Source organism: Citrobacter sp. Cc139, assembly GCF_030334645.1.
Lineage (GTDB): Bacteria > Pseudomonadota > Gammaproteobacteria > Enterobacterales > Enterobacteriaceae > Citrobacter > Citrobacter werkmanii.
Map to the genome: position 1 here is coordinate 1 of NZ_JAOWDM010000075.1, position 115,343 is coordinate 115,343.

Genomic DNA, 115,343 nt, shown 5'->3' on the forward strand with positions numbered 1-115,343 from the left:
TGTAGTGGTCAACTAAAACTGGCCACGGCTTTAGAGTTTTTCCAGTATCGGTTTTCCGATTCGTTTGGAGGTAATCCACCGTTATAGTCATGCGGCCTTAGCGAGCTGTAATACCCGACGATATAGTTTGTGATCGCATGAGCTGCTTCGCTAAAGTTTATATAGCCTGTCACTGGCACCCACTCGTTTTTCAGACTTCTGAAGAAGCGTTCCATCGGGCTGTTATCCCAGCAGTTTCCGCGTCGGCTCATACTTTGCCTGATCCGGTAACGCCACAGTAACTGCCGGAACTGCCTGCTTGTGTAGTGGCTACCCTGGTCACTGTGGAACATCACTCCCGCTGGTTTACCTCGGGTTTCCCACGCCATTTCCAGCGCTTTGATGGTTAGCTTGCTGTCCGGTGAGAATGACATTGCCCAGCCTACCGGTTTCCTGGCGAACAAATCGAGAACGACGGCGAGGTAAGCCCAGCGCCTGCCTGTCCAGATATACGTCACATCGCCGCACCATACCTGATTAGGCTCTGTCACTGCGAACTGTCGCTCAAGGTGATTTGGGATAGCGATGTGTTCATGACCACCCCGTTTATACCGGTGGGTGGGTTGCTGACAACTCACCAGTCCCAGTTCTTTCATGAGCCTGCCGGCAAGCCAGCGTCCCATTCTGAAGCCTCTCAGGGTTGCCATAATGGCGATACTTCTCGCGCCAGCAGAGCCATGGCTAATGTTATGCAGCTCCAGAACCTGACTACGTAATACAGCCCGCTTGCCGTCTGGCTTTTCGGGGCTTTTCACCCAGTATTTGTAGCTGCTGCGATGAACCCCGAACACGTGGCAGAGTGTGACCACAGGATACTGCGCTCTGAGTTTCTCGATTAACGAGAACTGTTCAGGGAGTCTGACATCAAGAGCGCGGTAGCCTTTTTTAATATGTCGTTTTCCATTTCGATGCGTTGTAGCTTTTTCTTTAGCTCACGTATTTCAATCTGTTCTGGGGTTATAGGAGAGGCTTTAGGTATTTTGCCCTGTCGTTCATCCCGTAACTGCTTTACCCATCGCGTCATGGTAGAAAGCCCCACGTCCATAGCACTGGCCGCAGCTGCAACTGTGTAGTTCTGATCAAGGACCAGTTGAGCGGATTCGCGTTTAAACTCTGCGCTGAAATTTCTTTTTTTCATTGGGACACCTGTATTGTTCTGAGATGAGCATATCACCTCTGTTCAGGTGGCCAAATTCAGTAAACCACTACAGATGGCTTGAGGAAAAGGCAGAGAAGAAATCACTGAAGGATGACCGCAGCCGTATGGCTTTCTGGCTGGCACATTTTGAGGGGATCCGGTTAAAGGATGTTACCGAGCAAAAGATTTACTCAGCAGTGAACAGGATGAGCAACCGCAAGCAGCTTGAGATATGGAAAATCAAAGCTGCAGCTGCGCAGAAGAATGGAGAACCAGCACCAGTCTATTCAGCTAAACCGGTCACCACCTCCACCAAAGCCAAGCATCTGGCATTGATGAAGGCAATTCTGCGGGCGGCAGAACGTGACTGGAAATGGCTGGAGAAAGCTCCGGTGATCAAGGTCCCATCGGTACGCAATAAGCGCGTCCGGTGGCTTGAGGCTGATGAGGCGAAAAGACTGATTGATGAATGTCCTGAACCGTTAAAGTCGGTTGTTAAGTTTGCGCTGGCAACCGGCCTGCGGCGTTCGAACATCATCAATATGGAATGGCAGCAGATCGACATGCAGCGTCGTGTTGCCTGGGTGAATCCTGAAGACAGTAAGTCAAACCGCGCTATTGGCGTAGCGCTGAATGACACTTCCTGTAAGGTTTTGCGTGACCAGATTGGTAAGCATCATAAATGGGTGTTCGTGCATACGAAAGAAGGCATCCGTCCTGATGGTTCAAAGACGCCTACTGTCAGAAAGATGCGCGTCGATGATCAGCGGGCATGGAATGCAGCTTGCCGCCGGGCCGGGATTGAGGATTTCCGCTTCCACGACCTGAGACACACGTGGGCCAGTTGGTTAATTCAGTCCGGAGTACCGCTTTCTGTTCTGCAGGAAATGGGAGGATGGGAGAGCATCGAGATGGTGCGCCGTTACGCTCACCTTGCGCCGAACCATTTAACGGAACACGCGAAGCAAATTGACTCGATTTTCAGTGATGATGTCCCAAATATGTCCCATCTGGAAAATAAGGAACTTGCAGAAAATGGGTAAGTTACTGAAATATAATGGTACGCCCTGTAGGATTCGAACCTACGACCTACGGCTTAGAAGGCCGTTGCTCTATCCAACTGAGCTAAGGGCGCATTGTGAAGTGATAACTTCATGCAGACAAACGCGTGAATTATACGGTCAGCGCTTGCTGAGTCAATGCCTTTTGTTTCAGTTGCTGGTGAAGTGTACGAATGTTGATTTTTTCTGGTCGTTCAAGGGTATCCAGGAAATCACCTGGTAACAACTCAGCCCGCATAGCGCCAGATTTAAGGATACATGTATTTAGAATATTTATGATTTTGCTTAACATTCCCTTACCCTCTTTCCAGCGGTTCAGGAACTCTTCAATGTTAAGTATCGCCATCAAGGAAGAAAATAGTCACTTCGAACACGGACTGAAAATCATTATTTCCCATCTGGCAAGTCAGTGGCATCAGGAGATTAGTTTTTTGCCTGTCGAGGAGATCGATCGCGCCGACATCGCGTTTATCTCACTGGATGAAGATTGGCTCAGCGCTGAATGCTATCAGGTTCCGGTTCACACCAGGCGCCAACACCGGGTGGTGATCTGTAACAGAAACGATAAAGATAAGCTGATGTTCCGGCCCTGCCTGTACATGTTGCCGCTGATCTATCGGGAAGATGACGTTGACGAGATCACCAAAAAATTAGTCCTCATCTTGCAAAAACGCGCGTTACGCAACAGCGTACCGGCGACTATCTGCCATTACTGCACCACCCGCAATTTTACTATTGCAGAGCGCCAGTTCTTAATGTTTCTTGCCAGCGGATATACGTTAGCCGAAACCGCTCACCTGCTCTCAATCAGCGATATCCATGCCAAAGCAACCCGTCGCAGCATTATGAAAAAGCTGCACGTGAAAAACGATCAGCAATTCTTAAGATACATCCGTGCGCATCTGAACTTTCTACAAAATTAGGTGGAACCTCTCCGCCTAATTTTTTATTGAGAAATATCTCACCATCAATTAAGTATCGGCTCCTACTGTACCTGGCAGCTGACTGCCAGAATAATCCAGTCATACTATTCATGAGGTAACCGAAAGGTACACCCGGTAATATTTTAACTAACCCCAGAGAGAGGTTGAACTGGATAAAACGATCTTTTGGGCATTGAGTAAGACATCAGAAAACTTCCGGCAGATTATTCTGATGGGATACTCAATTGCCAGTCTGGTGATTGTTGAAGACATTGAAACCCAACGGCACAAGGGAACTCACCGTCGCGCTGGAAAAATTTGGGTCAGGGATGTTTGTTGTCAGCAATTTATCCAGACCTGCCGCAACAGAAATGGAATGGAAACGGATGCACAGCGCAAAACGCCGGGAACGACATCGCCGTATACGAAACGCTAACTGTACCCATCAATATCCCCACTGTACCTCACAAGTATTCGACCAAATCGAGTATCTGGCGCAAAAAATCGAATACACCATACCGGGCGATACTATATCTCAGGCGATTGTTACAGGAGACTATTATCTTGCCTATACACTGAGCCGCCATTTATTCTCAGGCACGCGCACCGCGATCTTCCGGTCCATTGAATCGGCGCTGGTCTGCCTGCAAAAGTCGGTCATTAGTCAGTTAGTGGTTGATATGGAAGGCTTAACAAGCTCTTACTTCGATATTCTTCAGTGCCTGCGCCAACTACTTAAACAGCGGAATGATATCCAAATCTTCATATTGCTTTCCAGTCATGATGAAGATCTTAAAACCTTTATATCACTGTCTGGCCCATTTTATATCTTATCACGCAGTCTACACCTCCCAGAGATGCGTCAGGCATTATTATCCCCGGTGCTAAATTATATTCATTCGAGGCGCATAAAGCAGGTCGATTGGGAGATGGTGACCTTACTTTTACAAGGTAACTCCTTAAAAAAGATTGCTCAGTTACAGACACAACCCTACCACCGCATCATCTATCGCCTGAACCAGTTGATTACCCGCCTGGGATTACCAAACCGGCAGCGCTTTTTGCATCTGATACATCGTCTAAACGTTACCTCTCATCATTTAATTTAACACCATAACCCTATGTCCAGTAAGATTTTTTAGGAAATTACTTATTTTAGCATGAGAAAATTGATCCAATTTTCACAAATATTTAATATTTACAACTATTCCTGGTATTATAGATACCACCTCTTCCACACTTAACCTTACTGTTTCTGCGTACATCGCTCGAAAATAGTGTTCCCGCTGACTTAACAAAACCTAAACAATTAGCTTATTGTATCGTTTTTACTATTTAAAATAAATTTTCAATCTGCCATAATTCGAACCGAAGATAAATAATGCCAATAGTCATTAACACATCTGGATCTTTCAGAACATCCTAACTGCCATTAACAATCGGGATGTTGTAAGTCTTTTCCGAAAGAGCGGAGCAGGTATAATCCTCACTGTTTCCTGATTAATTGTTAGTTTTTCCAGTGTGAAATGGATGTTCCACAAATTCATTGTTCTGTAGAAGAACAACCGAATAAACAAGGACGAAATAGTATTTATTCGGTTCTCCTCAGAACAACTCTTGGCTATTTGACAATATTATAACGCCTGATGTTTTATCAAATTCGCAAGATACGCAAACAGTTTGAGGCATACAACAATGAAACCAGCATCCGTTATCATTATGGACGAACACCCTATTGTCAGAATGTCGATAGAAGTACTCCTCGAAAAAAACAGTAATATTCAGGTTGTGCTGAAAACCGATGACAGCCGCGCGGCAATAGAACATCTACGCACGTACCCTGTCGATCTTGTCATCCTGGATATTGAACTGCCTGGCTCTGATGGCTTTACCTTACTCAAGAGAATAAAATCATTGCAGGAGAATACTCGGGTGCTATTTCTGTCTTCAAAATCTGAGTCTTTTTATGCCGGGCGCGCTATTCGCGCCGGGGCAAATGGTTTTGTCAGTAAACGAAAGGATCTAAATGATATCTACAATGCGGTAAAAATGATTTTATCAGGATATTCTTTTTTCCCTTCGGATACACTGAACTTTATTAACAATGTAAATGTGCAAAAAGGTGTATTAAATGATATGCCGCTCTCTAACCGCGAGGTGACGGTTTTACGTTATCTGGCAAACGGGCTATCCAACAAGGAAATTGCTGAGCAATTGCTACTCAGCAATAAAACGATTAGCGCTCACAAAGCTAATATCTACTCCAAGCTCGGTTTGCATACCATCGTTGAACTGATCGACTACGCCAAAATGCATGAATTAATGTAACAACACTCCCGGCGAGATGTCGTTCGGGAGTGTTTTGTCAGCGCAATGATTAGTTATAGTTAATCATAAACGTGGCATCGGCCCTGGCGACCCCGGGCTGCACCCCATCAGCCAGCGCGATATAGTTGGCAAAAAAAGTCAGCGTGGCATTGCCATTCTCATCAATACCGACGGCCTGGCTGGCCTGCTCAAGCGGCAATCGCGTCCGGTCGCTATCGCGCAGCTCAATCGCCACCTTTTGCGCCATAAGCGCGTTATCGAGCGCCAGTAGCGTAGTACCTGGGGCCGGGGTCCCGGAGAACGTTATCGACGCGGATCCCGGCGGGCAGCCTTCAAGCTTCAGCGTAAACGAGACCGGTTGGGTGGTGTCTCCGCTGGTCTGTAACTGCTTTGTCGGCCAGGTGCCTAAATCAACCGACTTATTGCTGTCGCTGGCAATCACCGCGCAGGTAAAATCCACCACGTTACCGCGCAGTTCAATATTGATTTCCCCCAGCGACGAGGCGGCCTGGCATAACGCGCTGAATGCCAGCATCGGCATAATCGCCAGAAATGCCCATGCGGCGGGCTTTTGGTTATTAGTCATAGTCCACTCGCAGATAGCCACGGGCAGTAAAAGGCCCTTCCGTGGGTTTATTACCCGTCACGCTGACCGGCCATGTCCGGATCCCAACACTCGCCGCGGCGTTATCGTCCAGTTGAAATGGAATAGTGCTGGACAGATTGTTAGGCGTTAGCGGATTACCGCTGCTGTCGGCAACAATGAAACCTAAATCCGGGTTGTTTGAAACCATCATTTGCCCGGAGGCTTTCTCCGCTTCTACCCGCATGGTCAAGTAGGCCTGAGCGGCAACGTTGGTGCATTTTATGGCCACCGTTTTGGTCTGCGGATTGATGCCTTCAGGCTTGTTGCCCGCGCCCGCCTTGCTAAACAGCGATGCGCCAATATCGCCAAAATCAAACTCGACAATCTGTCCGGCGTTCACTTCGCAGTTTTGTGGAACCTCCACCTTACCGCTGTAGCTAATGGTGTAAACCGGCGTACTCAGCGCATCTCCGGTACTGGTGGTGACATAGACTCTGAACATTGTCTGCCGGGGAATAGGCACCATGTTTATAAATGAGCGGATCACTTTGAGTTTAAACACCAGCTTTGAATCCATTACGCCAAAAGGTTGCTGCTTAGGCACGTTAGGGTGAGTCCCCATGCGGATATAGTTACGCGGGGGATAAAACAACCCGGCGTAACTGTCGGTGATGCTCATAGCCCCCAGCAGGTAGTCATTGAGTTTCAGGTACTGAAAACCGCCCTCGGTACTTTGAACCGGAAGTTCAGTGACATAGCTTCGATAGGTATAATCCACCGTCGTTCCTGCCGGACAGGTGGCATTGACGCCAATCCAGCCTGATTTTTCCGGCAACGTCACCACCTGTCCCGGCTGGTTGTTGCTGCTGTTAAAGACATTCGACAGATCGTAAAAAACATCCGTTGGTGTGCCATTCGAATTATGGCAGACCGTTGCCCAGGACGGTTGCGCCATCAGCAGTAACGCGCTTGCCAGTAACAAACCTGTTTGTCGTTTCATCGTATTATTCCTGTCGTGCCGCTGGCGATTCGCACGTCACATTCGTGAGCGTCACCGCCTGTTTCAGGCTCTCTTCAGGCAAGGCATAATGCGCCACGCAACGAGCTTTTGCGCCTTCCCCCCATTGGATCAGCAACTCGCCTTTAAGCGGCAGGCCGCTCAGGTAAATTTGCCCGTCTTCACCCACCATACTGGTCACGCCGCTGGTGTTTTCACGCACCACGGAGCCAAATGGCACAGGTTTACCGGCATATTTCGCCGTCATCAGCGCCCGCACACCGATACGTGTATCAAACGCCGCTCGCACCAATGCCCCTTGCGTTGGCACGACGCTGCTGACGTTGTTTTCCACATCGGTATTGTTGTTCATCGAATTGGTGTCTAACGCGACGCGGTTATAGCGATAGACGGTGGCATACGGCATCACCGCATATCCACGCCAGTCGGTCTGCACGCCGGTCTGGTTTTCTATCCGCACACCCTGAGCGCCTGGCGCTTTGATCAACACATTGGTATCGCCGAGCGGCTGACTAAGCGTAATGCCGTCCTCATGCCCTATCACACCGCCGGCGAGCTGCCAGTTGTAGTCATGCTGGTCGCGGTCGTAGTTGTATCCCACGCCCAGCGTGCCATAGGCCGCCTGCCAGTTAGCGCTGGCGTTTCCGCTGTAACCATTAGTACTGCTGTGACCCTGATTCACGCTATAGCTCAGGTTACGGCCATCCAGCAACGTACCGCCGATCCCGCTCTGCCAGCTATTTTGTCCGTTGCTATTGCGGTTGGCATTAAAGGTGGCGTAGGTGCGATCGAAGGCATTATCACGCGAGTAACGCCGCCCGCTCAGCAGGCTGAACGGGATTGACATATTGAACGCCATTATGCGGTCGGTGTCGGAGATACCGACTGATTCATTCCACGACCAGGAGAGTGAATAGCTAATCCCCTGCCAACCACTGGCATAGCCCAGTTGATACCATGTATTGGTGTCTGAGGTATTCCAGTACGTTTGCTGGCTACCTGAGATATACAGCGATCCGTAATCCCCCAGATTCTGCGAAATGTTGATCTGAAAACGGCCTTTCTTGCTGTAGCTCAGATTGTGATAACTCTTCACATCCGGCACGTCGTGGCGATTGCCTTCACTGTCGTATTCGTACTCATAGCCTTCCATACTGCGATACGCGACGTCGTCGAGGGTATAGAAGCCACGCGTAGAGTAGCGGTAGCCCAACAGCTGAAAGTTAGTGCCAAAATTGTTCAATGACTTCGCATACAGGAAACGCAGAGACTGCCCCTGGTGCGTACTGTCATCCGCCAGTTGGCTGCGCGCATGGGTTAAATCGACGGAAACTGCCCCCCAATCCCCCAGATTTCGGCCAGTACCTAAAACTACCGCAGTGTAACGTGAGGCTAACTGCGTACCACCATAAGCGGTATACCCCTCTGGTAACCCGGCGATTAATGTTCCCTGGAAAAAAAACGGTGAGGATTGCTGGCTATTGCCGCTGCGAAAATCCCCGGCAACCACGTCATACTTGAAACGCCCTTCTCGCTGTAACAACGGAACCGTGGAGTACGGCACCGTATAGCGCTGCTGGCTACCGTCTTTCTCATCCACCGTCACCTCAAGGTCACCGCTGGAGGAGGTCGGGTTAAGATCGGTTATCGCAAAAGCGCCCGGTGAAACATAACTTTGATAAATCACGTAGCCATTCTGACGAATAGTCAGTTTCGCTGCGGTACGCGCAATGCCACGTACGGTAGGCGCGTAGCCTTGTAAGCTGTCGGGATACATGCTGTCTGAGGAATAGAGTCGCGCGCCACGAAAACCGACGCTGTCAAAAACGTCATTTCCGGTATTGCTGTCGCCCATCACCAGTTCACCCTTCAGCGGGATAACCGCGCGCTGAAGCCATGTACCGATGTTTTTCCAGCTTTGTGAATGGTATCCGTCACCTTTGGAATAGCTCCACGCGCCATTGTTCCTTAGCCGCCAGGGTCCATAGTTCAAGCCACTCAACATGCTCAGGAAATAGCTGTCAGTATCGCTCCCACGGCTACCGGTAAAGTTATAGTTAATCAGCGCCGCCGGGATCCCTTCATCCCATTCGTCCGGTGGAATGTAGCCGCGCGCGCTGTTTAACATCGACGCCTGCGGCAAACTGATGTTTAAGCGCAAAGTAGAAAAATCAAAGGCAACTTCACTGCCGGGAATCGCCTCAGGCAAATTGATACAGGTCGCGTTCGGATCCTGACTGAGTGCCGGAAACGCGGCAATATTAACGCCCAGGCGTTTTACCCAGTCGAGTCCAAAGCATGGCATCAGTCCGCCAGACTTCTCCCCTGCCTTTCCCGCACTGCTGGCAAAATGAATGTCCTGGGTAGCAACGAATTCATCATTGCGCCAGATATCCACACGATAAACGCCTTCAGGCTGATGATTACCTTTTTCAAAACGTGATAAATCCGCCACGGTTGCCGTATCCGCAGATAAAAATGCCGGATTGAAATAGCTTTCCCCATGGCTTAAAGAGGGAAAGAGCGCCGCCAGCGTGGACAACGCCACCCCCGCCAGCGGTGGCGTAACCCCCGGTAACAGGTCAGGAAAATACGTTGTCTTATTCATCGTTATCTCAACGCACGCTTACCGTTTGAGCGGTGGTCACCGCGCCATAATCATTGACCGTCTGGAAGGTAACGTTGCCCTGTACGCCCGTTGGCAGCAGCACCTGCGTATCGCTTTTCGGCGCAACCATGACGTTATCGATCTTCGTTTTCCCCACAGTGAGGTTGACCAGGGTGACGTAATACGCAGACGGATTGTTGATTTTCAGGTGATTTCCGGAACGGGAAAACTGCAGCATGCCGGGGGCATCTTCCGGGATGTGCGGCAGATTATTTGGGCGGACAAAAAGTTTAATGCGCGACAAAATCGCCAGCTGCAGAACGTTTTTACCCTCAAGGCTGTTCTTGTTGACTGACGGAATGGCTTTCACGTTCATCCAGAACAGCGATTCACGGTCTTTTGGCAGCGGCCCGCCTGCGTAGATGATACGCAACGTGTTTTCACTTTTAGCCTCACTGACAAACAACGGAGGCGTCACGACAAACGATTTTTCTTTAACCCCTGCGCTATTCTCGATCCATGAATTTACCAGGTAACGTTCTTTGGTATCGCTATTGCTAATAGACAGCGAAGTTTGCTTGGCATCAGCTGGATAAATAACACGGGTAGCGCCTAATGCAATGCCGCCGGCTGCCTGCACACTGGCAGCAGAAAATAAGGCCAGTAAAAGGATAAAACCTGATTTTAGATTATTAAACATAGCTACAAATACCTTTGATGCGATTATCGTTGGGAAATAAATCAGGGATAAACCAACGTAAACCACACGTCTGAACGAAGTATTCCCGGTGTGATATTTTCCGAGACAGCCCGATAGCGAGCAGTGAAATGAAACGTCATCTCTTGGGTGATAATCGGCGCGTAATGAAGCGGTAGCGCATTAGGAATTATTTGCCGTTGTCGCTCGTCAAATAACGCCAGACCAACCCCAGAAGATGCTGACGCATCGCCGCTGGCCAGAAAAACCTGCGGATCTTCCGCTGGCGTCACACCGGCAAACGCAATCCCGACGTGGTCATAAACATCAGAACTGCACGATGTTAATCGCAGTGAAAACGGTACGCTGGTAGAGACAAAGCTTCCCGTTCCGGAGAAGGCATTGGTACGATATTGCCCCATTTGCACCCGCAAATTCTGGCTGTCGGTGGCGACCGTACAGGCGCCGTTAACGAGCTGTCCTCGCAAGTGGAGGCGTCCGCTTTCCAGTATTACCGTATGAGCAAGCGCAGGCATTACGCACAGCATTCCCGCCAGCGCCACGCCTTTCCCTATCATCTGCCGCATCCTTTTTCATCCCCGGATATTGCCTCATCCAATGAGGCGAACATCATCCTTGCGCGAATCTGAACGGCTTATTCGTACTTCATGATAAACGTCGCGTCGGCATTCGCCTGACCCGGCGTAGCGCTGGTCGCGGTCGCTTTATAACGGGCAGAGAAACGCAGGGTGTTGGTCCCTTCTACCAGCGCCTGAGCGGTAGAGAAGGTTGCTCCATCCGGCTTCAGCGCGGTGGACGTATTGTCCAGAATTTCAATCCCTACACCGCCCGCGGTAGTACTGTTATCCGAGGAGGAAACGGCCAGCAGGTTATTGTTAGTGATGTCGGTCTGGCCAGAGAAAGCAACCGCGGCGGTCGCAGCCACTTTCGGGTCGCAGTCGTTCAGTACGATAGTGAACGGGATTTGTGCCGTGGTATCACCGACTGCAGTAAAACTGGCGGTACGATACTGGCCTAACGTAACAACCTGATCGGATGACTGAGTGCTGACGGCACAGGCTGCATTGACCAGTTCACCTTCAAAATGAACAGTACCGCCGCTAACGCTTACCGGATCGGTCGCTGCCGGATCGGCCGCAACCGCTGCGCCCGCGACTAACATCAGGCTGGCAATAACAGAAGAGGCTATTAATTTACGTTTCATGGATTTCCCTTGAATTACACACATCCGGCTCCGGCGTCCTGCGGGATCCGTTTGAATCATTATCGACATTAAATGTCAGGCGAATTATCTCTGCATCCTGTAAAGATATATATCGCAAGAGAATTAGCTAACCTTTACCCAACTCTCCGAGTATTTGATTCACTAATTAATCTTCGCGAATATGACTATTTCGTCACAGCGTTAAATTAAACATTTAAATTAATGAAAAATACCTGCAAATCCTTTTAATGGCCCTGGCTAATTCTTATTGGGATCCAGGAAAAATCCGAGTAAAAATGAGGTAAAGACATCATAATCAAACGTAACAGACTGGTTTATGGTGCATTAACCTTGAAAATACCAGGGTGATGAGTTGTTTCATTGACGTTAAATTTAATTAGCATGATCATGAATGATGCGCAGGGCTTCAGCGACTGAACTGCCCTGCTCACTGACCGCTCTCCCCGCGATCGCACGTAAAAACGCAAACGAAAACTGACAGCACGTTCTGCTTCTGACAAAATAGTGACATCCCCTTCGATTTAACGTAACAGATGGAATCCTCTCTCTGATGGCAGCAAAGATTATTGACGGTAAAACGATTGCGCAGCAGGTGCGCTCTGAGGTTGCTCAAAAAGTTCAGGCGCGTTTAGCGGCTGGATTACGCGCCCCGGGCCTGGCTGTTGTGCTGGTAGGCAGCAACCCGGCTTCGCAGATTTATGTCGCGAGTAAACGCAAAGCCTGTGACGAAGTGGGGTTTGTCTCCCGCTCTTATGACCTGCCTGAAACCACCAGCGAGGCGGAGCTTCTTAAGCTGATCGATACGCTCAATGCAGATACCACCATCGACGGTATCCTGGTACAACTGCCATTACCGGCAGGTATCGACAACGTTAAGGTGCTGGAACGTATCGCACCAGATAAAGACGTAGACGGTTTCCACCCGTATAACGTTGGTCGTCTGTGTCAACGCGCGCCGCGTCTGCGTCCATGTACTCCGCGCGGGATTGTCACTCTGCTTGAGCGTTACAACATCGATACCTATGGTCTGAACGCCGTAGTGATTGGCGCTTCAAATATTGTCGGTCGCCCGATGAGCATGGAGCTGCTGCTGGCTGGTTGCACCACTACGGTCACCCACCGATTCACCAAAGATCTGCGTCGCCACGTAGAGCATGCGGACCTGCTGATTGTTGCTGTCGGCAAACCGGGCTTTATACCCGGCGAGTGGATCAAAGAAGGTGCGATTGTGATTGATGTCGGCATCAACCGTCTGGAGAATGGTAAAGTAGTGGGCGATGTGGTCTTTGAAGATGCAGCCGCACGTGCGTCATATATCACGCCAGTACCGGGCGGCGTAGGCCCAATGACTGTCGCCACACTTATCGAAAACACGCTACAGGCGTGTGTTGAATACCATGATGTAAAGGACGTTTAAGATGGCCACATTTTCACTAGGTAAGCACCCACACGTTGAACTCTGCGATTTGCTGAAGCTGGAAGGCTGGAGCGAAAGCGGCGCCCAGGCAAAGATCGCTATTGGCGAAGGCTTGGTGAAGGTCGATGGCGCGGTTGAAACGCGCAAACGCTGTAAAATCGTTGCCGGACAGACCGTCAGCTTTGAAGGCCACAGCATTAACGTCGTAGCGTGACCCCAAGTGCCGGATGAGGTTAACGCCCTGTCCGGCCGCTTCCCCGTCTCATTTTCAGATAATAACTTCATCCCCACTTCACAGTGAACAGTTAGCATGTCGTTTTCCCACATGAAGCGAACATCATGCCAACCATCGTTACTCACGCGGCCGTTCCACTCTGTTTAGGATTAGGTCTCGGACTTAAAGTCATCCCCCCACGATTACTGTTTACTGGCGTCATTCTGGCGATGCTGCCGGATGCCGACGTGCTGTCATTTAAGCTTGGCGTCGCCTACGGCAACGTGTTTGGCCACCGTGGATTTACCCACTCACTGCTGTTCGCCTTTGTCGTGCCGCTACTTTGCGTATTGATTGGCCGACGATGGTTTAAAGCCGGATTGATTCGCTGCTGGCTATTCCTGACAGTTTCACTGCTATCGCACAGTGTGCTGGATTCTGTCACCACCGGCGGCAAAGGCGTCGGCTGGCTGTGGCCGTGGTCGGATGAACGCTTTTTCGCGCCGTGGCAGGTGATTAAAGTCGCGCCGTTCGCGCTGTCACGCTACGCGACCCCTTACGGGCATCAGGTGATTATTTCGGAATTATTATGGGTGTGGCTACCGGGAATGATGATGATGGGTGTGCTGTGGTGGTATCGAAAATATTAATCTGCCGGATGCGACGCGCTGCGTCTTATCCGGCCTACACTCGCTCTTTTGTAGGCCCGGTAAGCGTAGGTGCCACCGGGCATTACAGAGTTACTTACGACGCCAGGTGGTGCCCTGCGGACCATCTTCCAGCACGATGCCCATCTCGTTGAGACGGTCACGCGCGGCGTCGGCCGCCGCCCAGTCTTTCGCCTTACGGGCGTCCAGACGCTGCTGGATTAACGCTTCAATTTCGGCGACTTCACCGTCATCCGCCTGCGCGCCGCTTTGCAGGAATGCTTCTGGATCCTGTTCCAGCAAGCCCAGCACGCTGGAGAGCTTACGCAGATGCGCAGCCATACCGTTCGCCGCCGCCATATCTTCACCCTTCAGGCGGTTAACTTCACGCGCCATATCAAACAGCACGGAGTATGCTTCCGGGGTGTTGAAGTCATCGTCCATCGCGTCAATGAAACGCGCTTCAAAGGCCTCGCCACCCGCAGGGGCAACGGACTTGTCAGTGCCGCGCAGCGCAGTGTACAGACGTTCCAGCGCAGAACGCGCCTGTTTCAGGTTCTCTTCGCTGTAGTTCAACTGGCTACGGTAATGACCTGACATCAGGAAGTAGCGAATGGTTTCGGCGTCGTAGTATTTCAGCACGTCGCGCACGGTAAAGAAGTTGCCCAGCGATTTGGACATTTTCTCGCGGTCAACCATCACCATCCCGGAGTGCATCCAGTAGTTCACGTATTCGCCATCGTGCGCACAGGTGGACTGGGCAATTTCGTTTTCATGGTGCGGGAACATCAGGTCGGAGCCGCCACCGTGAATATCAAAATGGTTGCCCAACTGTTTGCAGTTCATCGCCGAACACTCGATATGCCAGCCCGGACGACCAGCGCCCCACGGAGATGGCCAGCTCGGTTCACCCTCTTTGGACATTTTCCATAGCACGAAGTCCATCGGGTTGCGCTTCACGTCAACCACGTCAACGCGTGCACCTGCCTGCAGTTGATCCAGATCCTGGCGTGACAACTGACCGTAGTTCGGATCAGTCGGGACATCGAACATCACGTCGCCATTATCGGCAACATAGGCGTGACCTTTGGCGATCAGCTGTTCGGTGATCTCAATAATCTCGGCAATATGATGCGTAGCGCGAGGTTCCAGATCCGGGCGCAGAATATTCAGCGCATCGAAATCGCTATGCATTTCCGCAATCATGCGATCGACCAGCGCGACAAAGCTCTCGCCGTTTTCATTCGCGCGCTTGATGATTTTGTCGTCGATATCGGTAATGTTGCGCACATACTTCAGCTTATAGCCGAGGAAGCGCAGATAACGCGCAACGACGTCGAAAGAAACGAAAGTACGTCCGTGGCCAATATGACAGAGATCGTAAACGGTAATACCACACACGTACATGCCGACTTCCCCGGCATGAATAGGTTTGAATTCCTCTTTTTGGCGCGTCAGTGTATTAAAGATTTTTAACATCGAAGATTCCGTGTAGACGTGTGTGGGTAATAATATCCGTATAATACATATTATTCGTAATCGAAGCAGCACACTTTGCAAGGTGATCGCAGCTTGCGGTTATGCTATAACACACCCCTAACTCTGACCCTTAACAGGGTCGAAGCACCAATCTATCGGAACAGGATGCAAAAATGGTTACTTTCCACACTAATCACGGCGATATCGTAATCAAAACGTTTGATGATAAAGCGCCTGAAACAGTTAAAAACTTCCTGGACTACTGCCGCGAAGGTTTTTATAACAACACCATTTTCCACCGTGTTATTAACGGTTTCATGATCCAGGGCGGTGGTTTCGAGCCGGGCATGAAGCAAAAAGCTACGAAAGAAGCGATCAAAAACGAAGCGAACAACGGTCTGAAAAACACCCGTGGTACGCTGGCAATGGCGCGTACTCAGGCTCCGCACTCCGCAACCGCACAGTTCTTCATCAACGTTGCTGACAATGACTTCCTGAACTTCTCTGGCGAAAGCATGCAGGGTTGGGGTTACTGCGTGTTTGCTGAAGTTGTTGAAGGCATGGACGTGGTTGATAAAATCAAAGGCGTTTCCACTGGTCGCAGCGGTATGCATCAGGATGTGCCGAAAGAAGACGTCATCATCGAAAACGTGACCGTCAGCGAGTAATCGTGGCGACACTGTTTATTGCAGATCTTCACCTCTGCACAGAAGAACCGGCGATCACCGCCGGTTTTCTGCGTTTTTTAGCCGGTGATGCGCGACAAGCCGATGCGCTGTACATTCTCGGCGACCTGTTCGAAGCCTGGATTGGCGACGACGATCCTAATCCGCTGCATCATCAAATAGCCGCGGCGATAAAAGCACTGGTTGATTCCGGCGTTCCCTGCTTTTTTATTCACGGCAACCGTGACTTTCTGCTCGGCAAACGGTTTTCCCGTGAGAGCGGCATGACCTTACTGCCCGAAGAGAAAGTGCTCGATCTGTATGGTCGCAAGGTGCTGATCATGCATGGCGATACGTTATGCACCGACGATGCTGGCTATCAGGCGTTTCGCGCCAAAGTGCATCAACACTGGCTACAAAAACTATTCCTCGCCCTGCCATTGTTCATTCGCCAACGTATTGCCGCGAAAATGCGCGCCAACAGCAAAGCAGCCAACAGCAGTAAGTCGCTGGAGATCATGGATGTGAATCAGCAGGCCGTTATTGCCGAGCTGGAAAAACATCAGGCCCAGTGGTTAATTCACGGTCATACACACCGTCCGGCAGTCCACGAACTTACGGCCAATGGGCAACCCGCGTTCCGCGTAGTATTAGGCGCCTGGCACAGCGAAGGTTCGATGATCAAAGTCACACCACACGACGTTGAACTGATCGCATTCCCGTTTTAATTCTGCAAATACCCCGTTCCTCTTTACACAAAACTATTCGAGTTGCATCGAGGCGGCAAATCCGTGAATCCCCTGGAGCTGACTAAAGTAAGTGACTGGGGTGAGCAGATGCAGCCAACAAAGAGGCAGCTTGAAGAGTGACGTGTAAAGCGCGCAATCGTTTTCCTTGACGGTGAATTATGCTATTCTCTGTGCCCTCAAAAGTCGAGTGTAGTGCACCACAGGAGTTTTCAGACGCATGTCTTCCCGCAATAATCCGGCGCGTGTCGCCATCGTGATGGGGTCCAAAAGCGACTGGGCTACCATGCAGTTCGCCGCCGAAATCTTCGAAATGCTGGACGTTCCACACCATGTTGAGGTCGTCTCCGCCCACCGTACCCCAGACAAACTGTTCAGTTTCGCCGAAGGCGCTGAAGAAAACGGTTATCAGGTGATTATTGCCGGTGCCGGTGGTGCTGCACATTTGCCAGGAATGATTGCGGCGAAAACGCTGGTGCCTGTTTTAGGCGTTCCGGTACAAAGCGCAGCGTTGAGCGGCGTAGACAGTCTCTACTCCATCGTACAGATGCCTCGCGGTATTCCGGTGGGCACGCTGGCGATCGGCAAAGCGGGCGCAGCCAATGCGGCCCTGCTGGCCGCGCAAATTCTGGCAACACACGACAACGAATTGCATCAGCGTCTGGCTGAGTGGCGTAAAGCGCAAACCGATGAGGTACTGGAGAACCCGGACCCGCGAGGTGTCGCATGAAGCAGGTCTGTGTACTCGGCAATGGTCAGCTAGGACGCATGCTGCGTCAGGCCGGTGAGCCGCTAGGGATTGCGGTCTGGCCCGTCGGGCTGGACGCCGAACCCGCTGCCGTTCCTTTTCAACAAAGCGTGATTACCGCTGAGATTGAGCGCTGGCCGGAAACGGCGCTCACTCGCGAACTGGCGCGTCACCCGGCGTTTGTTAACCGCGACGTCTTCCCGATTATTGCTGACCGTCTGACGCAAAAACAGCTTTTTGACAAACTCAACCTGGCGACCGCGCCATGGCAACTGCTGGCGGATAAAAGCGAATGGTCTGCGGTGTTTGACAAACTCGGCGAGTTGGCGATTGTGAAGCGTCGCGTCGGCGGCTACGACGGTCGTGGACAGTGGCGTTTACGCGCGAATGAAACCGAACAACTGCCAGACGACTGCTACGGCGAGTGCATCGTCGAGCGAGGAATCAACTTCTCCGGTGAAGTCTCGCTGGTTGGCGCACGTGCGCACGACGGCAGCACCGTCTTCTATCCGCTGACCCATAACCTGCATCAGGACGGCATTCTGCGCACCAGCGTGGTATTTCCGCAGGCTAACGCTAAACAACAGGCGCAGGCCGAAGCGATGCTCTCTGCCATCATGCAGGAGCTGGGCTATGTCGGTGTGATGGCGATGGAGTGTTTCATCACCCCGGAAGGTTTGCTGATCAATGAACTGGCTCCGCGCGTACACAACAGCGGGCACTGGACGCAAAACGGCGCCAGCATCAGCCAGTTTGAACTGCACCTGCGCGCCATTACCGGCCTGCCGCTGCCGACGCCGGTGGTGAACAATCCTTCGGTGATGGTAAACCTGATCGGCAGCGACCTGAACTATGACTGGCTGAAGCTGCCGCTGGTGCATCTGCACTGGTATGACAAAGAGGTACGCGAAGGGCGTAAGGTGGGACACCTGAATCTGAGCGACAGCGATACCGCGCGCCTTAGCGCCACGCTGGAAGCGCTCATTCCCCTGCTGCCGCCGGAATATGCCAGCGGCATCATCTGGGCGCAGTCAAAGCTGAAATAAACCGATACGGGAGGTGCGCCTGCGCACGCCTCCCGTTACTTTTACAGACGAATGCAGGTTCCGGCTTTCCCCGCCAACGTGTCTTCAATGCGAGACAGCGCGCCAATCCACGCGGGTTTTCCACGTCGCTTCACGTATCCGCTTACGGCTGTCACCTTTGGCCCCATCGAACCATCGGCTTTAGCAAACGGCGCCAGTTCATCAGGAGAGGCTTGACGAATCGCACGTTGCTCTGGCGTGCCCCAGTTCTCATAGACCGCATCAGCATCGGTGAGGATAACCAGACCGTCGGCATCGATCTGTTCAGCCAGCAATGCCGCCGCCAGATCCTTATCAATGACCGCTTCAGACCCGACCCCTTCCCCGGTCACCGGCACGCCGCCACCGCCGCTACAAATCACCACATGGCCTTCTTTGAGCAAGAGCTTAATGGCCTCGCTTTCGACGATCTGGCGAGGCTCAGGCGAGGCGACAACACGACGCAGGTATTTGCCGTCACGTTTCATATGCCAGCCGTAGGTGGCTTCCAGTTGCGTTTGTTCTTCAGGCGAATACACCGGGCCGATAAATTTTTCCGGCGCCATAAACGCGGGATCGTCTTCAGACACCACAATTCGCGTTAACACTGTGGTCACCGGCGGCATCTCCGGTTCAGCGGTCAGACTTTGCGCCAACATATAACCAATCATGCCCTGAGTCTCTGCCACCAGCACATCCAGCGGGTAAGGTTCAACATCTTTCCAGGCAAGATTCTGTAACGACAACAGACCAACCTGCGGCCCATTGCCATGTACGATGGCCAGGCGGTACGAACGTGCCAGACGCGCCAGGGCAGGTACGGCGCTGGCAATATTACGATATTGATTTTCTGCCGTCAGCGCCTCGCCGCGCTGCAATAATGCGTTGCCGCCAAGAGCAACAACCAGCGTTTTCATTCCCTATCCTTCTATAATTTGTTGCCCAAGCCAGAACCCCAACAAGGTGTCTGCGCCGGAGGTATGCCCGAGCGCCAGCAGCGAATTTATCGCCGCGTCCATCCTTTGGTGTCGGCCCAAAGCATGAGTGAAGTGGAGCAAAGGTGAAGCGAAGTACCCTAATGCCGCGTAGCGTAAGTAGCTCACGCTAACCACAGTCGTCGCCAGTTGAAGATTGCCGGAATACTCAAAGAAACGATGGCCGGAATCCTTATTCAGCGCGCCGAAATACCAGGCGGCCAGCAGCATTCCGGTCAGCGTATCATCATGGCTGGGCGTTAAACCTGGCCCCTTGCCTAACCACTGCCGCCAGTCTGTCGACAAGCCAGCCAGCGCCGAGAAAAAGCAATGGCGGAACTGACGTAACTCGGGGCACAAGGGCAAATTTGCCGCCAGCATTAACGGCCCGAATAATCCCGTTTCCTCGCCGCGATCCATCCAGGCGGATGCAAGGCGCGGGGCATGTGGACGGGACGTTATTTTCAACGAACAACAACGCTGCGGTTGGCGTAACAGAAACGGTCCCAGCACAATCCCCTCGGGGACAGCCTGAGGGGTTTCGCTACCGCTTAACGCCGTACGCAGCGCATCAAAGTCAGACGCACGGATCACCCATCCTCCCGGGCTAAAACCACTGCCCTGGCGGTGCAGCGTTAACAGTGCGCCCCCTTCGGCCACAAGGTTAATCGAGCGCCGCCAGATCCCGGATAGCTGCCATGACTGGCGAAAATCCGGAGACTGCTGACTGCCCATCAGAGGACGGATGATCATCATGCGCGGCTCTCTTAGCTAATGCCCATACTTTCAGCCAGCGCTTCCAGAGCCAGCTCAAAGCAGGCCAGCGGCGCACGAACGGTGCCCGCGCCGATCTGACCAATACCGGCTTCTTTATGGGCAATACCCGTGTTGATCAGCGGCGTAATACCTGTTTCAACGACGCGACGGATATCAAGACCAAGGCAAGCCCCCTGGAAATCCCAGCCAGGGATCTGCAACTGCATATTGCGTTCCAGATAGATTTCAGCCATCTCCTCGGAAACGGACTTCGCGGCCTCCATTCCTCCGGCGCCGACAAACCGCGTTACGCCAGGGGCCGCGATCATCGCGGCACCGCCAATCCCAAAGGTTTCGGTGATGGCGCTATCGCCCATATCCGGGTTAGCTTGTTCCTGCGAGAAGCCGGTAAAGAACAGCCCCTGCGGTGTGTTAACCGGCGCGGTAAACCAGCGATCGCCAAGTCCGCTCACCCGGATACCGAACATGTCGCCATTACGGGTCATTGCGGTCACAATACTGCCGGAACGCACCAGTGCTCCGGCATCCATTGCCGCTTTGCAGTAAGCCATCGCCAGGTTAAGGAAGAACTGGTCGGTCACGCTGAGGAAATCCATCACCTCAGCAATCTGCTGCTTATCATGTTCCAGACGGGCAATTTGCGGCGCCAGGGTTCGCATCAGCAGAGCTGAAGAGGCAATGTTGCGCTGATGGAACTCATCGCCCATCGTAATGCCCTGCGCCATCATGGCGGTCAGATCAATACCCTGTTCCAGATTAGCCAGCGCCGCGCTTAAAACAGGCATCAGGACATCGCGCATCCAACGTAAACGCTGCTGGACATCCTCACCATACGCGCCGAAGCGCATCACTTTGCCAATCCCTTCGTTGAGATTGCAATAAGCCCGGTTACCGTCGGTGATATTTTCCACCACCAGCATCGGCATGCTGGCAGAGGTGATTCCCCCCATTGGCCCCACAGCATTAACATGGTGGCAAGGTACGAACCGGACTTTGCCCTGCTCCAGTAAAGCCAGCGCGCTCATCTCATCATTGGCCCACCCTTCAAACAGACATGCACCAATACAGGCCCCTTTCATCGGACCGGTCATTTCTTGCCAACGCATTGGCGGTCCCGCATGCAGCAGCGTTTTCCCTTCATTGAGCTCGCGGATTAATGAGGAGGCAGGTTGCACATCCAGCCAGTGTGGACGCGCACGACGAATTTGTTCGATTACTGCAGCATTGGCTTGCGCCACTGATGTAAACATTGGAACCCCTTATTGCAAACGTTCTAATAAACGAGCCAGTTTCTTATTACCGCCAGCGACAGGCGCCCACTGGTAATGCACCACAGGCATTTCCGCAGCCTGTAAATCCAGTGCAAAACTGCGTAACCCGGCATTGATGACCGCCACTTTTTCCAGTAGCGAAGGTGCGGATTTGTCAGATAACGGTTGAGATGGGCGAATCAGTTCGGCGGCAAGCAGCGTTGCCTCAGGCAGTGAATTCACTACGGCAATGCCGGCATCTTCCAGTGTGGCAATCTGCAGTGAGCGACACTGCGGATCGCGTTCTGTACCTGTCACCGTCGCAATCGCATACAGCGGTTGCTCGTGGTCTCGCGCAGCGCACGCCTTCTGCCAGGCCTGAACCAGCGATGCGGCCGGATCTGCCGTCGCGCCGTAACCAATCACGACATCAACTAGCAGCACGCGTACCTGCGGCTGCCCCCCCAGATCCGTAATCAGTTGATTACGTAAGGCAGGGTCAATCATCGGATGCGGCCGCCCGACGGTGTAAAAATCATCCCCCAGATCGATAATCTGGTGCCCGGCGGCATCCAGCATCATGCCATGGTGATGTTGTGCATCCGCGGCGACATTCAGGTGGGCGGCCAGCAGCCCAGCGGCTTCGGCGGCCAGCGTACCTCCGGTGTATAACCCTCGGATCACACCGTCTCCTGTGGTTGAAAGCGAGCTGCGTCGCGCCGCGACTCTCGCCAGTAAACAGGCCAGACGGGCCGCATCGTCCAGCGTCGCGGCAAACCAGACATTTTCATCGCGAGCGACCGCGGAGGTGTAACCTAAAAACAGAGCTACCACGGGTTTGCCGGTGGTCTTCATCGCGTTCACGATATGCTGGCGAACAGCCTCCGCCGGCGGTTTCGACACAAAAGCCAACACCTGGCTTTTGTCGTCTGCGCCAAGCATCTCCAGCGCGGTAAGCGCGCTAATCCCCCCCACCTCGGCGCTCAGGTCGCGCCCACCCAGACCGATGGCGTGGGTGATGCCTTCCCCGGCCAGCGCTATCTGTGAACAGAGCTCCTGAATCCCTGTCCCGGAGGCGCCCAGCACACCGATATTGCCTTCCGGCATCACGTTGGCAAAAGTCAGCGGCGTACCCGCAATCATGGCAGTTCCGCAGTCAGGTCCCATCACCAGTAGACCTTTATCCTGCGCACGGCGCTTCAGAGCGATTTCATCTTCCAGGGTAACGTTATCGGAGAACATCATGACGTTCAGGTTGCGATCCAAGGCCTGGTTCGCCAGTTCCGCCGCGTATTCACCAGCAACGGAAATGAGCGTCATATTCGCCTCAGGCAGTTTCTGGCACGCGCTTTCCCAGCGTCTGACCTGCAGGAGCGTTTGGCTACCGCCGGTGGCCTGCGCCAACTGCTGCAACGACTCATCCAGTTGTTGCAGAATGGCCTGTGTAATACTTTCATCTGCCGTTTCAGTACGAATCGCCACGCAAATATCGTTTGGCGTCGCATTATTAAAATCGTCATGCCAAAACCCGGTCGTTTCCAGCAATGATTTATTCGCTGGCGTTCCCATCATGACCGATACATCGTCTACATTTTCGGACTCACTCAGCTTGCGTGAAATAATCATTAAACTGACAGAGTCCTGAAAACACCCTTTTTTAATAAAGGCGTGGATCATAACAACCCCTTAATAATTGCACCCATGGCAATTGCACGAGTAGTGTTAATGTGTAGCTCAAGGTATATATCTGGGATCACAAATAGAGTGACTGGCATCACACTGGAATTATTAACAAAATAAATTTAATAACCACCAGAAGATTAAACATTATTTTCTAACGCCATTATTTATTTAAAAAGAAAGGGCAAATCCATACTGATTATCAAATAAATTCTAACTATATTTTTTTGTGTGTCTGGATCACATAATCAATTTTTATTCCCGGTATGTTAACGGCAGTCATGCTTCACACCGTCGTTAAAAAGGAAGACAGATGAAAATCAGTCGGGAAACACTCCACCAGCTTATCGAGAATAAGCTTTGCAAGGCCGGACTAAAACGTGAGCACGCCACAACGGTTGCTGAGGTATTGGTTTATGCCGATGCCAGAGGCATTCACTCTCATGGCGCCGTACGCGTTGAATACTATGCTGAGCGCATTTCAAAAGGCGGCACTAACCGCGAACCCACATTTCGTTTTGAAGAAACCGGTCCCTGTACAGCGATTTTGCATGCCGATAATGCCGCCGGGCAAGTCGCAGCCAAGATGGGTATGGAGCATGCCATTAAAATTGCTAAAAAAAATGGTGTCGCCGTCGTTGGCATTAGCCGAATGGGGCACAGCGGTGCCATTTCTTACTTTGTGCAGCAAGCCGCTCGCGCTGGTCTGATCGGCCTCTCCGTGTGCCAGTCCGACCCGATGGTGGTACCGTTCGGCGGCGCAGATATTTACTACGGTACCAATCCGTTAGCTTTCGCTGCGCCAGGAGAAGGCGACGACATCATGACGTTTGATATGGCGACAACGGTGCAGGCATGGGGAAAAGTTCTGGATGCGCGCTCCCGCAACGAGCCGATTCCTAATACCTGGGCAGTAGATAAAAACGGCGCGCCAACTTCCGATCCCTTTGCTGTCAATGCGTTGCTACCTGCGGCCGGGCCTAAAGGCTATGGCCTGATGATGATGATCGATGTGTTATCCGGCATTTTATTGGGATTACCGTTTGGTCGTCAGGTCAGTTCAATGTATGAGGATTTACATGCCGGTCGGAATTTAGGCCAACTGCATTTGGTTATTAATCCCGACTTTTTCTCCTCCAGCCAATTATTCCGCCAGCACCTCAGCCAGACCATGCAAGAGTTAAATAACATTACTCCGGCCCCCGGCTTTAAACAAGTTTATTACCCCGGACAGGATCAAGATATTAATCAACGCAATGCCGCGGTCCATGGTATCGACATTGTTGACGATATTTATCAATACCTGATTTCCGATGCCCTCTATCTCAAGTCATACGAAACAAAGAATCCCTTTGCACAATAATTATTGAAACAGGAATTTCATATGATCAACCATTTTCGTCACGCAATTGAAGAAACCCTTCCCTGGCTCTCTTCCTTTGGCGCGGATCCTACCGGTGGGATGACGCGCTTGCTGTATTCGCCAGAATGGCTTGAAACACAACAGCAATTCAAAAAGCGTATGGACGCCAGTGGCCTGGAAACGCGCTTTGATGAAGTGGGCAACTTATACGGTCGTCTGCTCGGGAGCGAATCGCCGGAACAGGTCATTTTAAGCGGCTCGCATATTGATACCGTCGTCAACGGCGGCAATCTTGACGGCCAGTTTGGCGCGCTGGCGGCATGGCTCGCGGTTGACTGGCTCAAGAGCACCTATGGCGCACCGCTGAAAACGGTCGAAGTCGTTTCCATGGCGGAAGAGGAAGGCAGCCGTTTCCCGTATGTCTTCTGGGGCAGCAAAAACATTTTTGGACTGGCAAATCCTGATGACGTCCGTAACATCCAGGACGCGAAAGGCACCCGTTTTGTTGACGCAATGAGCGCCTGCGGCTTTACCCTCCCCGCAGAGCCGCTACATGCTCGTAATGACATCAAAGCCTTCGTTGAATTACACATCGAACAAGGTTGCGTGCTTGAAAGTAATGGCCAGTCGATAGGCGTCGTCAGCGCGATTGTCGGCCAACGTCGCTATACGGTAACGCTGAACGGCGAATCCAACCATGCGGGTACAACGCCGCTGAGCTACCGTCGCGATACCGTTTACGCTTTCAGTCGCATCTGCAGCCAGTCTATCGAGAAAGCCAAAAAGCATGGCGATCCTCTGGTACTGACCTTTGGTAAAGTAGAGCCACAGCCAAACACCGTCAACGTGGTGCCAGGAAAAACGACCTTCACGATCGATTGCCGTCATACCGATGCCGACGTACTGCGTGATTTTACTCAGCAACTGGAAAACGACATGCGCGCCATCTGTGATGAAATGGATATCGGTATTGATATCGATTTGTGGATGGATGAAACGCCAGTCCCGATGGACAGTAAACTGGTCTCCACCCTTACCGAACTGTGTGAAAAGGAACAACTGAACTACCGTGTCATGCACAGTGGCGCGGGCCATGATGCGCAGATTTTTGCCCCTCGTGTACCGACCTGCATGATTTTCATTCCCAGCATTAACGGTATCAGCCACAACCCCGCTGAACGCACAAACATTAACGACCTTGCCGAAGGGGTCAAAACTCTGGCATTAATGCTTCATCAACTTGCCTGGCAGAAATAAGGAGCCATTCATGGGATATCTGAATAACGTCACGGGTTATCGCGATGATTTACTGGCTAATCGCGCAATTGTAAAACACGGTAACTTTGCCCTGTTAACCCCGGACGGACTGGTTAAAAATATCATTCCGGGATTTGAAAACTGTGACGTCACCATCCTCTCAACGCCAAAACTGGGCGCGTCATTTGTTGACTATCTGGTGACCCTACACCAGAACGGCGGCCACCACAGCGGTTTTGGCGGCGAAGGTATTGAAACGTTCGTGTATGTTATTTCCGGCAAAATTGAGGCAAAAGCGGAAGGTAAAACATTTGCTTTGACTCAGGGCGGATATCTGTATTGCCCGCCAGGTGAACTGCTCACCTTTAATAATGCCCAGACAGAAGACAGCCAACTGTTTTTATACAAACGGCGTTATACGCCGGTGGCCGGCCATTCGCCATGGCTGGTCTCCGGTAATGCCAACCAGTTAGAACGTATTCATTATGAAGGCATGGATGACGTAATCCTGCTGGATTTCCTGCCTAAAGAATTAGGCTTCGATATGAATATGCATATTCTGTCATTCGAACCCGGCGCCAGCCATGGTTATATCGAAACGCACGTACAGGAACATGGGGCTTATATTCTCTCAGGCCAGGGCGTTTATAACCTCGATAACCAATGGATCCCGGTGAAAAAAGGTGACTACATCTTTATGGGCGCGTACTCCCTGCAGGCAGGTTACGGCGTGGGGCGTGGTGAAGCATTCAGCTATATCTATTCCAAAGATTGCAACCGGGATGTAGAGATTTAACGGCGAACAGTCCGCCTGATAATTTTTTATTTAGCTATGTTGGGTTTTGCCACGGTTAACACCGTGGCTTTTTTTATGCTTAACGCAGATTCATTGCCTGACCGAGCTTCATCGCGCAAGCAATATTACGCGCGCAGTAATAAAGGTTGGTTTCACCGCTCGCCAGCACTTCCGCCAATGGTGCGAGTCGCGGCAAAATACTGAATACCGCATCAATACCATGATCGTGAACCACCTCCACGCCTTCCCCCAGCACTCCGGCGATACCAATAACCGGAACATGATGCTGCATAGCAACAGAAGCAACACCGATTGGCGCTTTTCCCCCGACCGTTTGCGAATCAATACGTCCCTCGCCGGTGATGACCAGCGATGCATCTTTGATGGACTGCTCCAGTTGCACAGCCTGCAGCACAATCTCAATCCCTGGTTTCATGATGGCCTGCAGAAAGATAGCCGCGGCGATGCCCATTCCGCCCGCCGCGCCACCGCCCGCAACCTGAGATACCTCTTCACCGGTCAACGCTTGCAGCACATGCGCGTAGTTGAGTAACCCTTCTTCCAGTTTCTCAACCATTTCCGGCGTCGCCCCCTTCTGCGGACCAAATACCCTTGCCGCGCCGCGCGGGCCAACCAATGGGTTGTCCACATCACAAGCGACTTCGATCCGACATGCTGTCAGCCGCGGATCGCACTGTTGCAGGTCAATGCTCGCGAGGCGAGACAAGCTACCGCCTCCCGCCCTCAATGATGCCCCTTGCGCGTCAAGAAACCGCACGCCCAGCGCCTGAGCCATCCCCATGCCGCCATCAACTGTCGCACTCCCGCCGATACCGAGGATAATATGACGAATACCGGCATCCAGCGCATGCCGAATCAGTTCGCCAGTACCGTAACTTGACGCCAGCAGCGGATTACGCGCCTGCGGTTCGACTAGCATCAGTCCACTCGCCGCAGCCATTTCAATAATGGCGGTCTTTCCATCACCGGTCAGGCCATAAAATCCCATGACCTTTTCCCCCATCGGCCCACAGACCTCCAGCGAGACCACTTTTCCACCTGTCGCCGCCACCATGGCATCCACGGTCCCCTCCCCGCCATCCGCAATAGGCAAACAAATATATTCTGCATCCGGGAATATGCTTGAAAATCCAGCTTTAATTGCCTGGCAGCATTGTTCGGCGCTTAAGCTCTCTTTAAACGAATCTGGCGCAATTACAATTTTCATCATTAATCCTTTTCATCCTGTTATTTAATGCGTTCCCATGGAATGAGGTTTTCCATAAGCACTGCCAGTAAAATCCCCACCAATAAGCCATTACTCAGTAATGGCCGAATAGTCAGTGGAAGATCTTGTAAATAAACCGGTGGCAGCCCCATCAAAAAAATGCCCACAAACAGCGGGAGTGCCAGCCGATAAATATTTCGTGCGGTAAAGGTGATTTGCTGGCTGAAAACCAGACCGGAATAGAGCAACGGCAGATAAGAGACCAGCATAACGGCACTGCTGATCGCCAGTGGAATGGCGCAGAATAAGCGGGTTAGCGGCGTCACTATCGCCACCAATAAACATAATACGCTGCCGCAAATAAATGATTTTCGCGAACTGTCGCCAGTTTGTGTTAACAGCCCGATAGAGGAGACAAAAGGTGAAAATGGAATCACGGCAAAAGGCACTGTCACCAGCGTCATAAAACCGGAAATGATAAAGCTACGACGATAACGCGAGCTGCTGGAGCCTTGATGCGCATAAAAGACGTCCGTGCCGCGCACCGCGCCATAGGTATTACTGATATTCACCAGACCGGTGATAACCGCCGTCAGGATAATACCGGGTAACAGCCTGCCATGACTGCCTAACGGGAACCACTGCCAGCTTAATTCACCAGACGGCAAAGATGTTGATGGAAAGCACAATCGCCAGAGTCCCCATCCCACTACCGCCCCCACCAGCAGGGCATAACGGGAGATCCGCTGCGGTAAAAAAATGATCATCGCAAGGATGAAGCACATCACGCCAACCGCCAGGCTAAAAGGCGCCAGTTGAATTTTGACGCTGGTGTCAGCAATGCCAAAAGGCAATCCCAACATGCCCTTAAAAAAGATAGTGGTGAGCTGAGCGCCCAACAGCAGCATAAAAAAGACCATCACCGTTGGGGTAAATAGCCGGGCCAACCGGTGTCCTAAGCCGCTAAAGCCGATAATCATCGTCAGCACAGCGGAAATGACAATCCCGACGCTCAGACTGGTGGCGATATCATTGAGCGGTGTCCCGCGTGACGCCTCAGCCAGGGTAATTGTCAGAATGGTGCCCCACCATAAACCGGTCGGGCCTTCCATAATGGCGCGACGATGGCCACAAATGACCTGCGCAAGGCAGGCCAGCGATGTCGTGAAAAAAGCGTATTGCGTGAGCATTAACAAATTGCTCGCGGGGAGATGAAAAGCAGAAACCAGCGTTGGGGGGACCACGACCGTATTGCAAAAAATAAAGAAAAACCACTGAAAGCCAGATAGCAAACTTTCGCGGTTAATAACAGGAAGCATATTCATACCTTAAAATAGAGAATGCCCGCCAGCATGACGGGCATTAATTCGCATCACATTATTGTTGATGTTTAAGGATAAATTGACCTTTTGGCGCTACCGGGAATCCCTGCTCGATGTCATAGACAACATCCCCGCGAAGAATAGTTTTCGTAATGCGCGCGCCAATCGTCCGGCCAACATACGGGCTGACTTTGTGACGGTATTCCAGGTCTTCGTTTTTCAGAACGTATTTGCTGTCCGGTTGAATAAAGACGAAGTCAGCATCTTTACCCGGGGCAATACGTCCTTTCTGTTTCAGGCCAAAAATATCTGCGGCGTTGGTTGCCATCAATTTAGCGAATAGCGGCAGCGACATACCGCGTTTTTGCACGGCCTCATCAAACATGACGTCCATGCAGCTCTGCAGTCCGGCAATGCCGCCCCACGCCTGCATGATATTGCCAGCCTTCATTTCTGGTGGGCATGGCGAGTGGTCGGAAACCAGGCAGTCAATCTCACCATTGAACAGTTTTTCCCACATACCTTGTTGATTCTGTCGATCGCGGATCGGCGGAGAACATTTTGCCAGCGTGCCAATCTCTTCAAACTGATCGGTATCCAGCACAAAATAATGCGGGCAGGATTCGCAGGTCACATCCTGGCCTTCCTGGCGGGCACGGGTCACTTCTTCCACGCCTTCCGGGCTGCTGATATGGCAAACGTGCAGGCGGCAACCGGCGACTTTTGCCAGATACAGCACACGGCGAATAGCTTCCACCTCAGTGAAAACCGGACGTGAAGCCACATAATCATGTGCCGTCACACGGCCTTCGCGTTTAGCTTCCTCGCCAAGCTCGTCGCAAATGAGCGCATTTTCGCAATGCACCAGCACCGTCTGGTCCATTTCTGCTAACTTCTGCGCGCCTTTGTAGAACTGCCAGTCGTTAACGTCACGGAAGTCATTGTCGATTCCGCGATCGCCACAGGTGGCAACGAAGCATTTGAAACCGACGACACCGACCTCATCCAGCTCGTGCAGACGATCAAGGTTGTAAGAAACCAGACCGCCAAGCTGCGCGGCATCAATGGTCAATTTGCCTTTTGCCGCATCAAATTTAAGTTCGATGGTTTCGCGATCCACCGTCGCGGGCAGTTGGTTGAGAGGCATTTCGATCATTGTGGTGATACCGCCTTTTGCCGCGGCACGCGTTCCGGTCTCATAGCCTTCCCAATGTGTACGCCCCGGCTCAGAGATATGGGTATGCGCATCGACCATGCCCGGTGAAACCACCAGACCTGTCGCATCCATTACCTGCTTTGCCTCCCCCAGATTCTCACCAATGGCGGCGATTTTTCCTGCCTGGACGGCAATATCAACAATACGAGCTTCATTTTCTAAAATAACAGTACCGTTCTTAATAATTAAATCAAAAGACATAACGAACTCCTTGTATGGATACAGATAGTTTTTATAAATAACGCACGCTTACACCTACGTTTACTGATTTCATTACAACTGACCTGTTGCTTTTTCTACTGCGGCAGGTTGTCCAACCATTCTTTTTTTCAGTAAGGCATATGCCACAAATGCGACAATAACCCCAACAAACCACGACACTCGCGATAACGGCTCAAGCAATGGAATAAACTTCCCACCCAGTGAAAGAATTACCGCCACTAACGTTACGGAGAATGCCGTCAGGTTAAATCCATTATCATAATATTGGTAATTACCACTGGCGGTATATAATTCATCAAGATTAATCTTGCCACGCATAACGACAAAATAGTGCGCCAACATAACACCAATAACAGGACCGAGCATACCGCCGATGATGTCCAGAAACAGATAAATGCTGCTCTGATTTTCCATAAGCTTCCATGGACAAATCAGTAAGCTAATAATACTGGCAATCAATACACCTTTTTTATATGTTAGTTTTGTTGGCGCAATTGCGGCAATCTGATAACCAGCCGGGATAATATTACCCGTAGCGTTTGTTGAAATTGTGGTCATCAGAATAACCAAAACTGCGAAGAATGAGGCAAACAGACTGTCCCAACGCTGTACGATATCCAGCACATTCCAGGTATCCGTTCCATAATGAATACTGGCACCAGCAATAATACACACGCTGGCAATCGCAAATAACACGTACGCGACAATAAGACCCAGCGTCTGGCCTAACGCCTGTTCACGAAATGAGTGGGCATTTTGCGTAAAGTCCGATGCGCTCACCGCCGGAGCGGCCCATACCGCAACCACGGCGTTAATCACTACCAGGAACAGGAATCCGCTGTTTCCCGCTTTTTGCACACCGCCCGGAATGTAGTCCAGAATGGGGCCAATCCCTACCAGGGATATCGCCCAGATAGCCATTCCGCCAAAAACGATATAAATGCAAGGGTTCAGGATCGCAGTAAATTTATTTAATACTTTACCGCCGCCAAAACCGATACCAACGTTAATCAGCCAAAAGATAAGAAATGTGATTAACCCCGGCAGAGACAACCCCAGTAGTGTAAAATCACCGCCCAGCGTTAAAAACCCAGGCCATATCTTGCCAATCAGAATAAGAAAAGCCAGCGATCCAGCATAACATTGCAGCCCGAACCACATAATTGCTGCAATGCCGCCTCTTAATAATCCCGGGAAAAGCGCGCCACGTACGCCATACGAGCCACGCAGAATCATTGCAAAAGGTACACCATATTTACTTCCGGCGGCGCCGTTCATAACCATGACTAATGCAATAAACAATGCACTAATAATAATAGCCAGCATAATACTGAATGTGGACAGTCCGAGAATGAAGAACCCGCCAACCATAACATAATTAGGTACGTTATGTACTGACCCCATCCATAAAGTAAAATAGTTAAATGTTTTCCAGTTTCGTTGTGCTGCCGTTTTCGGTAATAAGTCGTCACTATAACCACGTTGTTGGTATAGATCTCTTTGCTGTTCCATAAATCCCTCTTGTCACGTATCGGATAACGTTGTAATGGGTTTAGCTATGTGGAACAAAAACAATATATTAAGTAATGCAAATAGTTTTAATTATATTTTTATGCTGAAGCAGTAACTGGTGTTGCTTTCTTTTTATATAACGTCACGCCGGCAAAAATAAGCGTTCCGGTAACAACCAGACAAGCCGAGATGACAAAGCTTATCTCTTTTGAGCCAGTCAAATCGGAAATAAATCCGGTTAACGTTGGCGCAATAACGGCTGAACTCATACCAAAGAAGTTAAACAGGCTAAATGCTCTGCCCAACGTTTTCGCCGACGCCTGTTCAGACACGAAGGAGATCAGGATGGGATCCACCGCCATTTTTCCCAATAAACCGTACAGAGTCAGGCTGACCATCAACATCGTGGTATTCGGCGATAACACCGTAAACACCAGCATTGCGGCGGCCATAATTTCCAGCCCAAGAATGACTTTGACTTTGCTGTTACGGAATTTATCGGACAGATGGCTGAAGAACAACGCACCGGGAACTCCCACCACGGCGACCAAAGCCGAGGCAACCCCAATCGCGCCACCATCAAATCCCCTTTCAGTCTGCAGATAGGACGGAAGCCAGGTCACAATCAGGTAATAGCCATAACAGGTACAGAAATAGAGGAAGTAGACGCTGCATAACAAACCCGAAAACAGCGGCGGACTTTTCTCTTCTGTCATCGTTGCCGTCTGCGTTTTTTGCTCTGACACCGCCGTTTCGCTTTTTGCCTTACCGCGGATAACCAAAGTAAATACGCACAACATCACCACCAACACAGCCGCAACCAGGAACAACACGTTTTGCCAGGCCATGCTCATACTTTTAACCAACACGCTGGAGCCGATTAAACCGATCCCCATCCCAATCGCAGAGCCGCTATTAATGATGGCGTTTGCCAGTGCCCGGCGAGCCTGCGGGACATTTGCCGAAGAGAGAGAATACGCAGAACTAAAGAAAGAGGCGCAGCCCGCTCCTGCCATCAGCGAACCGGCATAGATCATCACCAGTCCCGTGGCTTTTGCGATACTGAGCGTACCAATAATAAAGAGCGTAAACCCACACATCAGCATAATTTTCTGGCCAAGCTTATCGACCAAAATTCCGCAGGGAATTTGCATACTGCAATAGGCGAAAAAATAGAAACTGGCGATGGCGCCAATTTCAGCATTGCTGACATTGCCCAGGGAAGCCTGAATCTCAGGATAAATAGGGGTTAATACGGTGCGATAAATCCATATTGCAACCCAACCCAGACTCATTACGACGACGATCTTCTTCCAGTATTCAATACCGGATGTATTTTTTTCACTCATGACATGCACCTTTCCAAAGTGTGTCTGATTAAAATGTATCGCTGCAGGATTGCAGCGATACCAACGATCATGACAATTTATGATTAGCCATTAATTCCAGGGCCTGAACCATTGCCGAGTGATCCAACTGGCTACCACCATTCGCGGCACAGGTATTAAATAACTCCTGACAGGTTGCCGTATTAGGCAAATTCAATGAGAGCGCCTTGGCACTTTGTAATGCAAGGTTGAGATCTTTTTGATGCAGTGCAATTTTGAATCCGGGATCAAAAGTGCGCTTAATCATGCGCTCACCATGTACTTCCAGAATACGAGATGAGGCAAACCCGCCCATTAATGCCTGACGCACGCGAACCGGATCCGCGCCCGCTTTAGAGGCAAATACCAGCGCCTCAGAAACGGCTTCAATATTTAAGGCCACGATAATTTGGTTAGCCACTTTACAGGTTTGGCCATCACCATTCCCGCCCACCAGAGTGATATTTTTTCCCAGAATATCAAAGAGCGGTTTCACCCGTTCAAATACATCAGCTTCACCGCCAACCATAATGGACAGCGTCCCTTCGCGAGCGCCAATTTCCCCACCGGACACAGGCGCATCCAGGTAATCCCCGCCGAGTTCATTAACCTGCTGAGCAAAACGCTTGGTTTCGATAGGAGAAATAGAACTCATATCGACAATGGTTTTTCCCTGCAATGCGGTTTTAGCGCACCCGTGTTCACCAAAAAGCACTTCTTCAACCTGCGGCGTATCCGGCACCATGATGAATATAATATCTGCGAAATCAGTCACCTGACGCGCAGTTTCAACATTAACCGCCCCCAGTGACAGCAACTCTTCAACCACAGGTCCAATGGTCGTGACATGTAATTGATGTCCGGCACGCGCCAGATTAATCGCCATTGGCGATCCCATAATACCCAGGCCAATAAATCCCAGTTTCATTTGCAACCTCTTTTATATCTGTCGGTATTCCTGAATTCAGGCAAAACGATTCCCTTCCAACAGAGTGGAAAAAATAGTGTTGCCTGAAATTACTTACAAATTATCGATACTGATTAATCCACGATAATCCTGCTTCGGTGGTCGTCAGCGGCTTATATTCGCAGCCTACCCACCCGTCATAACCTGATTTATCAATAAACTTAAAAATAAAGTCATAATTGATTTCCCCGGTCCCAGGCTCTCCGCGACGAGGGTTATCTGCAATTTGCAAATGACCTATTTTATTTGCCCACGTGGTCATGGTCTGGGTTAATTCCCCTTCCATGCGCTGCATATGATAAATGTCATACTGAATTTTGATATTATTGCATCCGACGCTATCAATTAACGCTAACGCCTGATGTGTACCGGTGAGAAAGAAACCAGGAATATCAAAATGGTTGATCGGCTCAATCAGCAATAAAATATCTTCTTTCGCTAACATGTTGGCCGCATAGCGCAGATTTTCCACCAGCGTTTGCTGGATCTGTTCAGTCGAAAAACCCGCCGGTGTTTTACCTACCAGGCAATTGATTTTTTTATTGCCCAGCCCCTTCGCATAGCGAATAGCCGCGGCCACACCATCACGAAACTCTTCTTCGCGCCCCGGAATACAGGCGATACCACGTTCACCCGCCGCCCAATCTCCGGCGGGGAGATTATGCAACGTATGCTCCAGCTTGTTGGTCTGCAGTTTTTCCTTTAAGACGTCAATGTCGTAATCGTAGGGAAACATAAACTCTACGCCACGAAACCCCGCTTGCGCCGCTTTGTCGAAACGCTCAAGGAAACTGTATTCCAGAAACAGCATGGAAAGATTGGCTGAGAACCGTAACATCTGTCACCTCCTCTATTCATATTTCATAAAACAGGTTTCGGTTGGCGCATCAACTGCACCGTCTGCAACCTCTTCAAACTCGGTCACGTTATCCAGCTCGCTACCCATCGAGATATTGGTCACTCGCTCAAGGATCACTTCGACCACAACCGGAACGCGATACTGCGCCATCAGGACTTTGGCTTGTTCAAACGCCGGAGCGAGATCTTCAGGTTTGAAGACGCGAATGGCCTTACAACCTAATCCCTCTGCCACTTTGACGTGATCGACGCCATAGCCGTTTACTTCGCTGGAGTTGATATTTTCAAACGCCAGTTGGACGCAGTAATCCATATCAAAAGCACGCTGCGATTGACGAATCAGGCCCAGATAGGCGTTGTTGACCAGCACATGGATGTAAGGAATATTGAATTGCGCGCCTACCGCCAGTTCTTCAATCAGGAACTGGAAGTCAAAATCCCCCGAAATCCCGACGACATTGCGTGTTGGGTCGGCAACACAAACCCCTAATGCCGCAGGCAGCGTCCAGCCGAGAGGGCCAGCCTGGCCGCAGTTGATCCAGTGACGCTCTTTGAACACATGCAGCATTTGCGCAGCGGCAATTTGTGATAATCCGATGGTGGTGACGTAGCAAACGTCGCGACCAAAGGCTTTATTCATCTCTTCATAGACACGCTGCGGTTTCACCGGGACATTGTCGAAGTGGGTTTTACGCAGTAACGTTCGCTTACGCTGTTGGCATTCATCAACCCAGCTATTCCGGCAAGGTAAACGTCCGGCTTTCTGCATTTCCTGAGCGACTTCAATCAACAAGGTCAGCGCGGCTTTGGCATCAGAAACAATGCCCAAATCCGGGCACAGAACACGGCCAATTTGCGTCGGTTCAATGTCGAAATGAATGATTTTGCGCCCTTCGGTGTACTTCGAGACCGAGCCGGTGTGACGGTTAGCAAAACGGTTACCAATACCGAACACCATATCAGAAGCAAGCAGCGTGGCATTTCCGTAGCGGTGCGCGGTTTGTAGCCCGACCATGCCGGCCATTAACTCATGATCGTCAGGGATACATCCCCAGCCCATCAAGGTAGGGATAACCGGTACATGGGTCAGCTCCGCAAAACGTTGCAGCAGTGCGGAAGCATCAGCATTAATCACCCCGCCCCCTGCTACGATAACCGGACGTTCCGCCTGGATTAGCATTTCCAGCGCTCTCTCAATTTGCTTGCGGCTGGCGGCTGGTTTGTACACCGGCAAAGGCTCATACATGTCGGGATCGAATTCGATTTCTTCAACCTGGACATCAAAAGGCAAATCGATCAGCACCGGGCCAGGGCGACCTGAGCGCATGACATGGAATGCCTGCTGTAAAACCCGAGGCAGCAGTGCCGCTTCACGTACCGTTACCGCCATTTTGCTGACCGGTTTAGCGATAGATTCAATATCGACAGCCTGAAAATCTTCCTTATGCAGGCGGGCACGAGGCGCCTGACCAGTGATACATAAAATAGGAATAGAGTCGGCAGAGGCGGAATACAGTGCAGTGATCATGTCAGTTCCAGCCGGGCCTGAAGTGCCAAGGCAGACGCCAATGTTGCCTGCAGCGGCACGCGTATAACCTTCCGCCATATGGGAGGCGCCTTCAACGTGGCGAGCCAGAATGTGACGGATGCCGCCGTGATTACGCATTGCGGAATAGAACGGGTTGATTGCCGCTCCAGGCACGCCAAATGCGGTGGTGATACCTTCTTTTTCCAGCACATACATTGCCGCGTCAACGGCTCTCATTTTTGCCATTTTCTTTCTACCTCTATTTATTGGAAAATTTTTCCAACTTTAAAAAAATCCAAAAAAGTCCCGCTCCTCTGAGCGGGTTGCGACTTAAGCTACGGGTGCTTTTAACCCAAGCGCCGTACTGATATCTCGTGCTGTATCCCGTACCAGCTCCCCCTGACTAATAAAACGATCTTCCGTCAGTCTGGATGCGGGCCCTGAAATAGAGATGGCAGCCACTACACTGCCTGCATCGTCATAGATAGCCGAAGCGATGCAATTCAATCCAACAACATGTTCTTCGTGATCAACGATATAGCCATTCTCGCGCGCCTGTTCCAGATTACGCAGCAGAGTAGGAAAATCCACCAACGTGTTCGGCGTAAACTGCTGCAAACCCGTTTTCACGACAATGTCCATTAACTCTTCTTCCATCAGCGGATAAAGCAATGCTTTCCCCGCACCGGAAGCATGCAACGGCATACGGCTGCCCAAAGGTGCACACATCCTGACCATCGATTTGCACTCCTTCTGGCCAATCAGCACCGCTTCAGTGCCATTACGAATCGCGACATTCACCGTTTCGCCTGACAGCAGCATTAATCGGTGCATAAATGGTCCGGCTACCGACAGGACGTCGCGATTATGAATATACGCGGAGCCCACATTGAAGACGCCTAAACCGATATGCCACCATCCTAACTGACTGTCCTGATAGACAAAATCAGCACCCTGTAAAACCTTTAGCAGGCGAAAAGTCGTGGAGAGCGGTAAATCCAGACTGCCGGAAATATCGCTGACTGACGAACTCCCCCCACTTCTTTCGAGATACTGCAAAATCGCAATGCCTCTTTCGAGCGCCTGAGCGCCTTTCTGCGCAACCGGCTCCGTCTGTCCAGGCCTGCCGCGCCGTCTTACTTCCGTCTCCACTACATTTACTCCGGCCCAAAATATGAGCATAAACAATGAACAATATGCTCATATTAAGCAAGAAGGCCAATAGCGTCACGCAAAACAGAGTTCATGTGCCGGGATACGTTCAACATCGCAATTATCGCTACCACCACGATCGACCGTCAGGAAATCGGTCACGGTTTGCCAGGCAAACAGCGGGTGATGCCAGACGTTTCGGTGATAATTCACCCCCTGTTGACCATTGGTGATAAAAGCTTTTAAGGTGGAAAGATCGGGTTTGTCCTCACCAAGTGCGACAATCACCACAAACGCTTCGCCCTTCATGGGCATAAATGCCTGGGTACCCAGCGGGTGGCGCTCCAGTTCATGCACAATAAAAGGCATCGCTGCCGGTTGCGCGCGGTTAATGCTGATGAGCGTTCGGTCCTGCTCAAGGATCTCCACATTAGCCAGATCGTGATAACGTTCAACCAACCCATCATTGATATGAAAAAAATCACGTTTATGGGTTTCGATGACATCGCCATAGGCGCTGAACGTGTGCTGATTTAACGGTAATACCTCAAGTTTCATCATCTTTTCCTTGTAACTGAATTCCTCTGAACCGCAGCCAGAACAGTTAGCGGCTTCAATATCATGCAATCTAAAACCTTCGGGATTTAACATCAACACAAAAGTTGGAATATTTTTCCAAAATTCGATTTAGACCACAATTTAAACAAGGCCATTATGTAAAAATACTTATAAATCAGAGAACAAGAAATCAGGCTTGCGGAAGAGCATTCAGGGAGTAGCTGACGATGTTTGATCCAGAAACACTGCGTACTTTTATTGGCGTAGCCGAAACAGGGAGTTTCTCCAGGGCGGCGGATCGCTTGTGTAAAACCACGGCCACCATCAGCTATCGCATTAAGCTTCTGGAAGAAAATACCGGGGTTGCTCTGTTCTTTCGCACCACCCGCAGCGTTACGTTAACCGCCGCGGGCTCGCATCTTCTTTCTCAGGCAAAGGACTGGCTCGCCTGGCTGGACAGCATGCCCAGCGAATTACAGCAAGTGAACGACGGCGTAGAGCGTCAGGTGAATATCGTGGTCAACAACCTGCTGTATAGCCCGCAAGCCGTCGCTCGCCTGTTATCCTGGCTTAACGCCCGCTATCCCTTTACTCAGTTTCACTTTTCCCGGCAAATCTATATGGGCGTCTGGGATTCACTGCTGTATGAAGGATTCTCTCTGGCTATCGGCGTCACGGGTACTGAACCAATGGCCAACACCTTTACCCTCGATCCTTTGGGGTCTGTTCAGTGGCGGTTTGTTATGTCGGCGAATCATCCATTGGCAGACGTCAGTGGTCCATTAACGGAAGCGCAGTTGCGCCGTTTTCCGGCGATCAACATTGAAGACAGTGCGCGCACCCTGACCAAACGGGTCGCGTGGCGGCTTCCCGGCCAAAAAGAGATTATTGTCCCGGACATGGAAACCAAAATTGCGGCGCATCTTGCCGGGGTGGGTATCGGCTTTGTTCCGCAACCGCTGTGCCAGCCATTGCTTGATAACGGGCAACTGGTCAGTAGCATTATTCCTACTATGCGCCCCCCTTCCCCCTTAAGTCTCGCCTGGCATAAGTTTGGCGCAGGTAAGGCTGTGGAAGATATTGTGACGTTATTTACGCAGCGAAAACCAGAAATCGCCGGATTTTTAGCAATTTTCAACAATGCACGCGATTGAAAATCAAGTCATCCTGCTCTTTGGCGCGTAAAATGATACGCAAGATGATTTGAGGTTTCGTTTTTTATTATGCAAGACACACAAACAGCACAGGACTATCGCGCGATTCTGCTCGCCGGTACGCCTATTATCGATGTACGCGCCCCCGTCGAATTTCAACAAGGCGCGATGCCGGGCGCAGTCAATCTCCCCTTAATGAACGATGACGAACGCGCCGCCGTCGGTACCTGTTATAAACGTCAGGGGCCTGAGGCTGCCCTGGAATTGGGCCATCAACTGGTCTCGGGTGAAACCCGCCAACAGCGCATGTACGCCTGGCAGAGTGCTTGTCGCCAGTATCCAAAAGGATATTTATGCTGCGCGCGCGGCGGTCAGCGTTCGCATATTGTGCAGCAGTGGCTGCACGAGTCCGGCATTGACTACCCGCTGATACAAGGTGGTTATAAGGCTCTGCGCCAGGCGGTCATACGGATAACGGAAGAATTGGTGCAAAAACCGATCGTCTTAATTGGCGGCTGTACCGGGAACGGTAAAACGCAACTGGTTCAACAGCAGCCGAACGGTGTGGATCTCGAAGGACTGGCGCACCATCGCGGTTCCTCGTTTGGACGTACCGTAGAGCCGCAGCTAAGCCAGGCGAGTTTTGAAAACCTGCTGGCAGTCGAAATGCTCAAAACGGACAGCCGACAGGATTTGCGCCAGTGGGTGCTGGAAGATGAAGGCCGGATGATCGGCGCTAACCATCTGCCCGAATGCCTGCGCGAGCGCATGACCGAGGCGTCCATTGCGGTGGTGGACGATCCTCTTGAGCTGCGTCTGGAGCGCCTGCGCGAGGAGTATTTCGTGCGCATGCACCACGATTTTACCCACGCTTATGGTGAGATCCAGGGCTGGCAGGAATACAGTGAGTATCTGCACCACGGTCTGTTTGCTATCCGCCGTCGTCTGGGGTTACAGCGCTTTGCCGAGCTGACCGCCCTGCTTGACGTGGCTCTGCACGAACAGCAGTCGACGGGCAGTACCGACGCCCACATGGGCTGGCTGGTGCCGTTGCTCAACGAGTATTACGACCCGATGTATCGCTATCAACTGGAAAAGAAAGCCGCGAAAATCGTCTTTCGCGGCACCTGGCAGGACGTGGCCGGATGGCTTAACGCACAGTAATTAATGCCTGTCGCGCTTATCCGCGCGTTTCGCCAGCCAGTCGCCCAGCACCTGCACGACCTGCACCAGAATAATCAGCGCGACAACGGTGACGATCATGACCTGGGTTTCATAGCGGTAATAACCAAAGCGAATCGCCAGGTCACCTACCCCACCGCCGCCGACAATCCCGGCCATCGCGGAGTAACCGATCAGGCTCACCAACGTGATCGTCAGTCCACGCAACAGTCCCGCGCTGGCCTCCGGCAACAACACGGTGCAGATGATGCGCATCGGGCTGGCGCCAAACGCTTCCGCCGCCTCAATAATGCCTTTATCCACTTCGCGTAGCGCGCTATCCACCAGCCGGGCATAAAAAGCAATCGCCGCCACGGAAAGCGGCACGGAGGCGGCAATCGGTCCGATGGTATTGCCGAGCAAAAACTGGGTGAGCGGTAGCAGCAGCACCAGCAGGATCACAAACGGTACCGAGCGGATAATATTTACCAGCACGGAGCTGAGCAGATACACAAAACGGTTCTGCCAGAATAAATGCCGATCGGTGACGAAAATTAGAAAACCGAGCGGCAAACCGCCAATAATCGCCAGCACCGTTGAGATGCTCAGCATCTGGAAGGTTTCATTAAACGCCAGCGTCAAATCAGGCAATAAATCATCCACGAATCACCTCCACTTGAGCAGTACGTTGACGAATATGTTCCACGGCGACATCCACCGCAGAAGGGTTATGCGGCGCGGTGAGTTGCACCACCAGAATCCCCAGCGCGCGTTCTCCGATATATTCAATTTTGCCGTGCAGAATGTTCACCGCCACGCCAAATTTAACCGCAACTTCTGACAGCACAGGCTGTTCCGCCGAATCGCCGATAAAAAGAATTTTCAGCAACTGGCCGGGCAGATGCTGGCGCAGACGCTCAGGTAGCGTCAGATTGAGAGTATGCGACACCAGTTGCTGGGTGAAGGCGTGCTGTGGGTGAGCAAAAACGTCAAACACCTCCCCGGACTCCACCACCTTGCCGCCTGACATCACCGCCACGCGATCGCAAATCGATTTGATCACGTTCATCTCGTGAGTGATCAGCACGATCGTGATCCCCAACTGTTGGTTGATCTGCTTAAGCAGCGCCAGAATCGTGGCCGAGGTTTCGAGATCTAACGCGGAAGTGGGTTCATCGCACAGCAACACATCCGGATGATTAGCAATCGCACGGGCAATACCTACGCGCTGCTTCTGACCACCGCTGAGCTGAACCGGAAAACGGTTCGCCTTATCAGACAGTCCGACCAGCGCCAGAATCTCGGTGACGCGTGGAGCAATCTTGCTGCGTTCCCACCCGGCAGCTTTCAGACTAAAGGCGACGTTTTGCGCCACGGTGCGGGTATGCATCAGATTAAAGTGCTGAAAAATCATGCCAATGCGCTGACGCGCTTTACGTAACTGAGCGCCTTCCAGCGCAGAAATTTCTACGCCGTTCACCTTCACGCTTCCCTTGCTCGGACGCGTTAAGGCGTTCAAGGTGCGCAGTAGCGTACTTTTCCCCGCGCCGCTGGTCCCGACAATACCAAATATCTCGCCCGCGCCAATATGCAAGCTGACGTCATCAACCGCCCGGGTTGAGGGTCCACGGCCTGCGGTAAAATCCACGCAAACCTTTTCTATCTCAATCATATCCACCTCAGAAATGCGAAAAGGGCAGTCGCCGCTGCCCCTGTTAACCCTTGCATGCAGCGATTATTGGGCTGCCGACATCCATTCCGGTTTCTGGAAAGCGCTGTAGATGTTTTGCGGATCGTCGATCACCGCGCGATACGCCGGAGACTTCACCGCTTCAACAATATCTTTCGCGAACGGTTTATCCGCATCTTCACTGCGTACCGCAATGATATTTTTCAGGTTTTCGTCCAGATGCTCTTGCTTGATGGCGCTGGAAAGATCCAGTTTTGCCGCCACGGCAAAGTTACCGTTGACCAGCGCGCCGGTCACACCGTCCAAAGTGCGTGGCAGTTGCGCCGCTTCCAAGGGTTTAAACACCAGCCCTTTCGGGTTGCTGGCGATATCACGCTCGGAGGCTTTCGTGGGATCGATATTGTCTTTGATGGTGATAAGGCCAATGGATTGCAGGAAACGCAGACCGCGGGCCAGGTTGGTCGGATCGTTGGACAGCGTGATCACATCCCCTTTTTTCAACTCATCCAGACTTTTGATTTTGTGCGAGTAAAACCCCATCCCGGCCGTCGGGACCACAATCAGCTTGCTCAGCTTCAGTCCTTTATCGGCGGTGAATTTGTCAAAATAGAGCGAGTGCTGGAACAGGTTGGCATCAATGCTGCCGTTGGAGAGCGCCATATTCGGCTGCACGTAGTCGCTGAATTCGCGCACCACCACCTTATAGCCTTTCTCTTTCAGCGTAGGGGCAATAGCCTGTTTCACCATATCGCCGTACGGTCCAGGCGCGACGCCAAACACGATGGTATGCGGGTCACTGTTCGCATGAGCAAATTGTAAGCCGCAGGCCAGTAACAGCGCCCCGGTCGCGACGCGTAAACTCTGACGCAATCCCATATTTTCTCCATTTTAACGTTGTGGTGTCATGTCTCACGCCGTTCATGCGGCGTTGTTCTCGTTGGCCTGATAACAGGCAGATTTCTAACATGACACAGATCACAACCCGCTGTCCTTGAAATTATTTCATGATGTTGCGAAGTATGTCGTTGAATGTGCAAGGAAGGTGCTTATGCGTTTTTCGGCAACGGAGAGTAAAAAACCGGATAACGCCCTGGCTACCCGGCTTTGGAAGGAAAATTGACTTAGAAGTCGTAACGCAGACGCACCAGGTTCATATCGCCCAGGTTGTCGGTGCTGGAGGTAAAGACGTGTTCGTAATCCACACGGAAACCGTAATCCAACTGGAAGCTGATACCCACACCGTTGTCGGTACGCAGATAGTTACGACCATTCACGTATTCGATACGATCGCCCATAAAGTACGGCTGAACAGATTTCAGCGCATACTGACCAATCGGGAAGGTATAACCCGCGAAGTATTCCAGACCCCAGGCATCACCGGCAAAGTAGTCGTTAACCGAAACTTTTTTGGTGGTCATGAAGTTTTGATACCAGCCGCCGCCCATTGAGAAGGTCCAGTTGTCCGGTTTCCAGCTCAGTGCGGTACCGACGATGTTTTGATCGTAGGTTTTGCTGGTGTCGCCACGCATTTCCGCACGGGTGTAGTTCCACGCCGTACCCCAGGTCAGGTCATCGGTGATGTGGTAATCCACACCCAACGAGCCGCCGCCTTTACGCTTGTAGCGCAGGCCGTTGTTCGGGTTGTAATCATCGCTGAACAGATAAGATGCGTAGAGATCAACATCCCCCACCGTTTTCTTATACTTCAACGATTTACGTGTACGATAGGAACCGTCATAGTCGCCATTGATACCGTTACCTGGCGCCTGACCGATCATATCGTAATCCCAGATATCCGTTTTCGCCCCGACCACATCATAGTAAATACTGTTCTGTTGGCCGAAGGTCAGCGTACCCCAGGTCGCGCTCTTCAGACCGGTGTACAGCATACGACGCGTGGTATCGTTGGCGCCGTCAGCGTAGTGATTATCCCAGTTGAACATGGCCGGGAAGTTAACGCCCAGCTCGTAGTAGCTCACCCAACTGATATCATCAAACAGATAGTAGTCTGCGGCGAAGCGGAAACGCGTCCCGCCGTCGAAGCCATTACGTTTGTAGCCATTCTTACCATCGTCACCGGCCATATTCTGGAACTGCGGACGAATACTCCCGCCGACGGTGAAGTTAAGACGGCTCAGCGGATCGCCCGCCTGCGGATCTTGTTTCAGGATCGTGATTTCCGCCTGGGAAGCGAAAGTCGTTAATGCCACTGCTGCGCCGATCGATACCGCCAGCGCCGTTTTTTTTATAGTCATTATTTGTACCTTGATAGATAGCCTGCCAATTATTAAGCATACAAATATTAACGTTTATTAATACACTCGTGTTGTTGGGTTTTTATTGTTCTGTGCTGTTAAATATCAAGGGGTTATCAATTTGTGCTACATAGATAAAAAAACGCACCGATTTAAAGAACCGGTGCGTAATCATCACTGGCAGGAATTAATTACTGAACTGACGGAACAGCGCTTTACCTTTAAGCAGTCGTGAACCGAGCCATCCGCCGCATAAAGAGAGGAGTAATGCACCACAAAGCGGCAACACAACCCACAGCCGCCAGTCTGGCTCCCACGGGAAGTCAAATACGCGGGTTTGCAATACAGCCAGCGCGGTTTCCGCACCGATGGCCGCCACCAGCCCGGCGACCATCCCGAGCATAGCGAACTCGCACCACAGCGTAGTACGCAGCAATTTCTTGCCTGCTCCCAGCGTGCGCCAGACCACCAGTTCCTGATGACGTTGACGCATCCCCACCTGAACCTGCGCCAACAGCAACAACATGCCGCAGGCGGTAACCAGCACCACCATCACTTCCAGCGCTCTACTTACCTGCTCCAGCACCTGGCCCACCTGTTTGAGGATGGCGCCAATATCCAGCAGGCTGATGGTCGGGAATTCGCGGTTAAGCTGCGTCAACATGCCATTGCCGTTCTCCCAACGAAAGCTGGTTAACCAGCTCTGGGGCTGATCGTCCAGCGCCCCGGAAGGGAAAATAAAGAAGAAGTTAGGCCGCAGGCTTTCCCAGTCCACTTTACGCAGGCTGCTGACCGTGGCGCTGAAATCCTGGGTATCGCCCATAAAGGTCACCCGATCGCCGAGCTTCACGTTTAGCCGCTTCGCCAGCCCTTCTTCCATCGACACTTCCCCCGCTTTCGGCGGCCAACTTCCGGCAGTTATCGGGTTATGATCCGGGCGGGTATCCTGCCAGGTCAGATTAAGTTCACGGTTAAGCGCCTCATCCTGATTTCCTTCGGTCGGCTTATCATTAATGGCTGTCAGACGCGCACGTACAATGGGATAGAACGATTCCGGGATCACCTGATGTTCCGACAGGAATGACTTCAGCGGTACAACCTGCTCACTGGCAATGTTAATCAAGAAATAATTTGGACTTTCCGGCGGCATTTGCTGCTGCCAGCGATCGAGCAGATCGCCGCGCAGCACCAGCAGCAGCGCCAGCAGCATAAAGGAAAGTGAAAATGCCGACAGTTGACTGAGCGTTGACCACGGCTGGCGCAACAGTCGACTGACCGCTAAACGCAACGGCAGCGAGGTGAGCGTCAGACCACGCAGCACGTTAAGCAGCATCCAACCGAGCACGCCGCACACCAGCGCCAGTACTACCGCACCGGCCAGCACAGCCCATAACAGCAGGCTTCCCCCCATCAGTCCAGCGAGCAGGACGACCACAACAACCAATACCACCGGCAAATAAAACTTCAGCGGCCAGACGTTTGCCACCACGTCACGGCGTAACACACGTAGCGGCTGCGTCGCCAGCAGTAGCCGATAAGGACGCAACCCTACCAACAGCGAAATTACCGTCATGGTGCCTAAGGCCCACAGCCACGGCCAGGGGCTGGCGGGCGGCAGATCGCCGGGCAGGACCGGCCTGAGTAACACCACCAGCGCGTGCTCAAATAACAGCCCGAAAAGCCCACCGGTCACGCCAGACAACGCCAGCACCATCAACCATTGACCAACAATCAGCCTACGCAGTTGCGCTCTGCCCGCGCCGAGGGTTTTCAGTATAGCCACCAGATCGTAACGGCTGCGGCAATAATGGCTCATCGCCACAGCAACCGCAGCGACCGCCAGCAGCAGCGTTAACAGCGCCGACAGCAGCAGAAACTGTTGTGAACGTTCAAGTGATTTCCCCAGCGCGCCTTCATCCTGCTCCAGCCCGTACCAGCGCTGTTCAGGCTTTAGCTGCGGCAACAGCCATTTTTCGTACGCGTCCAGTTGCTGCGGCGTTCCGCCAAATTTATAGCGCCATGTCACGCGGCTTCCCGGCTGGACCGCCGCCGTTTTTTCGACATCCGCCATGCTCATCATCAGGCGCGGCGCTATCTGGAACGGATTAAAACCGGAATCTGGCTCCTGCACCACCTCGCCGGCGATGCGCAGCGTGGCGTCTCCGACGTCAATGGAATCACCGATTTTTAGATTGAGCAGCGCCATCAGGCGTGGGGCCAGCAGCACCGAACCCGGCTGCGGTTTCAGCCCCGGCGGATTGGTCTGCAACGTGCCGTACATCGGATACACATCATCCACCGCTTTGACGTTCGCCAACTGCGGCGTGTCACGGGCAAAAGTCATGGTCGCGAAAGTCAGCTGCTCGCCGACTTTCAACCCCCGCTGCCGCGCCTCGTCAATCCACGCTTTCGGCACGGTACGTGAACTTTGCAGCGCGCGATCTCCCGCCATAAACTCGCGGCTTTGCTGGCTCAGCCCTTTTTCCATACGGTCGCTGATGTTGCCCAGCGCCAGTACGCAGGCTACCGCCAGGCTCAGCGCCAGCCAGACAATCAGTAATGAAGGCGAGCGCCATTCGCGCCAGAACCAACGGGCAATCATGCCTCCTCCTGCAACTGTCCATTCACCAGACGTAAGCGCCTGTCGCAACGCGCCGCCAGCTGCGGGTCATGCGTCACCAGAATCAGGGTGGTGCCGTGTTCCCGGTTCAGAGAAAACAACAGGTCGGCAATTTTGTCTCCGGTCTGGCGATCGAGGTTGCCCGTCGGCTCATCGGCAAACAGCACATCCGGACGCCCGTTAAAGGCCCGTGCCAGCGCCACGCGCTGCTGCTCCCCGCCGGAAAGCTGGGCCGGAAGATGATCCAGACGTTTTCCCAGCCCAAGTTGCTCGAGCAGCGTTTTTGCCCCGTCGCGGCTTTTTCCGCTGTTTTCACCACGCAACAGCGCGGGCAGTTCGACGTTTTCCAGTGCGTTCAGGGTCGGGATTAACATGAATGACTGGAAAACGAATCCCACATGTTTTGCCCGCAGCTGTGCCCGGGCTTCTTCATCCATGGTATGTAGCGCCTGCCCCACCAGACTCACTTCACCGCTGGAACCATCGTCCAGCCCGGCGAGGATCGCCAGCAGCGTGGATTTCCCCGATCCCGACTCGCCAATCAGCGCAATGGTCTCGGCGCGTTTGACAACCAGTTCAACTCCGGTAAGGATGGATAGCTCATGATCACCCTGACCGACGGATTTCTTAAGATGATGAACTTCAACAATGTTTTCCGCTGGCATTGGCCTTTCCTGTTCCTGGTCCTGTTAACTTTCCGCGCCGCCGCTGCGGACACGTTATTAATTCTGGGTGACAGCCTGAGCGCCGGATACCGTATGTCCGCCAGCGCCGCATGGCCTGCGCTACTTAATGATAAATGGCAAACCAAAACGCCGGTGGTGAATGCCAGCATTAGCGGCGACACCTCGCAGCAGGGCCTGGCCCGTCTGCCTGCATTACTCAAGCAGCACCAGCCGCGTTGGGTACTGGTCGAACTTGGCGGCAACGATGGCCTGCGCGGCTTTGCGCCTGCGCAAACCGAGCAAACCCTGCGCACGATCCTGCAGGACGTGAAAGCGGCAAATGCCGAACCGCTATTGATGCAAATTCGTCTGCCGGCAAACTACGGTCGCCGTTATAATGAAACCTTTAGCGCGATTTATCCAAAGCTCGCCAAAGAGTTTGATATCCCTCTGCTGCCCTTTTTTATGGAAGAGGTTTATCTGAAACCCCAGTGGATGCAGGATGATGGTATTCACCCTAATCGTGACGCCCAGCCGTTTATTGCCGACTGGATGGCGCAACATCTCACTCCTCTAGTTAATCACGACTCGTAATTCAACGGAGATCCTGACAGGTAAAGTTATGCAAAAATCGGTCTTAATAACAGGATGTTCCAGCGGAATCGGCCTGGAAAGCGCACTTGAGCTAAAGCGCCAGGGTTTTCAAATTCTGGCCGGCTGCCGCAAACCTGACGATGTCGCGCGTATGAACAGCATGGGATTCACCGGCGTATTGCTGGATCTGGATTCACCCGAAAGCGTGGATCGCGCCGCCGATGAGGTGATCGCCCTGACCGATAATCGTTTATATGGGATCTTTAACAACGCCGGATACGGCGTCTACGGCCCACTGCCCACGATTAGCCGCGAGCAGATGGAGCAGCAGTTTTCCGCCAACTTCTTTGGCGCGCATCAGCTTACCATGCGCCTGTTGCCCGCCATGCTACCTCACGGCGAAGGACGCATCGTGATGACCTCCTCGGTAATGGGATTGATCTCCACACCGGGACGTGGCGCCTATGCCGCCAGTAAATATGCGCTGGAAGCCTGGTCCGACGCGCTGCGTATGGAGCTGCGTCACAGTGGGATTAAGGTCAGCCTGATTGAACCGGGCCCCATCCGCACCCGTTTTACCGAAAACGTCAACCAGACACAAAGCGATGCCCCCGTGGAAAATCCCGGCATTGCCGCGCGGTTTACGCTGGGACCACAAGCGGTTGTCGCCAAAGTGCGTCACGCGTTCGAAAGCGACAAACCGAAGCTACGTTATCCGGTTACGCTGGTGACCTGGGCCGTTATGCTGCTTAAACGCCTGCTGCCAGGCCGCATAATGGACAAAATTTTACAGGGTTGAGTTGAAGCTCGCGCGTCAGCCCCCATGTAACAAGAAATCGACAAAAGAGAGTAACTCCATGTCCACACAGAATATTGTTAATATTAATGAATCGAACCTGCAGCAGACCCTTGAACAGTCGATGACCACGCCGGTCCTGTTCTATTTTTGGTCTGAGCGCAGCCAGCATTGCCTGCAATTAACGCCGGTGCTGGAGAGCCTTGCCGCCCAGTATAATGGTCAGTTTATTCTCGCTAAGCTCGACTGCGACGCGGAACAGATGATCGCCTCCCAGTTTGGACTGCGCGCGATCCCAACGGTTTATCTGTTCCAGAACGGTCAGCCGGTAGATGGCTTCCAGGGTCCGCAGCCAGAAGAGGTTATTCGCGCGCTGCTGGAGAAAGTGCTGCCGAGCGAAGAAGAGCTGAAAGCACGCCAGGCTATCGAGTTTATCGAAGCCGGTAATCACGCGGATGCGCTGCCGCTGCTGAAAGAAGCCTGGCAAATCTCCAACCAGAGCAGCGAAATCGGCCTGCTGCTGGCGGAAACGCAAATCGCCCTCAATCGTTCTGACGATGCCGAAGCGGTGCTGAAAACGATTCCGTTACAAGATCAGGATACCCGTTATCAGGGACTGATGGCACAGATTGAACTGCTGAAGCAGGCGGCGGATACGCCGGAAATCCAACAGTTGCAGCAACAGGTTGCCAGCAACCCGCAGGATGCCGCGCTGGCCACGCAATTGGCCATTCAACTCCATCAGGTCGGACGTAACGAAGAATCGCTGGAATTGCTGTTCAGCCACCTGAAGAAAGATCTTACCGCTGCCGACGGTCAGGCGCGTAAGACCTTCCAGGAGATCCTTGCCGCGCTGGGAACCGGCGATGCGCTGGCCTCGAAATACCGCCGCCAGTTGTACGCGCTGCTGTACTAATCCGTTTGATTTTGCCCGATGGCGCTTGCGCCTATCGGGCCTGGAAATTCGACAAATACCGCGCCCTCCGGCATCACATCACGTCTTCTTCAAATGCGTTACGACTAATTGGTGGCGTGAATTATAGAACTTCCGATAGGTCAGGTAGCAGGCAATAATGGTTGACAGGCTGGCGGTCGAAAGCAGCATAAACGTCACCATAATCTGATACTTAATCGCTTTTACCGGGTCAATACCGGCAAAAATCAACCCAGACATCATCCCCGGTAAACTCACCAACCCCACGGTTTTGGCGGAATCGATCGTCGGGATCAGCGAGGCGCGAATGCTGTCGCGAATCAGCGGCGCGGAAGCAACCTTCGGCGTCGCGCCGAGGCTGAGCTTTTCCTGGATTTGCTGCTGTTCACTGTTAAACCTCTGCCCCAGATTGTTGTAACACAGCCCCACCGCTACCATCGCATTGCCTGCAATCATCCCGGAAATTGGGATCACCTGCATCGGCGTGAACTCGATAGAGCCGGACAACACCAGTACCGACAGCGTCAACCCCGCCCCAACCGTAATGGCAATAAACGACGAGAGAAAAGCGTTATCAATATATTTACTGCGTTTTTGCGCGTTATAGGCGGCGTTAAAACAGATAAACAGCACCATTAATAAGGTCAGAATGCTGTGATTGACGCCGAAAATATATTTCAGCACATAGCCGACGATAATAAGCTGAACCACCGCCCGGCAAACGCTCCAGAGAATATCTTTTTCCAGCGCCAGCTTTTCTTTGTTACTGATCAGTATGGCGACCACCACCAGCATCATCGCTAACGCCAGTGATTCATTGGTAATATTATGCTCGTTCATTGCTGACTTCCTGCATTTCTCCGGCGTGCGGTTGAAGAGTTATGACATTATCCGCGTGATTAATCTCATCTTTATCGTGCGTCACCCACAGCACGGCAATTTTCTTGTCGCGAACATAGTGGTGAATTAATTCATTCACGTTACGTTTGTTGGACTCATCCAGCGCGCTGGTGATTTCATCAAGCAGCAGGATTTTAGGCAGAAACTGCAAATTACGAATTAACGAGACGCGCTGTTTTTCCCCGCCAGACAGTTCATTGATCCCTTTTTTGAGGATACTCTCGGGCAACTCAAAACGGGCCAGGTCTTCAAGAAACACATCCGTTTCCGGGCGTTTATCGCGAATTTGCCAGGGAAAAATGAGGTTGTCGTAGACGGTGTCACCAAACAAAGCGGGCGTTTGCGCGCAATAAGAGACCTGCTGGCGATAAGCTTCAGGCTTTAGCGTTGATATCTCCTTGCCCTCAAAAAGGATTTCACCGGAACTCGGGCTAATTAACGACGCCACTATCTTCAGTAACGTACTTTTACCGCAGCCGGACTGGCCGGTAATCAGCTTAAATTCTCCGGCATCGAGATTAAAACAGATGTTATTGAGAACCTGCGTCGCCCCTGCCTGCCATGCGACATTTTTCAACTGAAGCAAAATGCTGCTTTCTTCCATTATCGATCCTTTTTTCCTCTTTCGTGCAGACAGTCTATACCCAAAATAATTCGAGTTGCATGAAGGCGGCAAGTGAATGACAAATTCGTCAGGAACGAATTTGAACAGCCAAAGGCTGGCCTTCGGTGAGGGACATGGATGTCCCTCATTAATCTCCAGGAGCATAGCTAACTCTGTGACTGGAGTGAACGACAAATCTGCCGGGAGCAGATTTGAACGCTGCTTACAGCGGCCCCGCAGGGGCGAGGCCCAAGGATGGGCCGAATAACGTAGCTAACGCACATGCAGCTTGAAGTATGAAGGGTATATTCCTGTAATTTATTATAGGGGAGCCACCTTGATTAATCGGGTATAATTTGACTAATGAAGCAGTAAAGGACAGCACAACAGGAGGTTTCATCAATGCTCATTTTTATTCCTATTCTTATTTTTGTCGCGCTGGTCATCGTCGGCGCAGGCGTCAAAATCGTCCCACAGGGATACCAGTGGACGGTGGAGCGTTTCGGACGTTATACCAAAACTCTGCAACCTGGGTTAAGCCTTGTTGTGCCGTTCATGGATCGTATTGGTCGTAAGATCAACATGATGGAGCAGGTGCTTGATATCCCCTCTCAGGAAGTCATCTCCAAAGATAACGCCAACGTCTCGATTGATGCTGTGTGCTTTATTCAGGTGATCGACGCGCCGAAAGCGGCATATGAAGTCAGTAACCTCGAACTGGCAATCATCAACCTGACCATGACCAACATTCGTACCGTTCTCGGCTCGATGGAGCTTGATGAAATGCTCTCCCAGCGTGACAACATCAACACTCGCCTGCTGCATATTGTTGATGAGGCCACCAATCCCTGGGGCATCAAAATCACCCGTATTGAGATTCGTGACGTGCGCCCACCGGCGGAACTGATTGACGCCATGAACGCGCAGATGAAAGCCGAACGTACCAAGCGCGCCTACATTCTGGAAGCCGAAGGTATCCGCCAGGCGGAAATCGTCAAGGCGGAGGGTGAGAAGCAGTCAAAAATCCTGATAGCGGAAGGTGAACGTCAGTCCGCGTTTTTACAGGCTGAAGCGCGTGAACGTTCCGCGGAAGCAGAAGCCCGCGCAACGCAGATGGTTTCTGAAGCCATTGCCGCCGGGGATATCCAGGCCGTGAACTACTTCGTGGCGCAGAAATATACCGAAGCGTTGCAGCATATCGGTTCGTCGAATAACAGCAAAGTGGTGATGATGCCGCTGGATGCCAGCAGCCTGATGGGTTCCATTGCCTGGATCGCGGAACTGGTTAAGGACAGCGCTAGCGAGCGGAAAAAATCATGATAGCGATGATTCTGGTACATCCGCACATCTTCTGGCTTAGCCTCGGCGGTCTGTTGCTCGCCGCCGAGATGCTGGGCGGCAACGGTTATTTGCTATGGAGCGGCGTGGCAGCGGTGCTAACCGGACTGGTAGTTTGGCTCGTCCCGCTCGACTGGGCGTGGCAGGGAGCGATGTTTGCTGTACTCACGCTGCTGGCGGCCTGGCTGTGGTGGAAGTGGCTGGCAAAACGCGTGAAAGAGCAGAAACCAACCGACAGCCATCTTAACCAGCGCGGTCAGCAGTTGGTTGGCCGTCGATTTATTCTGGAAAGCGCCCTGGTCAATGGTCGCGGACATATGCGCGTCGGCGACAGTTCGTGGCCCGTCAGCGCCCGCGACGATTTGAGCGCGGGAACGCAGGTTGAAGTCATTGCCGTTGAGGGAATTACCCTGATTATCAAAGCGGTACCACACTAAAATAGACAGGAATTCAGACTATGATCAGGAAGACGCCTCTCGCCGTTGCCCTTTGTTCTTTGCTGGCTGGCGCGCCTCAGGCATTCGCCTCCTTCGATATGGAAGACTGCAAATGGAGCGACGACAGCTGCCTGCTGAAAGGAACGCCGACCTTTAACCCGGAAAACGACAGCCGCGACAACCTGCTGCGACTGCTGAGCCAGGAAAAAGCTTTTGCTCTGCCCGTGCAGTCGATGCCTGAAGATATCACCCGCTCCCGCGATTTCTATTTTGCGTATCACCCGCAGTGGGATGAAACAGCCCCGCAGCCAGCCTCTGCCCCGGCATCCGCTGAAGATAGCCCCCTCTCCCGACAGATGGCCGAGCTGAACATTAATGCGGATGAAGCCAACCTCAACGACGCTGAGCATGAGAACCGTCATGTTTCGAATAATACCGAGAGCGTCAGCCAGTATTTTGCCGCACTGCTGGCCGATGCCGCGTTAACAGCAGAGCAACGCCAGGCCTTAGCGCAAGCGCGTATGGGGCTGTTCTCCGACGCGACCCGCGAACAGATTGAGTCATCTCTCGCCACTCTCCCGACGGATTCGCCGGCTCAACACTACAAAAGTTACCTCGCGGCAGCCGCCAGTTTCTATGCGGGTGATTATGCCAGCGCCGAACGGGATTTCACTCAGCTCGCTAAAAGCGATCGCCCGTGGCTGGCGGAGACCGCGCAATACATGCTGATGCGTACGGCGTTGAACAAGAGCAGTCAGAACAGCGTGGGCGAATATGGCGATTTTGATATCGCTAAAATTAACCGCGAGGACGCCTCTCAGGCTCAGACGCTGGCGCAAGCCTATTTGCAACGCTTTCCGCAGGGGCAATACGCCGATTCCACGCGCGGTATGCTGCGTCGTATTAACTGGTATTTACAGGCGTGGCCGCAACTGGCCGGGTTGTATGAGCAGACGCTCCAGCAGGCGGCTGACGCGCAGCAGCTGCGTAAAATCGTCATCGAATACGATAATGTCTACGGCATGGTGTTCTACGAGCAATCCGTGCTGGAAGCCTTCCCCGATGCGCCGCGAGTCAGCTACATCGAACTGTTACGCGCGCTGCGTCTGAATAGCGATAACAAACCCACGCTGACCCAGGCGCAACTCGACGCCAGCAAGCCGGTGTTTGAACAGAGCCAAAAACTGCCGCTGTGGCGCGATCTGCAACTGAATCTGTGGCTGGCGACGGGCAACTATGCGGCGATTATCCAGGCGGTCGCGCCAGCGCAAAAACTGGCACCGCGCGATACGCTGGCCTTCAGCGAGCAGGTGCTGTACGGCGAAGCGCTGATGGGCCAGAAGAATTGGGCCGCGGCGCGTGATTTCTGGCCGCAGTTGCTGACTCTCAGCCAGGACAACGAACAGCGGCAGTATGTACAGGCTAAGCTCGCCGCCACGCTGGTTTATAGCGGTGACGTAGCGGCAATCTTCGCCCCGGAAAGCGCGGTGACCAACCTGCGCTTTCGCTCGCAGGTGCTGAAAACGCAGGCCACACTGGAACAACTGCGCCAGCAGGCCGTCCATGGGCCCAATAACGAAGAGCGTACCATCGCCCTGCATACGCTGCTGGTACGGGATCTTACCGAGAATCGTTTTGGCGACTGGTTAAACGATAAAAAGCTTGTCAGCGACATCACGCCGCCGGTCATTGACGAGGCGTTTAACGACGTCAACCTGAGCACTTTTGACTGGAACGGCGATGCGGCTCAGGCCGGTTACACCTGCCGCAGCCTCAATGAAACGGTAACGGTCCTGAGCAAAAAAGCGGATGATGCCCACGCGCTGAACTGTTTAGGTGAATTTTTCCGTACCACGCAAACGCATGTTGATCTGTGGAAAAACAGCACCGGCAACGATGTGCTTGAAGCCGCAATTTCTCGTAAGGAGCCGTTTGGCCAGTTCGACAGGCAAAGCTACTATCAGCAGATAATCACCTCACCCACCGCGGAAGTCGAAGATAAGAGCTTCGCACTGTATCGCGCCATCATGTGCTATGCGCCATCTGGCTCTAACGAATGTGGCGGTGAAGACGTGGATAAACTGCAGCGTAAGGGCTGGTTCACCCAACTGAAAACGCAGTATCCGGGAAGCCCGTGGGCGCAAAAACTCAAATATTACTGGTAACCGCGCTACTGGTGGGCCAGGCACAGGCGGCGGATATCGTCGCCGCGCGTGACCATCCGGCCTTCTGGCTGTGGTCCGGAGTGAAAGCCAGTGACGAGCTGAAAAACGCGCAAACGGTCTATCTGCATCAGGGTGAGGTGCTGGTTCGGTCGGGTAACGTGGTTTTCCAGCGCCTGGGACTGCCGGTCAGTCGACTGACTTTTCCCTCAATCTGGCTGACGGTCCGCTTTACCACGCTCGACGTACCGGAGGTGATTCCTGCCCGTATCATACGGCTGATGCAACGCTGGCAGAACGCTGGTAATCACGTCATCGGCCTGCAGGTTGATTTTGACGCGGCGACCCACCAGCTAACCGATTACGCCCGTTTTCTACAGCAGCTACGCCAACAGCTACCGGCCGAGTTTGCGCTTGGCGTGACCGGACTACTGGATTGGGCCAAAACGGGCGACGTCGCCACATTGAACGCGCTGGCGGTTGATGAACTGGTAGTGCAGAGCTATCAGGGACGGCGCACGGTGCCGAATTACCAGGCGTATCTGCCCGCGCTCAGCCGCCTGCGCATTCCATTTAAGCTGGGACTGGTGCAAAACGGTAGCCGGGATCTGCAGGCTGAAGCGCAGCTGGAGAAATCCCCGTGGTACCGCGGTACGGTGGTGTTTATGCTTAATCCCCCTCGCCGTTAAACCTTCGCTTTGTGATGACAGCAGCCAGAAAGATTATCCATGATCGGGCATTCGGCGCTGTCATCACCAGGGCAACTCTCCGCCAGCGCCAGTAAATGCAGGCGCATGGCCTGTAGCTCGCTGATATGCCGCTCGATGTCCGCGACTTTTTCTAATGTGCGTTTTTTTACGTCCGCGCTGTGACGCGCCGGATCGTTAAACAGGTTTACCAGCTCGCCGCACTCTTCCAGGTTAAAACCAACCTGCCGCGCCTGGCGCAGCAGCGTCAGTTCATTCAGATGCTGTTGGTTGTATGTGCGATAGCCATTTTCGCTACGCAGCGGCGGCGTCACTAACCCTTTTTCTTCATAAAAGCGTATCGCTTTGCTGGTTAAACCGGTTTTTTTAGCAACATCGGATATATTCATCTCTTCTCCCTTGACCTTCCCCTTGATGGAAGGTTTAACCTTTATAACAGTTAGTCAAAACGATTGCCAAGGTCAATAAGTAACCGACCATTCATAGAGGAAATTAGTTATGTCTCAAACAATCGATCTAACCCTGGACGGCCTGTCCTGCGGTCACTGCGTAAAACGCGTTAAAGAGAGTCTGGAGCAACGCCCGGACGTTGAGCAAGCGGATGTCACTGTGACTGAAGCGCACATCACCGGGAGCGCCAGTGCACAAGCGCTGATTGAAACCATCAAACAAGCCGGTTACGGCGCGGAGTTAAGCCACCCAAAGGCTAAACCGCTGACGGAGTCATCAATCCCGTCGGAAGCACTGGCAGCGGTCCCTTCCGAGCTTCCGGCAGCTACGGCTGATGATGACAGCCAACAGTTGCTGTTAAACGGCATGAGCTGCGCCAGTTGTGTGACCCGCGTACAAAATGCTCTGCAAAGCGTACCCGGCGTCACCCAGGCACGGGTAAACCTGGCGGAACGTACTGCGCTGGTAATGGGCAGTGCGTCCGCCGCAGATTTAGTGCAGGCGGTGGAAAAAGCGGGCTACGGCGCTGAAGCTATAGAAGATGACGCGAAGCGCCGCGAGCGCCAGCAGGAAACCGCAGTTGCGACCATGAAACGTTTTCGCTGGCAGGCAGCCGTCGCGCTGCTGCTGGGTATACCGGTCATGGTGTGGGGAATGATTGGCGATAACATGATGGTGAGTGACGACAACCGCAGCCTGTGGCTGGCGATTGGTCTGGCAACGCTTGCCGTGATGGTTTTCGCTGGCGGTCACTTTTACCGCAATGCGTGGAAAAGCCTGATGAATGGCACCGCGACCATGGATACGCTGGTGGCGCTGGGTACGGGGGTGGCATGGCTCTATTCCATGAGCGTCAACCTCTGGCCGCAGTGGTTTCCGATGGAAGCGCGACACCTTTATTATGAAGCCAGTGCGATGATTATCGGTCTGATTAACCTCGGACATATGCTGGAAGCGCGGGCTCGCCAACGCTCCTCCAAAGCGCTGGAAAAACTGCTCGATCTGACACCGCCAACCGCACGCGTCGTCACCGATGAAGGTGAAAAGAGTGTGCCGCTGGCTGACGTTCAGGCGGGAATGTTGCTGCGCCTGACCACCGGCGACCGGGTTCCGGTCGATGGCGAAATCACTCAGGGCGAAGCCTGGCTGGATGAAGCCATGCTGACCGGGGAGCCGATCCCGCAACAAAAAGGCGAAGGCGATAGCGTCCACGCCGGTACGGTCGTACAGGACGGCAGCGTGCTATTCCGCGCCAGCGCCGTAGGCAGCCATACCACGCTGTCGCGCATTATTCGCATGGTGCGCCAGGCGCAAAGCAGTAAACCGGAGATTGGCAAACTGGCTGACCGCATCTCCTCGGTATTCGTTCCTGTGGTGGTCGTTATTGCGCTGGTTAGCGCAGCTATCTGGTATTTCTTCGGACCGGCGCCACAAATTGTCTATACGCTGGTGATTGCCACCACCGTTCTGATTATTGCCTGCCCTTGTGCACTGGGCCTGGCGACGCCAATGTCGATTATTTCCGGTGTTGGGCGCGCCGCTGAGTTTGGGGTACTGGTACGCGATGCCGATGCGCTGCAGCGCGCCAGTACGCTCGATACCATTGTGTTTGATAAAACCGGGACGCTGACTGAAGGTAAGCCACAGGTTGTCGCCATCAAAACGTTTGGCAATACCGATGAAGCGCTGGCGATTCGCCTGGCTGCGGCCCTTGAACAGGGTTCCAGTCACCCGCTGGCCAGGGCGATTCTGGACAAAGCCGGTGATGTCACGTTGCCGCAGGTCAACGGGTTCCGTACGCTACGCGGTTTGGGCGTCAGTGGCGAAACGGAAGGTCACATGCTGCTGCTGGGAAACCAGGCGCTGCTCAATGAACAGCAGGTAGATACCACTGAAATGGAAGCTGAGATTACCGCTCAAGCCTCCCAAGGGACAACGCCGGTACTGCTGGCGATTGACGGTAAAGCGGCGGCGCTTTTAGCGGTGCGCGATCCACTGCGTAGCGACAGCGTGGCGGCGCTCCAGCGTCTGCATCGCGCCGGGTATCGTCTGGTGATGCTCACCGGTGATAACCCAACGACCGCCAACGCCATTGCCAAAGAGGCAGGTATTGATGAGGTGATTGCGGGCGTTCTGCCGGACGGCAAAGCCGAGGCGATTAAGCGTCTGCAAAGCCAGGGACGTCAGGTTGCCATGGTCGGTGACGGTATCAACGATGCGCCTGCGCTGGCGCAGGCCGATGTAGGGATTGCCATGGGTGGCGGCAGCGATGTGGCGATTGAAACCGCCGCGATTACGCTGATGCGTCATAGCCTGATGGGCGTTGCGGATGCGCTGTCTATCTCACGGGCAACGCTGCGCAACATGAAGCAGAATCTGCTCGGCGCGTTTATCTATAATAGCATCGGTATCCCCGTTGCTGCCGGGATCCTGTGGCCGTTCACCGGAACGCTGCTCAACCCGGTGGTTGCCGGCGCAGCGATGGCGCTCTCCTCCATTACCGTGGTAAGCAACGCTAACCGTCTGCTACGCTTCAAACCGAAAGAGTAAGCCTTTGCCGGATGGCGCTATCAACCGCGCTATCCGGCAATTCACGCGTTGCACCTTCCCGGACCACGCGCTAGCATGGAAGTCCACTTAGGGAGGTCGTATGGATTTGTTATACCGGGTAAAAACATTATGGTCTGCACTGCGCGGCAACCACTATACCTGGCCCGCCATTGATATCTCTTTACCCGGCAACCGCCATTTTCATCTGATTGGCAGTATTCACATGGGTAGCCGTGATATGGCGCCTCTGCCTGCCAAATTACTCAAAAAGCTCAATCGTGCTGATGCGCTGATTGTCGAAGCCGATGTTTCCGGCGATGACGCGCCATTTGCTAATCTTCCGACCTTTGCCGCCCTGGAAGAACGCATCAGTGAAGAACAATTAGATAATCTGCGTAAAGTCACCAGTGAATTGGGCATTTCCCCTTCCCTGTTATCGACACAACCTTTATGGCAAATAGCCATGGTATTACAGGCGACGCAGGCACAACAGTTGGGGTTGCGGGCGGAATACGGGATTGATTACCAACTGCTGAAAGCGGCAAAACAGGCTCACAAACCGGTGATCGAGCTGGAAGGTTCATCCAGTCAAATCGAGCTGCTATGCCAGTTACCCGATAATGGCCAGGCTCTTCTGGATGATACCCTGACGCACTGGCATACCAACGCCAGGTTGTTGCAACAAATGATGGGCTGGTGGCTTAAAACGCCGCCGCGCGATAGCGAATTGACGCTTCCTAATACTTTCAGCCAGTCGTTATATGACGTATTGATGCATCAGCGCAATGTCGCCTGGCGCGATCGACTCAGGGCGATGCCAGCCGGCCATTATGTGGTGGCCGTAGGCGCACTGCATCTGTACGGAGAAGGTAATTTGCCGGAGATGTTACGGTAAAAAAAATGGCCAATATTTCTATTGGCCCGTCAAAGAGGAATTTCATCATTATTATGATCCCGGTGCTTAAAGCATCGGTGTAGGTCGATTGTCGCTCAAAGTCATCATCCTGCCAATACTATTGCGCAAGATGGTACTATTTTTTAGACCACCATCAGGCGTATGCTTGTCTCGTATTTTGTCTGGGCCAGGAAAAATTGCTATGACACCCGCCGTTAAATTACTCGAAAAAAACAAAATTTCTTTCCAGATCCACACCTACGATCACGATCCGTCCGAAACAAACTTTGGTGACGAAGTAGTACGCAAGTTAGGTCTGAATGCAGACCAGGTTTACAAAACGCTGCTGGTTGCCGTAAATGGCGATATGAAGCATCTGGCCGTTGCCGTCACGCCAGTGGCGGGTCAATTGGATCTTAAAAAAGTCGCCAAAGCGTTAGGGGCCAAAAAGGTCGATATGGCCGATCCAATGGTTGCGCAGCGAACAACGGGGTATCTGGTAGGCGGTATCAGCCCGCTGGGACAGAAAAAAAGATTGCCGACACTCATCGACGCCCCAGCCCAAACGTTTGACACCATTTATGTCTCCGGTGGCAAACGCGGGCTGGATATCGAACTCGCTGCCGGCGATCTGGCGAAAATTCTGGATGCGAAATTCGCCGACATCGCCCGCCGGGATTAAGCGATTGTAGAATGTAGGCCTGATGGCCGCAGCTTTAAGGCCTACAAACCGCACTGACCTGTAGGCCGGATAAGGTGCCAGCACCGCCATCCGGCATTCCGCCCTGTTACTGCCAGCTCACCTCGCCCTTCGGCTCATACGCACTGGCATCCAGCGGTGAGTTTTTCTGCACGTACTCTTTCAGCACTTCCGCATCGATAAACCCGGTATTCACATAGCCTGGCTTGTTATCAATTCGCGGATAACCATCGCCGCCGGTGGCGTTGAAGCTCAGCGTTGCCATGCGATAAGTTTTAGCCAGGTCAACCGGTTCGCCTTTGATTTTCAGATCGTTAAGTTTACCGTCTTTCGCCACGAAGCTGACGTTGGCAAACTGCGGATAAGCCCCGGAGTCCGGCTTCATTTGCGCCACGGCGGTCAGGTAGTCAATCACCTCTTTCCCGCTCATGTCGGCATACACCACAATATTGCCGAACGGCTGCACCTTCAGCACGCTCTTATAGGTAATATCGCCGCCTTCAATGGAATCACGAATACCGCCACCGCTCATCACGCCAAAGTCAGCGCTGGTCCGCGCCATTTGCGCAGCCAACAGCAGGTGCCCCATATTGGTCTGTACGAAACGAACTTTGCTACGGTCACCTTCGAGGCGCGCATTGACGCTACCAATCTTCACGTCCAGTTGCGCTTTACCTTTATTCTGGAATGGCGTCAGCAGCGAGAGCATTTGCTGATTCTCAGCAATTTCCGGGGTGTAGAGTACGCGCTCACTTTTACCGTTATCCCAGGTCACTTTTTTCTTCAGGTTGACGGGGATAAGCTGGTAGTTCACCATTTTCATTTCGCCGTTACGAAACTCAAAATCCGCCCGGCCCACGTATTTCCCCCACTCATGCGCTTGCACAATCCAGATGCCATTTTGCTTATCTGGCGCGCACGGCGTGCCCGGTACGTAATCAACCTGCTTCTTGTTTTCCGAGGCCATACACACCGGATCCTGTGAGTGACCACCCACAATCATTGCCAGCGAACCCGCCGGCAGGCTACGCGCCATCTCTACGTCCCCAGGGGCGTTCGAGCCGTGATTGCCGTTGTCATAATGCCCCATATGGGTGGTCGCAATAATGATGTCTGGCTTTTCACCCATATTGAGTTCCTGGATGACCAGTTTGGCTTCATCGGCAGGTTTACGGAATTCGATATCGGTGAAAAACTCCGGGTTACCAATTTTCGCCGTATCGTCAGTGGTTAAACCGAGTACGGCAATTTTTAAATCCTGACGCTTAAAGATGGCCCACGGCTTAAACAACCGCTCGCCGGTGCTTTTCTGATAGATATTGGCCGAGAGAAACGGGAATTTGGACCATTTTTCCTGCTGGCGCAGCACGGTTAGCGGGTTATCAAATTCGTGATTGCCAACCGCCATCGCGTCATAGCCAATCAGGTTCATGCCGCGAAAATCAGGTTCCGCATCCTGAAGATCGGATTCCGGTACGCCGGTGTTAATATCGCCGCCGGAAAGCAGCAGCAGGCTTCCCCCTTCTTCCGCCACCTCTTTACGAATACCATCCACCAGCGTTTTTTGCGCCGCCAGCCCGTATTCACCATATTCACTGCGCCAGAAGTGGCCGTGATGATCGTTGGTATGCAGAATGGTAATTTTGTAGGTTTTATCTTTTTCGTACGCCTGCGCAGGCTGACCTGCCAGCGCAAATGCGGCGAATAACGCCAGCGCCACGCCCCGCTTTAAAAACTTCATATTTCTCTCCCTGAGCCAAAATCAACGACTGAAATTACAATGATATGAAATAATAGTCGAAAATGTTTTCAGAAATGAGACTTCCTTCAAACACCTTCCGCAGGTATGTTAGGCAGGTAATAATAACAAAATAGATTACCCTCATAATCGCAACCCAAACAGAAGTGACTTTCTATGGCAATAAGTGAACCAACCCCGCCAGTGGCTGGCGCGTCAGCGTCGGTTGCTAAAGCACGCACCTCATTTGGCATTTTAGGGGCGATCAGTCTCTCTCATCTGCTAAACGATATGATCCAGTCGCTGATCCTGGCGATTTACCCGCTCTTGCAGTCAGAGTTCTCGCTGACGTTTATGCAGATCGGGATGATTACGCTAACCTTCCAGCTCGCCTCCTCGCTGCTTCAGCCGGTTGTCGGCTACTGGACGGACAAATATCCGATGCCGTGGTCGCTGCCTATTGGTATGTGCTTCACGCTAAGCGGGCTCGTATTGCTGGCCATGGCAGGCAGTTTCCATATGGTATTACTCGCCGCGGCGCTGGTCGGTACGGGATCATCGGTGTTTCACCCGGAGTCATCCCGCGTGGCGCGCATGGCTTCCGGCGGTCGTCATGGCCTCGCCCAGTCAATTTTCCAGGTTGGCGGCAACTTCGGTAGCTCTCTCGGGCCCTTGCTGGCGGCTGTCATCATCGCGCCATATGGTAAAGGTAATGTAGCCTGGTTTGTGTTGGCCGCGTTATTAGCGATTGTGGTTCTGGCGCAAATCAGCCGTTGGTATGCCGCGCAGCATCGGATGAGCAAAGGAAAACCGAAAGTCACTGTTGTTAATCCATTACCGCGTAATAAAGTGGTACTGGCGGTTAGCATTCTGCTGGTGCTGATTTTCTCCAAATACTTCTATATGGCGAGCATCAGCAGCTATTACACCTTTTATCTGATGCAAAAATTCGGATTATCGGTACAAAACGCCCAGTTTCATCTGTTTGCCTTCCTGTTTGCCGTTGCGGCCGGGACCGTAATTGGTGGACCGTTAGGTGATAAGATTGGCAGAAAATATGTTATTTGGGGCTCTATCCTCGGCGTAGCGCCATTTACCCTCGTTTTACCCTATGCAACGCTGGAATGGACCGGGATTTTAACCGTGATCATTGGTTTTATCCTCGCATCTGCCTTTTCTGCCATTCTGGTCTACGCGCAGGAGCTGCTTCCGGGTCGTATCGGCATGGTTTCTGGGCTATTTTTCGGGTTTGCCTTTGGCATGGGCGGCTTGGGAGCCGCGGTTTTAGGGCTGATTGCTGACCATACCAGTATTGATTTGGTCTATAAAATATGTGCTTTCCTGCCACTTCTGGGGATACTGACCATATTCTTACCTGATAACCGACATAAAGCCTGATTTTCTGACGGCCAAAAGTAAACTTTGGCCGTCTTCACTTACAGAGACCATCAGCCTTTACTCCCCGCATACCCCTGTAGTTTTCCGATCCGTGCTTTTTTACGTCTAAAATCCCGTTTTCATCAAAATTCAATAATTATTCATAAACATAAACATTAAAATTGTCATAAACTATTACTCGGAATTTAGGTTTTCAGGATCAACACAGCAACCAAAGGAGACGGAATGCATCACGCCACCCCGCTTATCACCACCATTGTCGGCGGCCTTGTGCTCGCTTTTATATTAGGCATGATTGCCAATAAACTACGTATTTCTCCTCTGGTGGGATATCTGTTAGCGGGCGTTCTGGCCGGTCCATTTACACCTGGTTTTGTTGCTGATACCAAACTCGCGCCTGAACTGGCGGAGCTTGGCGTAATTCTGCTGATGTTCGGCGTGGGGCTACACTTTTCCTTGAAGGATTTGATGGCGGTAAAGTCCATCGCCATTCCCGGCGCGATTGCCCAGATAGCTGTGGCGACGCTACTGGGTATGGCGCTTTCAGCGGTGATGGGCTGGTCGCTAATGGTGGGTATCGTCTTTGGACTGTGTCTTTCAACCGCCAGTACCGTAGTGCTACTGCGTGCGCTTGAGGAACGGCAGCTTATTGACAGCCAGCGCGGGCAAATTGCTATAGGCTGGCTGATTGTTGAAGATCTGATGATGGTGCTGACGCTGGTTCTTCTGCCCGCCGTCGCCGGAATGCTGGAAAAAGAAGATGTCGGCTTTGCATCGCTGGCCGTCGATATGGGCATTACCATTGGTAAAGTGGTGGCGTTTATCGCCATTATGATGCTGGTTGGCCGTCGCCTGGTACCGTGGATCATGGCGCGTAGCGCCGCAACCGGTTCACGAGAGCTGTTTACTCTGTCAGTCCTTGCCCTGGCGTTAGGTATCGCGTTTGGCGCAGTGGAATTGTTCGATGTCTCCTTTGCTCTGGGCGCGTTCTTCGCTGGCATGGTGCTGAACGAATCCGAACTGAGCCACCGTGCGGCTCATGACACCCTGCCGTTGCGCGATGCGTTCGCCGTATTGTTCTTTGTATCCGTTGGTATGCTGTTTGATCCGTTAATCTTGATCCAGCAGCCGCTGGCGGTACTGGGTACGCTGGCGATTATCGTCTTTGGTAAATCCGTTGCCGCCTATTTCCTCGTGCGCCTGTTTGGCCACTCCCAACGTACAGCGCTCACCATTGCCACCAGCCTGGCGCAGATTGGTGAATTTGCCTTCATCCTGGCGGGTCTGGGTATGGCGCTAAACCTGTTACCGCAGGCCGGGCAAAACCTGGTGCTGGCGGGAGCTATTCTGTCGATTATGCTCAATCCGGTACTGTTCGCGGTGTTAGAAAAATATCTCGCGAAAACCGAAACGCTGGAAGAGCAGACGCTGGAAGAAGCCATCGAAGAAGAGAAACAAATTCCGGTGGATATCTGCAATCACGCCCTGCTGGTAGGCTTTGGCCGCGTCGGGAGTCTGCTGGGCGAAAAATTGATGGCTGCCGGGATTCCGCTGGTGGTTATCGAAACCTCACGTACGCGGGTGGATGAACTGCGTGAGCGCGGGATCCGCGCGGTGCTGGGAAATGCCGCCAACGAAGAGATAATGAATCTGGCGCATCTGGATTGCGCGCGCTGGCTGCTGCTGACAATTCCAAACGGCTATGAAGCCGGTGAAATCGTCGCTTCCGCTCGCGAAAAGTGCCCGTCGATTGAGATTATCGCCCGCGCGCATTATGACGATGAAGTGGAATATATTACCGACCGCGGGGCCAATCAGGTCGTCATGGGCGAGCGTGAAATCGCCCGCACTATGCTGGAGCTGATTGAAACGCCACCTGCCGGCGACGTTGCTACTGCCAGTTAATATTACGTGCCGGATGGCGCTACGCCATCCGGCCTACGTATTCCCACACCAGAGTAGGCCCGATAAGCGCAGCGCCATCGGGCAAGAACTCAGCGGTCCCAGTACGACTCTTCGAGACTGTCTTCACGTTCTGGCAAACCGCGCGTCAGGCGTGGTGAATGTTGATTCAGCACCTGATAACTCACGCGATTAGCATATTTACATACCTGGGCTAACGACGAATAGGTCAGCCAGGTGAACTTGTGCTTGCTGGAGTTAGGCACGTTGCTGCGGTGGTAGCTGTTGGCGGTAATATCATGCAGCAATGCCGCCAGCGCGCCGTCGCCAGCGCCGTTGGTATTCATGATCTTTTCAGGCCCGCCCATATACGGTGCGATGTGCGAATACACGCGCAGCGGATTAGTACAATCTTTATGGCGCATGGCGCGGCTGAATTCATACTGGTTGAATTCGGCAATAGCCCCTGGCAGCAGCGGATGCTGGGTTTTACGTTTGGCTTCTTCTTCCGTAAAGCCCGCCATATACAGACCCGCCGGACCCGCAGTGCACAGCACCAGATCCACCCAATCCAGCGCTTTGTCGGACGCCAGCAGCGGATCGTTCTCGCCGGTCAGTGCTTCGGCCTCTTCTTCATTCATCGCCAGAATGGAGACATGCTCTTTCAGGAATGCCTGCCACCACTGTGGGTTATCGGCAATAACAAATTTGGTACCCAGCGTCAGGACCACCGGCACATTGTGTTTTTTGGCATATTCAATCGCCTTCATGGTCGCTTCCGGCATCGGCTCGCCCGGTTCGCAACGCACCAGATAGGAGGTCAGCACCAGCGCGGAGGCCCCGGCAATAACCGCCTCAGGGATGCTATCCGCCCGCAGCTTATTCATATGTCCGGGGCTGATAGCGAACGTGCGCTCACCGGATTCGCCAATCAGCGTAAAGCAGCGACCAATCGGTCCATTAACGCCCTGCAGGTAGTTCAGATCGGTACGGCTGGAGGTATTACATAAATAACGGTACGCGTAGCTACCAATCTCGATATTGCTGCACATCACGCCCAACAGCACCGAGCGGTCATCTGCCAGCACGGAGTAGTTGTGCATCGTGTTACCGATAGTTCCACCGGCAAACTGATGAGTGATCAAATTGTCACGTACCAGTTCCTGGTAGAGCGCTTCGGCGACATCGTCTGTAATCACCAGAGAGTGCCCGGCGCTTAATCCATAACGCTTTACAAAGTCATCATTAACTTTGGCTTCAATATCTACCAGCGTCTGGTCGATACCCACCACCCAGGCTGCGCTGGTTTCATTTTCAGGCTGAATCTGTTGCAGCAACGGATCGCGCGCGCTGACAGGAAAATAGTGTTTGGATTTACGTTTACCGGGAAATTTCATGGTCGATTTTACGGGTGATTAGCTGAGCGGTGCATGGTAGCACATTCCCCTGTACGCATGCGATGCGGCGCTGAGTTTCAATATCGGACGATGGGATCGCAGTTTATACGGGGGGGATTTCTACAATAAATCACCTTCACAAGGAGCGTTTATGAAGCCGGAAAATAAGATCCCCGTACTCGACAGAATTTCAGACGAAATGAAAACCGTGGTGAATTTTCATCGCGACGATCTGCCGCCCTGGCCCGCCGCCGATGACATCGTGGCCCAGCGCCAACACTATATCCACGAACGGCAATTGTGGAATGCCGATGCCCCGCAGATGAATACCCGAGAATGCGTCATTTCTACCGCGCGCGGCCCCGTTGCCACGCGAATTTATTCTCCGCAACCCCATAGCCAGGCCACGCTGTATTATCTGCACGGCGGCGGTTTCATTCTTGGTAATCTGGATACTCACGATCGCATTATGCGCTTACTGGCGCTTTACACGCAGTGCACGGTAATTGGCATCGACTATTCTCTCTCGCCGGAGGCTCGTTTCCCACAAGCCATCGAGGAGATTGTCGCCGTCTGTCAGTATTATCACCAACACGCGGGCGACTATTCTTTGAATGTGGATCATATTGGTTTTGCCGGTGATTCCGCTGGCGCGATGCTGGCGCTTGCCAGCGCGTTGTGGCTGCGGGACAAACAGATTGCCTGCGGCAAAGTCGCTGGCATATTGCTGTGGTATGGACTTTACGGCCTGCAGGATTCGCCCAGCCGACGGCTGATGGGCGGAGCGTGGGATGGTTTATCACGGGAGGATCTGCAGATGTACGAAAACGCGTACCTGCGTAGCGCCGACGATCGCGAGTCACCGTATTATTGCTTATTCAATAACGACCTGACGCGCGACGTGCCACCCTGTTTTATCGCCGGCGCGGAGTTCGATCCGTTGATTGACGACAGCCGCTTATTATTTCAGACGCTACAGGCACATCAGCAGCCCTGCCAGTACAAAATGTACCCCGGCACGCTGCACGCCTTCCTGCACTACTCGCGGATGATGAAAACCGCCGACGATGCCTTGCGGGAGGGCGCGCGTTACTTCAAAGCACAACTTTAACGATAGGCTGCGGTCAGTTTAACCATCATTTCGATATGTTCCGGTGTGGCGTTCAGCGCCGGAATATACTCATACTGCTGGCCGCCAGCCTCGAGGAAAATCTCCCGGTTTTGCACCGCGATCTCTTCCAGCGTTTCAAGGCAATCTGCCGCAAAGCCCGGACACATAACCTGGATATGTCGGGTCCCTTTCTCCGCCAGCATTTTTAACGTTTCGTCGGTATACGGCGTCAGCCACGGTTCGCGACCAAAACGCGACTGGAAGGTCATCATCACTTTTTCCGGCGGCAGGCCAAGCGCAGAGACCAGCTCACGCGTCGTATCGCGACAGCGCTGCGGGTAGTCATCGCCTTCGTCGGCGTAACGTTGTGGAATCCCATGGTAAGAGAGCAGCAGTAAATCGGGTTCGCCGTGTTTGGCGAAGGAGTCACGAGCACTTTTTGCCAGCGCGTCAATATAAGCGCTGTCATCGGCGTAATCACGAATAAAGGAGACGCCGGGAATACCGCGTTTACGCGCCAGGATGCGCGCGAGTTCATCCCACACCGCCGCCACCGTCGAACAGGAATATTGCGGGTACAGGGGTAACACGACAATGTGTTCTACGCCACTTGCCAGCAGTTCGTCGACTGCGCTTTCAAGCGAAGGCGAACCATAGCTCATGCCCAGCGCAACAGGCGTATTGGGCAGGCGTTGTGCCAGCGCCTGCTGTTGTGCCTTGCTGTAGACCATCAGCGGCGAACCCTCTTCCATCCAGATTGACTGATATAGCTTTGCCACGCGTGGCGCACGCAGCGGCAGGATCACCCCACGCAGCAACGGCCACCACAGCAGGCGGGAAGTATCAACTACACGTTGATCGCTTAAAAACTGGCGCAGGTAGCGTTTAACAGCTTCAGGAGTGGGGGCATCGGGGGTGCCAAGGTTTGCCAGCAGGATACCGGTTTTCGTCTGACGCATTACCGCCTCTTATCGATTCAAATTGTTGATAATTGTAGCGGAAAAGTGATGAAGAAGAACTAATTGCTGCGAGAGGTAAGATGTGAATTTGCCCGATGGCGCTGCGCTTATCTGGCCTACAAAAAAATCATAGGCCGGATAAGGTGTTTACACCGCCATCCGGCATTGACTGCGCTAAAACTTAACCGAGGATTTTTTCCAGCGCTGCGCGCACGTCAGCAACAGCCTGAGTGCCATCAACTTTCGCGTATTTGGTGTTACCCGCCTGCGCTTCTTTAGAGTAGTAGCCGATCAGCGGCGCGGTCATCTGATGGTATTCCACCAGGCGCTTACGTACGGTCTCTTCCTGATCGTCTTTACGGGTGGTCAGCTCTTCGCCGGTTACGTCGTCTTTACCTTCAACCTTAGGCGGGTTGAATTTGATGTGGTAAACGCGGCCAGAAGCAGCGTGTACGCGACGCCCCACGATACGGTCAACGATCAGCTCGTCAGGTACGTCGAACTCCAGAACGTAGTCCACGTTGATACCTGCTTCTTTCATGGCGTCAGCCTGCGGAATAGTACGCGGGAAGCCATCGAGCAGGAAACCATTACGGCAGTCTTCCTGAGCAATACGCTCTTTTACCAGCGCGATCACCAGCTCATCAGTCACCAGCTTACCGGCGTCCATGATGTCTTTCGCTTGTTTGCCCAGCTCGGAGCCAGATTTCACGGCGGCACGCAGCATATCACCGGTGGAGATTTGCGGAATACCATACTTCTCCATGATGAACTGAGCCTGAGTTCCTTTACCCGCGCCCGGAGCGCCAAGCAGAATGATACGCATTACGAAAATCCCCTTAAAGGTTGTCGATATTTTTTAAAAAGCGCTAAACGATACCACCATCACGCAATTGGCTCAAGGAAGACGCCCGACGCTGAAACGGTTAATGGAGGGAAAATTGAAAATAAGGAGTGAAATTGCCGGATGGCGGTGTACACACCTTATCCGGCCTACGAGTAAAAGATATGGTAGGCCGGATACGCGTTAGCGCCATCCGGCATTAGATGATAGCTATCAGGATACCAGTAACTGGTTCATACGGCGGATGAACTGGTTCGGATCTTCCAGCGTGCCGCGTTCGGCGAACAGAGCCTGATCCAGCAGCAGTTCAACCCACTCTTTAAACTGCGTTTCGTCCTGGGTATCCGCCGTGCGTTTTACCAGCACGTGGTCCGGGTTAAGTTCAAAGATATATTTCACGTCCGGTACGGCCTGACCCGCAGCAGCGAACAGTTTCGCCATCTGGGTGCTCATTTCATCCGCATCGGTGGTGACGATGGCCGGCGTGTCGGTCAGACGGTGGGTCAGACGCACGTCTTTGACGCGATCGCCCAGCAGCGTTTTCACGCGTTCAACGAACGGCGTCAGCGCTTTTTCCGCTTCTTTCGCGCTCTCATCCACGTCATCCGCCAGCTTATCGATGGACTCGTCGGCTTTCGCAACGGACTGGAACGGCTTGCCGTCGAACTCAGTCAGGTAGTTCATCATCCACTCATCGATGCGGTCAGAAAGCAGCAGCACTTCAATGCCTTTCTTACGCAGCAGTTCCAGGTGCGGGCTGCTCTTCGCCGCCGCATAGCTGTCTGCAGTGATGTAGTAGATTTTCTCCTGCCCTTCTTTCATACGGGAGATATAGTCTTCCAGCGACACGGTCTGTGCGGAGGAGTCTGTGTGCGTAGACGCGAAGCGCATCAGCTTAGCGATAGTTTCCTGATTAGCGTGGTCTTCCGCCGGACCTTCTTTCAGCACCAGGCCGAACTGTTTCCAGAAGGTCTGGTATTTTTCGGCATCATCTTTCGCCAGTTTTTCCAGCATCTGCAACACGCGTTTGGTCAGCGCGCTGCGCAGGTTACGGGTGACGGTGCTGTCCTGCAGGATCTCACGGGAAACGTTCAGCGGTAGATCGTTGGAATCTATCAGGCCGCGCACAAAGCGCAGGTAGTTCGGCATAAACTGCTCGGCGTCGTCCATGATGAACACACGCTGAACGTACAGTTTCAGACCATGCTTGTGATCGCGGTTCCACATATCCCACGGCGCCTGCGACGGAATGTACAGCAGGCTGGTGTACTCCTGCTTACCTTCCACACGGTTGTGGCTCCAGGTCAGCGGGTCAGTGAAGTCGTGGGCAATATGCTTGTAGAATTCGTTGTACTCGTCGTCTTTGATTTCCGACTTGTTACGCGTCCACAGTGCCTGCGCCTTGTTGATCTTTTCCCAGGAAACCACGGTCTCGCCGTCTTTCTCTTCAGATTTTTCGATCTCTACCGGCAGCGCGATATGGTCGGAATATTTGCTGATGATGGAACGTACGCGCCAGTCATCAAGGAACTCGTCTTCGCCTTCGCGCAGATGCAAAGTGATTTCGGTGCCGCGATCGTCTTTGGTGATGTCGGCAACGGTGTATTCACCTTCGCCCGCAGATTCCCAGAACACGCCGTTCTCAGGTTTGTCGCCCGCCGCGCGGGTACGTACGGTCACTTTATCGGCCACGATAAACGCCGAGTAGAAGCCAACCCCGAACTGACCGATCAACTGGCTGTCTTTCGCCTGATCGGAGCCCATGGATTCGAGGAAAGATTTGGTGCCGGATTTCGCAATGGTCCCCAGATGATCGATGACGTCATCACGGTTCATCCCCACGCCGTTATCAGCAATGGTCAACGTACGCTTATCTTTATCGAAGGAAACACGCACACGCAGTTCACCGTCACCCTCGTACAGGTCCGGGTTAGACAGTGCGCGGAAACGCAGCTTGTCTGCCGCATCCGAGGCGTTAGAGATGAGCTCACGCAGGAAGATTTCTTTATTGGAATACAGAGAATGGATCATCAGATGCAGAAGCTGTTTTACTTCTGACTGAAAACCACGAGTTTCTTGTCCTTTCATGTAGATCTACCTCAACAATGCCATTTTCAATGGTAAAAACACGTTGAGGGTGAAATGGGGACAAGCGCGAAGGATTTCAAGCGGAAGCCGCCGTCGCGGCCTCCGTTTGTTCAGAATTTAATCTTGTGACGCCCAGCCAGAGAGTGCGACAGCGTGGTGCCGTCGACCATTTCCAGCTCGCCGCCGACCGGTACGCCATGGGCGATACGGCTGGCTTCAACGCCATACTGCATGCAAAGCTCAGCAATATAGTTGGCGGTCGCCTCTCCTTCGACCGTGGGATTGGTCGCGAGGATCAGTTCGTTGATTTGCTCAGACGCCAGTCGCTGTTCAAGGCGATCCAGCCCGATATCATCAGGGCCAATACCGTCCAGCGGCGACAGGTGCCCCATCAGCACGAAGTAACGTCCAGAAAATTGGCCGGTTTGCTCAATGGCATAGATGTCCGCCGGACTCTCTACCACACAGATCTGACCGTTTTCCTGGCGACGCGGGTTCGAACAGATATTACAGACATCCTGCTCTGTGAAGGTGCGGCAATCGGCACAGTGGCCGATTTCCGACATCGCCTTCGTTAACGCCTGCGCCAGACGCATCCCGCCGCTGCGATCGCGCTGAAGTAGCGTGAACGCCATGCGCTGCGCAGACTTCGGGCCAACGCCCGGCAGACAGCGCAGTGCTTCCATAAGCTGAGTTAACAGCGGGCTGGTTTGCATCAGAACGGCATCTTAAAGCCAGGCGGCAGCTGCATTCCGGAAGAAACAGAAGCCATCTTCTCTTTCTGCGTCTCTTCAATGCGACGCGCCGCGTCGTTGAATGCCGCAGCGACCAGGTCTTCCAGCATCTCTTTGTCGTCTTCCAGCAGGCTTGGATCGATCTCCACGCGACGGCAGTTGTGCGCGCCGTTGATGGTCACTTTTACCAGACCCGCGCCAGATTCGCCGGTGACTTCCAGCTTGGCGACTTCTTCCTGCATCTGCTGCATTTTTTCCTGCATCTGCTGGGCCTGTTTCATCAGGTTACCCAGACCGCCTTTACCAAACATAGGCTTCTCTCTCAATCACGTTAAGGGATGACGACCGTCCAACCATCAGGCTGACGATCAAATGGGGCGAATACTCTCTTCGTCCAGGTCTGCATCGAAAAAACGACGCAGCGTCTGAATGTTATTATCCGCAATAATCGACTCACGCGCCTGCGCGAGTTTCTCTTCATAAATGGCCTGACGCCACTCCAGCGGCGTGCGCACCGCAGGATTATCATCTTCAACGATGGTCAATTCAACCGTTGACCCCGTTAAGGTACTCAATGCTTCGGCCAGTTTTTGCTGCGCGCCGCTGGAATTAAGATGCCGTTGCGAGGAACGCAGGTGCAGGCAAACCACGTTGCCATTCTCTTCTTTCCAGGCATTAAGCGCCACCTGCTCCACCAGTTTAGGCAGCGAAAGCTGGCTCACCTGAGCAGCCCAGGGGTCGCGCTCAATGGCTTCTGCCGCCAGCTTTGCCGCCAGTTCCGGCGTTTTTTCATGCTCAAGCGCTTTTTTCAACGCTTTCGGCGTGGCAATGGCTTCTTTAACTTCGGCTACGGGATTGGTCGTTTTCCAGCGATACGCTTCCTTCTTCGCCGGCGCTTTTTCCAGCGCAGAAACGGCCGGACGCGCCTGAACACGCTCCGACACCGAGGCCAGTCTTTCCAGCGCAGCATTATTCACCGGCCGCGCGCGGGAAGCGGCTGCCGGTTCACTCTTTTTTGGTTTGGTTGCTCCCTGAGCGCGTTGCAGTTGGCTGCGCGCCGCCAGCACCTGGCTGGTGGCCTCGGAGAGCGGCACATTCTGTTGCTGTTGCGCTGGCGCAGGCTGCTGAGGTACTTGCGTCGGGGTCATCACCGCAGTCGGCGCGACGGGGGCAAACGACTGGCGCGGGACTTCAGGCTCCGGCAGCGGCATGCGCGGATGAAAAGCCAGCGCACGCAGTAGCGTCATTTCGACGCCCATTCGCCTGTCCGGCGCATACGGCAGTTCTTTGCGCCCGATTAACAGGGTTTGGTAGTAAAGCTGTATGTCAGTTGGCGGAACGATTCGCGCCAGTTCGCGCATACGCTGTTCAATGGCGGCCATATCGCTGCCGAGCACGGCGGGCGAAAGCTGTACCATAGCAATGCGATGCAGCAAAGCCGACATCTCAACCAGCAGCGCTTCCCATTCAATACCCCGCGCGGCGGCGTCGTTCACCAACGTCATAACGCGTTCGCCGTCAGCCGCGACAACCGCTTCAACAAGCGAGAGCGCCTGGTCATCGTCCAATGTGCCGAGCATGGTGCTCACCGCGTCGGTCGACACCTGACCATCGCCGCTGGCGATCGCTTGATCGGTAAGACTCAGCGCATCGCGCAGGCTGCCGTCCGCGGCGCGAGCCAGCAGTTGCAACGCGCGTGGCTCATGGGCGATATGCTCTTGTTTGAGGATATGCTCAAGCTGATGGCGAATCTGTTCAACATCCAACGCTTTAAGATGAAATTGCAGACAGCGCGACAGGATAGTCACCGGTAACTTCTGCGGATCGGTGGTCGCCAGCAGGAATTTAACGTGTGCAGGCGGCTCTTCGAGCGTTTTCAGCAAGGCGTTAAAGCTGTGGCGCGATAACATGTGCACTTCGTCGATCAAATAGACTTTAAAGCGACCGCGCGCAGGCGCGTACTGGACGTTATCCAGCAGGTCGCGAGTGTCTTCGACTTTAGTGCGTGAGGCGGCGTCGATTTCAATCAGATCGACAAAACGCCCCTGCTCGATTTCACGGCAGTTATCGCACACGCCGCACGGCGTGGCGGTAATACCGGTTTCACAGTTTAGTCCCTTCGCCAGCAAACGGGCGATAGAGGTTTTCCCGACGCCACGGGTGCCGGAAAACAGATAAGCATGATGAATACGCCCTAACGACAAGCCGTTCGCCAGTGCCGTCAGCACATGTTCCTGGCCGACAACGTCAGCAAAGGTTTGTGGGCGCCATTTTCGGGCTAAGACCTGATAACTCATTGGCAGGCTCTGAAAGGCTGGAGGGTGGATTCACAGGAGGATAATGCTAACACAACCTCGCAGCGACGGCGAGGTTGTGTGTCTCGGTATTACTTCAGCCGAGATGAGATAGCCGACTTAGTGGCCCGGGAACGGAACCAGGCTATAACAGGTCAGCCCCTGTTTTTCCAGGCGCTGTTCGCCGCCCAGGTCAAACAGGTTAATGATAAATGCAGCATCGGTCACTTCGCCCCCCAGACGGCGGATCAGTTTCACGGTGGCTTCAATCGTGCCGCCGGTTGCCAGCAGGTCGTCCACAACCAGTACCTTATCGCCCGGTTTGATGGCATCAACGTGGATTTCCAGCTGATCGGTGCCGTATTCCAGCTCATAGCTCTCGGCGATCACTTCACGCGGAAGCTTGCGGGGTTTACGTACTGGAACAAAGCCGACGCCCAGACCCAATGCTACCGGCGCGCCAAACAGGAAGCCACGCGCTTCGGTGCCAACCACTTTAGTGATACCCGCATTTTTGTAGCGTTCAACCAGCAATTCAATGCTGAGGGCGTAGGCTTTCGGGTCTTCCAGTAAGCTGGTGACATCGCGAAAAAGAATGCCCGGTTTCGGGTAGTCGTGGATGCTTTTGATGCTATTTTTGAGAAACTCAAGCTGCTGTGCAGTCGCGGTCATAAGTTTGTGCCTGATTAATTCGGTATTACTTCACGGCGCACTATACACTTCATCCTCGACGTGTCTTGAATGATTTTGTGTCTATATTAAGGGCCAGGGTTACATTTGCTTAACCTTTGACCACCTGCGCCTGTGCTCGAAAACGGTCGAATTTACTGGCTGTGAGCGACAATTGCAACAGCGATTATTGCGCTTTACTGCTTTTGTTGTTTTTCATCAATCACCGGGATCCGCCACATAAAAATCAGTAAACAGGCGAGAATAACCAGCAGCAGGCCGCGTACCCACATCATATTGACCAGCCACAGTGAAATACCAAACGTAATCAATATCAGCAAAATAGCGCGCGGCTTTGCGCCCGGCGGCATCGCGCGGTGTTTTTGCCAATGGCGCAGATACCCGCCGAACCACGAACGATACAGCAGCCAATCGTGAAAACGCGGCGATGAGCGGGCAAAACACCAGGCAGCCAACAGGATAAATGGCGTCGTGGGCAATAGCGGCAATACCACGCCCAGCGTTCCTAATACTACCGCTAGCCAGCCAATGATGATTAGAATAATGCGTTGCATAATATGAATACTTAACACAGAGAATCGCTACTTTAGCATAACAGTTCTCATTTTCATCGGAGTGTTGTCGTGAAAACCGTCATGCTGCTACAGACGCTCGAAAACCAGCTTAACCGCCTGCGAAAGCGTTGTGCCCCATTGGCGCATCATACAACGCTTAGCGCCCGCTTTGACAGGCATCTGTTTCATACTCGCAGCACGTTGCTGCAGGCGTGTCTGGATGAAGCAGAAGATAATCTCACGGCCCTACACCGCGCGGTGGATCAGCAACAACTCCCCCAAATTAGCTGGCTTGCGGAACACCTTGCTTCACAGTTAGAGGCGATTTCACGCGAAACAGCCAGTTGGTCGCTCAGAGAGTGGGACTGCGCCTCTCCCGGTCTGGCGCGTTGGCAGCGCAAGCGGGTTCAACACCAGGAATTTGAACGCCGGCTGGTTGAAATGACGCGTGAACGCAAGGAGCGCCTGTCCCTGGCTACGGGTTTTGAAGAACAACAGAAATTGCATCGTGAAGTAGAAGCATTCGAGGCGCGACTGACGCGCTGTCGCCATGCGCTGGCAAGAATAGAAGCCGTGCTGGCGCGTTTAACCCGTTAATACCCGGAGAATTTATGTCATTAGAGAACGCCCCGGACGAGGTCAAACTGGCCGTCGATTTGATTGTTTTACTTGAAGAAAATCAGCTTCCAGCACGCACAGTGCTACGCGCGCTGGAGATCGTTATGCGCGATTATGAAAACAAGCTTAAAAGTGCGGAAGGCGCCTCGCAAACTGATTGATTGCCCTCTGGTCTGCCATTGGCTTCGGTGTCAGAGTCGTCGCAACATCACGACGATAACGGACAGATCATGGAACGGCTCCCCACCACGCCGCACGATGCGGTCTTTCGGCAAATGCTGACGCAAAAAGAGGTCGCCCGAGATTTTTTGCAGATCCATCTGCCTCGAGCTTTTCTCAATATATGCGATATGGAAACATTAACGCTGGAATCAGGCAGCTTTATTGAGGACGATTTACGCACCTGCTATTCAGATATCCTCTACTCCCTGCAAACAACACATGGACCCGGCTACGTTTATGCGCTGATTGAGCATCAGAGTAAACCCGATAAATTAATGGCCTTTCGCCTGATGCGCTACGCTGTTGCTGCTATGCAGCATCACCTTAACGCCGGGCATAAAACCTTACCTCTGGTGGTACCTGTACTGTTTTATCATGGTACGGAAAGCCCGTGGCCCTATACTCTCAACTGGCATCAGTTGTTTAGCGAGCCACAGCTTGCGAAAGCGCTTTATGGCAATGAATTTGCGCTGGTAGACCTGACCATTATGCCAGATAATCAGATCATGCAGCATCAACGGGTAGCGATGCTGGAACTCCTGCAAAAACATATTCGGCAACGCGATCTGAGCGAGTTATTGGATCAACTCATTACGCTCTTAACGCAGGATCGCCTGACAGAATATCAGCTCGACGTTTTGATTAATTACATGCTGAAAGCAGGAAATACCACGGAACCCGGCGTACTTGTCCGCCAACTGGCGCAGAGTGCGCCACAGTACAAGGAACAGCTGATGACAATTGCTGAATGGTTAGAAGAAAAAGGTAGAGCGGAAGGCATGCAGCAAGGGCTGGAAAAAGGGTTAGAAGAAGGTCGGCAGGCAGAAGCGCGTGATATCGCACAAAAAATGCTCGCCCGCGGCCTGGAACCGGATCTGATTACACACCTTACGGGCCTGACGCAGGAAGAACTGACAGCGCTGACTCACTAAATACAATCAGGGCGGCAAACTGGCCGCCCTGATTGCAACTTAACCTACCGAAGGCGTCGGATCATCACCTTTGATGATGTCACGCTTAACTTCGGTCACGGTGTCCCCTTTCGCATTATGCAGGTGCACTTCGAGCTGGTTAAAGGCGATATCAATGTCATTTTCACGACACAAACGATCGACCGCACGGTTAAGTTCGTCAACCGTATGGCTACGATCGCGCAGTTCACGCACGTATAAACGCAGCTCATGATCCAACGTGCTGGCGCCGAAGGCGGTAAAGAACACCGCTGGTTCTGGATCGTGCATCACTTTCGGGTGTTCCATCGCCGCCTGCAGCAGCACTTTCTTCACTTTCTCCAGATCCGAACCGTAGGCCACGCCAATGCGGATCACCAGACGCGTAGTGGTATCGGAAAGCGACCAGTTGATCAAACGCTCCGTCACAAAGGCTTTGTTCGGGATGATCACCTCTTTGCGATCAAAGTCGGTAATAGTGGTGGCACGAATACGGATCTTGCTGACCGTTCCCGAGAATGTTCCGATAGTCACGGTATCACCGATGCGTACCGGGCGCTCAAACAGAATAATCAGACCGGAAACAAAGTTACCGAAAATCTCCTGCAAACCAAAACCAAGACCAACCGACAAGGCTGCGGCCAGCCACTGTAGTTTATCCCACGAGACGCCGAGCGAACCGAAGACCGTCATCGCACCGATGGCGATGATCGCATAGTTAAGAATGGTGGTGATCGCATACGACGCCCCCTGGCGCATCTTCAGTCGCGAGAGCACCAGCACTTCCAACAGGCCGGGTAAGTTGCGAATCAGCGCCCATGCGACCATTGACGCAATAATCGCAAACAGCAGGCTGCCCATGGTGACGCTTTTCACCACTGCGGCCCCCGCTTCTGTAGCGTTATAATGCCAGAGCGTAATGCTGTCGAGGTAACTGAACACGGTGATCAGATCGGACCAAATTGCCCAGAACAGAACACCAAACAAGGCAACCATCACCAGCATGGTGATACGTAAGGTTTGCTGGTTAACCTGCTCCAGCGCAATGGTCGGTTCTTCTTGCGGTTCTGCGCCTTCTGCCCCTTCTTTCACCAGGTTCTGACGACGCGCTAACGCACGACGCCAGGCGATACGCCGCGCCGCCACGCTCAACCCGCGGAGCACCGTCTGATACAACAGGTTCCAGACAATAACCAGATAAACCGTTTCAATCCAGCGGCCCGACAAGCGCAGCGTGGTGTAGAAATACCCTGTCGCCGTCAGCACCATCAATGCAATCGGGATAATAGACAGCACGGTAATGGTGACCAGACGCAGACCATGCGACTCTTTGTCACGCCAGCTTTCACGGCACATTGGCCATACCAGGAAGGCGATCAGTAACAGGTTGAGGAAAATAACGGACTGACCAAGCACATCATCCATCAGATTGAGCGGCGACAGTTCAGCAACAACTGACCAGAAGTTAAGCGGTAACAACGCCAGGCTAATACGCACAATCTGGCGACGCCAGTGGCTGGTTTGCTTTGCAGGCATGCCAAAATGGCGTATCGCCACACCATCTTTTTCCAGCACCTTCCAGCACAAACCAAATACCAGCCAGAAGACAGTCATCTTCTTACTGAACGCCCACAGCAGGTCGCTGATATTCAGCTGCATGGTAAGCAGAATCAGCCCCACGGCGAGGATAATCAGACACGCTGGCAGCGCTCTGATGAGATCGATCAGTATCGCTTTTGGCGTATTGAGCTGACTGTCATTACGCAGGTTGCCTACCGCGGCGGCTAATTTCGCCTGGTATTCTTTCAGCCATTTCAAACGCCAGCGGATTAACCCGGCAATGAGCAGCAGCGGCAACCCTGCCAGGAAGGCAATAAATACCGCCGGCCAGGCTTTTTCCCAGTTCACGGTGATTTTCATCGACTTAAACTGGTCTTTAAGCGTTTGCGGGAAGGCTTTGATCCAGTCCCAGTCCATTGGACGGTTACTGTTAACCCAAAAAATTTGCTGGGTGAGGATCCCTTTCAGGTTTTTCGACACGCTCATCAACTGCTGCTGGTTGATTTGCAGGTTAATCGCCATCATCAACTGGTTGCCCAGTTGCTTATTCAGCTGATCCAAGAGCTCCCGGCGCATATCCACGACCTGCAGCAGGGCATCATGGACTTCACCGTTGACTTCGTTGCTGTGCCCTTCTTCCAGTTTGGCGACAAACGCATCATTCTGGAACAGGGCGTCACGCTGCTGGTTGACCTCAAATTGTTCCAGACGCAAATCGGCGATCCGGTTGGTCATATCAGCAAGCTCATCTGCCGACGGCAGCGTTTGTTGCTGCTGGTACAGAATACGTGACAACAACAGACTGCCTTTCAGGACGGCGATCTGTTCTTTAATATTGCGTTCGGATTGCAGCGCGCGATCGAGCCAGTTTTTAACCTTAATATTTTGCTGCATCAGGTTATTGCCGTTTTCGGTCGCGGCGATCAGACGCTGGCTAAGCTGATGGTTGACGTCCAGTTCCTGCTTCACTAACGGATTAGACTGAATACGCTCAGCTTCGTCAGGCGATACCGCTTCCTGCGCCGTCTTTTCGGTTAACGTCAGCCGTTTGCTGTTTACAGCCTCTTGCAGGAGCTGGAGCTGATGCTCAAGACGATTGCTGTTTGCCGTCACGTAATCGCGTTGTTTTTGCAAGGTGTCCTGCAAAATCGTATTGCCTTCAAGGCTTTTACGCTGTTGGTCGATCTGCGCGTTCAGTAGCGCTTGCTGCGCCTGCAGAAGCACCTGCTGACTGGGGCGCAACGCCGCCTCCCCCACATTATTACCATCAAGCCGATTGCGGATTTGCTGCATTTGCTGCGACGCGGTGTACATCGCATTTTGCACGCGCTCTGGCTGAGTCTGCAGCGATACCAGTTGGCTGTTATAAGCGGCCAAATCATTTTGCGCGCTTTGCAGGTCATCCAATACCTGCGCCACGCGCGACTCCAGTTGACGTAAGGAGAGCGTACTCAGCGTTTTTCGCGTTTCATCGTCATTATCAACATCACTGAGCGAATTTAGCGCATCCGTCGCCTGACGCATTTTCTCCGGCGCCTCGGCAACTTTCTGCCGAAGCTGTACGGTCTCATCTTTCACGCGATCGATTTTATCCAGCGTGGCGATGGTATCGGTCAGATCCTGCTGAACCAGCTTATCCTGCGCGGAGAGATCTTTTTGTTTATTCAGCGCGTCCAGTTGGCTCTGAATATCCGCTTTCGTCGGCAGATCCCCACTCTGTTGCGCCCGTGCAAATGCTGACGACTGGCAAGAAAGCAATAAAATGAAGAAAAGAAAGGTAATAGCAATAAGATGCTGTGAACGTTTATAGAGCTGCAACATAGTCATGAGAATGAACGTTTCTGAACCGGAAAAGTGACCGGAAATAGTCAAGCGGCAAGAATATCACGGCTGTGAGCAGCAGAATAGCAGCAGGCAAAACGACCAGGATAATTCCTGGTTCAGACCGCAAAAGTTAGCAGGATTTCGCCACGTTAACCCGCAGGCTTGGGCAGAGAAGACACATCTCCAGTAGTACTGCGACGTATTCACGCGCGTCTTTTTTCAGATCAAAAGATTCAGGAGCAAATAACCAGTTCTCTATAATTCCCGTAACATAGCTACGCAACAGCACCGCCACGCGACGCGTGTTCAGATTTTCCGGCAGCATGTTGGCATTCATGCACTGCCGCAATGTTTGTTCGATACGGTCGTAATTTTCAATACACAGACTGCGTTGAGCCAACTGAACAGAGGCCATTTCCCCGACAAATTCGCATTTGTGGAATATAATTTCCAACAACAAACGTCGGCGTTCTTCTGTCACGGTAGCTTCAAGAACGTAAATTAAAATTTCTCTTAATACTGATAGTGGATCGTCGGGGAATTTTGCTTGATACTCAGTCTCTAACTCATCAATGTTAGGTTTTGCTAGCTCCCAAATTTCACTGAATAAATCCGATTTGTTTTTGAAATGCCAATAGATTGCGCCGCGCGTGACACCAGCGGCTTTTGCGATCTCCGCAAGCGAGGTGGATGATACCCCTTGTTGCGAAAACAGACGCAGAGCAACATCGAGAATGTGCTGTCGTGTTTCCTGTGCTTGTTGTTTGGTTTTTCGTGCCATAGGTCAGTGAATTTACAGGCGTTAGATTTACATACATTTGTGAATGTATGTACCATAGCACGACGATAATATAAACGCAGCAATGGGTTTATGGGCTTTAAGCCATTGATCAATTTGAAATCGGACACTCGAGGTTTACATATGAACAAAAACAGAGGGTTAACGCCTCTGGCAGTCGTTCTGATGCTCTCAGGCAGCTTAGCGCTAACAGGATGTGACGACAAACAGGCCCAACAAGGGGGCCAGCAAATGCCAGAGGTTGGAGTTGTTACGCTCAAAACTGAACCTCTACAGATAACAACCGAACTCCCGGGTCGCACCAGTGCGTATCGCATTGCTGAAGTTCGTCCTCAGGTTAGCGGTATTATCCTGAAGCGTAATTTCACGGAAGGTGGTGACATCGAAGCGGGTGTATCTCTCTATCAGATTGATCCTGCGACTTACCAGGCCGCTTATGAGAGCGCAAAAGGCGATCTGGCCAAAGCACAAGCCGCAGCAAATATCGCTCAACTGACGGTCAAACGTTATCAGAAACTGTTGGGTACTAAGTACATCAGTCAACAGGATTACGATAGCGCGCTGGCAGACGCACAGCAGGCGAACGCCGCTGTTGTCGCCGCGAAAGCCGCAGTAGAAACTGCACGCATCAATCTGGCCTATACCAAAGTGACGTCGCCGATCAGCGGCCGCATTGGTAAGTCATCCGTTACGGAAGGCGCTCTGGTGCAAAACGGTCAGGCGACCGCACTGGCTACCGTTCAGCAATTGGACCCTATCTATGTAGACGTGACGCAGTCAAGTAACGACTTCCTGCGCCTGAAACAAGAGTTGGCCAACGGCACGCTGAAGCAAGAGAACGGTAAAGCGAAAGTCGAGCTGGTGACCAATGACGGCATCAAGTTCCCGCAGGCCGGTACGCTGGAGTTTTCCGATGTTACGGTAGATCAAACCACCGGTTCGATTACGTTACGCGCCATCTTCCCTAACCCGGATCACACCTTACTACCGGGAATGTTCGTCCGTGCTCGTCTGGAAGAAGGGACTAACCCAACTGCATTACTGGTTCCGCAGCAAGGCGTTACCCGCACACCGCGTGGCGATGCCAGTGCCTTGGTTATCGGTGCAGATAACAAAGTTGAAATGCGTCAAATTGTCGCCGCACAAGCGATTGGCGATAAATGGTTAGTCACTGATGGACTTAAGCCGGGCGACCGCGTGATTGTCACTGGGTTGCAAAAAGTACGTCCTGGCGCGCAGGTAAAAGCCCAGGAGATTACCGCGGATAACAACCAGCAAGCCGCAAGCGGTAGCCAGCCTGAACAGTCCAAGTCTTAACTTAAACAGGAGCCGTTAAGACATGCCTAATTTCTTTATCGATCGCCCAATATTTGCGTGGGTGATCGCCATTATCATCATGTTGGCAGGGGGGCTCGCGATCCTCAAATTGCCGGTAGCGCAATATCCGACTATTGCACCGCCAGCAGTGACGATCTCCGCGACCTACCCTGGCGCTGATGCCAAAACAGTACAGGATACTGTTACGCAGGTTATCGAACAGAATATGAACGGTATCGATAACCTGATGTACATGTCCTCAAACAGTGACTCCACGGGTACCGTGCAGATCACCCTAACCTTCCAGTCTGGTACTGATGCGGACATCGCGCAGGTACAGGTGCAGAACAAACTGCAGCTGGCTATGCCGTTACTGCCGCAGGAAGTACAGCAGCAAGGGGTTAGCGTTGAGAAGTCATCCAGCAGCTTCCTGATGGTCGTCGGTGTTATCAACACCAATGGCACCATGACGCAGGAGGATATTTCCGACTACGTTGGCGCCAACATGAAAGACGCCATTAGCCGTACTTCAGGCGTGGGCGATGTTCAGCTGTTCGGTTCGCAGTACGCAATGCGTATCTGGATGGATCCGAACAAACTGAACAATTTCCAGCTGACGCCAGTTGATGTCATCAACGCAATCAAAGCGCAAAACGCCCAGGTTGCCGCCGGTCAGTTAGGTGGTACGCCGCCGGTGAAAGGCCAGCAGCTTAACGCGTCGATCATCGCGCAGACCCGTCTGACCTCCGCCGATGAGTTCAGCAAAATTCTGCTGAAAGTGAATCAGGATGGTTCCCAGGTTCGTTTACGCGACGTGGCGAAAGTGGAGCTGGGCGGCGAGAACTACGACATCATTGCGAAGTTCAACGGTAAACCAGCATCCGGTCTGGGTATCAAGCTGGCGACAGGCGCTAACGCCCTGGACACGGCAAACGCTATCCGCGATGAACTGAAGAAGATGGAACCGTTCTTCCCGTCAGGTCTGAAGATCGTTTACCCGTATGACACCACGCCGTTCGTGAAAATCTCTATTCACGAAGTGGTGAAAACGCTGGCGGAAGCAATCATCCTCGTGTTCCTGGTCATGTATCTGTTCCTGCAGAACTTCCGCGCGACGTTGATTCCGACTATCGCCGTGCCGGTGGTGCTGTTGGGTACGTTTGCCGTCCTTGCGATTTTCGGCTTCTCGATAAACACCCTGACGATGTTCGGGATGGTGCTCGCCATCGGCCTGTTGGTGGATGATGCCATCGTGGTGGTCGAGAACGTTGAACGTGTTATGGCGGAAGAAGGACTACCGCCGAAGGAAGCGACACGTAAATCAATGGGCCAGATTCAGGGCGCGCTGGTGGGTATCGCGATGGTGCTGTCAGCGGTATTTATTCCGATGGCATTCTTCGGGGGTTCTACCGGTGCAATTTACCGTCAGTTCTCCATCACCATTGTTTCCGCGATGGCGTTGTCAGTACTGGTGGCATTGATTCTGACCCCTGCCCTGTGTGCGACCATGCTCAAACCGATTGCTAAAGGCGATCACGGAGAAGGTAAAAAAGGCTTCTTCGGCTGGTTTAACCGCATGTTCGATAAGAGCACGCATCATTACACCGACAGCGTGGGCGGTATTCTGCGCAGCACCGGTCGTTATCTGGCGCTGTATCTGATCATCGTCGTGGGCATGGCCTATCTGTTCGTTCGTCTGCCAAGTTCGTTCCTGCCAGATGAAGACCAGGGGGTATTCCTGTCAATGGCTCAGCTGCCAGCGGGTGCAACGCAAGAGCGTACCCAGAAGGTGCTGGATGAAATGACGGATTACTATCTGACGAAAGAAAAAGCGAACGTTGAATCGGTATTTGCCGTTAACGGCTTCGGTTTTGCGGGTCGTGGTCAGAACACTGGTATTGCGTTCGTCTCACTGAAAGACTGGAGCGAACGTCCAGGTAAAGAGAATAAAGTTGAGGCGATTACCGAGCGTGCGATGGGCGCATTCTCGCAGATTAAAGATGCAATGGTCTTTGCCTTCAACCTGCCAGCGATTGTGGAGTTAGGTACCGCCACTGGTTTTGACTTCCAGTTGATTGACCAGGCTGGTTTGGGCCATGAAAAACTGACCCAGGCGCGTAACCAACTGTTTGGTGAAGTTGCGAAACATCCTGATCTGTTAGTCGGCGTACGTCCTAACGGTCTGGAAGATACGCCGCAGTTCAAGATCGATATCGATCAGGAAAAAGCGCAGGCGCTGGGTGTTTCCATTAGCGATATTAATACAACGCTGGGTGCCGCATGGGGCGGAAGCTACGTGAATGACTTCATCGACCGTGGTCGTGTGAAGAAAGTTTACGTCATGTCTGAAGCGAAATACCGTATGTTGCCGGAAGATATTGGCAACTGGTACGTACGCGGCAGCGATGGACAGATGGTCCCATTCTCCGCCTTCTCTACCTCACGCTGGGAATACGGTTCACCGCGTCTGGAACGCTATAACGGTCTGCCTTCCATGGAGATCTTAGGCCAAGCCGCACCGGGTAAAAGTACCGGTGAAGCGATGGCGATGATGGAGCAACTGGCCAGCAAACTGCCATCCGGTATCGGTTATGACTGGACGGGTATGTCCTACCAGGAACGACTGTCCGGTAACCAGGCCCCTGCCCTGTATGCCATTTCACTGATCGTCGTCTTCCTGTGTCTGGCGGCATTGTACGAGAGCTGGTCAATTCCGTTCTCCGTTATGCTGGTAGTACCGTTGGGGGTTATCGGCGCATTGCTGGCGGCGACATTCCGCGGTCTGACCAACGACGTATACTTCCAGGTAGGCCTGCTCACAACCATTGGGTTGTCGGCGAAAAACGCGATACTTATCGTCGAATTCGCCAAAGATCTGATGGATAAAGAAGGCAAAGGTCTGATAGAGGCGACGCTGGACGCGGTCCGCATGCGTTTACGTCCGATCCTCATGACGTCACTGGCCTTTATTCTGGGCGTAATGCCGCTGGTAATCAGCTCCGGCGCAGGTTCCGGCGCGCAGAACGCCGTTGGTACTGGCGTAATGGGCGGGATGGTGACGGCAACCGTGTTGGCTATCTTCTTTGTTCCGGTGTTCTTTGTGGTGGTACGCCGCCGCTTTAGCCGCAAAAATGAAGATATTGAGCATAGCCACTCAGTCGATCATCATTGATACCTTTCTAAAGATAAGGCCGCGCAAGCGGCCTTTTTTCTGGAAAAATCATAAAATCCACTTATTGAAATTCGGTTTATTTTCTCCGGCTTAAATAAGCGATATAATCCCTGTAGCCTTAAAGGCTATTCTTAAAAAGTGTTGAGAGTTCTTATTTACCTTAATAAATATTAAGATTATTCCTGGTTATCGCGCCATCCTGGCGGTTGTTGCCTGTCGTTGCGATAGCTAATGAAGATAACCCGATGATTGCCCGAAGAATAAAGAAATTGTCCGATTTCAAATAACTGTACTTATCTGTTAAAATGTAAATATGACGCCACGTCATAATTTTGCATAATTGTAATTTTTCGTGATATGACGATGAAATCTTTTTTAGACTAGATTATAGTTAAATCATCAGGAGTCGCGGGCAAGTTCCAGGTAGTTTGTTGTATCCATCCCGAAGGTGTTCGGTTAGTTTAAGCCACGAAGAAGGGGATGCGTTATGGATGAATACTCACCCAAAAGACATGATATCGCGCAGCTTAAATTTCTCTGCGAAACTCTGTATCATGACTGTCTTGCAAACCTTGAACAAAGTAACCATGGCTGGGTTAACGACCCTACCTCTGCAACCAGCTTGCAGCTCAATGAACTGATAGAGCATATTGCAACCTTCGCACTTAATTATAAAATTAAGTACAATGAGGACAATAAGCTGATTGCGCAGATAGATGAATACCTGGATGACACTTTTATGTTGTTCAGCAGTTATGGTATTAATACGCAGGATCTGCAGAAATGGCGGAAATCAGGTAATCGACTGTTTCGCTGTTTTGTCAATGCCACCAGGGCTAATCCTGTTAGTTTGTCTTGTTAAAAATTATTACAATCATAGGTAAGAGTTATGTCTGATAAACCATTAACTAAAACAGATTATTTGATGCGCCTGCGACGCTGCCAGACAATTGACACGCTTGAGCGCGTTATTGAAAAAAATAAATATGAATTGTCCGACAACGAACTGGCTGTATTTTACTCAGCAGCGGATCACCGTCTTGCTGAATTGACCATGAATAAGCTCTACGACAAGATTCCAACTTCCGTTTGGAAATTCATTCGCTAATTGCTCTCGAGGTTAAGTCAGGTATAGCGGGACATTTGTTTGTCTGACTGACCATTTTCGTATTTACAATGGTTATTTAATTCAAATCATGTGATTACGATCACAGCGAATCAACGGGAACGTTCCCCTTGCTTGCATTGCGTTTTACTGTGCTGAAATGATCATCAGGACACAGGGAATTCGTAATGAGTAAAGAAAAGCAAAAAATGCTCGCCGGCGAACACTATCGCCCGGCAGATGAAACGTTGCGCAACGACCGACTACGCGCTCGTCAGTTGACTCACCGCTACAATCTCACCTCGCCAGAGGCAAAAAGTGAGCGTCAGGCCATCCTGCATGATCTGCTGGGTCAAAGCGAAGGTGCATATATTGAACCCTCTTTCCGTTGTGATTACGGTTATAACATCTATCTCGGTAAAGAATTTTACGCCAACTTCGACTGCGTCATGCTTGATGTCTGTCCAATCCATATTGGCGACAACTGCATGCTGGCACCCGGCGTCCATATCTATACCGCGACACACCCTCTGGATGCGACCGAACGCAACAGTGGCCTGGAGTTCGGAAAGCCCGTGACTATCGGCAACAATGTCTGGATAGGTGGCCGCGCAGTGATCAATCCCGGCGTAACGCTCGGTGATAATGTCGTTGTAGCCTCTGGCGCGGTGGTGACGAAAAGCGTTCCGGCAAACAGCGTAGTCGGCGGTAATCCCGCGAGGATCATCAAAACGCTGTGATCTAAAATGTAACTGTTATGCTAAATTGCGGTTAATCTGTTACTACCTTCAGCAGGTATCCCCTTTTAAAATAGGGCGATCGCTCCTGAATTTTGCAGATATCACGAAGGCAAGAGATGACAGAAATACAGCGCCTGCTTACCGAAACAATCGATGACTTAAATATTCGCGAGAAGCGCGACAACAAACCGCGCTTTAGCATCAGTTTTATTCGCAAACATCCGGGGCTGTTTATCGGTATGTATGTGGCATGGTTTGCCACGCTGGCGGTAATGCTACAGTCAGAAACGCTGGTCGATTCGGTATGGCTGCTGGTAGTACTGTTTGTCATACTTAACGGCTTTTTCTTTTTCGACGTGGCGCCGCGTTATCGCTATGAAGACATCGACGTCCTGGATTTCAGAGTTTGTTATAACGGTGAATGGTACAACACGCGTTTTGTTCCCTCCTCACTCATCGACTCTATTTTGCACTCCCCTTCCGTTGATAGCGAGCATAAAACACAACTGCAAAAGATGATTTCACGTAAAGGCGAACTCTCGTTCTACGATGTGTTTACGCTCACCCGCCCGCAGGCCAGCCAGTAATTTCGCCTCTGACATAAAAAAGTGCGTCCCTGTGAAGGAAACGCACTTTAGCCCCTGAATGCCGGCAAAGAAATTAACGTCTTTTTTTACGGCCCTGTACCGCTTTAAATCGCGGATTTGTTTTACAGATAACATACAAACGCCCTTTGCGTTTCACTATCTGGCAGTCAGGGTGCCGCTGTTTTGCGCTGCGAAGCGAATTGAGTACCTGCATTTTAACCTCGCTTAGCGCCAATAAAATGACCAAAACGTTTCTGGAAGCGGGCTGCGCTACCTTCGTTGTCAAAGGTCTTTTGTTTTCCGGTGTAATACGGATGTGACTTAGAAGAGATATCAAGGGTCACATACGGGTACGTTTTCCCCTCGAACTCAATCTCACGTTCGGTTTTGATGGTCGAACCGACCTTAAAGTATTCATTGGCACTGGTATCGTGAAACACCACGGTACGATAAAAAGGATGGATATCCGGTTTCATGGCAACCTCAAATTGTTACGTTATAACATAATCATTAAAGTACACCACTCTTATTTAAATCACAACCTGATTTACGCGACGGGCAAACAAACGGGGTGATAAGTGGCCCTAAATATATGATGCCAATCGAATAGCTTTTTCGGCTTTCGGATATACTTTCCTTACGCTGTGTTAATAAGGATATCATTGTGACAACACGACATCTGATAAGCCTGGTGACAGGGGTGCTGTTTCTTTCTATCCTCGCCCCCGTAGGTTTAAGCTTGTGGCTGGCACATCGTCAGGTCGAAACAAAATTTATTGATGAACTCGATATGTTCTCAACACGAGTCGCATTGCGCACAGAACGCGTCGGCGAGCAGGCCAGGAAAGCATTACGCCACATAGAGTCCTTTCAGGGAGTGCCTTGTAGTGATGAGCATCTGCTGGAAATGCGTCGCTTGTCATATAGCTATCGCTATATTCAGGAAGTGCTGTATCTCAAAGACAATGTTCCGCAATGTTCATCTCTGGAAAAAAACAGCCAGGCTGCCGCATTTCCACCAGCAATGAAAGTCACGCCGGATGGATATCGCGCATGGCTTACTACGCAAAATGATTTGGGCATCAAGCGTTTTATGGCAGCTTTAGGTAGCGAGCATTATGTCGTGATGGTCGATCCGGGTTCCTTTATTGACGTCATCCCGTTTGGCTCATGGCCAATCGAAGTCACTATCATTGGCACCGCGCGCAACGTGGTGGTTGCCAGTAGCGCCGCGCTGCCATCGGACGTTTTGCAGCATGTAAAACAAGAACATTCGATCACTCATTTTCAGAAAGATAGCAATATTTTTAATGCCCGCCCCTTTCCTGAACTGGGCATCACGATCGTCACCTGGGCATCTACCCTACCATTACAAAAAACCTGGCACCGACAAGCCCTGATCTGGCTCCCGGCCGGGATTATCATCGGCCTGCTTACCGCCGCCTTTATTCTGCGCATTTTGCGTCGCTTACAGTCCCCCCATCACCAGTTGCAGGATGCTATCCAGCATCGGGATATCAAGGTCCATTACCAGCCCATTATCTCGCTCACAACGGGAAAAGTGGTCGGGGCAGAAGCACTGGCCCGTTGGCAGCAGGCCGATGGGAGCTATCTGTCGCCTGAAATTTTTGTCGCGATGGCGCAGGAGACCGGACTGACAAAACCCCTCACGCGTTTGATAATTGAAAGCGTATTTGACGATTTAGGAAAATGGCTGCGTCAACACCCGGATCAGCATATCTCCATTAACCTTGAGTCAGCCGATCTGGCTTCTGAAACCCTTCCCGCTCTGTTAGGCCAGAAGGTAAAGCACTGGCAGCTTAATCCAGCGCAAATCGCGCTGGAACTGACCGAACGCGAGTTTGCCGATCCGAAAAACAGCGCGCCGTTTATTGCTAAATATCGTCAGGCGGGACATTCAATATACATCGATGATTTTGGAACCGGCTATTCCAGCCTGAGCTATTTACAGGATCTGGATGTGGACATCCTGAAGATCGATAAATCCTTTGTTGATGCCCTGGAGTACAACAACGTGACGCCGCATATCATTGAGATTGCCAAAACGCTGAAGCTGGAAATGGTGGCAGAAGGTATCGAAACTGAAAATCAGGCAGCCTGGCTACGCCAACATGGCGTGCAGTACGGTCAGGGCTGGCTTTACAGTAAAGCACTGCCAAAAGCGGAATTTATTCTGTGGGCTGAAAAACGGCTGTGACATGGCTGTTGATGTTGAGATGGCTGGCGGCACGCCGCACAGCCAGTCACATCACTCGTCCATAATGGGCGCAAATCCGCCGTAGATCATTCGTTTGCCATCAAATGGCATAGACTCACCGAATTCCTTCATACGGGGATCGGACATCATCTTCTGATTCGCCGCATCGCGGACCTCTTTGGAAGGGTATTCAATCCAACTGAATACCACCTCTTCATCATCCTGCGCTTTCACTGCCATGCGAAAATCGGTTAATTTGCCGTCGGGGACATCATCTGCCCAGCACTCCACCACGCGTAATGCGCCGAACTCCTTGAAAAGCGGAGCTGCTTTCGCCGCCATCGCAATGTACGCCTCCTTGTTTTCAGCGGGTACGGCAACGACAAAACCATCAACATACTTCATGAGAAAAACCTCCGAAGTGTACTGCGCAGCAAGCCGATTCTGGCCGCGTCAGTCGAGGTTAAGTTTAGTCGCCAGCAGGCGATCGCGCCCCAGGTTCACTCCTGACTCGGATACGCGACTGTGGCTGTTGGCGAAACCACGGCAAGCAAATCTGAATTAATGGCCCAATAGCCAGCGCATACAATACCGTGCCAACCCCCACGGTTCCCCCCAGCAGCCAACCAATAAGCAACACTGACACTTCAATTGCGGTGCGAATGCGTCGTACTGGCCATCCGGTACGCGCGTGAATACCGGTCATCAGGCCGTCCCGTGGACCCGCGCCAAAACCAGCGCCAATATATAAACTGGTGGCTAATGCATTCAGGATCACCGCGGTCACCAGCAGGACGCTGCGCGCCGGCAGGGATTCGAATCCCGGGATCACCACCAGCGCGGCATCTGCCGCCAGCCCAATCATAATAACATTGCTCAGGGTGCCAAATCCGGGACGCTGGCGTAGCGGTATCCACGCCAGCAGCACCAACACGCCTACGACAATAATCACCACGCCGATATTCATCGACAGTAAATTGGCCACCCCCAGATGAAACACGTTCCACGGATCGGCCCCTAAATCGGCGCGAACAAACATGGCCGTCGATACACCGTACAGCGCCAGACCGATATACAGCTGAAGTAAACGACGCAGCATGCTTTTTCCCCTCTCACTCTCAGATAGCTTTCATCTTCCCCGCAATTGGCACTATGATTAACGTCCAGTTTTCAAAAAGTGGACTGCTATGTCATCTCGCCGTTATGGAAGTCAGTCTTTGCAGCGCCTGCTCGGCCACTGGCAGGAAAGCCCCTCGCGAACGCCCCTCTGGCGACAGCTGGCAGAAGGGCTACGTCTATTGATTCTCGATGGTCGGCTGGCGCTGGATAGCCGTTTGCCCGGCGAGCGTGAACTCGCTGCCGTTCTGGAAGTGAGCCGAACCACTGTCGCCAGCGCGATGGCGCAACTGCGTGAAGAAGGCTATCTGGAGAGCCGTCATGGGAGCGGTTCGCGGGTTATTCTGCCGGAACATATTCGCCATGTGCCAACGCGAACCAGCACTGGCACAGCGCTTGATTTGTCCACGGCAGCGCTCAGTGCCGGTCCCGAAATTCATCAGGCTTATCAGCAAGCGTTGTTCGCGATGCCGCAGCATCTGCTAAGTTCTGGGTATCTGCCGCAGGGGCTGGCAGCTTTACGTGAATCCATCGCCCGGCATTATTGTGAGCGCGGACTCCCCACGCAGCCCGATGAAATAATGGTAGTGAATGGCGCGGTCAGCGGTCTGGCGCTGATCCTGCGTTTGCTGACAGGTCCTGGCGATCGCGTCGTCGTTGATCACCCCACTTATCCGCTGGCGATTGCCGCTATTCAGGGCGCGTCCTGTCGACCCGTTGGCGTGTCGCTACCCGGGCAGGGTTGGGATACGGCGGGTCTGGTCGCCACTATCGCGCAAACGGCGCCCAGAATGGCCTACCTGATGCCGGACTTTCACAACCCGACCGGGCGTTGTATGGACGCCGCAACCCGTCAGGTCGTGGCGGATATTGCCGAAAGAACACGTACGACGTTGGTCGTCGATGAGACGATGGTGAACCTGTGGTACGACGCCCCGCCACCACCGCCGCTTGCCGCGTTCAATCGCGATGCCCCAATCATTTTACTGGGTTCGGCAGGGAAAAGCTTTTGGGGAGGATTACGTTTGGGTTGGATTCGGGCTTCGTCACGAACAATTGCCGCCCTGGTACAAACCCGCGACACTTTCGATTTGGGCTCTCCGGTACTTGAACAACTCGCCACCCGTTGGTTGTTGGATAACGCCGGGCGCTTTCTTCCTGACAGAAGACGCTTGCTGGCATCGCAGCGCGACCTGTGCTCCAGCCTGATGCATACACATTTCCCGGAATGGCAGTTTACCCAACCACAAGGAGGACTCTCTTTCTGGGTCGAACTACCCGATACGCTGGCGACGCTCTTTGCTGCGCGCGCCGAAAGCGCGGGAATTCAGTTAGGAACCGGTACGCGCTTCGGCCTCGATGGCGCATTCGATCGTTTTTTGCGCATGCCCTTCACATTGCCGGATGATACAGCACGCGCCGCCTTCAGAGTGTTGCAACCCATTTGGGATAACCTTCGTTTGCAGGCCAGCAGCGGGAAAATGCGCAAAATAATTTAAGCGACGGCCCAAAGGACCCGCTTTTGTATGTTGTGACGGACAACAACGTCCCGGCACAATTACAACTGCGGAGGAACCGGAAAACCTTTCAGGGAAATCACAAAATTCTCACCGTCCTTCTTAATTTTTGCCCCGGCATCACACCAGTCGGAAGCAATACGGAAGAACTCATCGCTGCCGACATTCCAGCTCAGGCGAACATGTTTCACATAGCCAGATCGCAGCAATTCACAGGCTTCGCTGTAATTACAGGCGGTTGAGAACGATTGTTGTTTCATTTTTTCTTCTTCAGTAATCTGCGCAATGCTTTGATTTCTTTAGGAGTCAGTGCATCAACGACGGATTCTTCCGTATGCTGGCTGTCGATATCCTCAGCGGAGACTCCCGCCTCTTCAACGGCGGAAAAGGCGATCAGCAGCAGCTTTTCCGTCGCGACACTTAGATTTTCATTATGCACTTCGGCGTAATGACGAAGTTTTTCTTTCAGCGCTTCATCAATTTTGACATTCAGTACAGCAGTCGACATTGTAAAAAGTCCTTGTGATCGGCGACGGTAAAAGCGTCAAACAACATCCCCGAAACACATTGACAGCATTTGATGACAATAAAATGACAATACAGTGACAAAGAAAAAGAAGATAAGCAGAAGGAAATTGCCGGACGGCAGAATTGGGTGGGGGCCCTGCCAGCTACATCCCGGCACACACGTCATCTGCCTTGGCTGCTTCCTTCCGGACCTGACCTGGTAAACAGAGTAGTGTTGCGGGAGAACCAACAGAGCCCCCATTGAGAGCGTTGTTAACCAACGCGCAGGCGCATTATCACTGGTGTACCCTGTAAATGCAACCCATCCAGCATCGGATGCTGTTTTCTTGCACAATGCGGCTTCACTCACTCGCCATTCAGGATTATGCTGAAGGATTAGCGCAGGAATAAATGATGGATATACAAGACACTTTCCCCCAACGCGTCTGGCAAATCGTCGCGTCAATCCCCGAAGGATTCGTCACCACCTATGGCGATGTCGCCAGACTTGCCGGATCGCCGCGCGCTGCGCGCCAGGTGGGCGGCGTACTTAAGCGTCTCCCCGAAGGTAGTTCCCTGCCCTGGCACCGGGTCGTCAATCGCCACGGCGCTATTTCATTGACGGGCCCCGATCTGCAACGACAACGTCAGGCGTTGCTGGCAGAAGGGATTGTCGTTTCCGGCAGCGGGCAAATCGATTTACAGCGCTATCGCTGGGTGTACTAACCCTCTCCTCATGGAGAGGGTTACGACTGCTTTAGTACTGCGTGGGAGCAGGAACGGCTGAAGACGGAGTCACCTGGGTTGGTGAAGTCGAAGGCACCGTGGTGGTTGCGCCGCCGCCAGCATTAAGCGGGACTGCGGTCTGCTGCACGGGAACCAACGTCAGGTCGGCTTTCGTCCCGCCCTGATTGATAACCGTCTGAACGGTATCGGTAATAAAGACCAGTTTGCCATTCACCGTAATTGCCGCACTCAGCAGAATACGCGCATTGGGCTGAATATCTGCCGGGTTAAACGGTAATACAAAGCTAAATGGCGCTTGCTTGCCTTCAGTACGCACCGCTTTTTGCGACAACACTTTTGATGGCGCATCGGCCAGCGACGCATCCGACAGCGTAACGGTCAGCACAGCATCCGGTGGCAAGGCCACTTTCTGGCGGATCCATACTGTACCAGATACATTCGGCTGTTGAATTTTAGACTGTGTGTCAGAAATTGACGTATTAGGGCTTGGCGCAGGTGTCTGAATATCTGCACTTTTATCGGCGCAGGCCGCCAGAGCGACTGCAACCGCTAAACCACTTACCATGTGCACGAGTTTCATTAAATTCTCCTTATCATCTATGCACCAGCGAGAACTTTCCTCGCCAGAAGAGTGGTTAACAAAAACATAACGTGATTAAGTGTGGCACAAGACAGCTGTTTTTGCCTGTAATAGGCCAGTAATTCAGACAATTGCACCCATCGGACCACTTTTAAAATTGCGTTATACTCTGCCTAACTCGCGCGACATCGATATCACCTGGAGAGCTCCTATGAGTCTGGCACTCAAAAATTTGCTGACACTGTTAAATCTGGAAAAAATTGAAGAAGGGCTCTTTCGCGGCCAAAGTGAAGACTTAGGGTTACGTCAGGTTTTTGGCGGACAGGTTGTCGGTCAGGCGCTGTATGCCGCGAAAGAAACCGTTCCGGAAGAACGTCTGGTGCACTCCTTTCACAGCTACTTTTTACGCCCCGGCGATAGCCAAAAACCCATCATTTATGATGTAGAAGTCCTGCGTGATGGTAACAGCTTCAGCGCGCGCCGCGTTGCCGCAATCCAGAATGGTAAACCCATTTTTTACATGACCGCCTCCTTTCAGGCACCAGAAGACGGGTTTGAACATCAGAAAACCATGCCGGATGCGCCGGGTCCCGATGAGCTGAAATCAGAAACAGAAATTGCCCGCTCAGTGGCGCATCTTCTGCCACCGTTATTGAAAGAAAAGTTCATCAACGATCGTCCGTTGGAAGTGCGCCCGGTGGAGTTTCATAACCCCTTAAAAGGTCATGTCGCACCTCCGACCCGTCAGGTATGGATCCGCGCCAACGGTGAACTGCAAGACGATCTGCGCGTCCATCAGTATCTGCTGGGTTATGCCTCTGACCTGAACTTCCTGCCCGTCGCGCTGCAACCGTACGGAATTGGTTTCCTGGAAAAAGGGATTCAGATCGCCACCATTGACCACTCAATGTGGTTCCATCGTCCGTTCAATATCAATGAATGGCTGCTGTATAACGTCGAAAGTACTTCCGCCTCCGGTGCCCGGGGCTTTGTGCGCGGGGAATTTTATACGCAGGATGGCGTGCTGGTCGCTTCTACCGTACAGGAAGGGGTCATGCGTAATCGTAATTGATGTCTTATCCGGCCTACAGGCTACATCGTTGTAGGCCGGATAAACGTTAGTGCCATCCGGCATATTGAGAAATCAGGCGTTGTAGGCGTTCTCGCCGTGACTGTTCACATCCAGACCTTCGCGTTCCTGCTCTTCTGGTACGCGCAGACCCACCGTCATATCCGCCAGCTTATAACCGATGAAGGCCACCACGCCGGACCAGACGATGGTAATCGCCACGCTTTCCAGTTGCACCAGCAGCTGATGCCCCATGGTCACGCCCTCGGCAAACCCCACGCCACCCAGCGAGCTGGCGGCAAAAACCCCGGTCAGGATACAGCCGACAATGCCGCATACGCCGTGAACACCAAACACGTCACACGGATCGTCCACGCGAAGAAAACGCTTCAGCATCGTCACTCCCCACAGGCCCGCCAGACCGGCTGCCACGCCAATAATCAACGCGCCGCCGACACCGATATAACCACATGCAGGCGTTACGCCAACCAGACCCGCAACGGCCCCAGAACAGGCCCCCAGCAGAGACGGTTTACCGCGCAACGCCCATTCCCCGAAGATCCACCCGAGGATGGCGGCAGCGGTGGCGACCACGGTATTGACGAAGGCCAGCGCAGCGATTTCATTCGCCGTGCCCGCAGAACCGGCATTAAAGCCAAACCAGCCAATGTAGAGAATGGCGGTGCCAGTGAAGACCATCGGCAGGTTATGCGGCTTAAAAGCTTCTTTACCAAAACCGACGCGTTTGCCAATCAGATAAGCCCCCACCAGACCGGCTATCGCCGCGTTGATATGTACAACCGTCCCGCCGGCAAAATCCAGTGCGCCGTGAGAAGCCAGCAAACCACCGCCCCAGACCATGTGGGCTATTGGGATGTAAGACAGCGTTAACCACACGACCACAAAAATCAGTACCGCCGAGAAGCGAATACGCTCAGCCAGCGCCCCAACGATAAGCCCAACGGTGATACAGGCGAAAGAGCCCTGAAAAGCAACGTGAATATACTGGTAGAAGCTCCCCGTGACCGCCGTCAGCGCAATGTTCTTCAGTAATACCCAGTTGAAGTTGCCGAAGAAATTATTCCCTTCGCCAAAGGCCAGTGAATAGCCATAAACCACCCATAAAATACACACCAGGGCAAATGTCACCGTCACCTGAGTCAGCATCGACAACACGTTCTTACCGCGAATCAAACCGCCGTAAAACAGCGCAATGCCAGGAATGGTCATAAACAGCACCAGCGCGGTACAGATCATCATAAACGCGTTATCCGCTTTATCCGCAACCGCCGGTGCCGCCATCGCCAGTCCCGGCAACAGCGCCAGTGAAGCCATACCTGTTTTCATCGTTGCTATCTTCATTTTTTGGTTTCCTATCACTGTGTGTCAGACGTTACAGTGCGGCTTCGTCAGTTTCGCCGGTACGAATACGAATCACGCGTTGCAGCTCGGCGACAAAGATTTTGCCGTCGCCAATTTTTCCGGTGTAGGCCGCCTTGCTGATGACATCGATCACTTCATCCAGTTGGTCATCGGCAATCGCCACATCAATCTTCACCTTGGGCAAAAAATTGACACTATATTCAGCCCCACGGTACAGCTCGGCATGACCTTTCTGTCGGCCAAACCCCTTCACTTCGGTGACGGTCAGCCCCTGAATACCAATAGATGACAAGGCTTCGCGGACGTCTTCCAGTTTGAACGGTTTGATTACCACGGTAACCAGCTTCATAGATCCCCTCCAGTCAGAATTCAGTAGTGGCTGCAGATACACCAGATGAATACTGCAAGGGATGTGCCAGGAATGAAAAAGCAGGATGATTCGGGCCAGCCGAGGGGAGTTGGGGAAGAAGAAGAAAAAACGCACTATAACGGTGCATAGTGCGTTACATTTTTGCACCAGATTGTTGATTGCCGTCCGGCCTACGATACCGGGTTGGTCTCAGCTATCAGGCAATAATGGAATCCTCTTGCGTACTGGCCGCCAGCTCTTCGCCCGCCAGTTGCAGTTGATACATCTGCCAGTAACGGCCTTGCGCCGCCAGTAATTGCTGGTGCGTACCACGTTCAACCGCCTGTCCACGGTGCAGTACCAGAATGGTGTCCGCATCGACAATCGTCGATAAGCGATGCGCAATCACCACCAGCGTGGTGTGTTCACGCACCGCCGCCAGCGCTTGCTGAATCGCCTGTTCCGTGCCGGAGTCAATACTGGCCGTGGCTTCATCGAGGATCAGGACCTGCGGCGTTTCAACCAGCACCCGCGCCAGCGCCAGCAACTGTTTCTGCCCAACGGAGAGATTATTGCCCTGCTCGCCCAGCCGGGTATGAATTCCCTCGCTCAGGCCGCGCGCCAGTTCCGCCAGTTGCACGGTTTCCAGCGCCTGCCATACCCGCGCTTCTGAGATATCGCGGCCCAGCGTGACGTTTGCCAGGAAGGTATCCGCCATCACCACCGGATCCTGCTGCACCATCGCGATGCCCTGACGCAATACCCCGTGGCTCAGCGAAGACAGCGGTCTCCCATCAAGGCGGATTTCCCCCTGCGTCAGCGGGTAGTATCCCATCAGCAGACTTGCCAACGTACTTTTGCCGCTGCCGGTGTGCCCGACCAGGGCCACAAAGCTACGCGAAGGCACGGACAGACTGATGTTTTGCAGCACCAGATTGTCGTCACGATAAGCAAATGAAACGTTATCTACCTCGATATCCCCACTCTTTAGCGGCTGGTCATCGTCACCATAGCGTTGACGTGGCCCATCCATCAATTCGAACACACGTTCACCGGCGACAACCGCCTGCTGCAGCATTGACTGCTGGGTCGTCAGCTCAATAAGCGGCTCGTTCAACCGCCCGAGATAGCTAATAAACGCATACAACACCCCCACCTCGATCGAACTGCCAGAGGTAAAGCTGAACAGCATCAATAAACCGCAGAGGATCAGCGCCGAGAAAAGGCTAAGCAGCGGACGCAGCAAAAAGCCATCCAGTCGCAGGGTCTGCATCCGCGCCATATAGTGCGAACGGCTGGCCTCGCCCATTCTCTCGCCAAATCGCGCCTGCTGACGGAACTGCTGGATAACACTCATGCCGTTGATGACTTCGTTAAAGCCATCGTTAATATCCGCCAGATAAGCGCGAACCCGGCGCACAATCGGTGTGCTGTAGCGTTGATAAATCACCATCACCACCAGCACCGCCGGGAAAATGACCATCGCGACCAGCGCCATACGCCACTCCAGGCTAAACATCGCCACCAGCATCGCGCCGATCAAGGCCGCACTGCGCAGAACCGTTGCCACTACCGTCACATACAGGTCACGAATCACTTCAGTGTCATTCGTCACTCGGGAGATAAGCTGCCCGACGGGCTGAGTATCAAAGGCGCTGAGCGGCTGGCGAAGCGCTGCGTCCATGACATCGGTGCGCAACTGTTGCACCACGCCAACCGCCGCCTGATTAAATAACAGTGACTGCGCGTAATGCAGACCCGCCGCCAGCAGTTGCAATCCCACATACGCCGCAACCAGCCCGGCGACCATCGCCAGCGGCAGGTTGTTTTTCGCCACCATGTTATCGATAAAATAGCTTATCAGCAGTGGGCCGCTGACTTCAGCCGCAGCCGCCACCCACAGCATGACTACCGCAATCGCCAGCGGTTTTCGCCATGGCGAACCATACTTCAGCAGCCTTTTCAGGGTCGGCCATAATTGCCCAAAACTACGCATTAGCAGCCTCCCCGTTTATCTCTGGCGCATCGGACAGCGCCGCTTCCAGTTGCTGATAGCGGAACATATCGCGATACCAGCCTGGCTGCTGCACCAACACGTCATGCTCACCACGCTGAGCAATATGCCCATGCTGCATCACAATAATCTCGCTGGCTTCCGTCAGGGCCGATAAACGGTGAGCGCTGATAATCACAGTTCTGCCTTCGCCCCACTGGCGCAGGTTATGCAAGATCTGATGCTCGGTACGACCGTCTACTGCCGACAGCGCATCATCCAGGATCAGAATTTCAGCATTCAACAGCAACGCGCGGGCAATAGAGATTCGCTGTTTTTGCCCGCCGGACAGCATCACGCCGCGCTCGCCCACTTCGGTATCATAGCCTTGCGGAAGACGTAAAATATCCTCATGAACGCTGGCGAGACGCGCCACATGTTCGATCTCTTCCTGCGTGGCCTGCGGGCGTCCTAACGCGATGTTATTGGCGACGGTATCTGAAAACAGGAACGGCGTCTGGCTAACCACCGCCAGCCGGCTGCGCCAGCTATCAAGTTGTAAGCGCGATAACGGGATATCATGAAAACGTATATTCCCTTGGCTGATATCGAAATGACGCTGGATCAGCGACAGCACCGTACTTTTCCCCGCGCCGGTCGGGCCGCAGATGCCCAGCATCTGTCCGGGTCTGAGCTGGAAATTCACGTTTTCCAGCGCTGGCTGAGCCGTCAATGGGTAGCGAAATTCGCGAATCGCCACCGCCAGCTCGCCGCGTCCTTCCGGCACCGGTTCAGTACCGTCATCCACCACCGGCGCTTCAGCCAGCATGGCGCGAATACGGCTGTAGGCGGCGCTGCCGCGTTCGACAATGTTAAACATCCATGCCAGCGCCAGCATCGGCCAAATCATCAGACCGAGATACATCATAAAGCTGGTGAGCTGGCCGAGCGTCAGCGAACCGTGCACCACCATCCAGCTTCCTCCGGCAATCGCCAGCAGGTTAGCCATCCCAATGGCGATATAAATCGTTGGGTCAAAACGGGCGTCAATACGCGCCACCCGCAGGTTTTTCTTACCGGTGTCTTCAGCATCTGCGGCAAATAACGCCGACTGCCGATCCTCCAGGCCAAAAGCCTTGATCATGCGAATGCTGGTCAGGCTCTCCTGAGTACGATCGTTAAGACTGGAGAACGCCGCCTGCGCCAGCTTAAAACGGTGATGGAGTCGATCACCGTAACGTTTGATCATTAACGCCATCACCGGCATCGGCAGTAGCGCAATAAGCGTCAGTTGCCAGCTTATCTGCGTAGACATCACGATCAGTACCGCACACCCCATCACCAGCGAATCCACCAGCGTCAGCACGCCTTCGCCAGCGGCAAACACCACCCGATCGACATCGTTAGTGGCGCGCGCCATGAGATCACCCGTACGGTGGCGCAGATAGAACTCGGGGTGCTGGCGACTCAATTGACGGTAATAATCTTCCCGCAGCTCAACCGCCAGTTGGTAGGATGCGCCAAACAGCAGTACGCGCCAGACATAGCGCAGCAAGTACACGACCACCGCAATCAGGGCGATTGTGCCAACCCACATCAGCAGCCTCTCGGTGGTGAAGCGTTGCGCTGTTACGCCATCCACAATGATCCCGACCACTTTCGGCGGGATAAGCTGAAGGATAGCGATGATAATAAGCAGAGCCACTGCTCCAAGGTAGCGACGCCACTCCCGGCGGAAGTACCAGCTTAATTGAGCAAATAATCGCACGCGTTATGTCCTGACAAGATTTCCGGCAATGAGCGCCGGGAGAATTATTCAATCGGTAGAGCAGTTGTGTATTTAATCTGTTCCATCGCAAAGCTGGAGGTGACATCAGACAGGCCCGGCACGCTGTTTACCAGGCGCTTATAAAATTCGTCATAGCTTTTCATATCGGCGACCTGGACCCGCATCAGGTAGTCATACTCCCCTGCCATACGCCAGAATCCCAGAACTTCCGGCATTCCGGTGACTTCGGTGACAAAGCGGCAATACCATTCGCTGCTGTGGTGCTGAGTCTTGATCAACACAAACGCGGTTAAGCCCAGCCCCAGTTTTTCGGGATCCAGCAGGGCGACTCGCCCCAGCAGGATACCATCATCTTCAAGCCGTTTGAGGCGTTTCCAGCAAGGGGTGGTTGTCAGATTAACGGCATCTGCTAACGCCTGCAAAGAAAGGGTGCAGTCTTGTTGCAGTAAGCCGAGCAGCTTACGGTCAATTTTGTCTAACATATCCACTCCACAGAGAAGAATTTTCTCCTTACATTCTATTTTAAAGGCTAAATGGCAACAATTTTTTCCGTGCTTTTCGCTATTCTGGGCACAAAATGACAAATGGATATCTTTTAATGATGAATAGCTCCTGGGTTAAAAACGCCATCAATGAAATCAACGCGGATTATCAACGTTCTGCGGATACGCATCTCATTCGTCTGTCGCTCCCGGCGTTTCCGGGCATTCAGCTCTATTTAAAAGATGAGAGCACGCATCCGACCGGGAGCCTGAAACATCGTCTGGCACGCTCACTGTTTCTGTATGGACTGTGCAATGGCTGGATCAAAGAAGGCACTACCATCATCGAGTCATCATCCGGCTCAACGGCGGTTTCCGAAGCGTATTTCGCCCGTCTGTTAGGATTACCGTTTATCGCCGTTATGCCTTCGTGTACTGCGAAACGTAAAATTGAGCAGATTGAGTTTTACGGCGGGCGCTGTCATTTCGTGGAAAGCGCCTGCGAAATTTATGCGGCTTCTGAACAACTGGCGCGTGAGCTAAACGGCCATTACATGGATCAGTTCACTTACGCTGAGCGCGCCACCGACTGGCGTGGTAACAACAATATTGCCGACAGTATCTTTCGGCAGATGCAATGCGAGCCCAACCCCGTTCCCCGGCATATCGTGATGAGTGCCGGAACCGGCGGCACCTCGGCGACCATTGGCCGTTATATTCGTTGTCAGGGCTACGACACTCGTTTGATGGTGGTGGATCCGGAAAACTCGGTCTTTCTGCCCTTCTGGCAAGATCGCGATGCAACCTTACGCAGCCCGGTAGGTAGCAAAATCGAAGGTATCGGTCGCCCACGCGTAGAACCGTCTTTCATTCCTGACGTGGTCGATGAAATGCTGCGCGTGCCTGATGCCGCCAGCGTGGCCACCGCGCACTGGCTGGAGACGCAGCTAGGCCGTAAAGTTGGCGCCTCAACCGGTACCAACATGTGGGGAGCATTACAACTTGCCGCCCGTATGCGCGATGCAGGAGAAACGGGATCGCTGGTGACGTTGCTGTGTGACAGCGGCGAACGTTATCTGGAAACCTATTACAACCCGCTGTGGGTCGACGCGCACATCGGTGATTTAACGCCGTGGAAAGCGGAGCTGGCTCAACTCCTGAATACCCACTAATCAGACAAAAAAAAGCCAGACGCGAAGTCTGGCTTGCTGGAAGGGATCTCTCATTCGGGGGAATAAGGTAGATGCGGATTGTCCAGCCAATGCGTCAAAAAGTGTGATACTGCCTGATTACGGCAATGCCCAATCACCGATAAATGAGGCAGTTCAGCAATCAGTTGCGGCATCGCGTTACCCATAATCAGGCCGCGCCCTACGCTACTTAACATTTCGCGATCGTTCATGGCATCGCCAAACGCCATACACTCGGCCATTGAATAACCTAAGTGGTTGCTTAATACCGCCAGCGCAGAACCTTTATTACATCCCAGCGGCAGCACCTCGAGGCAATCAACCGCGGAGAAACAGAGATTCGCCTGTTCACCCAGCGCCTCATTGAGTTGAATGCGCAGACGGATCAGCGTGTCATGATCGCCGCAGAAACAGATCTTCGTTACCTGGTGGGCGGGAATACGTTTCACATCCACGATCTGGTAACGAAATCCGCTATACACATGCGCCTGAAGCAGCGCTGGAATTTCTTGTCCGGTGAACCAACCGTTGTCATTAAAGACATGCATGCTGGCCGTGGTGTCCCACTTCTGGTGCAATACACTATCCGCAACATTCGGATCCAGATCCTGGCGGTGCAGCACATCACCCTCCAGCGAGTGAATGCGCGTACCGTTACCCGTGATTAAAAAGGCATCCAGCGAAATAGAACCCAGAATATGGCGCATCTCCAGCACATGACGACCGGTGGCAAATGTCAGAGTGATATCACGTTCACGCAGGCGCGCCAGCGTTGAAAGCGTTTCATCACCTAAATGGTGATTCGGCATCAAAAGGGTGCCATCCATATCAAATGCAGCCAGACGAGCCATCTCTTTCTCCACACTGTGAGGCGGTTAACTTGTGATTCAGTATCACCTGAGATATACGGAAGTAATAGTGAATAGATAAAATGAATTGTTCCGGGTTTATATGCGACTATTGAACCGACTGAATCAATACCAACGCCTGTGGCAGCCCTCGAACGGGGAGCCGCAGTCGGTGACCATTGGCGAACTGGCTGAACGCTGTTTTTGCAGTGAGCGCCACGTGCGAACCCTGTTAAAACAAGCGCAGGATGCAGGCTGGCTGGAGTGGCACGCCCAGTCAGGGCGGGGTAAACGCGGGCAGCTATGTTTTTTGGTTACGCCAGAATCGCTACGTAATACCATGATGGAGCAGGCGCTGCAAAAGGGGGAACAGCTTAACGTGCTGGAGCTGGCCCAACTGGCGCCGGGTGAATTAAGAGCCCTGCTACAGCCGTTTATGGGCGGCCAGTGGCAAAACGACACGCCAACCCTGCGTATCCCCTATTACCGCCAGCTCGACCCTTTGCACCCCGGATTTCTCCCTGGTCGCGCAGAGCAACATCTCGCCGGGCAGGTATTCTCTGGCCTGACCCGGTTTGACACGCATACACAACGCCCCTGCGGTGATTTAGCTCACCACTGGAATATCTCCGCCGACGGCCTGCGTTGGGATTTCTATATTCGCTCCACGCTGTACTGGCATAACGGCGATGCCGTCAGCAGCACGCAGTTACACCAACAACTGTTGATGCTACTTGAGCTACCCGCCCTGAACAAATTGTTCATCAGCGTCAAACATATTGAGGTGACCCATCCCCAGTGTCTGACCTTTATTCTGCATCGTCCCGACTTCTGGCTGGCGCACCGTCTGGCAAGCTACAGCAGTCACCTGGCGCATCCTGAGCACCCGTTTGTGGGTACCGGCCCGTTCCGGTTGACGCTGTTTACCCCTGAGCTGGTGCGTATCGAGAGTCACGATCACTACCACCTGAGTCATCCACTCCTGAAAGCGATTGAATACTGGATAACTCCGCAACTCTTCTCCCAGGATTTGGGCACCAGCTGTCGCCATCCGGTGCAAATTGCGATTGGTAAACCTGAAGAATTGCCCATGCTCAGCCAGGTGAGCAGCGGAATAAGCCTCGGTTTTTGCTATCTCACGCTCAGAAAAAGCGCACGCCTGAATATCCTGCAGGCCCGCCGACTGGTCAATATTATCCACCGTTCTTCCCTGCTACAAACGCTGGAGGTAGATGAAAATCTGATAACCCCGAGCAATGCGCTGCTGCCTGGATGGACGATCCCGCAATGGGATGAACTGGACGAGGTAGCGCTACCGGAAAAACTGACGCTGGCATATCACCTGCCGGTTGAACTACATGCCATGGCTGAACAGCTTCGCCAGGCGCTGGCGCTACTCGGCTGTGAATTAACGCTTATATTTCATAATGCAAAAAACTGGGACGGTAATCATCCTTTAGCGCAGGCCGACCTGATGATGGGTGACAGGCTGATTGGCGAAGCGCCTGAATATACCCTCGAACAGTGGTTACGCTGCGATCAACTCTGGTCACATGTCTTGAATGCCCCTGAATACACACATTTGCAGACCACTCTGGATGCCCTGCAAGTCCAGGCCAATGAAGATGATCGTCACGCAGCGTTACAGCAAGTGTTCGCCACGCTGATGCATGATGCCACGCTGACTCCGCTGTTCAATTATCACTATCGTATTAGTGCGCCACCGGGCGTGAACGGCGTGCGTCTGAATCCTCGCGGCTGGTTTGAGTTCACCGAAGCCTGGTTACCGCCCCCTTCAGCATGAAGAAGCTGGTCGACACCACGTCCAGGCGCTACCATATGGGTTTCGTTATTTGTCAGGAAAAGCCATGAAACGTGCCGTTGTTGTATTCAGTGGAGGTCAGGACTCCACGACCTGTCTGGCGCAAGCGCTACATCAGTATGATGAAGTCCACTGCGTGACCTTTGATTATGGTCAGCGTCATCGCGCTGAGATTGATGTCGCACGTGATCTGGCCTTTAAACTCGGCGCGCGTGCGCACAAAGTGCTTGATGTCACGCTGCTTAGCGAACTGGCTGTCAGTAGCCTGACCCGTGATAACATTCCGGTGCCTGATTACGAACCGGATGCGAATGGCATTCCCAATACCTTTGTGCCCGGACGCAATATTCTGTTTTTAACGCTGGCGGCGATTTACGCATATCAGGTGCAGGCAGAGGCGGTCATTACCGGCGTTTGTGAAACCGACTTCTCTGGATATCCCGACTGTCGCGATGAGTTCGTCAAGGCTCTGAACTATGCCGTGAGCCTGGGGATGGCAAAAGATATCCGCTTTGAAACTCCGCTGATGTGGATCGATAAAGCCGAAACCTGGGCGCTGGCCGATTACTGGGGCAAGCTGGACCTGGTACGCGAAGAAACGCTGACCTGCTATCACGGTATCAAAGGTGACGGTTGTGGTCACTGCGCGGCCTGTAATCTGCGCGCCAACGGTCTTAACCATTATCTGGCGGATAAACCGGCAGTGATGACGGCGATGAAGCAGAAAACCGGGTTAAAGTAATGGGTTGAGCGATGCCGGATGGCGCTTTGCTTATCCGGCCTGCAAGCACTCGCAGCCACTACTTCACCATCAGCTCCAGTTTTTCGCGCAACTCCCCTTCCAGCGGTAGTGCTTTTTGCGTTTTCAAATCAATACAGACGAAGGTTATCAACGCATCTGCCACCACCTGTCCTTCCGGCTCCAGGGTGATAGTCTGGTTCAACACGCCGCTTTTGCCATTTAATTGCTGCACCTGACTGGTAATAGTCAGCAGGTCGCTCAGCACCGCCGGACGACGATAGTTGATATTAATATTCACAACCACAAAAGCGATGTTGTGAGCGGTCATCCACTGAAAACTGTCGCTGTTTTCCAGTCCATCCCAGCGTGCTTCTTCCAGAAACTCAAGATAACGAGCATTGTTGACGTGCTGATAGACATCAAGATGAAAACCACGAACTTTGATTTGTGTTTGCATAGCGCAGGAACCTTACATTTTTATAGGAATATATTCAGGGTAGTGAGGCCATAACTGGTATGACCTCTCTAGTGTGGCAAATATTGGCCACTGCGCAAGTTATTAAAGTGTTAAAACTGCCAGGTTACGCTCTACCAAAGAACTGCCCATCCCCGGCACCTGCTTTAAATCATCGACCGTTTTAAATGGCCCATACTCCTCACGATAGCTGACAATCGCCTGGGCTTTTTTCAGTCCGACCCCATTCATCACTCGCGCTAAATCCTCCGCAGAAGCGCTATTGATGCTTACCCTGGTGCCTTCATCATCGCTTGCTTTAGCGGGTTGCGTAGCCTTGCTTTGCGCCGCCCCTGAGGCATCCGCTTTGGTTTGAGTCGCGTGGCTTTTGGCAACAGGCTCTGCAGCCAATGCGCTTTGGGCCATACCGGCGCAGGTCAATGAAAGGGTGATAAGCAGGGCTTTGATTCCATGTTTCATACTGTTTTCTCCGTGTTTGTTAACAGTGGAATCACGATAGCGAGGTGCAGAACAGCAGACAAACGGCAAATATCAGAAATGGAAAAGGCCGCGAAAGCGGCCTTTGGTTAATACAACTTTTTGCAATTTTATGCGAGCTGCCTCGGTTATTGCTGCTGTTCCAGCGCGTCACCGATTTTAATTTTTGCGGCTTTACGCAGATTGCTCATCAGCGCTTCAAAGGTAATTTGCGCGTTGTTCTGAGTAATCCCCTGAACCATCGCTTTCTTCTGCGCTTCAGGCATAGAACCCGCTTTCACTTCGTCCAGCGCAAGCAGAACAACGTTGCCCTGCATATCGTTTGCCACGCCGTAACTCGGTTTGTCTTTTGCTGGCAGGCTCAGACCAAAGGCTGCCTGGCTCAGAGGATCCTGACCCGTGCGGCTCAGTGTTTTCGCCTCACCAAAGCTCAGACCTGCTGCTTTCATCGCTTCATCGCCTTTACCGGCTTTCAGGTCTGCCAGCAGTTTATCGGCATCCAGCTTAGCCTGTTGCTCTGCTTTATTGTGCTTAACAAGCGCAGTAACCTGCTCTTTCACTTCAGCCAGTGGCTTAACGGCTTCGGCTTTGTGCTCTGCAATACGCAGCACAAACGCGCGATCGCCATCCACGGTAATGATGTCAGAGTTACTGCCAGGCGTACCGTTCTCGCCAACCAGACCCCCATTGAAAATGACGTCAGCGACGGGTTTGAAATTCAGCTCTTCCGGCAGACTGTCACGGCTAAACCAGCCCGTTTCAACCGCTTTCATACCGGCAGCTTGCTCCGCACCCGCCAGGGATTCGTTATCGTTGCTGGCTGCATCGCTCACTTTCTGCTGCAGCGCATAGTACGCATCCAGCGCTTTTTCCTGCTTCACTTTCGCCGCAATGTCGTCACGGGCTTCGCTCAGCGGTTTAACCTGCGCAGGCTGTACGTCATCAAGACGCGCAACGAGGAAACCAACGGAAGATTTAATCACACCGGACAGTTGGCCTTTGTCTTTCAGGCCGGCATTTTTCAGCTCATCCGGAGTGGTGGAATCTTCCAGCCATCCCATATCGCCACCTTTACGGGCAGAGATGATGTCGGCTGATTTTTCTTTCGCCAGCGCAGCGAAATCTGCGCCTTTGCTCAACTCATCCAGTACCGCTTTAGCTTCATCTTCCGTTTTCGTCTGAATAATGCTGTAGCGGTTACGCTGCGGCTGAGTGAACTGGTCCTGATGCTGGTCATAGTAAGACTGAATATCAGCATCGCTGGCCGTCTCCTGCAGTGCAGCAGCGTCCAGCTTGATGTAGCTCACGCGGAACTGTTCCGGCGTCATGAAGTTGTTTTTATTCTGCTCGTAGTAGCTGGCAACTTCCTGCTCGGTAACGGATTGCTTCGCGGCAAGCGCGTTAACGTCAATCGTCGCCTCACGCACGATACGCTGCTGTGCGACCAGCGCCGCCAGCTCATCGGTTTCGCCTTTCAGCATGAAGTCCGTACCGGCAACGCCGTTGATCAACTGCTGGGTAGTAAGCTGATTACGTAATGCCTCAGCGTACTGATCGGCGGTCATTCCCATTTGATTAACAATCGCATTGTAGCGGTTGTTATCAAATTTGCCGTCCACCTGGAAAGCAGGCGTGGCGAAAATAGCCTGTTTAACCTGATCGTCGCTGATATTGAGCTTCAGCTCGCGGGAGTATTGATCCAGCAGCGCTTCGTCTACAAGACGATTCAGCACCTGCTGACGCAGCGTTTTCATATAGCCTTCATTCGCCGCCAGCTCAGAGTATTGATCGCCCAACTGTTGCTGCATGCGGTTACGTTCGCTATTGAACGCATTTTCGAATTGCCCGCGGCTGATCTCCTGGCCATTCACTTTGGCGGCGTAATTGTTGCCCCCGCCAATCAGGTAACCACTCACGCCGGTCAAAATGAACGACACGATAATGATACCGAAAATAATCTTGAGCACGAGACTGTTAGCAGCCGTGCGTAAGCTGTCCATCATGGTGTAACCACACTCCGCTGTAGATGACTATACGCGTTATCCTTCAAGCCGCCTGCACGTTGTTACAACAACGGTGGCAAGGATTTTGAGTATATATGCTTCACGCAGCATAGCGTTTCCTGAACGCTGCGCACAAAGGCCTATTGTGACAAGAAACGGGGGCAATTGTCAGCCCACAACACGTAGAAAGTACCGGAATCAGAAATAAAAAAGGCACATCAGTTGATGCGCCCTTGTACTTCGTCACATCCCCAAAGGGGAAATCACTTAGTTTACCGCGTCTTTCAGTGCTTTACCTGCACGGAAGCCCGGTACTTTAGCCGCGGCGATGGTGATCTCTTTACCTGTTTGCGGGTTGCGACCAGTACGGGCAGCACGCTCTTTAACGGCAAAAGTACCAAAACCTACCAGCGCTACGTCATCGCCTTCCTTCAGGGATTCGGTAACAGAAGCAATAATTGCATCTAACGCACGTCCAGCCGCAGCTTTAGAGATATCAGCCCCTGCAGCAATTTTGTCGATCAGTTGAGATTTATTCACTCTTCTCTTCCTCTTTTATAATTTATATCGCACCTGAATCCTTCAAAGTGCGACCGCGCAGCAGTTATATCAGGCCTGCCATGCCCTTACAACACCCGTTAATGATGGCAAGCCTAATCCGTCATCTAAATTAGCTATACAAAAAAAGGCTGGCAAGTCCGAAATGGCCTGCCAGCCCTGTTTTTATTAGTGCTCTTTGCGCGAGGTCACTATTTTGCGGTCACAACCTGCATTCCAGAGGGTTCATTTTGCAGCGCAAGCGTCAAAACTTCCTCGATACGTTTCACCGGATGGATGTCCAGATCGGCAATCACGTTGTCCGGAATCTCTTCCAGGTCACGTTTGTTTTCATCTGGAATTAAGACCGTCTTAATGCCGCCACGGTGCGCCGCCAGCAGTTTTTCTTTCAAACCACCGATTGGCAGCACCTGACCACGCAGAGTGATCTCGCCGGTCATCGCCACATCGGCGCGTACCGGGTTACCGGTCAGACAAGAAACCAGCGCGGTACACATGGCAATACCGGCACTTGGACCATCTTTCGGCGTCGCCCCTTCTGGTACGTGAACGTGGATGTCGCGTTTTTCGTAAAAGTCCGGATTAATACCCAGTTTTTCCGCGCGCGCACGCACCACGGTCAGTGCAGCCTGAATAGACTCCTGCATTACCTCACCCAAAGAACCGGTGTAGGTCAGCTTGCCTTTACCCGGAACGCAGGCGGTTTCGATGGTCAGCAGATCGCCGCCCACTTCCGTCCACGCCAGACCGGTCACCTGACCGACGCGGTTTTCGTTGTCCGCGCGACCATAGTCAAAGCGCTGCACGCCCAGGTAGTCGTGCAGGTTGTCGCCATTGATCACAATATGTTTCAGTGATTTGTCGAGCAGCAACTGCTTCACGGCTTTGCGGCACAGTTTAGAGATTTCACGCTCCAGACTACGCACGCCCGCTTCACGGGTGTAGTAACGAATAATGCCCACAATGGCGCTATCGTCGACCGTAAGCTCGCCTTTTTTCAGCGCGTTACGCTCAATCTGTTTCGGCAACAGGTGACGTTTAGCAATGTTCAGCTTCTCGTCTTCGGTGTAGCCGGACAGACGGATCACTTCCATACGATCCAGCAACGGCGCCGGAATATTCATGGAGTTCGAAGTCGCAACGAACATCACGTCGCTGAGATCGTAGTCCACTTCCAGGTAGTGATCGCTGAACGCCACGTTCTGCTCTGGATCCAGCACCTCAAGCAGCGCGGAAGCCGGATCGCCACGCATGTCGGAAGACATTTTGTCGATCTCATCGAGCAGGAACAGCGGGTTTTTAACGCCCACTTTGGCCATTTTCTGGATCAGTTTACCCGGCATCGAACCGATATAGGTCCGACGGTGACCGCGAATTTCAGCCTCATCACGTACGCCGCCCAGCGCCATACGGATGTATTTACGCCCGGTCGCTTTCGCGATGGACTGGCCCAGAGAAGTTTTACCTACCCCCGGCGGCCCAACCAGACACAGGATCGGCCCCTTGATTTTGTTCACACGGCTTTGAACCGCGAGATACTCAAGGATACGGTCTTTGACGCGTTCCAGACCGTAATGGTCGGTATCGAGGATTTCCTGCGCCTGACGCAGGTCTTTTTTGACCTTGCTACGCGCATTCCACGGTACCTGTACCATCCAGTCGATGTAGCCACGGACCACGGTCGCTTCCGCCGACATCGGAGACATCATTTTCAGCTTCTGCAGCTCTGCTTCGGCTTTCTCTTTTGCCTCTTTCGGCATTTTCGCCGCGTCGATTTTGCGTTTCAGCGCTTCGTTTTCGTCCGGCGCATCATCCATCTCGCCGAGTTCTTTCTGAATAGCTTTCATCTGCTCGTTCAGATAGTACTCGCGCTGGGATTTTTCCATCTGCTTCTTCACGCGGTTGCGAATGCGTTTCTCAACCTGCAGCAGATCGATTTCAGATTCCATCATCGCCATCAGATATTCCAGACGTTCGTTAACGTCGGACATCTCCAGCACGGACTGCTTGTCTGCCAGCTTCAGCGGCATGTGCGCAGCGATGGTGTCCGCCAGACGCGCGGGATCGTCAATGCTGTTCAGCGACGTCAACACTTCTGGTGGGATTTTCTTGTTCAGCTTGATATAGCCTTCGAACTGGCTGATAGCGGTACGCACCAGCACTTCCTGTTCGCGCTCATCAATGGCAGGCGAGTCAAGGTACTCCGCTTTTGCAGAGAAATGCTCGCCGTTGTCAGACAGCGCAGAAATACGCGCGCGCTGTAACCCCTCGACCAGCACTTTTACGGTGCCGTCAGGCAGTTTCAGCATCTGCAAAATAGAGGCCACGGTCCCGACGGTGAAAAGATCGTTTACACCCGGCTCATCCGTTGACGCTTCTTTCTGTGCGACCAGCATGATTTTTTTATCATGGTCCATAGCCGCTTCCAGACAACGGATAGATTTTTCCCGCCCTACAAATAAGGGTATGACCATGTGCGGATAAACCACCACATCGCGCAACGGCAATACGGGGATTTCAATGCGTTCAGAACGCTCAGGATTCATAGAGCTCTCTCTTAGTTTAGTGTCCGCCAGGTAATCAGGTGGTACGACTGTGCTTCACACCACCTTTAACATGTATGTCAGTATATGGGGATGTTTCCCACACATTCAACGCCATGTTTACGGAAAAATAAAAGGGGAGATAAAATCCCCCCTTTTTAATTAAATGTCTGTATGAATTGATGAATTATTCGCCAGATGCCTGCTGTGCTTCCGGCTTACCGTAAATCAGCAATGGCTTGCTCTGACCGCCAATCACCGACTCATCGATCACCACTTTTTCGACGTCTTCCATCGAAGGCAGATCGTACATGGTGTCAAGCAGCGCGGCTTCGACGATGGAACGCAAACCACGGGCACCGGTTTTACGCGCCATCGCTTTCTTGGCGATAGCATCCAGCGCTTCCTCACGGAACTCCAGATCGACACCTTCAAGGTTGAACAGCGCCTGGTACTGCTTGGTCAGGGCGTTTTTCGGCTCTTTCAGGATCTGGATCAGCGCTTCTTCACTCAGTTCGCTCAGCGTTGCCACCACCGGCAGACGACCGATGAACTCAGGGATCAGACCAAATTTGATCAGATCTTCCGGCTCCACCTGCGACAGCAGCTCACCTTCGCTGGCTTTATCAGACTGCGCTTTTACCGTTGCGCCAAAACCAATGCCGGAGCCGGTTTCAACACGGTTAGCGATCACTTTGTCCAGACCAGCGAACGCGCCACCGCAGATAAACAGGATCTTGGAGGTATCAACCTGCAGGAACTCCTGCTGCGGATGTTTACGTCCCCCCTGCGGCGGAACGGCGGCAACCGTACCTTCGATCAGTTTCAACAGCGCTTGCTGTACGCCTTCGCCAGAAACGTCACGGGTAATGGACGGGTTGTCAGACTTACGAGAAATCTTGTCGATTTCATCGATATAGACGATCCCGCGCTGCGCTTTCTGTACGTCGTAGTCGCACTTCTGCAGCAGTTTCTGAATAATATTTTCAACATCTTCACCCACATAACCGGCTTCGGTCAGCGTGGTGGCGTCAGCCATAGTAAACGGAACGTCCAGCAGGCGCGCCAG

General features: G+C 52.6%; 106 protein-coding genes, 1 tRNA gene, 1 other RNA gene, 2 pseudogenes and 1 other annotated feature (1 of these 111 running past the window's edge). Of the genes and pseudogenes, 45 read left to right on the forward strand and 65 right to left on the reverse strand.

What is annotated here, in order from left to right:
* Positions 1-8: 8 nt before the first annotated feature.
* Positions 9-1,177, reverse strand: a protein-coding gene (locus OGV69_RS08270; protein WP_114140367.1) for an IS3 family transposase whose coding sequence is annotated in 2 segments (ribosomal slippage) — positions 9-928 and positions 928-1,177 — 1,170 coding nt in all. Because the reading frame shifts where the segments join, the coding sequence is not laid out codon by codon here.
* 71 nt (positions 1,178-1,248) lie between these two features.
* On the opposite strand from OGV69_RS08270, the pseudogene OGV69_RS08275 reads away from it, so the two are divergent.
* A pseudogene (locus OGV69_RS08275) lies at positions 1,249-2,220 on the forward strand (site-specific integrase); the annotation flags it as partial.
* A 15-nt stretch (positions 2,221-2,235) separates the two neighbouring features.
* Here OGV69_RS08275 and OGV69_RS08280 read toward each other — a convergent pair.
* Positions 2,236-2,312, reverse strand: a tRNA-Arg gene (locus tag OGV69_RS08280).
* A gap of 38 nt (positions 2,313-2,350) precedes the next feature.
* The gene (locus OGV69_RS08285) at positions 2,351-2,530 is read right to left on the reverse strand and encodes a hypothetical protein (protein ID WP_069324008.1); all 180 of its coding nucleotides are present in this window, start codon (positions 2,528-2,530) and stop codon (positions 2,351-2,353) included.
* Positions 2,531-2,567: 37 nt separating this feature from the next.
* Here OGV69_RS08285 and fimW point away from each other — a divergent pair, with 37 nt between their 5' ends.
* The 3 genes from fimW (at position 2,568) to fimZ (ending at position 5,489) form a co-directional block, all read left to right on the forward strand.
* Positions 2,568-3,161 carry a fimbria biosynthesis transcriptional regulator FimW gene (gene fimW, locus OGV69_RS08290; protein WP_038638513.1) on the forward strand — a complete coding sequence of 198 codons (594 nt, stop codon included), beginning with the start codon at positions 2,568-2,570 and terminating at the stop codon, positions 3,159-3,161.
* Between the two features lie 386 nt (positions 3,162-3,547).
* Positions 3,548-4,270 (forward strand): fimbria biosynthesis regulator FimY, encoded by a 723-nt coding sequence (gene fimY / locus OGV69_RS08295; protein WP_038638511.1) that lies wholly within the window; start codon positions 3,548-3,550, stop codon positions 4,268-4,270.
* A gap of 586 nt (positions 4,271-4,856) precedes the next feature.
* Positions 4,857-5,489 (forward strand): fimbria biosynthesis transcriptional regulator FimZ, encoded by a 633-nt coding sequence (gene fimZ / locus OGV69_RS08300; RefSeq protein ID WP_038638509.1) that lies wholly within the window; start codon positions 4,857-4,859, stop codon positions 5,487-5,489.
* A 49-nt stretch (positions 5,490-5,538) separates the two neighbouring features.
* Here fimZ and sfmF read toward each other — a convergent pair whose 3' ends face one another.
* From sfmF to fimA, 6 genes are all read right to left on the reverse strand, one after another.
* The gene (sfmF, locus tag OGV69_RS08305; RefSeq protein WP_069324007.1) at positions 5,539-6,075 is read right to left on the reverse strand and encodes a fimbria assembly protein; all 537 of its coding nucleotides are present in this window, start codon (positions 6,073-6,075) and stop codon (positions 5,539-5,541) included.
* Entirely contained in the window at positions 6,068-7,075 is a 1,008-nt protein-coding gene (fimH, locus tag OGV69_RS08310) for a type 1 fimbria D-mannose specific adhesin FimH (RefSeq protein ID WP_069324006.1), read from the reverse strand. Before fimH ends, sfmF begins: the two co-directional genes overlap by 8 nt.
* Before the next feature lie 4 nt (positions 7,076-7,079).
* A complete protein-coding gene (locus OGV69_RS08315; RefSeq protein WP_069324005.1) occupies positions 7,080-9,701 on the reverse strand; it encodes a fimbrial biogenesis usher protein in 2,622 nt (873 codons plus the stop codon).
* 7 nt (positions 9,702-9,708) lie between these two features.
* On the reverse strand, positions 9,709-10,401 hold the full coding sequence (gene fimC / locus OGV69_RS08320) for a type 1 fimbria chaperone FimC (RefSeq protein WP_069324004.1): 693 nt from the start codon (positions 10,399-10,401) through the stop codon (positions 9,709-9,711).
* 41 nt (positions 10,402-10,442) lie between these two features.
* Entirely contained in the window at positions 10,443-10,976 is a 534-nt protein-coding gene (gene fimI / locus OGV69_RS08325) for a type 1 fimbrial protein subunit FimI (RefSeq protein WP_069324003.1), read from the reverse strand.
* Between the two features lie 77 nt (positions 10,977-11,053).
* Positions 11,054-11,623, reverse strand: a complete 570-nt coding sequence (gene fimA / locus OGV69_RS08330; RefSeq protein ID WP_038638492.1) for a type 1 fimbrial major subunit FimA — start codon at positions 11,621-11,623, stop codon at positions 11,054-11,056.
* A 571-nt stretch (positions 11,624-12,194) separates the two neighbouring features.
* Here fimA and folD point away from each other — a divergent pair.
* The 3 genes from folD to OGV69_RS08345 all read left to right on the forward strand — a co-directional run bounded on the left by folD (position 12,195) and on the right by OGV69_RS08345 (position 13,925).
* Positions 12,195-13,061: a bifunctional methylenetetrahydrofolate dehydrogenase/methenyltetrahydrofolate cyclohydrolase FolD gene (gene folD / locus OGV69_RS08335; RefSeq protein ID WP_069324002.1), complete on the forward strand. Its 867-nt coding sequence runs from the start codon at positions 12,195-12,197 to the stop codon at positions 13,059-13,061.
* Position 13,062: 1 nt separating this feature from the next.
* Positions 13,063-13,275 (forward strand): ribosome-associated protein YbcJ, encoded by a 213-nt coding sequence (gene ybcJ, locus OGV69_RS08340; RefSeq protein ID WP_016152124.1) that lies wholly within the window; start codon positions 13,063-13,065, stop codon positions 13,273-13,275.
* 125 nt (positions 13,276-13,400) lie between these two features.
* Entirely contained in the window at positions 13,401-13,925 is a 525-nt protein-coding gene (locus OGV69_RS08345) for a metal-dependent hydrolase (RefSeq protein WP_069324001.1), read from the forward strand.
* A gap of 90 nt (positions 13,926-14,015) precedes the next feature.
* Here OGV69_RS08345 and cysS read toward each other — a convergent pair whose 3' ends face one another.
* A complete protein-coding gene (gene cysS / locus OGV69_RS08350; RefSeq protein WP_069324000.1) occupies positions 14,016-15,401 on the reverse strand; it encodes a cysteine--tRNA ligase in 1,386 nt (461 codons plus the stop codon).
* A 173-nt stretch (positions 15,402-15,574) separates the two neighbouring features.
* Here cysS and ppiB point away from each other — a divergent pair, with 173 nt between their 5' ends.
* The 4 genes from ppiB (at position 15,575) to purK (ending at position 18,606) form a co-directional block, all read left to right on the forward strand.
* On the forward strand, positions 15,575-16,069 hold the full coding sequence (gene ppiB, locus OGV69_RS08355) for a peptidylprolyl isomerase B (RefSeq protein WP_003021875.1): 495 nt from the start codon (positions 15,575-15,577) through the stop codon (positions 16,067-16,069).
* Positions 16,070-16,071: 2 nt separating this feature from the next.
* Entirely contained in the window at positions 16,072-16,794 is a 723-nt protein-coding gene (gene lpxH, locus OGV69_RS08360; protein WP_069323999.1) for a UDP-2,3-diacylglucosamine diphosphatase, read from the forward strand.
* Between the two features lie 238 nt (positions 16,795-17,032).
* Positions 17,033-17,542, forward strand: coding sequence for a 5-(carboxyamino)imidazole ribonucleotide mutase (gene purE, locus OGV69_RS08365; RefSeq protein WP_038638478.1), 510 nt, complete (start codon positions 17,033-17,035; stop codon positions 17,540-17,542).
* On the forward strand, positions 17,539-18,606 hold the full coding sequence (gene purK / locus OGV69_RS08370; protein WP_038638475.1) for a 5-(carboxyamino)imidazole ribonucleotide synthase: 1,068 nt from the start codon (positions 17,539-17,541) through the stop codon (positions 18,604-18,606). Before purE ends, purK begins: the two co-directional genes overlap by 4 nt.
* Before the next feature lie 41 nt (positions 18,607-18,647).
* On the opposite strand, the gene OGV69_RS08375 is transcribed toward purK, so the two are convergent.
* Genes OGV69_RS08375 through OGV69_RS08390 form a run of 4 tightly spaced genes read right to left on the reverse strand, consistent with a single transcriptional unit; the run spans position 18,648 to position 23,302 of the window.
* Positions 18,648-19,541 carry a carbamate kinase gene (locus tag OGV69_RS08375; RefSeq protein WP_069323998.1) on the reverse strand — a complete coding sequence of 298 codons (894 nt, stop codon included), beginning with the start codon at positions 19,539-19,541 and terminating at the stop codon, positions 18,648-18,650.
* A 3-nt stretch (positions 19,542-19,544) separates the two neighbouring features.
* The gene (locus tag OGV69_RS08380) at positions 19,545-20,354 is read right to left on the reverse strand and encodes an oxamate carbamoyltransferase subunit AllH family protein (protein WP_069323997.1); all 810 of its coding nucleotides are present in this window, start codon (positions 20,352-20,354) and stop codon (positions 19,545-19,547) included.
* Between the two features lie 11 nt (positions 20,355-20,365).
* The gene (locus OGV69_RS08385) at positions 20,366-21,625 is read right to left on the reverse strand and encodes a YlbE family protein (protein ID WP_038638468.1); all 1,260 of its coding nucleotides are present in this window, start codon (positions 21,623-21,625) and stop codon (positions 20,366-20,368) included.
* 9 nt (positions 21,626-21,634) lie between these two features.
* Complete coding sequence (locus tag OGV69_RS08390; protein WP_286469229.1) at positions 21,635-23,302, reverse strand: acyl-CoA synthetase FdrA; 1,668 nt, start codon at positions 23,300-23,302, stop codon at positions 21,635-21,637.
* A gap of 316 nt (positions 23,303-23,618) precedes the next feature.
* Here OGV69_RS08390 and allD point away from each other — a divergent pair, with 316 nt between their 5' ends.
* From allD to allE, 3 genes are read left to right on the forward strand one after another with little or no spacing between them, the layout of a single operon-like run.
* The gene (gene allD, locus OGV69_RS08395; RefSeq protein WP_069323995.1) at positions 23,619-24,668 is read left to right on the forward strand and encodes an ureidoglycolate dehydrogenase; all 1,050 of its coding nucleotides are present in this window, start codon (positions 23,619-23,621) and stop codon (positions 24,666-24,668) included.
* 21 nt (positions 24,669-24,689) lie between these two features.
* On the forward strand, positions 24,690-25,925 hold the full coding sequence (allC, locus tag OGV69_RS08400) for an allantoate deiminase (RefSeq protein ID WP_038638460.1): 1,236 nt from the start codon (positions 24,690-24,692) through the stop codon (positions 25,923-25,925).
* A gap of 10 nt (positions 25,926-25,935) precedes the next feature.
* The gene (gene allE / locus OGV69_RS08405) at positions 25,936-26,721 is read left to right on the forward strand and encodes a (S)-ureidoglycine aminohydrolase (protein ID WP_038638457.1); all 786 of its coding nucleotides are present in this window, start codon (positions 25,936-25,938) and stop codon (positions 26,719-26,721) included.
* Positions 26,722-26,800: 79 nt separating this feature from the next.
* On the opposite strand, the gene glxK is transcribed toward allE, so the two are convergent.
* The 10 genes from glxK to allA all read right to left on the reverse strand — a co-directional run bounded on the left by glxK (position 26,801) and on the right by allA (position 38,651).
* Entirely contained in the window at positions 26,801-27,949 is a 1,149-nt protein-coding gene (glxK, locus tag OGV69_RS08410; RefSeq protein WP_069323994.1) for a glycerate 3-kinase, read from the reverse strand.
* Positions 27,950-27,969: 20 nt separating this feature from the next.
* A complete protein-coding gene (locus tag OGV69_RS08415) occupies positions 27,970-29,268 on the reverse strand; it encodes a uracil/xanthine transporter (RefSeq protein ID WP_038638451.1) in 1,299 nt (432 codons plus the stop codon).
* A gap of 58 nt (positions 29,269-29,326) precedes the next feature.
* Positions 29,327-30,688: an allantoinase AllB gene (allB, locus tag OGV69_RS08420; protein WP_069323993.1), complete on the reverse strand. Its 1,362-nt coding sequence runs from the start codon at positions 30,686-30,688 to the stop codon at positions 29,327-29,329.
* Positions 30,689-30,760: 72 nt separating this feature from the next.
* Positions 30,761-32,221, reverse strand: coding sequence for an allantoin transporter (locus OGV69_RS08425; protein WP_069323992.1), 1,461 nt, complete (start codon positions 32,219-32,221; stop codon positions 30,761-30,763).
* Between the two features lie 98 nt (positions 32,222-32,319).
* Positions 32,320-33,570 (reverse strand): MFS transporter, encoded by a 1,251-nt coding sequence (locus OGV69_RS08430; RefSeq protein WP_038638443.1) that lies wholly within the window; start codon positions 33,568-33,570, stop codon positions 32,320-32,322.
* A 67-nt stretch (positions 33,571-33,637) separates the two neighbouring features.
* Positions 33,638-34,516 (reverse strand): 2-hydroxy-3-oxopropionate reductase, encoded by an 879-nt coding sequence (gene glxR / locus OGV69_RS08435; RefSeq protein ID WP_069323991.1) that lies wholly within the window; start codon positions 34,514-34,516, stop codon positions 33,638-33,640.
* Positions 34,517-34,616: 100 nt separating this feature from the next.
* Complete coding sequence (gene hyi, locus OGV69_RS08440; RefSeq protein WP_038638438.1) at positions 34,617-35,393, reverse strand: hydroxypyruvate isomerase; 777 nt, start codon at positions 35,391-35,393, stop codon at positions 34,617-34,619.
* A gap of 12 nt (positions 35,394-35,405) precedes the next feature.
* Positions 35,406-37,187, reverse strand: a complete 1,782-nt coding sequence (gene gcl / locus OGV69_RS08445; protein ID WP_069323990.1) for a glyoxylate carboligase — start codon at positions 37,185-37,187, stop codon at positions 35,406-35,408.
* Between the two features lie 84 nt (positions 37,188-37,271).
* Positions 37,272-38,093 (reverse strand): HTH-type transcriptional repressor AllR, encoded by an 822-nt coding sequence (allR, locus tag OGV69_RS08450; RefSeq protein WP_038638433.1) that lies wholly within the window; start codon positions 38,091-38,093, stop codon positions 37,272-37,274.
* A gap of 75 nt (positions 38,094-38,168) precedes the next feature.
* On the reverse strand, positions 38,169-38,651 hold the full coding sequence (gene allA / locus OGV69_RS08455; RefSeq protein WP_069323989.1) for an ureidoglycolate lyase: 483 nt from the start codon (positions 38,649-38,651) through the stop codon (positions 38,169-38,171).
* Positions 38,652-38,878: 227 nt separating this feature from the next.
* On the opposite strand from allA, the gene allS reads away from it, so the two are divergent.
* Together allS and mnmH are read left to right on the forward strand one after the other, a co-directional pair.
* On the forward strand, positions 38,879-39,805 hold the full coding sequence (gene allS / locus OGV69_RS08460) for an HTH-type transcriptional activator AllS (protein ID WP_038638428.1): 927 nt from the start codon (positions 38,879-38,881) through the stop codon (positions 39,803-39,805).
* 69 nt (positions 39,806-39,874) lie between these two features.
* Positions 39,875-40,969 carry a tRNA 2-selenouridine(34) synthase MnmH gene (mnmH, locus tag OGV69_RS08465; protein ID WP_069323987.1) on the forward strand — a complete coding sequence of 365 codons (1,095 nt, stop codon included), beginning with the start codon at positions 39,875-39,877 and terminating at the stop codon, positions 40,967-40,969.
* Here the strand turns inward: mnmH and OGV69_RS08470 are convergent, their stop codons facing one another.
* From OGV69_RS08470 to ybbA, 6 genes are all read right to left on the reverse strand, one after another.
* Positions 40,970-41,629, reverse strand: coding sequence for a methionine ABC transporter permease (locus tag OGV69_RS08470; protein WP_003831085.1), 660 nt, complete (start codon positions 41,627-41,629; stop codon positions 40,970-40,972).
* A complete protein-coding gene (gene sfbB / locus OGV69_RS08475) occupies positions 41,622-42,638 on the reverse strand; it encodes a virulence-associated ABC transporter ATP-binding protein SfbB (protein ID WP_069323986.1) in 1,017 nt (338 codons plus the stop codon). Before sfbB ends, OGV69_RS08470 begins: the two co-directional genes overlap by 8 nt.
* A 63-nt stretch (positions 42,639-42,701) precedes the next feature.
* On the reverse strand, positions 42,702-43,532 hold the full coding sequence (locus OGV69_RS08480; RefSeq protein ID WP_038638419.1) for a MetQ/NlpA family ABC transporter substrate-binding protein: 831 nt from the start codon (positions 43,530-43,532) through the stop codon (positions 42,702-42,704).
* Between the two features lie 245 nt (positions 43,533-43,777).
* Complete coding sequence (locus tag OGV69_RS08485; RefSeq protein WP_069323985.1) at positions 43,778-44,911, reverse strand: porin; 1,134 nt, start codon at positions 44,909-44,911, stop codon at positions 43,778-43,780.
* A gap of 187 nt (positions 44,912-45,098) precedes the next feature.
* Positions 45,099-47,513: a putative ABC transporter permease subunit YbbP gene (gene ybbP / locus OGV69_RS08490; RefSeq protein ID WP_069323984.1), complete on the reverse strand. Its 2,415-nt coding sequence runs from the start codon at positions 47,511-47,513 to the stop codon at positions 45,099-45,101.
* Positions 47,510-48,196 (reverse strand): putative ABC transporter ATP-binding protein YbbA, encoded by a 687-nt coding sequence (gene ybbA, locus OGV69_RS08495; protein WP_038638411.1) that lies wholly within the window; start codon positions 48,194-48,196, stop codon positions 47,510-47,512. The genes ybbP and ybbA overlap by 4 nt, the downstream gene beginning before the upstream one ends.
* Here ybbA and tesA point away from each other — a divergent pair.
* From tesA to OGV69_RS08510, 3 genes are read left to right on the forward strand one after another with little or no spacing between them, the layout of a single operon-like run.
* Entirely contained in the window at positions 48,167-48,790 is a 624-nt protein-coding gene (gene tesA, locus OGV69_RS08500) for a multifunctional acyl-CoA thioesterase I/protease I/lysophospholipase L1 (protein ID WP_032932667.1), read from the forward strand. The genes ybbA and tesA overlap by 30 nt on opposite strands.
* Before the next feature lie 28 nt (positions 48,791-48,818).
* Complete coding sequence (locus OGV69_RS08505; protein WP_069323983.1) at positions 48,819-49,589, forward strand: SDR family oxidoreductase; 771 nt, start codon at positions 48,819-48,821, stop codon at positions 49,587-49,589.
* Positions 49,590-49,647: 58 nt separating this feature from the next.
* Positions 49,648-50,502, forward strand: coding sequence for a co-chaperone YbbN (locus OGV69_RS08510; protein WP_069323982.1), 855 nt, complete (start codon positions 49,648-49,650; stop codon positions 50,500-50,502).
* A 78-nt stretch (positions 50,503-50,580) separates the two neighbouring features.
* Here OGV69_RS08510 and fetB read toward each other — a convergent pair whose 3' ends face one another.
* The gene (gene fetB / locus OGV69_RS08515; protein ID WP_038638405.1) at positions 50,581-51,360 is read right to left on the reverse strand and encodes an iron efflux ABC transporter permease subunit FetB; all 780 of its coding nucleotides are present in this window, start codon (positions 51,358-51,360) and stop codon (positions 50,581-50,583) included.
* Positions 51,347-52,024: an iron efflux ABC transporter ATP-binding subunit FetA gene (fetA, locus tag OGV69_RS08520; protein ID WP_038638402.1), complete on the reverse strand. Its 678-nt coding sequence runs from the start codon at positions 52,022-52,024 to the stop codon at positions 51,347-51,349. Before fetA ends, fetB begins: the two co-directional genes overlap by 14 nt.
* 402 nt (positions 52,025-52,426) lie before the next feature.
* On the opposite strand from fetA, the gene OGV69_RS08525 reads away from it, so the two are divergent.
* From OGV69_RS08525 to OGV69_RS08540, 4 genes are read left to right on the forward strand one after another with little or no spacing between them, the layout of a single operon-like run.
* Positions 52,427-53,344, forward strand: coding sequence for an SPFH domain-containing protein (locus tag OGV69_RS08525; RefSeq protein WP_286469230.1), 918 nt, complete (start codon positions 52,427-52,429; stop codon positions 53,342-53,344).
* Entirely contained in the window at positions 53,341-53,799 is a 459-nt protein-coding gene (locus OGV69_RS08530; RefSeq protein ID WP_069323981.1) for an NfeD family protein, read from the forward strand. Before OGV69_RS08525 ends, OGV69_RS08530 begins: the two co-directional genes overlap by 4 nt.
* Before the next feature lie 20 nt (positions 53,800-53,819).
* Positions 53,820-55,964, forward strand: coding sequence for a PA5441 family protein (locus tag OGV69_RS08535; protein ID WP_204563274.1), 2,145 nt, complete (start codon positions 53,820-53,822; stop codon positions 55,962-55,964).
* Entirely contained in the window at positions 55,934-56,650 is a 717-nt protein-coding gene (locus OGV69_RS08540) for a DUF3142 domain-containing protein (RefSeq protein WP_069323979.1), read from the forward strand. The genes OGV69_RS08535 and OGV69_RS08540 overlap by 31 nt, the downstream gene beginning before the upstream one ends.
* On the opposite strand, the gene cueR is transcribed toward OGV69_RS08540, so the two are convergent.
* Positions 56,647-57,057, reverse strand: a complete 411-nt coding sequence (cueR, locus tag OGV69_RS08545; protein WP_069323978.1) for a Cu(I)-responsive transcriptional regulator — start codon at positions 57,055-57,057, stop codon at positions 56,647-56,649. The genes OGV69_RS08540 and cueR overlap by 4 nt on opposite strands.
* A gap of 109 nt (positions 57,058-57,166) precedes the next feature.
* Between cueR and copA the strand changes: the two genes are divergently transcribed.
* The 3 genes from copA (at position 57,167) to ybaK (ending at position 61,245) form a co-directional block, all read left to right on the forward strand.
* Positions 57,167-59,668, forward strand: a complete 2,502-nt coding sequence (gene copA, locus OGV69_RS08550; RefSeq protein WP_069323977.1) for a copper-exporting P-type ATPase CopA — start codon at positions 57,167-57,169, stop codon at positions 59,666-59,668.
* 100 nt (positions 59,669-59,768) lie between these two features.
* Complete coding sequence (locus OGV69_RS08555; protein ID WP_069323976.1) at positions 59,769-60,563, forward strand: TraB/GumN family protein; 795 nt, start codon at positions 59,769-59,771, stop codon at positions 60,561-60,563.
* A 202-nt stretch (positions 60,564-60,765) separates the two neighbouring features.
* Positions 60,766-61,245 carry a Cys-tRNA(Pro)/Cys-tRNA(Cys) deacylase YbaK gene (ybaK, locus tag OGV69_RS08560; protein ID WP_003831056.1) on the forward strand — a complete coding sequence of 160 codons (480 nt, stop codon included), beginning with the start codon at positions 60,766-60,768 and terminating at the stop codon, positions 61,243-61,245.
* A 106-nt stretch (positions 61,246-61,351) separates the two neighbouring features.
* Here the strand turns inward: ybaK and ushA are convergent, their stop codons facing one another.
* Positions 61,352-63,004, reverse strand: a complete 1,653-nt coding sequence (ushA, locus tag OGV69_RS08565; RefSeq protein ID WP_069323975.1) for a bifunctional UDP-sugar hydrolase/5'-nucleotidase UshA — start codon at positions 63,002-63,004, stop codon at positions 61,352-61,354.
* A gap of 174 nt (positions 63,005-63,178) precedes the next feature.
* Between ushA and OGV69_RS08570 the strand changes: the two genes are divergently transcribed.
* Together OGV69_RS08570 and ybaL are read left to right on the forward strand one after the other, a co-directional pair.
* On the forward strand, positions 63,179-64,399 hold the full coding sequence (locus OGV69_RS08570; RefSeq protein WP_038638381.1) for an MFS transporter: 1,221 nt from the start codon (positions 63,179-63,181) through the stop codon (positions 64,397-64,399).
* 225 nt (positions 64,400-64,624) lie between these two features.
* A complete protein-coding gene (gene ybaL / locus OGV69_RS08575) occupies positions 64,625-66,304 on the forward strand; it encodes a YbaL family putative K(+) efflux transporter (protein WP_042310032.1) in 1,680 nt (559 codons plus the stop codon).
* Between the two features lie 89 nt (positions 66,305-66,393).
* On the opposite strand, the gene gsk is transcribed toward ybaL, so the two are convergent.
* Positions 66,394-67,698, reverse strand: a complete 1,305-nt coding sequence (gene gsk, locus OGV69_RS08580; RefSeq protein ID WP_038638375.1) for an inosine/guanosine kinase — start codon at positions 67,696-67,698, stop codon at positions 66,394-66,396.
* Positions 67,699-67,849: 151 nt separating this feature from the next.
* On the opposite strand from gsk, the gene aes reads away from it, so the two are divergent.
* On the forward strand, positions 67,850-68,809 hold the full coding sequence (aes, locus tag OGV69_RS08585) for an acetyl esterase (protein WP_069323974.1): 960 nt from the start codon (positions 67,850-67,852) through the stop codon (positions 68,807-68,809).
* Here the strand turns inward: aes and hemH are convergent.
* The 8 genes from hemH to OGV69_RS08625 all read right to left on the reverse strand — a co-directional run bounded on the left by hemH (position 68,806) and on the right by OGV69_RS08625 (position 76,972).
* The gene (gene hemH, locus OGV69_RS08590) at positions 68,806-69,768 is read right to left on the reverse strand and encodes a ferrochelatase (protein WP_038638369.1); all 963 of its coding nucleotides are present in this window, start codon (positions 69,766-69,768) and stop codon (positions 68,806-68,808) included. The two genes, aes and hemH, sit on opposite strands and share 4 nt — an antisense overlap.
* Before the next feature lie 181 nt (positions 69,769-69,949).
* Positions 69,950-70,594 carry an adenylate kinase gene (gene adk, locus OGV69_RS08595; protein ID WP_003021773.1) on the reverse strand — a complete coding sequence of 215 codons (645 nt, stop codon included), beginning with the start codon at positions 70,592-70,594 and terminating at the stop codon, positions 69,950-69,952.
* A 231-nt stretch (positions 70,595-70,825) separates the two neighbouring features.
* The gene (htpG, locus tag OGV69_RS08600) at positions 70,826-72,700 is read right to left on the reverse strand and encodes a molecular chaperone HtpG (RefSeq protein WP_069323973.1); all 1,875 of its coding nucleotides are present in this window, start codon (positions 72,698-72,700) and stop codon (positions 70,826-70,828) included.
* Between the two features lie 110 nt (positions 72,701-72,810).
* Positions 72,811-73,416, reverse strand: coding sequence for a recombination mediator RecR (recR, locus tag OGV69_RS08605; RefSeq protein WP_003021767.1), 606 nt, complete (start codon positions 73,414-73,416; stop codon positions 72,811-72,813).
* On the reverse strand, positions 73,416-73,745 hold the full coding sequence (locus tag OGV69_RS08610) for a YbaB/EbfC family nucleoid-associated protein (RefSeq protein ID WP_003021764.1): 330 nt from the start codon (positions 73,743-73,745) through the stop codon (positions 73,416-73,418). Before OGV69_RS08610 ends, recR begins: the two co-directional genes overlap by 1 nt.
* A 57-nt stretch (positions 73,746-73,802) precedes the next feature.
* On the reverse strand, positions 73,803-75,731 hold the full coding sequence (gene dnaX, locus OGV69_RS08615) for a DNA polymerase III subunit gamma/tau (RefSeq protein ID WP_069323972.1): 1,929 nt from the start codon (positions 75,729-75,731) through the stop codon (positions 73,803-73,805).
* Positions 74,406-74,470, reverse strand: a sequence feature (DnaX frameshifting element). It overlaps the preceding gene by 65 nt.
* A gap of 117 nt (positions 75,732-75,848) precedes the next feature.
* Positions 75,849-76,400 carry an adenine phosphoribosyltransferase gene (apt, locus tag OGV69_RS08620; protein ID WP_006685676.1) on the reverse strand — a complete coding sequence of 184 codons (552 nt, stop codon included), beginning with the start codon at positions 76,398-76,400 and terminating at the stop codon, positions 75,849-75,851.
* A gap of 194 nt (positions 76,401-76,594) precedes the next feature.
* Positions 76,595-76,972, reverse strand: coding sequence for a DUF454 family protein (locus tag OGV69_RS08625; RefSeq protein ID WP_038638360.1), 378 nt, complete (start codon positions 76,970-76,972; stop codon positions 76,595-76,597).
* A gap of 69 nt (positions 76,973-77,041) precedes the next feature.
* On the opposite strand from OGV69_RS08625, the gene priC reads away from it, so the two are divergent.
* From priC to OGV69_RS08640, 3 genes are all read left to right on the forward strand, one after another.
* Positions 77,042-77,569, forward strand: a complete 528-nt coding sequence (gene priC / locus OGV69_RS08630; RefSeq protein WP_069323971.1) for a primosomal replication protein N'' — start codon at positions 77,042-77,044, stop codon at positions 77,567-77,569.
* A gap of 14 nt (positions 77,570-77,583) precedes the next feature.
* Positions 77,584-77,751, forward strand: a complete 168-nt coding sequence (gene rsmS / locus OGV69_RS08635; RefSeq protein ID WP_006685679.1) for a pleiotropic regulatory protein RsmS — start codon at positions 77,584-77,586, stop codon at positions 77,749-77,751.
* A 69-nt stretch (positions 77,752-77,820) separates the two neighbouring features.
* Positions 77,821-78,744 (forward strand): Rpn family recombination-promoting nuclease/putative transposase, encoded by a 924-nt coding sequence (locus OGV69_RS08640; protein ID WP_038638355.1) that lies wholly within the window; start codon positions 77,821-77,823, stop codon positions 78,742-78,744.
* Positions 78,745-78,783: 39 nt separating this feature from the next.
* Here OGV69_RS08640 and mscK read toward each other — a convergent pair whose 3' ends face one another.
* Entirely contained in the window at positions 78,784-82,149 is a 3,366-nt protein-coding gene (gene mscK / locus OGV69_RS08645; protein ID WP_069323970.1) for a mechanosensitive channel MscK, read from the reverse strand.
* Between the two features lie 127 nt (positions 82,150-82,276).
* Positions 82,277-82,927, reverse strand: coding sequence for a multidrug efflux transporter transcriptional repressor AcrR (gene acrR, locus OGV69_RS08650; RefSeq protein ID WP_069323969.1), 651 nt, complete (start codon positions 82,925-82,927; stop codon positions 82,277-82,279).
* 141 nt (positions 82,928-83,068) lie between these two features.
* Between acrR and acrA the strand changes: the two genes are divergently transcribed.
* From acrA to OGV69_RS08680, 6 genes are all read left to right on the forward strand, one after another.
* Positions 83,069-84,262: a multidrug efflux RND transporter periplasmic adaptor subunit AcrA gene (acrA, locus tag OGV69_RS08655; protein ID WP_038638348.1), complete on the forward strand. Its 1,194-nt coding sequence runs from the start codon at positions 83,069-83,071 to the stop codon at positions 84,260-84,262.
* 22 nt (positions 84,263-84,284) lie between these two features.
* Positions 84,285-87,434 carry an efflux RND transporter permease AcrB gene (acrB, locus tag OGV69_RS08660; RefSeq protein ID WP_038638345.1) on the forward strand — a complete coding sequence of 1,050 codons (3,150 nt, stop codon included), beginning with the start codon at positions 84,285-84,287 and terminating at the stop codon, positions 87,432-87,434.
* 487 nt (positions 87,435-87,921) lie between these two features.
* On the forward strand, positions 87,922-88,296 hold the full coding sequence (tomB, locus tag OGV69_RS08665) for an Hha toxicity modulator TomB (RefSeq protein WP_003021733.1): 375 nt from the start codon (positions 87,922-87,924) through the stop codon (positions 88,294-88,296).
* 27 nt (positions 88,297-88,323) lie between these two features.
* A complete protein-coding gene (hha, locus tag OGV69_RS08670; RefSeq protein ID WP_002892050.1) occupies positions 88,324-88,542 on the forward strand; it encodes a hemolysin expression-modulating protein Hha in 219 nt (72 codons plus the stop codon).
* Between the two features lie 185 nt (positions 88,543-88,727).
* A complete protein-coding gene (gene maa, locus OGV69_RS08675) occupies positions 88,728-89,279 on the forward strand; it encodes a maltose O-acetyltransferase (RefSeq protein ID WP_069323968.1) in 552 nt (183 codons plus the stop codon).
* A 116-nt stretch (positions 89,280-89,395) separates the two neighbouring features.
* Positions 89,396-89,866 (forward strand): YlaC family protein, encoded by a 471-nt coding sequence (locus OGV69_RS08680; RefSeq protein ID WP_069323967.1) that lies wholly within the window; start codon positions 89,396-89,398, stop codon positions 89,864-89,866.
* Between the two features lie 73 nt (positions 89,867-89,939).
* Here OGV69_RS08680 and ykgO read toward each other — a convergent pair whose 3' ends face one another.
* Entirely contained in the window at positions 89,940-90,080 is a 141-nt protein-coding gene (gene ykgO, locus OGV69_RS08685; protein ID WP_005125190.1) for a type B 50S ribosomal protein L36, read from the reverse strand.
* 1 nt (position 90,081) lies between these two features.
* The gene (locus OGV69_RS08690) at positions 90,082-90,342 is read right to left on the reverse strand and encodes a type B 50S ribosomal protein L31 (RefSeq protein ID WP_038638331.1); all 261 of its coding nucleotides are present in this window, start codon (positions 90,340-90,342) and stop codon (positions 90,082-90,084) included.
* Positions 90,343-90,530: 188 nt separating this feature from the next.
* Here OGV69_RS08690 and pdeB point away from each other — a divergent pair, with 188 nt between their 5' ends.
* The gene (gene pdeB / locus OGV69_RS08695) at positions 90,531-92,084 is read left to right on the forward strand and encodes a cyclic di-3',5'-guanosine monophosphate phosphodiesterase PdeB (RefSeq protein WP_069323966.1); all 1,554 of its coding nucleotides are present in this window, start codon (positions 90,531-90,533) and stop codon (positions 92,082-92,084) included.
* A 51-nt stretch (positions 92,085-92,135) separates the two neighbouring features.
* Here pdeB and OGV69_RS08700 read toward each other — a convergent pair whose 3' ends face one another.
* The gene (locus OGV69_RS08700; protein ID WP_038638323.1) at positions 92,136-92,489 is read right to left on the reverse strand and encodes a DUF1428 domain-containing protein; all 354 of its coding nucleotides are present in this window, start codon (positions 92,487-92,489) and stop codon (positions 92,136-92,138) included.
* Between the two features lie 64 nt (positions 92,490-92,553).
* A complete protein-coding gene (gene yczE / locus OGV69_RS08705; RefSeq protein WP_069323965.1) occupies positions 92,554-93,183 on the reverse strand; it encodes a membrane protein YczE in 630 nt (209 codons plus the stop codon).
* A gap of 88 nt (positions 93,184-93,271) precedes the next feature.
* On the opposite strand from yczE, the gene yczR reads away from it, so the two are divergent.
* Positions 93,272-94,699 (forward strand): MocR-like transcription factor YczR, encoded by a 1,428-nt coding sequence (gene yczR / locus OGV69_RS08710; protein ID WP_286469231.1) that lies wholly within the window; start codon positions 93,272-93,274, stop codon positions 94,697-94,699.
* Between the two features lie 59 nt (positions 94,700-94,758).
* On the opposite strand, the gene OGV69_RS08715 is transcribed toward yczR, so the two are convergent.
* The 3 genes from OGV69_RS08715 to ffs form a co-directional block, all read right to left on the reverse strand.
* Positions 94,759-94,977, reverse strand: a complete 219-nt coding sequence (locus OGV69_RS08715; RefSeq protein WP_038638314.1) for a hypothetical protein — start codon at positions 94,975-94,977, stop codon at positions 94,759-94,761.
* Entirely contained in the window at positions 94,974-95,225 is a 252-nt protein-coding gene (locus OGV69_RS08720; RefSeq protein ID WP_038638313.1) for a hypothetical protein, read from the reverse strand. Before OGV69_RS08720 ends, OGV69_RS08715 begins: the two co-directional genes overlap by 4 nt.
* A gap of 154 nt (positions 95,226-95,379) precedes the next feature.
* An RNA gene (ffs, locus tag OGV69_RS08725) (signal recognition particle sRNA small type) lies at positions 95,380-95,476 on the reverse strand.
* Between the two features lie 84 nt (positions 95,477-95,560).
* Here ffs and OGV69_RS08730 point away from each other — a divergent pair.
* Positions 95,561-95,950, forward strand: a pseudogene (locus tag OGV69_RS08730) (MGMT family protein).
* 31 nt (positions 95,951-95,981) lie between these two features.
* Here the strand turns inward: OGV69_RS08730 and OGV69_RS08735 are convergent.
* Positions 95,982-96,551: a YbaY family lipoprotein gene (locus OGV69_RS08735; RefSeq protein ID WP_038638307.1), complete on the reverse strand. Its 570-nt coding sequence runs from the start codon at positions 96,549-96,551 to the stop codon at positions 95,982-95,984.
* Positions 96,552-96,762: 211 nt separating this feature from the next.
* Between OGV69_RS08735 and tesB the strand changes: the two genes are divergently transcribed.
* Complete coding sequence (gene tesB / locus OGV69_RS08740; protein WP_038638304.1) at positions 96,763-97,623, forward strand: acyl-CoA thioesterase II; 861 nt, start codon at positions 96,763-96,765, stop codon at positions 97,621-97,623.
* A gap of 72 nt (positions 97,624-97,695) precedes the next feature.
* On the opposite strand, the gene amtB is transcribed toward tesB, so the two are convergent.
* From amtB to decR, 5 genes are all read right to left on the reverse strand, one after another.
* Positions 97,696-98,982, reverse strand: coding sequence for an ammonium transporter AmtB (gene amtB / locus OGV69_RS08745; protein ID WP_038638301.1), 1,287 nt, complete (start codon positions 98,980-98,982; stop codon positions 97,696-97,698).
* A gap of 31 nt (positions 98,983-99,013) precedes the next feature.
* On the reverse strand, positions 99,014-99,352 hold the full coding sequence (gene glnK, locus OGV69_RS08750) for a P-II family nitrogen regulator (protein ID WP_006685697.1): 339 nt from the start codon (positions 99,350-99,352) through the stop codon (positions 99,014-99,016).
* Positions 99,353-99,569: 217 nt separating this feature from the next.
* Complete coding sequence (locus tag OGV69_RS08755) at positions 99,570-101,348, reverse strand: SmdB family multidrug efflux ABC transporter permease/ATP-binding protein (protein ID WP_038638298.1); 1,779 nt, start codon at positions 101,346-101,348, stop codon at positions 99,570-99,572.
* Positions 101,341-103,113: a SmdA family multidrug ABC transporter permease/ATP-binding protein gene (locus OGV69_RS08760; RefSeq protein WP_069323963.1), complete on the reverse strand. Its 1,773-nt coding sequence runs from the start codon at positions 103,111-103,113 to the stop codon at positions 101,341-101,343. Before OGV69_RS08760 ends, OGV69_RS08755 begins: the two co-directional genes overlap by 8 nt.
* 44 nt (positions 103,114-103,157) lie before the next feature.
* The gene (gene decR / locus OGV69_RS08765; protein WP_003831023.1) at positions 103,158-103,616 is read right to left on the reverse strand and encodes a DNA-binding transcriptional regulator DecR; all 459 of its coding nucleotides are present in this window, start codon (positions 103,614-103,616) and stop codon (positions 103,158-103,160) included.
* A 116-nt stretch (positions 103,617-103,732) separates the two neighbouring features.
* Here decR and OGV69_RS08770 point away from each other — a divergent pair, with 116 nt between their 5' ends.
* Positions 103,733-104,788: a PLP-dependent cysteine synthase family protein gene (locus tag OGV69_RS08770; RefSeq protein ID WP_114140326.1), complete on the forward strand. Its 1,056-nt coding sequence runs from the start codon at positions 103,733-103,735 to the stop codon at positions 104,786-104,788.
* Between the two features lie 50 nt (positions 104,789-104,838).
* On the opposite strand, the gene cof is transcribed toward OGV69_RS08770, so the two are convergent.
* Positions 104,839-105,657, reverse strand: a complete 819-nt coding sequence (gene cof / locus OGV69_RS08775; protein ID WP_069323962.1) for an HMP-PP phosphatase — start codon at positions 105,655-105,657, stop codon at positions 104,839-104,841.
* A 100-nt stretch (positions 105,658-105,757) separates the two neighbouring features.
* Between cof and OGV69_RS08780 the strand changes: the two genes are divergently transcribed.
* The gene (locus OGV69_RS08780) at positions 105,758-107,458 is read left to right on the forward strand and encodes an SgrR family transcriptional regulator (protein ID WP_069323961.1); all 1,701 of its coding nucleotides are present in this window, start codon (positions 105,758-105,760) and stop codon (positions 107,456-107,458) included.
* 64 nt (positions 107,459-107,522) lie between these two features.
* The gene (queC, locus tag OGV69_RS08785) at positions 107,523-108,218 is read left to right on the forward strand and encodes a 7-cyano-7-deazaguanine synthase QueC (RefSeq protein WP_069323960.1); all 696 of its coding nucleotides are present in this window, start codon (positions 107,523-107,525) and stop codon (positions 108,216-108,218) included.
* Positions 108,219-108,276: 58 nt separating this feature from the next.
* Here queC and fadM read toward each other — a convergent pair whose 3' ends face one another.
* The 6 genes from fadM to clpX all read right to left on the reverse strand — a co-directional run.
* A complete protein-coding gene (gene fadM / locus OGV69_RS08790) occupies positions 108,277-108,675 on the reverse strand; it encodes a long-chain acyl-CoA thioesterase FadM (protein ID WP_042310094.1) in 399 nt (132 codons plus the stop codon).
* 102 nt (positions 108,676-108,777) lie between these two features.
* Positions 108,778-109,152, reverse strand: a complete 375-nt coding sequence (locus tag OGV69_RS08795; RefSeq protein ID WP_042310096.1) for a helix-hairpin-helix domain-containing protein — start codon at positions 109,150-109,152, stop codon at positions 108,778-108,780.
* Positions 109,153-109,298: 146 nt separating this feature from the next.
* Complete coding sequence (gene ppiD, locus OGV69_RS08800) at positions 109,299-111,173, reverse strand: peptidylprolyl isomerase (RefSeq protein ID WP_069323959.1); 1,875 nt, start codon at positions 111,171-111,173, stop codon at positions 109,299-109,301.
* A gap of 267 nt (positions 111,174-111,440) precedes the next feature.
* Positions 111,441-111,713, reverse strand: coding sequence for a nucleoid-associated protein HU-beta (hupB, locus tag OGV69_RS08805; protein ID WP_003021629.1), 273 nt, complete (start codon positions 111,711-111,713; stop codon positions 111,441-111,443).
* A 209-nt stretch (positions 111,714-111,922) separates the two neighbouring features.
* Positions 111,923-114,277 (reverse strand): endopeptidase La, encoded by a 2,355-nt coding sequence (lon, locus tag OGV69_RS08810; protein ID WP_038638272.1) that lies wholly within the window; start codon positions 114,275-114,277, stop codon positions 111,923-111,925.
* Between the two features lie 184 nt (positions 114,278-114,461).
* Positions 114,462-115,343, reverse strand: partial view of an ATP-dependent protease ATP-binding subunit ClpX gene (gene clpX, locus OGV69_RS08815; RefSeq protein ID WP_003831013.1) — the 3' portion only. Its footprint extends 393 nt past the window's final position; the window shows 882 of its 1,275 coding nt (coding positions 394-1,275); its start codon lies off the right edge, out of view; it ends in the stop codon at positions 114,462-114,464.

What these genes read in the sequence shown, in the direction of transcription:
- OGV69_RS08285 (WP_069324008.1), bottom strand. Translation starts at nt 2,530, where the DNA reads ATGTTAAGCAAAATCATAAATATTCTAAATACATGTATCCTTAAATCT.
- fimW (WP_038638513.1), top strand. Translation starts at nt 2,568, where the DNA reads ATGTTAAGTATCGCCATCAAGGAAGAAAATAGTCACTTCGAACACGGA.
- fimY (WP_038638511.1), top strand. Translation starts at nt 3,548, where the DNA reads ATGCACAGCGCAAAACGCCGGGAACGACATCGCCGTATACGAAACGCT.
- fimZ (WP_038638509.1), top strand. Translation starts at nt 4,857, where the DNA reads ATGAAACCAGCATCCGTTATCATTATGGACGAACACCCTATTGTCAGA.
- sfmF (WP_069324007.1), bottom strand. Translation starts at nt 6,075, where the DNA reads ATGACTAATAACCAAAAGCCCGCCGCATGGGCATTTCTGGCGATTATG.
- fimH (WP_069324006.1), bottom strand. Translation starts at nt 7,075, where the DNA reads ATGAAACGACAAACAGGTTTGTTACTGGCAAGCGCGTTACTGCTGATG.
- OGV69_RS08315 (WP_069324005.1), bottom strand. Translation starts at nt 9,701, where the DNA reads ATGAATAAGACAACGTATTTTCCTGACCTGTTACCGGGGGTTACGCCA.
- fimC (WP_069324004.1), bottom strand. Translation starts at nt 10,401, where the DNA reads ATGTTTAATAATCTAAAATCAGGTTTTATCCTTTTACTGGCCTTATTT.
- fimI (WP_069324003.1), bottom strand. Translation starts at nt 10,976, where the DNA reads ATGATAGGGAAAGGCGTGGCGCTGGCGGGAATGCTGTGCGTAATGCCT.
- fimA (WP_038638492.1), bottom strand. Translation starts at nt 11,623, where the DNA reads ATGAAACGTAAATTAATAGCCTCTTCTGTTATTGCCAGCCTGATGTTA.
- folD (WP_069324002.1), top strand. Translation starts at nt 12,195, where the DNA reads ATGGCAGCAAAGATTATTGACGGTAAAACGATTGCGCAGCAGGTGCGC.
- ybcJ (WP_016152124.1), top strand. Translation starts at nt 13,063, where the DNA reads ATGGCCACATTTTCACTAGGTAAGCACCCACACGTTGAACTCTGCGAT.
- OGV69_RS08345 (WP_069324001.1), top strand. Translation starts at nt 13,401, where the DNA reads ATGCCAACCATCGTTACTCACGCGGCCGTTCCACTCTGTTTAGGATTA.
- cysS (WP_069324000.1), bottom strand. Translation starts at nt 15,401, where the DNA reads ATGTTAAAAATCTTTAATACACTGACGCGCCAAAAAGAGGAATTCAAA.
- ppiB (WP_003021875.1), top strand. Translation starts at nt 15,575, where the DNA reads ATGGTTACTTTCCACACTAATCACGGCGATATCGTAATCAAAACGTTT.
- purE (WP_038638478.1), top strand. Translation starts at nt 17,033, where the DNA reads ATGTCTTCCCGCAATAATCCGGCGCGTGTCGCCATCGTGATGGGGTCC.
- purK (WP_038638475.1), top strand. Translation starts at nt 17,539, where the DNA reads ATGAAGCAGGTCTGTGTACTCGGCAATGGTCAGCTAGGACGCATGCTG.
- OGV69_RS08375 (WP_069323998.1), bottom strand. Translation starts at nt 19,541, where the DNA reads ATGAAAACGCTGGTTGTTGCTCTTGGCGGCAACGCATTATTGCAGCGC.
- OGV69_RS08380 (WP_069323997.1), bottom strand. Translation starts at nt 20,354, where the DNA reads ATGATGATCATCCGTCCTCTGATGGGCAGTCAGCAGTCTCCGGATTTT.
- OGV69_RS08385 (WP_038638468.1), bottom strand. Translation starts at nt 21,625, where the DNA reads ATGTTTACATCAGTGGCGCAAGCCAATGCTGCAGTAATCGAACAAATT.
- OGV69_RS08390 (WP_286469229.1), bottom strand. Translation starts at nt 23,302, where the DNA reads ATGATCCACGCCTTTATTAAAAAAGGGTGTTTTCAGGACTCTGTCAGT.
- allD (WP_069323995.1), top strand. Translation starts at nt 23,619, where the DNA reads ATGAAAATCAGTCGGGAAACACTCCACCAGCTTATCGAGAATAAGCTT.
- allC (WP_038638460.1), top strand. Translation starts at nt 24,690, where the DNA reads ATGATCAACCATTTTCGTCACGCAATTGAAGAAACCCTTCCCTGGCTC.
- allE (WP_038638457.1), top strand. Translation starts at nt 25,936, where the DNA reads ATGGGATATCTGAATAACGTCACGGGTTATCGCGATGATTTACTGGCT.
- glxK (WP_069323994.1), bottom strand. Translation starts at nt 27,949, where the DNA reads ATGAAAATTGTAATTGCGCCAGATTCGTTTAAAGAGAGCTTAAGCGCC.
- OGV69_RS08415 (WP_038638451.1), bottom strand. Translation starts at nt 29,268, where the DNA reads ATGCTTCCTGTTATTAACCGCGAAAGTTTGCTATCTGGCTTTCAGTGG.
- allB (WP_069323993.1), bottom strand. Translation starts at nt 30,688, where the DNA reads ATGTCTTTTGATTTAATTATTAAGAACGGTACTGTTATTTTAGAAAAT.
- OGV69_RS08425 (WP_069323992.1), bottom strand. Translation starts at nt 32,221, where the DNA reads ATGGAACAGCAAAGAGATCTATACCAACAACGTGGTTATAGTGACGAC.
- OGV69_RS08430 (WP_038638443.1), bottom strand. Translation starts at nt 33,570, where the DNA reads ATGAGTGAAAAAAATACATCCGGTATTGAATACTGGAAGAAGATCGTC.
- glxR (WP_069323991.1), bottom strand. Translation starts at nt 34,516, where the DNA reads ATGAAACTGGGATTTATTGGCCTGGGTATTATGGGATCGCCAATGGCG.
- hyi (WP_038638438.1), bottom strand. Translation starts at nt 35,393, where the DNA reads ATGTTACGGTTCTCAGCCAATCTTTCCATGCTGTTTCTGGAATACAGT.
- gcl (WP_069323990.1), bottom strand. Translation starts at nt 37,187, where the DNA reads ATGGCAAAAATGAGAGCCGTTGACGCGGCAATGTATGTGCTGGAAAAA.
- allA (WP_069323989.1), bottom strand. Translation starts at nt 38,651, where the DNA reads ATGAAACTTGAGGTATTACCGTTAAATCAGCACACGTTCAGCGCCTAT.
- allS (WP_038638428.1), top strand. Translation starts at nt 38,879, where the DNA reads ATGTTTGATCCAGAAACACTGCGTACTTTTATTGGCGTAGCCGAAACA.
- mnmH (WP_069323987.1), top strand. Translation starts at nt 39,875, where the DNA reads ATGCAAGACACACAAACAGCACAGGACTATCGCGCGATTCTGCTCGCC.
- sfbB (WP_069323986.1), bottom strand. Translation starts at nt 42,638, where the DNA reads ATGATTGAGATAGAAAAGGTTTGCGTGGATTTTACCGCAGGCCGTGGA.
- OGV69_RS08480 (WP_038638419.1), bottom strand. Translation starts at nt 43,532, where the DNA reads ATGGGATTGCGTCAGAGTTTACGCGTCGCGACCGGGGCGCTGTTACTG.
- OGV69_RS08485 (WP_069323985.1), bottom strand. Translation starts at nt 44,911, where the DNA reads ATGACTATAAAAAAAACGGCGCTGGCGGTATCGATCGGCGCAGCAGTG.
- ybbP (WP_069323984.1), bottom strand. Translation starts at nt 47,513, where the DNA reads ATGATTGCCCGTTGGTTCTGGCGCGAATGGCGCTCGCCTTCATTACTG.
- tesA (WP_032932667.1), top strand. Translation starts at nt 48,167, where the DNA reads ATGAACTTCAACAATGTTTTCCGCTGGCATTGGCCTTTCCTGTTCCTG.
- ybbA (WP_038638411.1), bottom strand. Translation starts at nt 48,196, where the DNA reads ATGCCAGCGGAAAACATTGTTGAAGTTCATCATCTTAAGAAATCCGTC.
- OGV69_RS08505 (WP_069323983.1), top strand. Translation starts at nt 48,819, where the DNA reads ATGCAAAAATCGGTCTTAATAACAGGATGTTCCAGCGGAATCGGCCTG.
- OGV69_RS08510 (WP_069323982.1), top strand. Translation starts at nt 49,648, where the DNA reads ATGTCCACACAGAATATTGTTAATATTAATGAATCGAACCTGCAGCAG.
- fetB (WP_038638405.1), bottom strand. Translation starts at nt 51,360, where the DNA reads ATGAACGAGCATAATATTACCAATGAATCACTGGCGTTAGCGATGATG.
- fetA (WP_038638402.1), bottom strand. Translation starts at nt 52,024, where the DNA reads ATGGAAGAAAGCAGCATTTTGCTTCAGTTGAAAAATGTCGCATGGCAG.
- OGV69_RS08525 (WP_286469230.1), top strand. Translation starts at nt 52,427, where the DNA reads ATGCTCATTTTTATTCCTATTCTTATTTTTGTCGCGCTGGTCATCGTC.
- OGV69_RS08530 (WP_069323981.1), top strand. Translation starts at nt 53,341, where the DNA reads ATGATAGCGATGATTCTGGTACATCCGCACATCTTCTGGCTTAGCCTC.
- OGV69_RS08535 (WP_204563274.1), top strand. Translation starts at nt 53,820, where the DNA reads ATGATCAGGAAGACGCCTCTCGCCGTTGCCCTTTGTTCTTTGCTGGCT.
- cueR (WP_069323978.1), bottom strand. Translation starts at nt 57,057, where the DNA reads ATGAATATATCCGATGTTGCTAAAAAAACCGGTTTAACCAGCAAAGCG.
- copA (WP_069323977.1), top strand. Translation starts at nt 57,167, where the DNA reads ATGTCTCAAACAATCGATCTAACCCTGGACGGCCTGTCCTGCGGTCAC.
- OGV69_RS08555 (WP_069323976.1), top strand. Translation starts at nt 59,769, where the DNA reads ATGGATTTGTTATACCGGGTAAAAACATTATGGTCTGCACTGCGCGGC.
- ybaK (WP_003831056.1), top strand. Translation starts at nt 60,766, where the DNA reads ATGACACCCGCCGTTAAATTACTCGAAAAAAACAAAATTTCTTTCCAG.
- ushA (WP_069323975.1), bottom strand. Translation starts at nt 63,004, where the DNA reads ATGAAGTTTTTAAAGCGGGGCGTGGCGCTGGCGTTATTCGCCGCATTT.
- OGV69_RS08570 (WP_038638381.1), top strand. Translation starts at nt 63,179, where the DNA reads ATGGCAATAAGTGAACCAACCCCGCCAGTGGCTGGCGCGTCAGCGTCG.
- ybaL (WP_042310032.1), top strand. Translation starts at nt 64,625, where the DNA reads ATGCATCACGCCACCCCGCTTATCACCACCATTGTCGGCGGCCTTGTG.
- gsk (WP_038638375.1), bottom strand. Translation starts at nt 67,698, where the DNA reads ATGAAATTTCCCGGTAAACGTAAATCCAAACACTATTTTCCTGTCAGC.
- aes (WP_069323974.1), top strand. Translation starts at nt 67,850, where the DNA reads ATGAAGCCGGAAAATAAGATCCCCGTACTCGACAGAATTTCAGACGAA.
- hemH (WP_038638369.1), bottom strand. Translation starts at nt 69,768, where the DNA reads ATGCGTCAGACGAAAACCGGTATCCTGCTGGCAAACCTTGGCACCCCC.
- adk (WP_003021773.1), bottom strand. Translation starts at nt 70,594, where the DNA reads ATGCGTATCATTCTGCTTGGCGCTCCGGGCGCGGGTAAAGGAACTCAG.
- htpG (WP_069323973.1), bottom strand. Translation starts at nt 72,700, where the DNA reads ATGAAAGGACAAGAAACTCGTGGTTTTCAGTCAGAAGTAAAACAGCTT.
- recR (WP_003021767.1), bottom strand. Translation starts at nt 73,416, where the DNA reads ATGCAAACCAGCCCGCTGTTAACTCAGCTTATGGAAGCACTGCGCTGT.
- OGV69_RS08610 (WP_003021764.1), bottom strand. Translation starts at nt 73,745, where the DNA reads ATGTTTGGTAAAGGCGGTCTGGGTAACCTGATGAAACAGGCCCAGCAG.
- dnaX (WP_069323972.1), bottom strand. Translation starts at nt 75,731, where the DNA reads ATGAGTTATCAGGTCTTAGCCCGAAAATGGCGCCCACAAACCTTTGCT.
- apt (WP_006685676.1), bottom strand. Translation starts at nt 76,400, where the DNA reads ATGACCGCGACTGCACAGCAGCTTGAGTTTCTCAAAAATAGCATCAAA.
- OGV69_RS08625 (WP_038638360.1), bottom strand. Translation starts at nt 76,972, where the DNA reads ATGCAACGCATTATTCTAATCATCATTGGCTGGCTAGCGGTAGTATTA.
- rsmS (WP_006685679.1), top strand. Translation starts at nt 77,584, where the DNA reads ATGTCATTAGAGAACGCCCCGGACGAGGTCAAACTGGCCGTCGATTTG.
- OGV69_RS08640 (WP_038638355.1), top strand. Translation starts at nt 77,821, where the DNA reads ATGGAACGGCTCCCCACCACGCCGCACGATGCGGTCTTTCGGCAAATG.
- mscK (WP_069323970.1), bottom strand. Translation starts at nt 82,149, where the DNA reads ATGACTATGTTGCAGCTCTATAAACGTTCACAGCATCTTATTGCTATT.
- acrR (WP_069323969.1), bottom strand. Translation starts at nt 82,927, where the DNA reads ATGGCACGAAAAACCAAACAACAAGCACAGGAAACACGACAGCACATT.
- acrA (WP_038638348.1), top strand. Translation starts at nt 83,069, where the DNA reads ATGAACAAAAACAGAGGGTTAACGCCTCTGGCAGTCGTTCTGATGCTC.
- acrB (WP_038638345.1), top strand. Translation starts at nt 84,285, where the DNA reads ATGCCTAATTTCTTTATCGATCGCCCAATATTTGCGTGGGTGATCGCC.
- tomB (WP_003021733.1), top strand. Translation starts at nt 87,922, where the DNA reads ATGGATGAATACTCACCCAAAAGACATGATATCGCGCAGCTTAAATTT.
- hha (WP_002892050.1), top strand. Translation starts at nt 88,324, where the DNA reads ATGTCTGATAAACCATTAACTAAAACAGATTATTTGATGCGCCTGCGA.
- maa (WP_069323968.1), top strand. Translation starts at nt 88,728, where the DNA reads ATGAGTAAAGAAAAGCAAAAAATGCTCGCCGGCGAACACTATCGCCCG.
- OGV69_RS08680 (WP_069323967.1), top strand. Translation starts at nt 89,396, where the DNA reads ATGACAGAAATACAGCGCCTGCTTACCGAAACAATCGATGACTTAAAT.
- ykgO (WP_005125190.1), bottom strand. Translation starts at nt 90,080, where the DNA reads ATGCAGGTACTCAATTCGCTTCGCAGCGCAAAACAGCGGCACCCTGAC.
- OGV69_RS08690 (WP_038638331.1), bottom strand. Translation starts at nt 90,342, where the DNA reads ATGAAACCGGATATCCATCCTTTTTATCGTACCGTGGTGTTTCACGAT.
- OGV69_RS08700 (WP_038638323.1), bottom strand. Translation starts at nt 92,489, where the DNA reads ATGAAGTATGTTGATGGTTTTGTCGTTGCCGTACCCGCTGAAAACAAG.
- yczE (WP_069323965.1), bottom strand. Translation starts at nt 93,183, where the DNA reads ATGCTGCGTCGTTTACTTCAGCTGTATATCGGTCTGGCGCTGTACGGT.
- yczR (WP_286469231.1), top strand. Translation starts at nt 93,272, where the DNA reads ATGTCATCTCGCCGTTATGGAAGTCAGTCTTTGCAGCGCCTGCTCGGC.
- OGV69_RS08715 (WP_038638314.1), bottom strand. Translation starts at nt 94,977, where the DNA reads ATGAAACAACAATCGTTCTCAACCGCCTGTAATTACAGCGAAGCCTGT.
- OGV69_RS08720 (WP_038638313.1), bottom strand. Translation starts at nt 95,225, where the DNA reads ATGTCGACTGCTGTACTGAATGTCAAAATTGATGAAGCGCTGAAAGAA.
- OGV69_RS08735 (WP_038638307.1), bottom strand. Translation starts at nt 96,551, where the DNA reads ATGAAACTCGTGCACATGGTAAGTGGTTTAGCGGTTGCAGTCGCTCTG.
- tesB (WP_038638304.1), top strand. Translation starts at nt 96,763, where the DNA reads ATGAGTCTGGCACTCAAAAATTTGCTGACACTGTTAAATCTGGAAAAA.
- amtB (WP_038638301.1), bottom strand. Translation starts at nt 98,982, where the DNA reads ATGAAGATAGCAACGATGAAAACAGGTATGGCTTCACTGGCGCTGTTG.
- glnK (WP_006685697.1), bottom strand. Translation starts at nt 99,352, where the DNA reads ATGAAGCTGGTTACCGTGGTAATCAAACCGTTCAAACTGGAAGACGTC.
- OGV69_RS08755 (WP_038638298.1), bottom strand. Translation starts at nt 101,348, where the DNA reads ATGCGTAGTTTTGGGCAATTATGGCCGACCCTGAAAAGGCTGCTGAAG.
- decR (WP_003831023.1), bottom strand. Translation starts at nt 103,616, where the DNA reads ATGTTAGACAAAATTGACCGTAAGCTGCTCGGCTTACTGCAACAAGAC.
- OGV69_RS08770 (WP_114140326.1), top strand. Translation starts at nt 103,733, where the DNA reads ATGATGAATAGCTCCTGGGTTAAAAACGCCATCAATGAAATCAACGCG.
- cof (WP_069323962.1), bottom strand. Translation starts at nt 105,657, where the DNA reads ATGGCTCGTCTGGCTGCATTTGATATGGATGGCACCCTTTTGATGCCG.
- OGV69_RS08780 (WP_069323961.1), top strand. Translation starts at nt 105,758, where the DNA reads ATGCGACTATTGAACCGACTGAATCAATACCAACGCCTGTGGCAGCCC.
- queC (WP_069323960.1), top strand. Translation starts at nt 107,523, where the DNA reads ATGAAACGTGCCGTTGTTGTATTCAGTGGAGGTCAGGACTCCACGACC.
- fadM (WP_042310094.1), bottom strand. Translation starts at nt 108,675, where the DNA reads ATGCAAACACAAATCAAAGTTCGTGGTTTTCATCTTGATGTCTATCAG.
- OGV69_RS08795 (WP_042310096.1), bottom strand. Translation starts at nt 109,152, where the DNA reads ATGAAACATGGAATCAAAGCCCTGCTTATCACCCTTTCATTGACCTGC.
- ppiD (WP_069323959.1), bottom strand. Translation starts at nt 111,173, where the DNA reads ATGATGGACAGCTTACGCACGGCTGCTAACAGTCTCGTGCTCAAGATT.
- lon (WP_038638272.1), bottom strand. Translation starts at nt 114,277, where the DNA reads ATGAATCCTGAGCGTTCTGAACGCATTGAAATCCCCGTATTGCCGTTG.